Origin of the sequence: Pararhizobium sp. DWP1-1-3 (assembly GCF_049896125.1) — a bacterium.
Lineage (GTDB): Bacteria > Pseudomonadota > Alphaproteobacteria > Rhizobiales > Rhizobiaceae > Pararhizobium.
Window position 1 is genome coordinate 226,964 of sequence record NZ_JAFCTR010000005.1, and the last position, 86,737, is coordinate 313,700.

75 protein-coding genes and 1 pseudogene (1 of these 76 only partly in view) are annotated in these 86,737 nt (G+C 60.3%); 43 read left to right on the forward strand and 33 right to left on the reverse strand.

All coding sequences use genetic code 11. The features are described from left to right. From phnD to phnN, 6 genes are all read left to right on the forward strand, one after another. On the forward strand, positions 1-75 hold the 3' portion of the coding sequence (gene phnD / locus ACP7BS_RS13795; protein ID WP_426125779.1) for a phosphonate ABC transporter substrate-binding protein. It extends 831 nt beyond the left edge of the window; only the last 75 of its 906 coding nucleotides appear in the window; its start codon lies beyond the left edge, outside the window; it ends in the stop codon at positions 73-75. Between the two features lie 107 nt (positions 76-182). Beyond that, entirely contained in the window at positions 183-1,145 is a 963-nt protein-coding gene (phnE, locus tag ACP7BS_RS13800; protein ID WP_426238551.1) for a phosphonate ABC transporter, permease protein PhnE, read from the forward strand. A gap of 10 nt (positions 1,146-1,155) precedes the next feature. Next, a complete protein-coding gene (gene phnE, locus ACP7BS_RS13805; protein WP_426238552.1) occupies positions 1,156-2,664 on the forward strand; it encodes a phosphonate ABC transporter, permease protein PhnE in 1,509 nt (502 codons plus the stop codon). Between the two features lie 113 nt (positions 2,665-2,777). After that, positions 2,778-3,485 carry a DUF1045 domain-containing protein gene (locus tag ACP7BS_RS13810; RefSeq protein ID WP_426238553.1) on the forward strand — a complete coding sequence of 236 codons (708 nt, stop codon included), beginning with the start codon at positions 2,778-2,780 and terminating at the stop codon, positions 3,483-3,485. 1 nt (position 3,486) lies between these two features. Further along, positions 3,487-4,626: an alpha-D-ribose 1-methylphosphonate 5-triphosphate diphosphatase gene (locus ACP7BS_RS13815; RefSeq protein WP_426231307.1), complete on the forward strand. Its 1,140-nt coding sequence runs from the start codon at positions 3,487-3,489 to the stop codon at positions 4,624-4,626. Next, positions 4,626-5,210, forward strand: a complete 585-nt coding sequence (phnN, locus tag ACP7BS_RS13820; protein WP_426231306.1) for a phosphonate metabolism protein/1,5-bisphosphokinase (PRPP-forming) PhnN — start codon at positions 4,626-4,628, stop codon at positions 5,208-5,210. Before ACP7BS_RS13815 ends, phnN begins: the two co-directional genes overlap by 1 nt. 3 nt (positions 5,211-5,213) lie before the next feature. Here the strand turns inward: phnN and ACP7BS_RS13825 are convergent, their stop codons facing one another. From ACP7BS_RS13825 to hglS, 6 genes are all read right to left on the reverse strand, one after another. Then, positions 5,214-6,191, reverse strand: a complete 978-nt coding sequence (locus ACP7BS_RS13825) for a lysophospholipid acyltransferase family protein (RefSeq protein WP_426238554.1) — start codon at positions 6,189-6,191, stop codon at positions 5,214-5,216. A gap of 4 nt (positions 6,192-6,195) precedes the next feature. After that, a complete protein-coding gene (locus ACP7BS_RS13830) occupies positions 6,196-7,614 on the reverse strand; it encodes a cytochrome P450 (RefSeq protein ID WP_426238555.1) in 1,419 nt (472 codons plus the stop codon). A 172-nt stretch (positions 7,615-7,786) separates the two neighbouring features. Beyond that, positions 7,787-9,019 carry a pyridoxal phosphate-dependent aminotransferase gene (locus ACP7BS_RS13835; protein ID WP_426238556.1) on the reverse strand — a complete coding sequence of 411 codons (1,233 nt, stop codon included), beginning with the start codon at positions 9,017-9,019 and terminating at the stop codon, positions 7,787-7,789. A 15-nt stretch (positions 9,020-9,034) separates the two neighbouring features. Continuing rightward, positions 9,035-10,567 (reverse strand): aldehyde dehydrogenase family protein, encoded by a 1,533-nt coding sequence (locus ACP7BS_RS13840; protein WP_426238557.1) that lies wholly within the window; start codon positions 10,565-10,567, stop codon positions 9,035-9,037. Between the two features lie 33 nt (positions 10,568-10,600). After that, positions 10,601-12,022: an FAD-binding oxidoreductase gene (locus ACP7BS_RS13845; protein WP_426238558.1), complete on the reverse strand. Its 1,422-nt coding sequence runs from the start codon at positions 12,020-12,022 to the stop codon at positions 10,601-10,603. Positions 12,023-12,032: 10 nt separating this feature from the next. Continuing rightward, positions 12,033-13,433 (reverse strand): 2-oxoadipate dioxygenase/decarboxylase HglS, encoded by a 1,401-nt coding sequence (gene hglS / locus ACP7BS_RS13850; RefSeq protein WP_426238559.1) that lies wholly within the window; start codon positions 13,431-13,433, stop codon positions 12,033-12,035. A gap of 115 nt (positions 13,434-13,548) precedes the next feature. On the opposite strand from hglS, the gene ACP7BS_RS13855 reads away from it, so the two are divergent. The 3 genes from ACP7BS_RS13855 to ACP7BS_RS13865 all read left to right on the forward strand — a co-directional run bounded on the left by ACP7BS_RS13855 (position 13,549) and on the right by ACP7BS_RS13865 (position 24,696). Next, positions 13,549-14,442: a LysR family transcriptional regulator gene (locus tag ACP7BS_RS13855; RefSeq protein ID WP_426231299.1), complete on the forward strand. Its 894-nt coding sequence runs from the start codon at positions 13,549-13,551 to the stop codon at positions 14,440-14,442. A gap of 469 nt (positions 14,443-14,911) precedes the next feature. Next, a complete protein-coding gene (locus tag ACP7BS_RS13860; protein WP_426238560.1) occupies positions 14,912-23,401 on the forward strand; it encodes a GH36-type glycosyl hydrolase domain-containing protein in 8,490 nt (2,829 codons plus the stop codon). A gap of 131 nt (positions 23,402-23,532) precedes the next feature. Further along, positions 23,533-24,696, forward strand: a complete 1,164-nt coding sequence (locus ACP7BS_RS13865; RefSeq protein ID WP_426238561.1) for an OpgC family protein — start codon at positions 23,533-23,535, stop codon at positions 24,694-24,696. A gap of 49 nt (positions 24,697-24,745) precedes the next feature. Here the strand turns inward: ACP7BS_RS13865 and ACP7BS_RS13870 are convergent, their stop codons facing one another. Beyond that, the gene (locus tag ACP7BS_RS13870; RefSeq protein WP_426231296.1) at positions 24,746-26,503 is read right to left on the reverse strand and encodes a glucan ABC transporter ATP-binding protein/ permease; all 1,758 of its coding nucleotides are present in this window, start codon (positions 26,501-26,503) and stop codon (positions 24,746-24,748) included. A 457-nt stretch (positions 26,504-26,960) separates the two neighbouring features. On the opposite strand from ACP7BS_RS13870, the gene ACP7BS_RS13875 reads away from it, so the two are divergent. Continuing rightward, positions 26,961-27,701: a LuxR family transcriptional regulator gene (locus tag ACP7BS_RS13875; protein WP_426238562.1), complete on the forward strand. Its 741-nt coding sequence runs from the start codon at positions 26,961-26,963 to the stop codon at positions 27,699-27,701. A 114-nt stretch (positions 27,702-27,815) separates the two neighbouring features. Next, positions 27,816-31,274: a pyruvate carboxylase gene (pyc, locus tag ACP7BS_RS13880; protein WP_426238563.1), complete on the forward strand. Its 3,459-nt coding sequence runs from the start codon at positions 27,816-27,818 to the stop codon at positions 31,272-31,274. Between the two features lie 53 nt (positions 31,275-31,327). Here the strand turns inward: pyc and ACP7BS_RS13885 are convergent, their stop codons facing one another. The 3 genes from ACP7BS_RS13885 to ACP7BS_RS13895 form a co-directional block, all read right to left on the reverse strand. Beyond that, complete coding sequence (locus ACP7BS_RS13885) at positions 31,328-32,089, reverse strand: amino acid ABC transporter ATP-binding protein (protein ID WP_426238564.1); 762 nt, start codon at positions 32,087-32,089, stop codon at positions 31,328-31,330. Beyond that, positions 32,086-32,766: an ABC transporter permease subunit gene (locus tag ACP7BS_RS13890; RefSeq protein ID WP_426231292.1), complete on the reverse strand. Its 681-nt coding sequence runs from the start codon at positions 32,764-32,766 to the stop codon at positions 32,086-32,088. The genes ACP7BS_RS13885 and ACP7BS_RS13890 overlap by 4 nt, the downstream gene beginning before the upstream one ends. A 208-nt stretch (positions 32,767-32,974) precedes the next feature. Beyond that, positions 32,975-33,751, reverse strand: a complete 777-nt coding sequence (locus ACP7BS_RS13895; protein ID WP_426238565.1) for an amino acid ABC transporter substrate-binding protein — start codon at positions 33,749-33,751, stop codon at positions 32,975-32,977. Positions 33,752-34,058: 307 nt separating this feature from the next. On the opposite strand from ACP7BS_RS13895, the gene ACP7BS_RS13900 reads away from it, so the two are divergent. The 4 genes from ACP7BS_RS13900 to ispG all read left to right on the forward strand — a co-directional run bounded on the left by ACP7BS_RS13900 (position 34,059) and on the right by ispG (position 37,819). Beyond that, on the forward strand, positions 34,059-34,841 hold the full coding sequence (locus ACP7BS_RS13900; protein WP_426238566.1) for a DeoR/GlpR family DNA-binding transcription regulator: 783 nt from the start codon (positions 34,059-34,061) through the stop codon (positions 34,839-34,841). Next, positions 34,838-35,221, forward strand: coding sequence for a VOC family protein (locus tag ACP7BS_RS13905; RefSeq protein WP_426238567.1), 384 nt, complete (start codon positions 34,838-34,840; stop codon positions 35,219-35,221). Before ACP7BS_RS13900 ends, ACP7BS_RS13905 begins: the two co-directional genes overlap by 4 nt. A gap of 30 nt (positions 35,222-35,251) precedes the next feature. Beyond that, on the forward strand, positions 35,252-36,445 hold the full coding sequence (locus ACP7BS_RS13910; RefSeq protein WP_426238568.1) for an MFS transporter: 1,194 nt from the start codon (positions 35,252-35,254) through the stop codon (positions 36,443-36,445). 120 nt (positions 36,446-36,565) lie between these two features. After that, complete coding sequence (ispG, locus tag ACP7BS_RS13915) at positions 36,566-37,819, forward strand: flavodoxin-dependent (E)-4-hydroxy-3-methylbut-2-enyl-diphosphate synthase (protein WP_426238569.1); 1,254 nt, start codon at positions 36,566-36,568, stop codon at positions 37,817-37,819. A gap of 1 nt (position 37,820) precedes the next feature. On the opposite strand, the gene ACP7BS_RS13920 is transcribed toward ispG, so the two are convergent. Together ACP7BS_RS13920 and ACP7BS_RS13925 are read right to left on the reverse strand one after the other, a co-directional pair. Then, a complete protein-coding gene (locus tag ACP7BS_RS13920) occupies positions 37,821-38,459 on the reverse strand; it encodes a LysE family translocator (RefSeq protein ID WP_426238570.1) in 639 nt (212 codons plus the stop codon). Positions 38,460-38,736: 277 nt separating this feature from the next. Next, complete coding sequence (locus tag ACP7BS_RS13925) at positions 38,737-39,645, reverse strand: polyprenyl synthetase family protein (protein ID WP_426238609.1); 909 nt, start codon at positions 39,643-39,645, stop codon at positions 38,737-38,739. Positions 39,646-39,804: 159 nt separating this feature from the next. Between ACP7BS_RS13925 and mtgA the strand changes: the two genes are divergently transcribed. The 5 genes from mtgA to ACP7BS_RS13950 all read left to right on the forward strand — a co-directional run bounded on the left by mtgA (position 39,805) and on the right by ACP7BS_RS13950 (position 43,023). After that, positions 39,805-40,551, forward strand: a complete 747-nt coding sequence (mtgA, locus tag ACP7BS_RS13930) for a monofunctional biosynthetic peptidoglycan transglycosylase (protein WP_426238610.1) — start codon at positions 39,805-39,807, stop codon at positions 40,549-40,551. A 106-nt stretch (positions 40,552-40,657) separates the two neighbouring features. Next, positions 40,658-41,395, forward strand: a complete 738-nt coding sequence (locus tag ACP7BS_RS13935) for a DUF1868 domain-containing protein (protein WP_426238571.1) — start codon at positions 40,658-40,660, stop codon at positions 41,393-41,395. Next, positions 41,392-42,039 (forward strand): glutathione S-transferase family protein, encoded by a 648-nt coding sequence (locus tag ACP7BS_RS13940; RefSeq protein WP_426238572.1) that lies wholly within the window; start codon positions 41,392-41,394, stop codon positions 42,037-42,039. Before ACP7BS_RS13935 ends, ACP7BS_RS13940 begins: the two co-directional genes overlap by 4 nt. Positions 42,040-42,198: 159 nt before the next feature. Continuing rightward, entirely contained in the window at positions 42,199-42,384 is a 186-nt protein-coding gene (gene rpmF, locus ACP7BS_RS13945) for a 50S ribosomal protein L32 (RefSeq protein ID WP_037097119.1), read from the forward strand. A 231-nt stretch (positions 42,385-42,615) separates the two neighbouring features. Further along, the gene (locus ACP7BS_RS13950) at positions 42,616-43,023 is read left to right on the forward strand and encodes a hypothetical protein (RefSeq protein ID WP_426231283.1); all 408 of its coding nucleotides are present in this window, start codon (positions 42,616-42,618) and stop codon (positions 43,021-43,023) included. A gap of 58 nt (positions 43,024-43,081) precedes the next feature. On the opposite strand, the gene phaR is transcribed toward ACP7BS_RS13950, so the two are convergent. Beyond that, positions 43,082-43,663, reverse strand: a complete 582-nt coding sequence (gene phaR, locus ACP7BS_RS13955; protein ID WP_113312996.1) for a polyhydroxyalkanoate synthesis repressor PhaR — start codon at positions 43,661-43,663, stop codon at positions 43,082-43,084. Between the two features lie 224 nt (positions 43,664-43,887). Here phaR and ACP7BS_RS13960 point away from each other — a divergent pair, with 224 nt between their 5' ends. From ACP7BS_RS13960 to gfa, 7 genes are all read left to right on the forward strand, one after another. Beyond that, the gene (locus tag ACP7BS_RS13960; RefSeq protein WP_426238573.1) at positions 43,888-45,069 is read left to right on the forward strand and encodes an acetyl-CoA C-acetyltransferase; all 1,182 of its coding nucleotides are present in this window, start codon (positions 43,888-43,890) and stop codon (positions 45,067-45,069) included. A 122-nt stretch (positions 45,070-45,191) separates the two neighbouring features. Beyond that, the gene (gene phbB, locus ACP7BS_RS13965; protein ID WP_426231281.1) at positions 45,192-45,917 is read left to right on the forward strand and encodes an acetoacetyl-CoA reductase; all 726 of its coding nucleotides are present in this window, start codon (positions 45,192-45,194) and stop codon (positions 45,915-45,917) included. Positions 45,918-46,832: 915 nt separating this feature from the next. Then, complete coding sequence (locus ACP7BS_RS13970) at positions 46,833-49,946, forward strand: helicase-related protein (RefSeq protein ID WP_426238611.1); 3,114 nt, start codon at positions 46,833-46,835, stop codon at positions 49,944-49,946. A 14-nt stretch (positions 49,947-49,960) separates the two neighbouring features. Continuing rightward, complete coding sequence (locus tag ACP7BS_RS13975) at positions 49,961-50,374, forward strand: RNA-binding S4 domain-containing protein (protein WP_426231280.1); 414 nt, start codon at positions 49,961-49,963, stop codon at positions 50,372-50,374. A 215-nt stretch (positions 50,375-50,589) separates the two neighbouring features. Continuing rightward, positions 50,590-50,928 (forward strand): ferredoxin FdxA, encoded by a 339-nt coding sequence (fdxA, locus tag ACP7BS_RS13980; protein ID WP_113241731.1) that lies wholly within the window; start codon positions 50,590-50,592, stop codon positions 50,926-50,928. Positions 50,929-51,334: 406 nt separating this feature from the next. Beyond that, positions 51,335-51,904: a CarD family transcriptional regulator gene (locus ACP7BS_RS13985; protein WP_037097139.1), complete on the forward strand. Its 570-nt coding sequence runs from the start codon at positions 51,335-51,337 to the stop codon at positions 51,902-51,904. Positions 51,905-52,112: 208 nt separating this feature from the next. Then, a complete protein-coding gene (gfa, locus tag ACP7BS_RS13990; protein WP_426238574.1) occupies positions 52,113-52,688 on the forward strand; it encodes an S-(hydroxymethyl)glutathione synthase in 576 nt (191 codons plus the stop codon). A gap of 69 nt (positions 52,689-52,757) precedes the next feature. On the opposite strand, the gene typA is transcribed toward gfa, so the two are convergent. Beyond that, positions 52,758-54,587, reverse strand: a complete 1,830-nt coding sequence (gene typA, locus ACP7BS_RS13995) for a translational GTPase TypA (RefSeq protein ID WP_426231278.1) — start codon at positions 54,585-54,587, stop codon at positions 52,758-52,760. 137 nt (positions 54,588-54,724) lie between these two features. Further along, positions 54,725-56,287 (reverse strand): alkaline phosphatase D family protein, encoded by a 1,563-nt coding sequence (locus tag ACP7BS_RS14000; protein ID WP_426238575.1) that lies wholly within the window; start codon positions 56,285-56,287, stop codon positions 54,725-54,727. A 199-nt stretch (positions 56,288-56,486) separates the two neighbouring features. On the opposite strand from ACP7BS_RS14000, the gene ACP7BS_RS14005 reads away from it, so the two are divergent. After that, complete coding sequence (locus ACP7BS_RS14005) at positions 56,487-56,738, forward strand: ribbon-helix-helix domain-containing protein (RefSeq protein WP_426238576.1); 252 nt, start codon at positions 56,487-56,489, stop codon at positions 56,736-56,738. A 1-nt stretch (position 56,739) separates the two neighbouring features. Continuing rightward, positions 56,740-57,093 carry a type II toxin-antitoxin system RelE/ParE family toxin gene (locus ACP7BS_RS14010; protein WP_426238577.1) on the forward strand — a complete coding sequence of 118 codons (354 nt, stop codon included), beginning with the start codon at positions 56,740-56,742 and terminating at the stop codon, positions 57,091-57,093. 8 nt (positions 57,094-57,101) lie between these two features. Here ACP7BS_RS14010 and ACP7BS_RS14015 read toward each other — a convergent pair whose 3' ends face one another. From ACP7BS_RS14015 to ACP7BS_RS14025, 3 genes are all read right to left on the reverse strand, one after another. Further along, complete coding sequence (locus ACP7BS_RS14015) at positions 57,102-59,189, reverse strand: M3 family metallopeptidase (protein ID WP_426238578.1); 2,088 nt, start codon at positions 59,187-59,189, stop codon at positions 57,102-57,104. Between the two features lie 114 nt (positions 59,190-59,303). Then, a complete protein-coding gene (locus ACP7BS_RS14020) occupies positions 59,304-59,945 on the reverse strand; it encodes a LysE family translocator (protein WP_426238579.1) in 642 nt (213 codons plus the stop codon). A gap of 119 nt (positions 59,946-60,064) precedes the next feature. Next, positions 60,065-60,328: a hypothetical protein gene (locus ACP7BS_RS14025; protein ID WP_426238580.1), complete on the reverse strand. Its 264-nt coding sequence runs from the start codon at positions 60,326-60,328 to the stop codon at positions 60,065-60,067. A gap of 244 nt (positions 60,329-60,572) precedes the next feature. On the opposite strand from ACP7BS_RS14025, the gene ACP7BS_RS14030 reads away from it, so the two are divergent. Beyond that, positions 60,573-61,052, forward strand: a complete 480-nt coding sequence (locus tag ACP7BS_RS14030; RefSeq protein WP_426238581.1) for a MarR family winged helix-turn-helix transcriptional regulator — start codon at positions 60,573-60,575, stop codon at positions 61,050-61,052. Positions 61,053-61,060: 8 nt separating this feature from the next. Next, positions 61,061-62,266, forward strand: a complete 1,206-nt coding sequence (locus tag ACP7BS_RS14035) for a multidrug effflux MFS transporter (RefSeq protein ID WP_426238582.1) — start codon at positions 61,061-61,063, stop codon at positions 62,264-62,266. Positions 62,267-62,321: 55 nt separating this feature from the next. On the opposite strand, the gene ACP7BS_RS14040 is transcribed toward ACP7BS_RS14035, so the two are convergent. Together ACP7BS_RS14040 and ACP7BS_RS14045 are read right to left on the reverse strand one after the other, a co-directional pair. Beyond that, complete coding sequence (locus tag ACP7BS_RS14040; RefSeq protein ID WP_426238583.1) at positions 62,322-63,539, reverse strand: argininosuccinate synthase; 1,218 nt, start codon at positions 63,537-63,539, stop codon at positions 62,322-62,324. Between the two features lie 260 nt (positions 63,540-63,799). After that, positions 63,800-64,252, reverse strand: coding sequence for a BA14K family protein (locus tag ACP7BS_RS14045; protein ID WP_426238584.1), 453 nt, complete (start codon positions 64,250-64,252; stop codon positions 63,800-63,802). Between the two features lie 207 nt (positions 64,253-64,459). Here ACP7BS_RS14045 and ACP7BS_RS14050 point away from each other — a divergent pair, with 207 nt between their 5' ends. Further along, positions 64,460-65,101, forward strand: a complete 642-nt coding sequence (locus tag ACP7BS_RS14050) for a LysE family translocator (RefSeq protein WP_426231268.1) — start codon at positions 64,460-64,462, stop codon at positions 65,099-65,101. Here the strand turns inward: ACP7BS_RS14050 and ACP7BS_RS14055 are convergent, their stop codons facing one another. From ACP7BS_RS14055 to ACP7BS_RS14075, 5 genes are all read right to left on the reverse strand, one after another. Next, positions 65,102-65,896, reverse strand: a complete 795-nt coding sequence (locus tag ACP7BS_RS14055; protein WP_426238585.1) for an ABC transporter ATP-binding protein — start codon at positions 65,894-65,896, stop codon at positions 65,102-65,104. Further along, complete coding sequence (locus ACP7BS_RS14060; RefSeq protein ID WP_426238586.1) at positions 65,893-66,771, reverse strand: ABC transporter permease; 879 nt, start codon at positions 66,769-66,771, stop codon at positions 65,893-65,895. The genes ACP7BS_RS14055 and ACP7BS_RS14060 overlap by 4 nt, the downstream gene beginning before the upstream one ends. Positions 66,772-66,904: 133 nt before the next feature. After that, on the reverse strand, positions 66,905-67,858 hold the full coding sequence (locus ACP7BS_RS14065; RefSeq protein ID WP_426238587.1) for an ABC transporter substrate-binding protein: 954 nt from the start codon (positions 67,856-67,858) through the stop codon (positions 66,905-66,907). A 93-nt stretch (positions 67,859-67,951) separates the two neighbouring features. Continuing rightward, positions 67,952-69,184 carry a 23S rRNA (adenine(2503)-C(2))-methyltransferase RlmN gene (gene rlmN, locus ACP7BS_RS14070; protein WP_426238588.1) on the reverse strand — a complete coding sequence of 411 codons (1,233 nt, stop codon included), beginning with the start codon at positions 69,182-69,184 and terminating at the stop codon, positions 67,952-67,954. 269 nt (positions 69,185-69,453) lie between these two features. Continuing rightward, entirely contained in the window at positions 69,454-69,957 is a 504-nt protein-coding gene (locus tag ACP7BS_RS14075; RefSeq protein ID WP_113241799.1) for an invasion associated locus B family protein, read from the reverse strand. A gap of 409 nt (positions 69,958-70,366) precedes the next feature. On the opposite strand from ACP7BS_RS14075, the gene ACP7BS_RS14080 reads away from it, so the two are divergent. Then, a complete protein-coding gene (locus ACP7BS_RS14080; RefSeq protein WP_426238589.1) occupies positions 70,367-70,939 on the forward strand; it encodes a sigma-70 family RNA polymerase sigma factor in 573 nt (190 codons plus the stop codon). Positions 70,940-70,945: 6 nt separating this feature from the next. On the opposite strand, the gene ACP7BS_RS14085 is transcribed toward ACP7BS_RS14080, so the two are convergent. Beyond that, positions 70,946-71,323: a YkvA family protein gene (locus ACP7BS_RS14085; RefSeq protein ID WP_426231264.1), complete on the reverse strand. Its 378-nt coding sequence runs from the start codon at positions 71,321-71,323 to the stop codon at positions 70,946-70,948. A 61-nt stretch (positions 71,324-71,384) separates the two neighbouring features. Beyond that, positions 71,385-71,702 (reverse strand): 4a-hydroxytetrahydrobiopterin dehydratase, encoded by a 318-nt coding sequence (locus ACP7BS_RS14090; RefSeq protein ID WP_426231263.1) that lies wholly within the window; start codon positions 71,700-71,702, stop codon positions 71,385-71,387. A 106-nt stretch (positions 71,703-71,808) separates the two neighbouring features. Between ACP7BS_RS14090 and ACP7BS_RS14095 the strand changes: the two genes are divergently transcribed. Then, positions 71,809-72,270 (forward strand): low molecular weight protein-tyrosine-phosphatase, encoded by a 462-nt coding sequence (locus tag ACP7BS_RS14095; protein WP_426238590.1) that lies wholly within the window; start codon positions 71,809-71,811, stop codon positions 72,268-72,270. Here the strand turns inward: ACP7BS_RS14095 and thpR are convergent. Next, a complete protein-coding gene (gene thpR, locus ACP7BS_RS14100) occupies positions 72,210-72,797 on the reverse strand; it encodes an RNA 2',3'-cyclic phosphodiesterase (RefSeq protein ID WP_426129810.1) in 588 nt (195 codons plus the stop codon). The genes ACP7BS_RS14095 and thpR overlap by 61 nt on opposite strands. Before the next feature lie 140 nt (positions 72,798-72,937). Further along, positions 72,938-73,579: an arylesterase gene (locus tag ACP7BS_RS14105; RefSeq protein WP_426238591.1), complete on the reverse strand. Its 642-nt coding sequence runs from the start codon at positions 73,577-73,579 to the stop codon at positions 72,938-72,940. Between the two features lie 72 nt (positions 73,580-73,651). Here ACP7BS_RS14105 and ACP7BS_RS14110 point away from each other — a divergent pair, with 72 nt between their 5' ends. The 4 genes from ACP7BS_RS14110 (at position 73,652) to ACP7BS_RS14125 (ending at position 78,586) form a co-directional block, all read left to right on the forward strand. After that, on the forward strand, positions 73,652-74,377 hold the full coding sequence (locus ACP7BS_RS14110; protein WP_426238592.1) for an ABC transporter ATP-binding protein: 726 nt from the start codon (positions 73,652-73,654) through the stop codon (positions 74,375-74,377). Then, positions 74,374-76,926 (forward strand): ABC transporter permease, encoded by a 2,553-nt coding sequence (locus ACP7BS_RS14115; protein WP_426238593.1) that lies wholly within the window; start codon positions 74,374-74,376, stop codon positions 76,924-76,926. Before ACP7BS_RS14110 ends, ACP7BS_RS14115 begins: the two co-directional genes overlap by 4 nt. 224 nt (positions 76,927-77,150) lie before the next feature. Then, positions 77,151-77,894 carry a Bax inhibitor-1/YccA family protein gene (locus ACP7BS_RS14120; RefSeq protein WP_426238594.1) on the forward strand — a complete coding sequence of 248 codons (744 nt, stop codon included), beginning with the start codon at positions 77,151-77,153 and terminating at the stop codon, positions 77,892-77,894. Positions 77,895-78,028: 134 nt separating this feature from the next. Further along, positions 78,029-78,586, forward strand: a complete 558-nt coding sequence (locus tag ACP7BS_RS14125; protein ID WP_426238612.1) for a GNAT family N-acetyltransferase — start codon at positions 78,029-78,031, stop codon at positions 78,584-78,586. Between the two features lies 1 nt (position 78,587). Here the strand turns inward: ACP7BS_RS14125 and ACP7BS_RS14130 are convergent, their stop codons facing one another. The 3 genes from ACP7BS_RS14130 to acnA all read right to left on the reverse strand — a co-directional run bounded on the left by ACP7BS_RS14130 (position 78,588) and on the right by acnA (position 83,055). Next, positions 78,588-78,995, reverse strand: coding sequence for a DUF2794 domain-containing protein (locus ACP7BS_RS14130; protein ID WP_426231256.1), 408 nt, complete (start codon positions 78,993-78,995; stop codon positions 78,588-78,590). 406 nt (positions 78,996-79,401) lie between these two features. Further along, positions 79,402-80,157, reverse strand: a complete 756-nt coding sequence (locus ACP7BS_RS14135) for a DUF1223 domain-containing protein (RefSeq protein ID WP_426238595.1) — start codon at positions 80,155-80,157, stop codon at positions 79,402-79,404. 207 nt (positions 80,158-80,364) lie between these two features. Then, entirely contained in the window at positions 80,365-83,055 is a 2,691-nt protein-coding gene (gene acnA / locus ACP7BS_RS14140) for an aconitate hydratase AcnA (RefSeq protein ID WP_426238596.1), read from the reverse strand. 269 nt (positions 83,056-83,324) lie between these two features. Between acnA and ccmA the strand changes: the two genes are divergently transcribed. The 5 genes from ccmA (at position 83,325) to ACP7BS_RS14165 (ending at position 86,479) form a co-directional block, all read left to right on the forward strand. After that, positions 83,325-83,960, forward strand: coding sequence for a heme ABC exporter ATP-binding protein CcmA (gene ccmA, locus ACP7BS_RS14145; protein ID WP_426238613.1), 636 nt, complete (start codon positions 83,325-83,327; stop codon positions 83,958-83,960). 211 nt (positions 83,961-84,171) lie between these two features. Further along, the gene (ccmB, locus tag ACP7BS_RS14150) at positions 84,172-84,831 is read left to right on the forward strand and encodes a heme exporter protein CcmB (protein ID WP_426238597.1); all 660 of its coding nucleotides are present in this window, start codon (positions 84,172-84,174) and stop codon (positions 84,829-84,831) included. Between the two features lie 109 nt (positions 84,832-84,940). Beyond that, a complete protein-coding gene (locus ACP7BS_RS14155; protein WP_426238598.1) occupies positions 84,941-85,702 on the forward strand; it encodes a heme ABC transporter permease in 762 nt (253 codons plus the stop codon). Positions 85,703-85,706: 4 nt separating this feature from the next. After that, positions 85,707-85,877 (forward strand): heme exporter protein CcmD, encoded by a 171-nt coding sequence (ccmD, locus tag ACP7BS_RS14160; protein WP_426238599.1) that lies wholly within the window; start codon positions 85,707-85,709, stop codon positions 85,875-85,877. After that, positions 85,874-86,479 carry a DsbE family thiol:disulfide interchange protein gene (locus tag ACP7BS_RS14165; protein ID WP_426238600.1) on the forward strand — a complete coding sequence of 202 codons (606 nt, stop codon included), beginning with the start codon at positions 85,874-85,876 and terminating at the stop codon, positions 86,477-86,479. Before ccmD ends, ACP7BS_RS14165 begins: the two co-directional genes overlap by 4 nt. Positions 86,480-86,532: 53 nt before the next feature. On the opposite strand, the pseudogene ACP7BS_RS14170 reads toward ACP7BS_RS14165, so the two are convergent. After that, positions 86,533-86,737 (reverse strand): annotated as a pseudogene (locus tag ACP7BS_RS14170) (IS110 family transposase); the annotation flags it as partial.

An 86,737-nucleotide genomic window follows, 5' to 3' on the forward strand; every position in this document is an offset into this window, starting at 1 on the left:
AAGGGCTTCGTCGAAGTCAATTCCGACTTCTACAAGCCGATCATCGACGCCCGCAAGTCGACCATCGGCGGCTGATATCGCCAAAATCCAAAGCGCTGGCCGGCCATTCCGGCCAGCGTTACCTTGTTTAAGCAGTCTCGGGGCATGACGCCCAGCGAGGCCTCGTGTTTGCCGGAGACTTCATGGCCACGTCAGCGCTTTCCACGACCTTGAGCGACAATGGCGCCGTGGTCGAACGCCACTGGCAGGAGCTCAATCTCCGCCGCCGCACCTATACGTTTCTTGGTCTTGCGTTGCTGGCCGTGGCTCTGTCCGGATCGCTGTGGTTTGCCAATGCGACCAATGCCGGCAAGTTTTTCGACCGATTGCCTTATTTCTTCGATTTCGTCGGCGACCTCGTGCCCCGCGATGGTGCCGAAATCGGCCGGGCGATGTTCGATCTGCCCTCGCCCTATGACGACGGCAGCCTGAAATACAATTATCCTGAAGGCCGGATGTATCTGACCGACAGCATCTACGTGCCCGAATATTTCTACAAGATGCTGGAAACGCTGAATATCGCCATCTTCTCGACCATCTTCGGCATGTTTTTCGGTTTCATTCTCTGCTTCTTCGCCGCCCGTAATCTGATGCCCAATCCGTGGGTTCGCGGTCTGGCGCGGCGTGTCATGGAAATCCTGCGGGCCTTTCCGGAAGTGGTGATCGCCGGCTTTTTTCTCGCCATCCTTTCCCTGGGACCGATCCCGGCGATGATCGCCGTGTCGATCCATACGGTCGGTGCGCTTGGCAAGCTGTTCTTCGAGGTCGTCGAAAATGCCGACATGAGGCCGGACGAGGGTCTTCGGGCTGCCGGCGGCAACTGGTTCGAGCGGGTCTGGTTCGGCATCGTGCCGCAGGTGCTGCCGAATTTCATGAGCTATTTCCTGCTGCGTCTTGAAATCAACGTACGCGCCTCGACCATCATCGGAGCCGTCGGCGGCGGCGGTATTGGCGAGCCGTTGCGGCTGTCGATCAGCCAGGGCCACGAGGCGAAGACCTTGGCGATCATCATCCTGCTGTTCTCGACGATCATTGCCGTCGATCAGTTTTCCGCATGGCTGCGCCGCCGTCTCGTTGGCGATCAGGCCTTCCAGCTGGCGCAATAGGAGGCGGACCATGACCGTGAACACGATGATGAACACCGTACAGATGGACGCCATCGCTGCCCGTCACCCGCACCTACTGCAGGGCTCGACCAGCAAGCGCATCCGGTCGATCCTGATCTTTACCGGTATCGGCCTCTACATGATCTACAGCTGGTGGTTTTTCTCGATCGGGCAGGTTCTGGTCAATGCCAATTGGGGCATTGCCGGCACCTACCTGGCCGACTGGGTTTCCTATGAGGTCCGGCCCGACATCAAGATCGCCACCGACGGCACGATGCAGGTCGTTTATCCGCGTTATTCGCCGCTCGGTCCCGATGCCAAGCCTGAATGGGTTAAGATCGAGACGAAGATGGTGGATCGCACCATCGATGTCCCGGCCGTGACGCAGCAGGCCGCTCCGAAAAAGAGTTCGAGCTTCAGCTTCATGGCGCCGAACTCGGCTGTCGGCAGCAGCGCTGAGGCCGGTGCCCGCACAGAGACGCGGACGGAGGAAGTCGTCAGCCGCGCCACCGTCAATTTCAACAGCACGACCAGCATCGCCATTGCCGACGGCAAGGTCTCTGCCACCCATGCCGGTGAAACCCTGCTGATCGATCTCGAAAATTCCGCAGGCGTGACGCCGGAGGGTACCCTGCCGAAATGGGCGACACAGAAGCGGGCGGGCGAAAAGATCACGCTTGCCTTCGGCATGACCGGCTGGGCCGATGTCGACAAGGAAAAGGTCAGCATCCACAACCGCTTTCCCGGCTGGGCCAACTTCATCTTCGATACAAATTCGCCCTTCTTCAACAAGTCGCTCAGTGAGGTCGCAAACCTGATTACCAGCGGCGACCGTCTCGATCCGAGCCGGTCCAACCTGTCGCTCGCGTGGAACAACATCCTCTACAATTCCGAATGGCAGCACCTCGATGTCTGGACCAAGCTGCTGCAGACCATCGTCATGGCCTTCGTCGGCACGCTGTTTGCCTCGATCATCGCCTTTCCGCTGTGCTTCCTTGCCGCGCGCAACATCACCCGCAATGGTGTGCTCAACCAGGTCATAAAGCGGTTCTTCGATTTCCTGCGGTCGGTCGATATGCTGATCTGGGCGCTGTTCTTCACCCGCGCCTTCGGCCCTGGGCCGCTCGCCGGCATGTCGGCGATCTTCTTTACCGATACCGGTACGCTCGGAAAGCTCTATGCCGAAGCGCTGGAGAATATCGACGACAAGCAGCGCGAGGGCGTGAAATCGGTCGGTGCCGCGCCGCTTGCGGTGCAACGCTTCGGCGTCCTGCCGCAGGTCCTGCCGGTGTTTGCCAGCCAGGCGCTGTATTTCTGGGAATCCAATACTCGCTCGGCGACCATTATCGGCGCCGTCGGCGCCGGCGGCATCGGCTTGAAACTCTGGGAAGCGATGCGGACGAATTCCGATTGGGAAAACGTCTGCTATATGGTTATCCTGATCCTCATCGTCGTCTTCATTTTCGACAGTGCCTCCAATTTTCTGCGCTCACGTTTGATGGGCCAGAAAACACATTAAACTATGCTGGTGGATCACCACCACGATCACGATAATGTCACGAAGAGCGCGTAGCGACAGCGTCAGTTCGGCTGTCCCAACCGCTCCAGCGGCATTTCTGCAGGGAATGACCAGTGCGCTACGCATTCTATATTTCGCCCGATGAAGACGATCCGCTGACGGCTGCTGCGGAGCGGTGGCTCGGAGCGAACCCGTTTACCGGTGGAACCCGCGACCTTAAGCCGGCCGGTGATTTCAGTGCTGCGGACCTGACGGCCCTGACGGCAGACCCGCGCCGCTACGGCTTTCATGGAACGCTGAAAGCGCCCTTCACGCTTGCCCCCGGTGTCAGCGAATCGCAGCTTCTCGATGCGTTCACCACCTTTGCCGAAGAGCGTGTTTCGTTCGACATCCCAAGAATGGTCCTTGGTCAGCTGGGGCCGTTCTTCGCACTGGTGCCGGCTGCCGATTGTCCGCAATTGCAGAATTTGGCTGATCAAACGGTGCGGCGCTTCTCAGCCTTCCGGGCGCCGTTGTCCGACGCCGATATCGCCCGCCGCAAACCTGAAACGCTCGGCTCCGTGATGCGAAACAACCTGCTGGAATGGGGATATCCCTATGTCTTCGAGAGCTTCCGTTTTCATATGACGCTTACGGGTGCTGTGCCGGTGGACCGTCAGCCTGCCATGAAGGCTCTGCTGGAGCAGGCTTTTGCGCCGTTTATCGGCAAGCCGTTTCCGGTGACATCGCTGGCGCTGTTCACCGAGCCAGAACGCGGCGCGCCCTTTACAATTCACTCGCTTTTGCCGCTCGGCGGCACGTCCAAACGAAAGATGGCATGACATGACCGTTGAAACCGTTCTCTCAAACGCCCGAGTCGTCCTTGAGGACCAAATTCTTCACGGCTCGGTCCTCATCCGCGACGGCAAGATCGCCGACATTTCGGAAGGTGCCAGCCGTACTGGCGAGGATTTCGAAGGCGATTACCTGATCCCCGGCCTAGTCGAGCTGCATACCGACCATCTGGAAGCCCATTACTCGCCGCGCCCCGGTGTCCGCTGGCTGAAGATGGCGGCGATCCAGGCGCATGACGCACAGATCGTCACGTCGGGCATCACCACCGTCTTCGACTGCCTGCGCATGGGCTCGGACGAGGATGGCGGTTTCGAGCAGGGCGAGATGCGCGACATGGCAAACGCGCTGGCCCAGGCGGCTAAGGAAAATCGCCTGCGCGCCGATCATCGCATTCATCTGCGCTGCGAGGTCTCGACCGACAATGTGCTTGATCATTTTCTGGAGTTCGAAAACGACCCGCAGGTCGGTCTCGTTTCCCTGATGGATCATGCGCCGGGTCAGCGCCAGTTCCAGACGATGGAGCAGTACACGCTCTACTACAAGAAAAAGCGTGGCTTGTCCGACGAGGCTTTTGCCGCATTCTGCGCCCGTCAGCAGGCGTTGTCGGCCAAATATGCCGGACCGCATCGCACCGAGATCGCCAGGGCCTGTGCCGAGCGCGGCATCGCAATTGCCAGTCATGACGACGCCACTTTGGCGCATGTCGAGGAATCGGTTGGTTTTGGCATTCGTCTTGCGGAGTTCCCGACCAGTTTCGAGGCGGCCGAAGCCTCGCATGCGGCTGGCCTCAGCGTGCTCATGGGTGCGCCCAACATCGTTCGCGGCAAGTCGCATTCCGGCAATATCGCCGCGAAGGACCTTGCAGAGCGAGGCGTCCTCGACGTGCTGTCGTCCGATTATGTTCCGTTCAGCCTGATCCAGGCGCCGTTCGTTCTGTCCGATGAGCTGGAGAGCGTTAGCCTGCCCCAGGCGCTCGCCATGGTCACCGCGACTCCCGCCCGCACCGTCGGTCTTAACGATCGCGGCCGCATTGCCACCGGCCTGCGTGCGGACATCGTCCGGGTTCAGCGCCAGGACGGTATCCCGATCGTTCGTTCGGTCTGGCGCGAAGGCAGGCGGGTCGCCTGATGCACGGACAGGGCCAGACGGGAGCGATCATCGTGGTGGTCGGCCCCAGCGGTGCAGGCAAGGACAGCGTCATCGGTTTCGTGGCACAGCACTTTGCCGATCGCGCCGATATCGATTTCGTCCGCCGTGTCATCACCCGGCCGTCCGATGCCGGTGGTGAGGATCACGAAAGCATTTCCGGCGATGTTTTCGATAGCCGACTATCAGCCGGGGATTTCGCCGTTGCCTGGCAGGCGCATGGGTTGAAATACGGAATTCCCAAGGACGCGCTTGAAAAGGTTCGGGCCGGCCGGATTCTGATCGCCAATGGCAGCCGGGCGGTGCTCGGTCAGTTCCGGCAGGCCTTTCCGAGGGTGGCCATCGTCAACATCACCGCCTCGCCGCAGGTATTGGCAAGCCGCCTCGTCGCACGCGGCCGGGAAAGCGAGCAGGATATTCTCAACAGGCTGAAGCGGCAGGTGCCGGATATTTTCGATGAGCCCGATGTGACGACGATCGACAATAGCGGGCCGCTCGAGATTGCGGGGTCGCGATTTGCCGCGCTTGTCACTGAGCTGCATGGAACAACGCCCGCCGCCGGTTAGGCGTCACAGCGCGCTGTCGAGAAAATACCATTGGTCGAGATGGGCGCGGGTGACTGGCTCGATGATCGAGTTCAACAGAACTATGTCATCGATTATGCCGTCGTCAGAATTCTCCCTGGGCGGAAGAACAAGCGAGGGGAGGGCGAAAGCCTCGAAGTTCGCCCCGTTCGTGCGCAGGATGTACCCGGGGCAGATCGTTGCCCCTGTCATCCTGGCGAGACGCACGACAACTGCCAAATTGCCTTCCAGATGCGGAGGCCGGCCCAGGAAGGGACCGCGAATTTTTCCGGCAAACCCTTCGTCGCAGAAGATCGAGATCACGCCGCCATTCCTGAGAATTTTGATCGCCGGACGTATTCCGTCCTTGCCCGGTGGCATCAGGCGGTATCCCAGCTTCACCCGGAGACGGTCGGCGATCCAGGCACGCGCGCGTCCACTCGGGGGCGTATAGTTGGCGGATGGTTCGAAGCCGAGTTCCACCAGTTTTGGACCCAGGACCTCCCAGTTTCCCAGATGCAGTCCGACCATGATGACCGGGCCATTCTTCTTGGCGTCGATCACCCTCTCCAGATTGTGCCAGACAACACGCTTGGACAGCCGGCCGATGATCGAAAACTCGGTCATGATACGGCCCTGGCTCTGCCAGTTGCGTCTGAGGACGGCCTCGCGTTCTGCTTCGGTTGCGTCTGGAAGCAGTTGCAGCAGATTTTGCCGTGCCTTGCGGACAGCTCCCTTGTGCCAGCGCGGAATGGCAAAGGTGCCGAGCCAAGCGCCGATGTTCGAGCAGGTATCGATCGGGAATGCTTTCAGTCCGAAATGGACGGCAAGATCCAGAGCATTCTGGATGTTTCCAGTGACATGATAGCGAAAGGCTATGCGCCGGCGCTCGGCACCCGCAAACAGATCCCACAGGGGTGGCGAGGGCGGTCTCTGATAAATCCAGGCTTGGCGTTTCTTCGGTTCAACTTGCTGCTCGGCCATGCCATCATATCCTTTCGCGCCGGTGAAGCGTCACCGGCAGGCCGCCGCGTGGCCGCAGCGTTAGCCGGCTCTGCGGTTCAACCTTGGTCCCGTCAGCCACCCGCACCTTGAAGCGCTGGGCAAGGATCGCCAGGCACAGGATCGCCTCCTGGAGCCCGAATTGCAGGCCGGGGCAGACGCGGGGGCCGCTGGCGAAGGGGATGTAGCTGTAGGGTATGGCCTTGCCGCCGTTCATGAACCGCTCGGGCTTGAAGAGGTGGGCGTCTTTGAAGAAGGCTTCCGTCCGGTGTAGAAGCCAAGGCACGATCAGGACGAGTGACGCCGGCTTGACGTCGATATCGCCGATCCTGTCGGCTTCCTTCGCCTGGCGGGCAAGGATCGGCACCGGCGGATAGAGACGCAGCGTCTCCTCGATCACAGCACGGCACCAGTCCAGTTGCGGAATGTCGTCGAGCGTCGGGACGCGATTACCGCAAACCCGGGCAATTTCCTCGTGTAGCGATTTTTCGACCCATTGCGCCCGTGACAGCAGATACCAGGCCCACGTCAAAGTCGCCGCTGTCGTCTCATGACCGGCCATGAAGATGGTGGCAGCCTCGTTGCGGAGCGCGACTACATCGAGCTTCAGTTCCGGATTGCGCTTCTGGCGGCGAACCAGAAGCTCGACCATCGAATTGTCGTCGCCGCGCCCGGCCAGATGGTCTTCGACCACCTTGTCGATGATCTGATGTATACGTGAGACCGACCGGCGCAGCTTGGCCGTCCGCAACACGGGCAGGCCGTCGTCGAAGCCGAGGAAATAGCCGATATTCACCGAGTCGATCAGTGACTGGTAGCTCTCGAAACCCTCGCTGACACTCTTTGCACCCTCTTCGCCCAGATCGTTGCCGAACACGGCGCGGGAAATGATTTCCGCTGTCAGACCGGCCATTTCGAACAGTGCGTTGACTGGCGCGCCGTCGGGAAGGGATTCCCAGCGGCGTACCAGTTCGGTCGTGGTGTTTTCCATGATCTTGCCGAAGGCCGGCACGCGGTTCTTATGGACGATGTCGTTGACCAGCGGCCGCCGTTGCTTCCAAGTCTCCCCATCGGAAATGAACAGCCCGTCGCCGAGCAAGAATTCCAGCGCGCGCCGCATCTGCGGCGTCTTGCGCTCGAAATTTTCGTGGCGCTTGGCAACGACATAGCGGATCGCGTCCGGTGAATTGACCACGACGATCTGCCGGCCGAAGATTTTCGTGACGTTTACCCGGTCGCTATAGTCGCCTTTGCGCCAGACCGAGAGAAAGTCTTGGCGGGCTTTCAGAATAAGACTGAGCGGGCGGCCGGGCTTGCCCTGGTAATAGTCGGCATGGGCGGGTTCGAATGAATTCTCCCGCAGCTTTTCAATGATATCCGTGGATTGCCGTAAACTGGAGAACATGCGCCGGCTGCCCCTGTCTTTATCCGGTGACGGCACTATGAGTGCTGTTGGTTGCAATTACCGGATAGCAGCAATTTCGGGCGCCGCAAAATTCTTTCGGCAGAGAAAACCCCGCCGTCGCAAACGGCAGGGCTGACCTTCATCGTGACTGTAACAGAAGGATCGAGGGGCTTTACCGCAAAGCGGCGCAGGCCTTGGCAATTCGCTCCAACGCTTCGCGCAATTCCGCTTCGGACGTCGCATAGGAGATGCGGAAAAACGGTGACAGACCGAAGGCTGACCCCGGCACGACGGCGATGTGGGCATCGTCGAGCAGATAGGCGCAGAAGTCTGCATCGGTCTCGATCCGTTTGCCGCCAGGCGTGGTCTTGCCCAGCACGCCGGCACACCCGGAAAAGGTATAGAAGGCGCCCTCGGGTGTGCGGCAATCCAGACCATCGATGGCGTTCAGCGCGGTGACGACCAGATCGCGGCGATGCTGGAAGCTGGCGGTGCGTTCTTTCAGGAAATCCTGCGGGCCGTTCAGCGCGGCGACCGAGGCGGCCTGGCTGATCGAGGAGGGGCAGGAGGTTGCCTGGCTTTGCACCACGGCCATCGCCTTGATCAGCTCGCGCGGGCCACCGGCATAGCCGATGCGCCAGCCGGTCATCGCATAGGCTTTGGAGACGCCGTTGACGGTCAGGGTCCGGTTCTTCAGGGCCGGCTCAAGCGCTGCCGGAGTGACGAACTTGAAGCCGTCATAAACGATGTGCTCGTACATGTCGTCGACCAGCAGCCAGACATGCGGATGCTTCAAAAGCACGTCGAGCAGCGGGCGATAATCGTCAGCGCTATAGGCGGCGCCCGACGGGTTCGATGGCGAGTTCAGCATCACCCAGCGCGTCTTCGGGGTGATTGCCGCTTCCAATTGTTCGGCCTTCAAGCGAAAGCCGGCTTCTGCATCGCAGGCGATCAGGACAGGCTTTCCCTCGGCAATTTCGACGATGTCGGAATAGGAGGTCCAGTAGGGCGTCGGGATGATCACTTCATCGCCGGGGTTCAGCGTCGCCATCATGGCGTTGAAGAGGATCTGCTTGGCGCCGGTTGCCACCGTGATTTCGTCGAGTTCGTAGGAAACGCCATTTTCGCGGGAGAACTTGTCCCGGATCGCCTGCTTCAGCTCGGGCGTACCGTCGAGTGCGGTATATTTGGTCTTGCCGCTCTGGATCGCCTCGCAGGCGGCCTGCTTGACGTGATCGGGCGTGTCGAAATCCGGCTCGCCGGCGCCCAGAATGATCACCGGCTTGCCGTCGCGCTTCATGGCTTGAGCCCGGGCGCCGATCTTCAGGATCTGCGAGACGCCGATCGTGGAGATCCGCGAGGCGGGCGCAAAGCCCGCCTCCTCAACCTTGGTATTGATGGTCATGACCGATCCTATCAATTATTCGATGTCGAACGAGACGCCCTGAGCCAGCGGCAGGGCCTTCGAATAGTTGATCGTGTTGGTGGCGCGGCGCATGTAGGCGCGCCATGCGTCCGAGCCGGATTCGCGGCCGCCGCCGGTTTCCTTTTCACCGCCGAACGCGCCGCCGATTTCAGCGCCGGATGTTCCGATGTTGACATTGGCGATGCCGCAGTCGGAACCATCAGGCGACAGGAAGCGCTCGGCTTCCTGGAGGTCGAGCGTGAAGATTGACGAGGAGAGGCCGGCGCCGACAGCGTTGTGATCGGCAACGGCAGCGTCGAAATCGCTGTACTTCATGACGTAAAGGATCGGTGCGAAGGTTTCTTCGGTGACTGGACCATCCTGCTTCGGCATTTCGACCAGGGCAGGCTTGACGTAGTAGCTGTTGGCATGGCCGAGATCGACGCGTTCGCCACCGGTGACAGAGCCGCCGTGGGCTTTCGCCTCGCCAAGTGCCTTCTGCATGTTGTCGAAGGCCGGCTTGTCGACCAGCGGGCCAACGAGGGCGGTGGATTCCAGCGGATTGCCGACCGAAACGCTCGAATAGGCCTTCTTGAGGCGCGGAACGAGCTGGTCGTAGACACTTTCGTGGACGAACAGGCGGCGTAGTGTGGTGCAACGCTGGCCGGCCGTGCCCATGGCACCGAAGGCGATGGCGCGCAGCGCCATGTCGAGATCGGCAGACGGGCAGACGATGCCGCCATTGTTGCCGCCGAGTTCGAGGATGGCGCGGGCAAAGCGCTTGGCAAGGCGCGGACCGACGTCGCGGCCCATACGGGTGGAACCGGTCGCCGAAACCAGCGGCACCTTCGGGTGATCGACCATGACTTCGCCGATGGTGCGGTCGCCGATCAGGACGTGCGTCAGGCCTTCCGGTGCATCGCCGAAGCGAGCGATGGCGCGATCAAGGATCGCCTGGCTTGCAAGTGCGGTGAGCGGGGTCTTTTCCGACGGCTTCCAGACGACGGCATTGCCGCAAACGAGAGCAAGTGCCGAGTTCCAGGCCCAGACGGCAACCGGGAAGTTGAAGGCGGAGATGACGCCGATGACGCCGAGCGGATGCCAGGTTTCCATCATGCGGTGGCCGGGACGCTCGGTGGCAATGGTCAGACCGTAGAGCTGGCGGGAAAGACCGACGGCGAAATCGCAGATGTCGATCATTTCCTGAACTTCGCCGAGGCCTTCCGAAGTGATCTTGCCGGCTTCGATCGAGACCAGACGGCCGAGATCGGCCTTGCTGGCGCGCAGTTCTTCGCCGAGCAGGCGGATCAGTTCGCCGCGCTTGGGTGCCGGCACCAGGCGCCAGGCGCGAAACGCCGCATCGGCCTTTTCGATCTTGGCTGCTGCTTCAGCGGCGGAGACCGTCTTCAGGCTGGCAATCTGTTCGCCGGTGACCGGCGAGAAGGAGGCCATGTCGCCGCCCGTGTAGAGATCCTTGGAGACGCCGAGCTTCTCCAGAAGGGCGGCCGTTTCCTGAACGACATTCACCGACTTCGTTGCAATGTTCATGATGAGCAAACTCCCGTTTTCTTGGTCGAAGGACTATCCAAAGTGCACCGCACCGAGTTCTCCCGGCGAGGTGATGGCTTTGAGGCCCTGGGCCATGTCCTTGATCTTCTGTTGCGTATAAAGGTCGTAATAGGCCTGGTTCTTGCGGCCGATGGCATGTTCGGCACTGAAACTGCCATGGAAATCCTGGACGGCGATGGCAAACACCCAGTCGCGCAGCCGCCGCTCGAAATTCGCGTCGGATGCCGAAGCGCTGTCCTTCGGCACCACGAGATTGAAATGCACGCCGCCATCGCCGATATGGCCGAAATCGCAGATCGTCACCTCCGGAAAGGCTTGCGGCATATCGGCCTTCATGCGGTCGCAGAAGGCCATGATATCACCTCTTCGGAAGGAAAGATCGAAAGCGATCAGTTTTCCCGAGTGCTTGACGCCTTCCGATAGGGCATGACGCAGCGACCACATTTCATGGGCAGGACCGACGAAGGCATCGGCGAGCGGCGCCTCATCCGTTTCCCAGATTTCGGCAAGCACCGTTTCCAGCACCGCATCCAGCGATTGTTCACCCTCGCGCGGTTCCCAGGTACGGGAAATTTCCGCGAGGATCACATAGTCAGGCACGTTGCCGCCCTGAAACGGGTTTTTCAGCGATGGCACGTGATCGAGCGCCGCAGTAACCGAATTCTTAGAGATACCCTCGAAGGCCGAGAGATAGGCGCCGAGCCGGTCTTCCATGGCCCGCAATAGTGGCATGACATGGGCGCCAGTGGTGGGCACCAGATAGGCGGTCGCCACCTGCTTCGGCAGGGGTTCCAGCGCGACGACGCATTCGGTGATAATGCCGAAGGCGCCGGATGTGCCGATGAAGACTTGCTTCCAGTCGATGCCGGTATTGTTCTTGCGGAGTTCAGACGTCAGGTCGAGGATCGTGCCCTCCTCGTCGGCCAGAACCACCTTGATGCCCAGCGTGTTGCGGCGCACGTCGCCATATTTCAGGAAGCGCGAACCGCCGGTATTGGTCGCCAGCATGCCGCCGAGCCGCGGATCGGCGCCAAGGTCGATCGGGAAGAACAGGCCGTGTTTTTCAAGCTTCTGATTGATGTCGGAGAGCCGGAAACCGGCATCGGCGCGCAGCGATCGGTTGTCGAGATCGAGATCAAAGCGCTTCGTCATCCGGTCGAGGCTGAGGACCGCCTGCGAGCCTGTCGCATCCGGGGTCGAGCCGGAAACAAGACCGGTGTTTCCGGATTGCGGAATGACAACGATGCCGTTCTTGACGCAATAGGAAACCGCCGCCGACACCTCTTCGGTGGTCTGCGGACGCAGGACGATGGCCGCGCGGCCCTGGTCATAGCGCGCGCCGGTTTGGTAGGCCGCCACATCACTGCCTTCGGTGACAACGCCCTTGTCACCGAGGAGTGCGGTCAATGCTGCGACGTGGTTCTGGTCGATCATCGTTTCAGCTTTACTCCGCTGCCTGCGCAGACGAAAGCATCTGTCTGATATCGGCGATCGAAGCCTGTTCTATACCGGCATAGTGATCGAACTCGTTCAGCACCCTGGCACCGAGATCAAGCTCGAACCGCTGCTGGTTGGGGCTTGCAACGAATTCCTGGGCAGCGTCGTCGCCGAGATTGGACTGGAAGATGCCGGCGGCGCTGACGGGCAGGAAGTCTTCGTAGACGATCGGGTCGAACTGAACGAGGCCGTCAGCGATCAGGCTGTCGAGGCTCCTGGAAGTGTCGGCCTTTGCCTTGCGGCCCCTGGCGGTCAGCGAATAGGCGAAATAACCGAGGCCTTCGGCACGGATGCCTGCCCATGTATCGGGGAAGGGGATGAAGGCATCCGAAAGCGCCTTTTCGTATTCCGCCGCATTCGAGCCGTCGGCCGCCGGGCGGACGATCTTGCGCGAGGCGTTGAGCAGGTCGTCGTACAGCGTCCGGCCCTTCGGGGTCAGGGCGATGCCGCGCTGTTCGATCTCGCCGAAACGGGCGGTATGCGAGCCCTCATGCCAGCTGCCATCGGCAGCTTGGAAGGAAACCGGTTCTTCCAGCGCCTTGAACGAGGTCTGGCGCAGAAGGATGGCGCATTTGCGGGTCGGCGGGCCTTCGATCGTCGCCTTCGGGGCGATCTTGTAATCGGGCATGCGGGCCTGGACGGCATCGATATCCAGCGTGCGCGGCGTCAGATGGTTGATATGCGGGCCCTTGAACGAGACGACATCGGCGATCAGCCGGTGAGCGTCATGCAGTCGGTGGTACATGTCGGGGCTGACATTGGCCTTGTCGTGCCAACGGAAGGTTTCCAAGGCCTCGGCTACGAAACGCTCGGCATCGGCCTTATCAAGGCCGCCCTGCTTTTCCGCCTTCTCCGTCAGCGCGATGGCGCCGTCGGTGAAAATCTGGCGCCGAGACAAAATCTGTTCGGCTTCATTGCGCAAAGCTGCATCGGCGATCAGATTAAGCCGCAGCAGCGATGTGAAGACGCGAAAAGGGTTTTTCTTCAAGGCGGCATCGCCGACCGGGCGGAAGGCCGTCGAATGGACCGGCACGCCGGCGGTCGACAGATCGTAATAGCCGACCGGCAGCATGCCCATGACGGCAAAGACGCGGCGCATCATCGACAGCTCGGCAGGCGTGCCGAGCCGGATTGCGCCGTGGCGCTCTTCGGAGATACGTTCCAGCGAATCCGTGTCCTCGAGACGGGCCTGTAAATCCGGGTCGGCAGTCAGCGTTTCGGCGTTCACCTTGCCCACCAGTTCCATCAATGTGCCATAGGCCGGCACCTCTGTGCGGTACATGGCCGACATCGCCGCAGAAAAGGCCGAGCGGATAAGGTCGGTGGATACGAAACTATTCTCTTTCACGGCAACGCGCCTCGCAGTATGGAAGGGATAATGGTGATCATTCTCAATTCGTATCATATATGGTGCGAAGGGGCATTGATTGCGACGGTTATGACTATGATCATGCGAGGCTGGAATGAAGTTGAGCAGAAGACTGGTCCCGGACGTCACCACGCTGCAGGCATTCGAATGTGCTGCGCGTCACGGCAGTTTTACGCAGGCCGCCGCAGAGCTGAACCTGACCCAGAGCGCCGTCAGCCGCCAGATCAAGGACCTCGAAAGCCAGATCGGCGTACTCCTGTTCGAGCGCATCCGCCAGCGGGTCATTCTATCCGATGCCGGCCAGAAATTCCTGCCCGAGGTGCGCCGGCTGCTGACCCAGTCAGAAGAACTGATGGTGCGCGCCATGGCCTCTGCCCGCTCCGAATCCACCCTCTCCGTCGCATCGCTGCCAACCTTCGGCAGCCGCTGGCTGACACCGCGCCTGCCGGACTTTCTCAACCAGCATCCCGGCACGGTGATCAATATCGCCTCGCGATCGCAACCATTCGACTTCGAAGAACAGAATTTCGATCTCGCTATTCACTACGGCCAGCCGGTCTGGGCGCATGCTACCTGCAGCTATCTCTGCAGCGAGATCATCGTCCCTGTGGCAAGCCCGGCGCTTCTGTCCCTTAATCCGATGCAGGAGCCGGGCGAACTGGAGCACAAGCCGCTGCTCCACCTCGCCACCCGGCCGAAGATGTGGGCGCAATGGTTCGAGAGTAATGGTGGCGAGATGAAATCGGCTTATCGCGGCAATCGGTTCGATCAATTCTCCATGGTCATCGAAGCCGCCATCGTTGGTCTCGGCTTTGCACTGTTGCCGCGTTATCTGATCGAGCAAGAGTTAGCGGCCGACCGGCTGCGTGTCGTCTTCGACCGGCCGATGCAGACGGAAAACAGCTATTATCTCGTGGTGCCGGAGGGAAAGCTGGAAAATCCGATCAGTCAGGCGTTCCGGGCTTGGATCGTCAGCCAAGTTGGTTGACGCGGGCGGGCGATGCCTTGCTGCAATGCAATATGAAGGCTGGAACATTTTCCGGCCGGATGCGTTGCGATCTGGATGAAAAGCCTCAAAGACACAGTTGCGAATGATTTCCCGGCATTGATTGAGACGAAAAAAGTGTATGCTGCGCTTTCATTTGCGCGGCACACGCGAATTCGCCCCGAACGTTGGCCGCGCTTCTTGCAACATATTGGCACTACGGCTAAAAAATGCCAATTTCTTGCACCACGCAGCCTTGTTAGCGAAGCGACTGTCGTCTTCACACCTTCCAAAGCCCGTCCGGGCAATGCCAAACTCTTCGGTTTCCCGTGCGCGCGAGACCCAGCGGCTTTCGGCAGAGCGCAAACGGACAGCTAGGATCGTGGCAGCGCAGAACCACAAATCAGGGCAGCAGCCCATCCGGCACGACCACCGGACCCTTCAACACCGCCTGGATCCAGAACCCGTACCCATGCCCCTTCACAACACGCCGTTCACGCCTCCGCACGAAGCCGAGATCAAGCCGATCGATTACAACGATTCGATCCGCTCGACCTATTTCACCATCGACGAGCTTCATGAATGCGGTGCAGCGCTCGCCCGTGACGGCGTTTCGTCCCTTCCGGGGTTCTTTCCCTTCGAGTTTCGCCAGCGCCATCGGGAAAATGAAGACGAGATTTTCCGCGTCTACAAGGTCACGGCCACCGATGTCGAAGCCGGCGCGTCGATCACGCCTGCTGCCGAATGGCTGCTCGATAATCACTATCTGGTCGAGGAATCGATCCAGGAAGTGAGGCGCGATTTTCCGCGCAAATTCTATCGTCAGCTGCCCACCCTGCCGGTGGCGGGCACAACGATCCCGCGCACGATGGCGCTTGCCTGGCTCTATATCGCCCATACCCACAGCACGGTTTCGCGTGAAAGCCTGACGGCCATGGTTGCCGGCTTCCAGGAGCATGAGACCTTAAAGATCGGCGAATTGTGGGCGCTGCCGTCGATCGTCCGGTTCGTCCTGATCGAAAACCTGCGGCGCATCGCCATTCGCGTCGACCGGTCGCGCAACATGCGCAACAAGGCGAACGACGTTGCCGACCAGATCGTCCGTCTCGGGTCGCCGGAGAAATTCAAAGCGGTGCTGGCGGAAGCAGAGCAGCTCTGTGCGGACAACACCTTCGCCGCCCAGCTGCTGTACAGGCTGCGTGACGGATCGCAGACCTCCGGCTTCGTCATCACCTGGCTGGAAGACCAGCTGGAAAAGCGCGGCAGCGACGTCGAGGAGGCTCTGGTCGCGGAGCAGAACCGGCTGTCGTCGGGCAATGCGACGATGAGCAACATCATCCGCAGCCTGCGTGAAATCGACGACAATGACTGGGCCGTCTGGTTCGAAAGCGTCAGCAAGCTGGACGGCGCTTTACGTGAGGGGTCGGATTATTCCGCCCTCGATTTCGGATCGCGCAACAAATATCGCAACACCATCGAGCGGCTTGCCCGCCGCTCCGGCAGTTCCGAGCTTGAAGTCACGCAGATCGCGCTTGCAATGGTCAAGGCCGATGCCAGCACGATCGATATGCCGCATGAGCCGAATGTCGGGGGCTTTCTCGTCGGCAAGCAGCGCCGCCTGCTCGAGGAAAAGATCGGCTATCGTCCGTCCGTCCTGCAGACCATTATACGCCTTGGCCGCAAGCTCGACTGGCTTGCCATTGCCGGTCCGAATATCTTCCTGACCATCCTTGCGATGATCGCCGTCTACGTTTTCGTCAGCCCGATGGCGATTCCGACGGGTGCCAAGCTGATCATGCTGTTGTTGTTCGCTCTTCCCGCCTCGGAAGGTGCTGCCGGCCTCTTCAACACGCTGGTCACGCTCTTCGTGACGCCGTCGCGGCTGGTCGGGTACGAGTTCCTCGAGGGGATACCGGAGGATGCGCGAACGCTCGTCGTCGTCCCCTGTCTGATTTCCAAGCGCGACCATGTCGATGAACTGGTGCGCAATCTCGAAGTCCACTATCTCGCCAACCCGAAGGGCGAAATCTATTTCGCACTGGTCAGCGACTGGGTCGATAGCCCAGAAGAGGAAACTGCGGCCGATCTCGAAGTGCTGGAATATGCCAAGGCCGAGATCGAAACGCTGAGCGCCCGTTACGCCCATGATGGACGCACGCGCTTCTATCTGCTGCATCGCCGCCGCCTCTACAACGAGGCCGAAGGCGCCTGGATGGGCTGGGAGCGCAAGCGCGGCAAGCTGCATGAGCTGAACCTGCTTCTGCGCGGCGACAGCGATACCAGCTTCCTTGCCGGCGCCAATACGGTTCCCGAAAACGTTCAGTATGTCATGACGCTGGATTCCGACACGCGCCTGATGCGCGATGCGGTGACCAAGCTGGTCGGCAAGCTCTATCACCCGATCAACCGGCCGGTGGTCGATCCGGTCACCCAGAAGGTAACCGCCGGTTACGGCATCCTGCAGCCGCGCGTCACCCCGTCCTTGACCACCGGCAGCGACGCATCGGCGTTCCAGCGCATCTTCTCGGTCAATCGTGGTATCGACCCCTATGTCTTCACGGTATCCGACGTCTACCAGGATGTCGCCGGCGAAGGCACGTTTACCGGCAAGGGCCTCTATCACGTCGATGCCTTCGAGGCAGCCTTGAAGGGCAAGATCGAGGAGAACGCGGTGCTCAGCCACGATCTGCTCGAAGGCTCGCTGGCGCATTGCGCGCTGGTCAGCGATGTCGAGCTGGTCGAGGATTTCCCGATCCGCTACGAGGTCGAGATGTCGCGCCAGCATCGCTGGGCACGCGGCGACTGGCAGCTTCTGCCGTATATGTTCAATCTGTCGAACGGCGTCAGCATGCTCGGCCGATGGAAGATGTACGACAATCTGCGCCGGTCGCTGATCCCCTGTGCCTGGCTGATCGCCTCGGTCATGGGCTGGTACTATATGGAACCGACACAGGCGCTGGTCTGGCAGTTCGTGCTGATCTTCAGCCTGTTCGTCGCGCCCACCCTGTCGCTGATTTCCGGCATCATGCCGCGCCGCAACGATATCGTCGCGCGCGCTCACCTGCATGCCGTCCTGTCCGAAATCCAGGCGGCCAATGCACAGGTCGCCTTGCGTATCGTCTTCATCGCCCACTCGGCCGCGATGATGATGGACGCGATCGTGCGCTCGATCTACCGGACCTTCGTCAGCGGCAAGCTGATGCTGGAATGGCGCACGGCCGCGCAGGTGCAAAGTTCGGCCGGCGGCAGCATACTCGACTATTACCGGTCGATGTGGATCGCACCGGTCCTGGCGGTCATTTCGCTGCTTCTGGCGGCAATTTCCGATACCGGTCTTCCCTTCATCGGCATTCCATTTGCCTTGCTCTGGGCCTTGTCACCCGCCATTGCCTGGTTTGTCAGCCAGTCCGCCGAAACGGAAGACCAACTGGTGGTAGCGGATGAGGTCGTCGAGGAATTGCGCAAGATCGCCCGGCGGACCTGGCTCTATTTCGAACAGTTCGTCACCGCCGAGCAGAATTTCCTGCCGCCGGACAATTTCCAGGAAATCCCGCATCCGATCCTCGCCGAGCGCACTTCGCCGACGAATATCGGTGTCTATCTCCTGTCTGTCATGTCCGCCCGAGATTTCGGCTGGATCGGTTTCGAGGAAACCATTCGCCGGCTGGAAGAAACAGTCGCCACGGTCGATCGCATGCCGAAATATCGCGGCCATCTGTTCAACTGGTACAAGACCGACACGCTGGAAACGATGGAGCCGAAATATGTCTCCGCCGTCGATAGCGGCAATCTCGCCGGCCATCTGATCGCCGTATCCTCGATGTGCCGCGACTGGGCCGAAGCCCCGTCCGCGCATGTGCAGGGCAATCTCGACGGCATCGGCGACGTCGCTTCGATCCTGTCCGAAATTCTGGCGGATCTGCCGGATGACCGCAAGACCGTGCGGCCGCTGCGCCGCCTGATGGAAGAGCGGATCAATGGCTTCCAGAACGCACTTGCCGCCGTCAAGCGCGAGCGTGAGTTCGCCTCTATCCGAGTGATCAACCTGGCCGTTTTGGCGCGCGACATTCACAAGCTCACCGTCAATCTCGACCATGAGGTGAAGAGCACCCAGAGCGGCGAAGTGACGAAATGGGCAACCATGCTCGTCAACACCTGCGAAGCCCATATTGCCGATGGCGTGTTCGACCTCGGCGCTATCGAAGCGCTGCGCCAGCGCCTGATCGTCATCCGCGACCGGGCCCGCGACATCGCGTTTACGATGGATTTCAGCTTCCTGTTCCGGCCGGAGCGGCGTCTGCTGTCGATCGGTTACCGCGTCAACGCCAACGAGCTGGACGAAGCCTGTTACGACCTTCTGGCATCTGAGGCCCGTCTCACCAGCCTGTTTGCCATTGCCAAGGGCGACCTGCCGACGGAGCACTGGTACAAGCTCGGCCGTCCGATCGTGCCGATCGGTGCGCGTGGCGCGCTGATCTCCTGGTCGGGATCGATGTTCGAATACCTGATGCCGCCGCTGGTCATGCAGGAGCGTCAGGGCGGTATTCTCAACCAGACCAACAACCTGATCGTTCAGGAGCAGATGAACCATGGCCGCCGGCTCGGCACGCCTTGGGGCATTTCGGAAGCGGCCTTCAATGCCCGCGACCATGAACTGACCTATCAGTACACCAACTTCGGCGTGCCGACGCTGGGTCTGAAGCGAGGTCTCGGTCAGAACGCCGTCATCGCCCCCTATGCCTCGATCCTTGCCAGCATGTACGATCCGAAAGCGGCGATCGCCAATCTGGAGCGTCTGCGTGGCCTTGGCGCGCTCGGGGCCTACGGCTTTCACGATGCCGTCGATTTCACCCCCACCCGAGTGCCGGAAGGCAAGACTTGCGCCGTCGTGCGCAACTACTATGCCCACCATCACGGCATGTCGATCGCGGCCGTCGCCAACGTTGTCTTCAATGGACGTCTGCGCGAGTGGTTCCACGCGGATCCGGTCATCGAAGCCGCCGAACTGCTGCTGCAGGAAAAGGCACCGCGCGATATTCCGATCATCAACACCAAGAAGGAGCCGGAATCGCTTGGCAAGGGCCAGGAAGATCTGCTGCGCCCCGAAGTCCGCGTCATTACCAATCCGCTGGCCAAGGACCGCGAGACGGTGTTCCTGTCGAACGGCCACTATGCGGTGATGCTGACGGCGACCGGTTCGGGCTATTCCCGCTGGAACGGCCAGACCGTTGTCCGGTGGAAGGCCGATCCGACCGAAGACCGCTCCGGCACGTTCATCTTCCTGCGCGACACGACCACCGGCGACTGGTGGTCGGCAACGGCGGAACCGCGCCGCGCCGAAGGTGAAAAAACCACGACCCGCTTCGGCGACGACAAGGCCGAATTCATCAAGACCGTCGGCGATCTCACCAGCGAAGTCGAATGCATCGTCGCCACAGAGCATGATGCGGAAGGCCGCCGGGTGATCCTGCTCAATACCGGCACCGAGGATCGCTTCATCGAAGTGACATCCTATGCAGAACCGGTTCTGACCACCGATGATACCGACAGCGCCCATCCGCTGTTTGCCAAGATGTTCCTGAAGACGGAAGTCGATCCGAAGGGTGACGTCATCCGCGTCACGCGCAACAAGCGCAGTCCCGGCGAACCGGATATGCAGGTCGCGCATCTGATCGTCGATAATGCCGCCAGCACCCGCCATACCGAAGCAGAGACGGACCGCCGCCGCTTCATCGGCCCGGGCCGCACGCTGGCCGAAGCGCAGGCTTTCGATACCGATGCCAAGCTTTCCGGCTCGGACGGCTATACGCTCGATCCGATCGTGTCGCTACGCCGCGTCGTGCGCGTACCGGCCGGCAAGAAGGTCAGCGTGATCTTCTGGACCATTGCTGCGCCGAACCGTCAGGATATCGACAAGGCTGTCGATCGTTATCGCCATCCCGACAGTTTCAACCATGAGCTCATCCACGCCTGGACACGCTCGCAGGTGCAGATGCGCCATGTCGGCGTAACCTCGCAGGAAGCAGCAAGCTTCCAGATGCTCGGCCGCTACCTTGTCTATCCCGACATGCAGTTGCGCGCCGATACCGCCACGGTGCAGGCCGGTCTTGCCCCGCAATCGGCACTCTGGCCGCTGTCGATCTCGGGCGATTTCCCGATCTTTGCCGTCCGCATCAATGACGACATCGATCTTGGCATCGCGCGGGAAGCCTTGAGGGCGCAGGAATATCTGCGCTCGCGCGGCGTCACCGCAGACCTGGTGATCGTCAACGAGCGCGCCTCGTCCTACGCGCAGGATATGCAGCACACGCTCGACGCGATGGCGGAAAACCTGCGCCTGCGTGGCCTGTCGGACGGCCCGCGCCAGCATATCTTCGCGGTTCGCCGCGACATCATGGAACCGCAGACCTGGTCGGCGCTTTTGTCCGCATCCCGTGCCGTGTTCCATGCCCGCAACGGCAAGATCTCGGACCAGATTTCGCGTGCCGAAAATCTCCTGGCAAAACCGTCGCGGAAGGAAGTTATTCCTGCTGCGCCGTTGCTGGCGGTCATTCCAGAGGACAGCAGCGCCAAAAGCATCGACATCACCGGTGACGGGCTGGACTTCTGGAACGGCTATGGCGGTTTCTCCGCCGATGGCCGCGAATACGTGACGCGACTGCGTGGGGGCGAAGCGACGCCGCAGCCGTGGATCAACGTGATTTCCAACGAAACCTTCGGTTTCCACGTTGCCGCCGAAGGCTCCGCCTTCACCTGGGGCCGCAACTCGCGCGACTATCAGCTGACGCCCTGGACCAACGATCCGGTCATCAACCGTCCGGGCGAAGCCATCTTCATCCGCGACATGAACAGCGGTGCTGTCCTGTCCCCCTATGCTGCCTTGTCCCGCCGCAAGTCGGTCGCGTTCGAGACGCGGCATGGTCTGGGCTATTCCGTGTTCAAGAGTGTTCAGGATGGGCTGGAAATCGAGGTCGGCCAGACTGTTCATCGCACCGCGCCGGTCAAGTATCTGCGGCTGCGGTTGAACAACACCACCAACGAAGCCCGTAGTCTGAAAATCTACGGCTATGCCGAATGGGTGCTCGGCAACAATCGGGCAAAGACGGCACCTTTCATCCTGTCGCATCGGGATGAGGCGAGCGGTGCCGTGCTGGCGACCAATCCCTACAGCATCGACTATTCCGGCCGTACCGCATTCCTCGCGGCGAGCGACATGCCTTCGGGGTTCACCTCCAGCCGGCGCGAGTTTCTCGGCCAGGGGGGTAGCATCTACGCGCCGCAGGCCGTGCTTGGCGGCGGTGCGTTGTCAGGTGCCGTCGAAGCCGATGGCGATCCCTGTGCGGCGATCGTTGTCGATGTGATGCTGGCGCCGGGTGCTACCCGCGAACTGACGTTCTATATCGGCGATTCCGACAATGCCGGGCAGGCCCTCGAGCATCTGACGGAGGCTCGCAAGAGCACGTTCGAAACGGTTCTCGAAGCGTCCAACAGCTACTGGCAGGACTTTACCGGTGTGCTCCAGATCGAAACGCCCGACAAGGCGTTCGACAACATGGTCAATGCCTGGCTCCCCTATCAGAGCCTTGGTTGCCGGATCCTGGCACGCTCGGCCTTCTACCAGGCAAGCGGCGCCTTCGGCTTCCGCGACCAGTTGCAGGATACGCTCGCCTTCATCGTGCACCGGCCGGAGCTTGCCCGGGCGCAGATCCTCAACGCCGCCGCGCGGCAGTTTATCGAGGGCGACGTGCTGCATTGGTGGTTACCGAACACCGGCGCCGGCGTGCGCACGCTGATTTCCGACGATGTCGTCTGGCTCGGCCATGCCGTGCAGCACTATTGCTCGGTCACCGGAAACAAGGACATTCTCGACGAGCAGATCGCCTTCATCGAAGGGGCGGCTCTGGAGCCTGGCCAGCACGACAGCTTTTATCAGCCGACCGTATCGGAGCGGCGTGCCAGCCTCTATGAGCATTGCGCCCTGGCACTCGACCTCGCCATCGCCCGCAAGGGCGAGAACGGCCTGCCCCTGATCCTCGGCGGCGACTGGAACGACGGCATGAACCGCGTCGGTATCGAAGGGCGCGGTACCAGCATCTGGCTCGGCTGGTTCCTTGCATCGACGCTGCGCTCCTTCCTGGTCATTGCACGCGAGCGTGGCGACACCCAGCGGGTTTCCGCCTGGGAGGCGCATCTTGACAGCCTGAAGAAGGCGCTTGAAACAGCCGGTTGGGATGGCAACCACTATCGGCGTGGTTACTATGACGACGGCACGCCGCTTGGTTCTGCCGAAAGCAGCGAGTGCCGGATCGATTCGATCGCGCAGTCCTGGAGCGTGCTTTCCGGTGAAGGCGATGCTGCCCGCTCGGCCGAGGCCATGGATGCGGTGCTGGCAGAACTGGCCGACGGCGATCACCAGATCATCCGGCTGTTCACCCCGCCGCTATCGGGAACCGCGCAGGACCCGGGTTATATCAAAGCCTATCCGCCTGGTGTTCGCGAAAACGGCGGACAATATACCCATGCGGCGACCTGGGTGGTGCTGGCGCTGGCGGCACAGAACCGGAGGGAAGACGCCTGGCGCGCCTTCGAGATGCTCAATCCGGTCAATCATGCGAAGGACCGCGAGAGCGCCGATCACTACCGGGTCGAGCCCTATGTTGTCGCCGCCGATATCTATGGCGACGGCACCCTGACCGGACGTGGTGGCTGGACCTGGTACACAGGCTCTGCGGCCTGGCTCTACCGTGCCGCAGTCGAAGGTATTCTCGGCATCCGCCGGCAGGGAGACAAGCTGATCGTCCAGCCGGTCCTGCCGGAGGACTGGGATGGGTTCTCGGCAACGTTGACCATCGACGGCAAGGCACATGTAATTTCCGTGACAAAAAATGCGGAAAACGGCGAGCCGATCGTCAGCGTCAATAATACTGTCACAAAAAACGCGCATGAAGGCGTTTTGCTGTAGCTGCCGGCGTCATACCAAGGATTGAAACCGGCTTTGCACCAGAAGGCGCAAAGCCGGTTTTGTTTTGATCGCCTGCATCGATATCGCGTCAATGGGGGCAGGGACACTGAACTCGGACGAGACCATTCTGAATGCTTCAAAAGCTGCAATTCCAGGCATCTCGCGGTGATGGACAGGTGGGAGAAACCCAGACTGTCTTCTTCCAGCGCGACACCCGCCTCGACGTCTTTCGGGCGCTTTGCCTGCTGACCATCTTCGTCAATCATGTGCCGGGACAATATCTCGAATATCTGACCACCAAGAATTTCGGCTTTTCGGACTCGGCCGAGGCATTCGTGCTGATCTCGGGACTGTCCGCTGGGCTGGCCTATGGCCGGAAGTTTACGATCGGCAACCGCCTCGCGCTGAGCCTGAAAATCTGGCGGCGCGCGTTCACCCTCTACATCGCGCATATCATGACCAGTATCATCACGCTGGCGATCTTTGCCGGCGGAGCGCTCTATTTCGGCCGGCAGGACCTGATCAGCGAGATCAATATCCGCCCGCTGGTCGATCATACCGAGCAGGGATTTGTCGCCATGGTTCTGCTCGGACATCAGCTGGGCTATAACAACATCCTGTCGATGTACGCGGTCGTCTTCCTGCTGTTACCCGGAATGCTCTGGCTGCACGGGCGCAGCCCTTTCCTGCTGTTCATGGCATCTGCAGCACTGTGGCTTGCGGCCGGCATCTTCACGATCGTGCCGATCAACTTCCTCGACGAGGGCTACTGGTTCCTCAATCCGTGGTCGTGGCAGTTCCTGTTCGTCATCGGGATGATCTGCATGATGCGGTCGCGTGCCGGAAAGCCGATCGTGCGTCATCCGGCACTCGTGGCGATCTCAGGCTGCTATGTGACGGTATCGCTGTTCTGGGTGCTTCTGTCCTGGTGGAACCTTGATTTTTCCTACGGCTTGCCGGCGGTCCTGACAGGGTTCGACAAGACCTTCCTCTCTTTGACACGCTTGCTGCATGTTCTGGCGCTCGGCTATCTGCTTGCGGTCTTTCCAGTCTTCAGCCGGATGACGCGCCTGCGCATCGATCACCCGCTCGTCCTGATCGGCCGGCATTCGCTGCCGGTGTTCATCTTCGGCACGATTCTGGCGATGGTCGGGCAGGTGCTGCTGTTCGTGACGGGGCGCGATCCCCTCTGGGGCGCTCTGTTCGTGATGGCCGGCATCGGGCTGCACTTCGCCTATGCCCGCTACCTCGACTGGATCGGCGGCCTCTCCCGGCCCACTGCAGCACAGGCATAAAAAAGGCCCCTGTGCGGGGCCTTTTCTTGTTGACTGGGTCGGTTTGTTATCAGGCTGCGGCGTGGCTCATACGGACATCTTCGTCCGTCAGAATGCCGCTTGCGCGCAGGAGCGAGGCAAACCGGCCATTGCTCTGGCTCAGTTCGTGGAAGCCACCCATCTCGACGATCCGGCCATGATCCATGAAGATCACCAGATCGGCTTCACGTACCGTCGACAGGCGGTGGGCGATGATGAAGGTGGTGCGATCCTTGCGCAGATTGTCGATCGCAGCCTTCACCCGGTTCTCGGTCTCGACGTCGAGCGCGCTGGTCGCTTCGTCGAGCACGAGGATCGGTGCGTTCTTCAGGATCGCCCGGGCAATGGCGATACGCTGGCGTTCGCCACCGGACAGCCGGTTGCCTCGTTCGCCGACGCGGGTATCGTAGCCACCCTGGCGGCCTTCGATGAAATCGCCAGCAGCGGCAGCTTCGGCCGCAGCCATCACTTCGTCGAGCGATGCATCCTCACGGCCGAGACGGATGTTCTCGCAGATCGACCGGTTGAGCAGGCCCGCATCCTGGAACACGGTAGCGATCGAGCGGCGCAGCGACTTGCGGGTGACGGTCGAGATATCGACACCATCGACAAGGATCTGGCCACCAGCCGGCTCATGGACACGCTGCAGGAGGTTGACCAGCGTCGTCTTGCCGGCGCCGGTCGGGCCGACGATAGCGATCGTCTGGCCGGCCTTGGCGGTGAACGACACGTTGCGCATACCTTCGGTCGAATTGGCGAAGTTGAAGGAGACGTCGCGGAATTCGACTTCGCCACGAACATTGTTCAACTCGCCGGCATCGGCAGGCTCTTCCCGTTCACGCACCGAGTCTTCCAGCACGAAGAAGTCTTCAAGCTTGGCGCGAGCTTCGAAAATCTGCGTCACGAAGGCTTTCATCTGGTCGAGGCGGCCGATCAGCAGTCCGGCAAAGCCGATGAAGGCAATGACGTCGCCGATGCCGAGTTCGCCCCTCTGCACCAGCACGGTGCCGATGACGAGGATGGCCATCATCGAGATGGTCGAGGCCATACGGTTCAGCGCGCTGGCCAACGCCCACCAATCGAGGACCGGCAGCTGCGCAGAGATCAGCTTCTGCGTAAAGTTCTTCAGTTCGCGGGTTTCAGCCTCGATACGGTTGTAGCTGTGAACGACCGAAACGTTGCTGATCGAGTCGGAGACGTGCGAGAAAACCGTGTGGTAATGGTCCTCGACCGAAGCCTGACCTTCCTTGGTCCGGGTCATGACGAACTTGCCGACGACGACATAGAGAACGCCGAGGACGACGAGGACGAGCGACAGGCGAACGTCCATGGCAAAGGCTGTCGGGATCAGCAGCGTCAGCGCCACGGCGGTCGCCAGATGCTGGCGCATGAATTCGAGCCAGAGGCCGAACAGCGTTTCACAGGCACGCAAAAGGGTGTGCAGCGCATTGGAGGTGCCGCGCTGGGTATGCCACGAAAGAGGCATCGAGATGATGCGGCCGAAGGCTTCGGTGATCAGCGTCGAACGGCGCGTGTGCGCCAACCGGTCTGCCTCACGGGCAACCAGAACAAACGCCACCGTATTGAAGACGCCAAGGCCCGCCCACATCAACAGCAAGGGCGTGACGGTCTGCTTGGACGTGATCGCGTCGATGATGCGCCCGAACAGGATGGGTTCGGCGATCGTGATAACGGCCAAAACAACGTTGGCGACCACGATGGCCGAAACACGGAGCTTGTGGACGGCAAGATACTGAAGTGCTCGTATATAGACCTGGAACAATGACACTGTCTTATCCCTCTTGGGCAGTTGGTTTGCGGTGCAATGAAAAAGCAACTGGGCATTTGCATCGCGGGAAATGGTCTGGGAGGAAAAGAACTGATTTGAAACTATTCATTCTCTCATCTTTGGCTGATGGAATGAAAATTCCAAAACTGAACGTCTTCTTCCCTCCATCTTTATTGTCGTGAATCACGGATGCCGAAAACCAACTTTTTACTTCGCCGCGCAAACTTGATTATGCTAAACCGGCGATGTGACTGGAAATTCCAGGCACCGTAGGCTCAACATTCATAGCTCGCTATTTTTCGCGCCTTGCAGTTCGTTGACGATGCGGTGTTAGGTGCTTCCGTGACTGATGGGGGGATTATCGCGCTTGCAACATGAATGGGTGCTGAACGACACGATCATGTTGCGGCGCGGTAGGGCGGTCAGAGACTGAAAGCAACTTTTTGAAGGGGTGTTTATGAATATTACTTTGCTGGTGCAATTTTTGGCACTGATTGACGAGATGCGCAGCAGGGACGAGATCGTTCAGGAATTTGAACGGGTTCTCTGCCGCTACGGTTTCGACTTTTACGGAATTGTCCGCCAGCCGAAGCCCGACGAAAATCCGCTGAGCCTTCTCCTTGCCGGGCGGTGGCCGGACGGCTGGCCGCAGATATATATCAAGAAAAAATACGTCATCATCGACCCGACCATCCGCTATCTCGGACATGCGCAACGCGGCTTCCGCTGGCGCGAGACGCTGGTAGCCTTCCGCTCCGACCCGCATCGCAAGCGCATGGAACGCATGATGGTCGATGCGCGCGGCCATGGCCTCCATGACGGGTATATTTTTCCTGTCCACGGAAGGCGCGGGCTGCTCGGCAACATGACATTGGGCGGACGCGTTGTTGATCTCAGTTCCGTGGAAATGAACATTTTCGACGGCATTGCCAAGAAGTTATTCTGGCGCCTTCTGGAACTGGCCGATCCGAGCGTGCTTGCCGATATGGTCTCCAACGTCGATGTGCAAATGACCCGCCGCGAGATGGAAGCGCTACATTACCTCGCAGATGGCATGACCTCCAACGAGATCAGCAAGATTCTCGAAATCTCCACCCACACCGTCGATTGGTACATGAACGGCATCCAGGACAAACTGAACGCGAAAAATCGCCATCATGCGGTGGCGCTGTCTTTCCGTCTCGGGCTGATTTCCTGAACGAAAATGAATCTTGCTTCCGCATCACTCTGAAATTGAACTTCAAGTCATGAAACGCTAATAATTCTTTTCGCGGTGCAGCATTACCGTGTTTCAAGTCTTGAGGAGTCCGACTTGCCCATTTCGAAGATCCTTGTCGCCAACCGTTCTGAAATTGCCATTCGCGTTTTTCGCGCTGCAAACGAACTGGGAATAAAAACGGTTGCGATATGGGCGGAAGAGGACAAGCTGGCGCTTCACCGCTTCAAGGCGGATGAGAGTTATCAGGTCGGGCGCGGGCCGCATCTGGCCCGCGATCTAGGGCCGATCGAAAGCTATCTGTCGATCGAGGAAGTCATCCGGGTTGCCAAGCTCTCGGGTGCCGATGCCATCCATCCCGGCTACGGCCTTCTGTCCGAAAGCCCCGAATTCGTCGATGCCTGCAAGGCTGCCGGTATCATCTTCATCGGGCCGACCGGCGATACGATGCGCCGGCTTGGCAACAAGGTTGCTGCGCGCAATCTTGCCATCGAAATCGGCGTTCCCGTCGTTCCGGCCACCGAACCGCTTCCAGACGACATGGCGGTGGTGGCAAAGATGGCCGAGGAGATCGGCTATCCGATCATGCTCAAGGCCTCTTGGGGCGGCGGCGGCCGCGGCATGCGGGCAATCCGCGACCCGAAGGATCTGGCGCGTGAAGTGACCGAAGCCAAGCGCGAGGCGATGGCTGCCTTCGGCAAGGACGAGGTCTATCTCGAAAAGCTGGTCGAGCGTGCCCGTCACGTCGAAAGCCAGGTTCTGGGCGATACTCATGGCAATGTGGTGCATCTGTTCGAGCGCGACTGTTCGGTACAGCGCCGCAACCAGAAGGTCGTCGAGCGCGCGCCGGCACCGTATCTGACGGAAGAGCAGCGTCAGGAACTTGCCCATTATTCGACGAGCATTGCCAAGGCGACGAACTATATCGGCGCCGGCACAGTCGAATATCTGATGGATATGGATAACGGCAAATTCTACTTCATCGAAGTCAACCCGCGTATCCAGGTCGAGCACACGGTCACCGAAGTCGTCACCGGCATCGATATCGTCAAGGCGCAGATCCATATTCTCGACGGCTTTGCCATCGGCACGCCGGAATCTGGTGTACCAAAGCAGGAAGACATCCGCCTCAACGGCCACGCGCTGCAGTGCCGCATTACCACGGAAGATCCGGAGCAGAACTTCATTCCGGATTACGGCCGCATCACCGGCTATCGTTCGGCATCGGGTTTCGGTATCCGCCTGGACGGCGGCACGGCCTATCCGGGCGCCGTCATCACCCGCTATTACGATCCACTGCTGGTCAAGGTTACAGCATGGTCGCCGAGTCCGCAGGAGACCATCGCCCGCATGGACCGCGCGCTGCGCGAGTTCCGTATCCGTGGCGTCGCCACCAACCTGACCTTCCTTGAAGCGATCATCACGCATCCGAAATTCAAGGACAACACCTATACGACCCGGTTCATCGACACGACGCCGGAACTGTTCCAGCAGGTCAAGCGCCAGGACCGCGCCACCAAGCTGCTCACCTATCTCGCCGACGTCACCGTTAACGGCCACCCGGAAGCCAAGGGGCGGCCGAAGCCGAGTGCCGACGCGGCAAAGCCGGTCATTCCGCGCCTTCAGGGCGAGATCGTCGATGGTACCAAGCAGAAGCTCGATGCGCTCGGCCCGAAGAAATTCGCCGAATGGGTACGCGCCGAAAAGCGGGTGCTCTTGACCGACACGACCATGCGCGACGGCCACCAGTCGCTGCTTGCCACCCGCGTGCGCACCTATGATATCGCCCGCATCGCCGGAACCTATGCGCGCGCATTGCCGAACCTGTTTTCGCTGGAATGCTGGGGCGGCGCCACGTTCGACGTTTCGATGCGCTTCCTGACAGAGGACCCATGGGAGCGCCTCGCCAAGGTGCGCGAGGATGCGCCGAACCTGCTGCTGCAAATGCTTCTGCGCGGCGCCAACGGCGTCGGCTACAAGAACTATCCCGATAATGTCGTCAAATACTTCGTCCGCCAGGCGGCCAAGGGCGGCATCGACGTTTTCCGCGTGTTCGACTGCCTGAACTGGGTCGACAACATGCGTGTCTCGATGGATGCGGTGGCCGAAGAGAACAAGATCTGCGAAGCGGCGATCTGCTATACCGGCGACATCCTGAATTCGGCCCGTCCGAAATACGACCTGAAATACTATACCGCGCTGGCTGCCGAACTGGAGCGGGCCGGCGCCCACATGATCGCGCTGAAGGACATGGCCGGGCTGTTGAAACCGGCGGCAGCGACCGTGCTGTTCAAGGCGCTTCGCGAAGCGACCGACCTGCCGATCCATTTCCACACGCATGATACGTCGGGCATTTCCGCCGCGACCGTTCTTGCGGCGGTGGATGCCGGTGTCGATGTCGTCGATGCGGCGATGGATGCTTTCTCCGGCAATACATCGCAGCCCTGCCTCGGTTCGATCGTCGAAGCCTTGCGCGGTTCCGAACGCGATCCGGGCCTCGATCCGGAATGGATCCGCCGCATCTCGTTCTACTGGGAAGCTGTCCGCAACCAGTACGCGGCCTTTGAAAGCGACCTCAAGGGACCGGCGTCCGAAGTCTACCTGCATGAAATGCCGGGTGGCCAGTTCACCAACCTCAAGGAACAGGCCCGGTCACTCGGCCTTGAGACCCGCTGGCACCAGGTGGCGCAGGCCTATGCCGACGCCAACCAGATGTTCGGCGATATCGTCAAGGTGACGCCGTCTTCCAAGGTGGTCGGCGACATGGCGTTGATGATGGTGTCCCAGGACCTGACGGTTGCCGATGTAAAGAACCCGGCCAAGGATGTGTCCTTTCCGGAATCTGTCGTGTCGATGCTGAAAGGCGATCTCGGCCAGCCTCCGGGCGGATGGCCAAAGGCGCTGCAGGAAAAAGCGCTGAAGGGCGAAAAAGCCTATACGGAACGTCCGGGCTCGCTGCTTGCCGATGCCGATCTCGATGCCGAGCGCAAGGCGATCGAGGAAAAGCTGGAACGCACCGTCAGCGATTACGAGTTCGCCTCGTACCTGATGTATCCGAAGGTCTTCACCGACTACGCGCTGGCCGCCGATACCTATGGTCCGGTCAGCGTACTGCCGACACCCGCCTATTTCTACGGGCTTTCGGCCGGCGAAGAACTGTTGCCGGAACTCGAAAAGGGCGTCTCGCTGGTTGTCCAGCATCAGGCCATGAGCGAGCCGGACGAGCAGGGGATGGTCAAGGTGTTCTTCGAGATCAACGGCCAGCCGCGCCTGATCAAGGTTCCGGATCGCAACCGCGCAGCTTCCAGCACGGCCCGCCGCAAGGCCGATCTCGGCAATGCCGCACATCTCGGCGCGCCGATGCCCGGCGTCATCTCGACCGTGACGATATCGGCCGGTCAGACGGTGAAGTCCGGCGACGTGCTGCTCTCCATCGAAGCGATGAAGATGGAGACGGCGCTGCACGCGGAAAAGGACGGCACGATTGCCGAAGTCCTCGTCAAGACCGGTGACCAGATCGACACCAAGGATTTGCTGATCGTCTATGGGGCGTGAGGACTTGCTCTCCGAATGAAAAATGGCCGGGCAAAACCCGGCCATTTTCATGTTCAAATATCGTAGCTATTCCCAGCGCTCAGCGACGAGATGAACTTCTTCGTCCGCTCCCGCTCAGGCGTCTGGAAGATGTTCCGGGGTGCGCCGCTTTCGACGATCAGGCCACCGTCGAGGAACAGGACCTGATCGGCAACTTTCGAAGCCAGTCGAAGGTCGTGGGTGGCCATGATCATCGTCGTGCCTTCGGCTGCGAGACGGTTGAGGACCTCGACAACTTCTTCGGCCAATTCAGGATCGAGCGCCGAGGTCGGCTCGTCGCAGAGTAGCACTCGGGGCGAAGGGGCAAGCGCCCGGGCGATGGCGACGCGTTGCTGCTGGCCGCCCGAGAGCGTCGATGGCCAGGCGTCGGCCTTGTGCGACATGCCGACCTTTTCAAGCAATTCCTGCGCCCGCGTTTTCGCTTTCTCCTTCGGCCATTTCAGGACCGTGACCAGCCCTTCCATGACGTTTTCGATCGCGGTCTGGTGCGGGAAGAGCTGGAAATTCTGGAACACCATGCCGGTCTGACGGCGCAGGCGCTGGATGGCGTCCCAGCCGGTCTTCTTGTTGGGTTCGAAGGTGATCTTTTCCTCGCCCAGCCGGATCGTGCCGGCGGTCGGGATTTCCAAAAGATTGACGCAGCGCAAGAGCGTGCTCTTGCCGCCGCCGGACGGGCCGACCAGTGCGGTCACGGTGCCTTCAGCGATCCGTACGCTGATATCCTTCAACACGACATTGTCGCCGAAGCGTTTTTCGATATGGGTGAGCTCGATCATGTGCGCGCCTCCAGGAAGCCGCCATAGCGGGCGAAGCGTTTTTCCAGCCTCACCTGCAACGACGAGAGGACCGAACTCAGCGCCAGATAGAGCAGCGCCGCCTCGATATAGAGGATCAGCGGCTCATAGGTGGTGGCGACGATGCGCTGGGCTGTCTGGAACAGTTCCGGCACCGTGATAGCGGCCGCAAGCGACGTGTCCTTCACCAGCGAAATGAACGTGTTCGACAAAGGCGGCACGGCGACGCGGGCTGCCTGCGGCAGGATGGTGCGGCGCATTGCCTGGCTCCAGCTCATGCCGATCGAATAGGCAGCCTCCCACTGGCCGCGCGGCACCGAGGAAATGACGGCGCGGATGATCTCGGACGTATAGGCGCCGATATTGAGCGTGAAGCCGATCAGGGCGGCCGGGAAGGCATCAAGCAGGATGCCGAGGCTCGGCAGGCCGTAGAAGATGACGAACAGCTGGACGAGCAGCGGCGTGCCGCGAATGACCCAGACATAGAACCGCGCCACGGCAACCAATGGCTTTGGCCCGAACAGCCGCGCCACGGCGGTCAGGAGCCCCAGCCCCAGACCCAGCGTGAAAGACAACAGCGTCAGCGGAATGGTGAAGATCAGCCCGGCGCGGATGAGCGGCCAGAGCGAATCGAGCATGAGTTGGAGCCAGGGGGGCACGGGCCGACTTTCTTTTTGGCGGGATCGATATCTTATACGGAATACCCCTCCCCAACCCCTCCCCACAAGGGGGAGGGATTAATTCGCGGCAGCCCCTCGCGTCATCAGGCAAAATTGCCCAGGCAGTACTGTTCTTATGGATTGCGAACAGGACGGCATCCTTGCCCCTCCCCCTTGTGGGGAGGGGTTGGGGAGGGGCTTTTCAAAATTACTTCGAAACGTCTGCGCCGAAATACTTCTGCGAGATGGCTTCATAGGTGCCGTCGGTCTTGATCTCGGTCAGCGCCTTGTTGATGGCTTCGAGAAGTTCAGGTTCGCCCTTGCGCACGATGATGCCGGAATAGTCGGCATTGGCCTGTTCGGCAGCGATCTTGACTGGTGCATCCGGCTTCTTCTTCTTGAAGTCGAGGAAGGACAGGCTGTCGTTGATCGTGGCATCGGCACGGCCGGTCAGAACCAGCTGGATCGACTGGTCGAAGCCGTCCGTGCCGATCAGTTCAGCGCCGGAAGCCTGGGCGAGCTTGCCGAAATTGCTGGTCAGCGACTGGGCGGAATTCTTGCCCTTCAGGTCCGGGAAATCCTTGATGTCGGCATTGTCCGACTTGACGATCAGAACGGCCTTCGAAGCGATATAGGGCTCGGAGAAATCATACTTCTTCTTGCGCTCTTCGGTGATGCCGACCTGGTTGATGACGGCGTCGTAACGGTTGGCGTCGAGGCCGGCGATCAGGCCGTCCCACTTGCCTTCGAGGAATTCGGCCTTGACGCCAAGCTTCTTGGCCACGGCTTCGCCGATTTCGACGTCGAAGCCGACGAGCTTGCCGCTTTCATCGTGATAGGTGAACGGGGCGTAGGTGCCTTCCGTGCCGATCTTCAGCGCGCCAGCCGACTTGACGGCTTCGAGGTTTTCACCGGCTACGGCCGAGCCGAACGATACCAGCTGGGCAAAGGCGGCAGCGGCGAGAAGTGTGGGTACCCATTTCATTTTGTTTTTCCATCTTTTTTGGTCCGGCCCGTCTGCCGGTGTGAGGACACAATCGCATAACGCTCGACGCATGGCAGCGCACAAAACTTCAATTGCGCACTGCAATAGCGAAGGGTTTTCTCAAATTCCTGCCATTTCAATGCAAAATTGTCGCCGGAAGGCTAAAATCAAGGCGGAGCGCCGATTTTTACGGCAATTCCGGTGCCATTTTCAATAATCACTACATAAATCGATTGAAATCGCGATTGAAGCGGGTTATGCACGTTTGTGCCGATTTGAACTCATTCATGCGTGATTTGATTTTCCGATGCAGACAGAACTTCTTTTGCGACAGAGACAAAGCCTGATTCAGGATCGCCTGCGGACGTCCGGCCGCGTGCTTGCGGTCGATTTGGCGCAAGAATTCAATGTCTCCGAGGATACGGTCCGCAGGGACTTGCGCGAACTGGCGGCGGCGGGCCTGTGCGAGCGGGTCTATGGGGGTGCGCTACCGATCGCCCCCGGCCGAACGACGCTCTCCCAGCGTGTCGGCGAAGCACCCGAGCGCAAGGCAGCGCTTGCCGCCGCAGCCCTGCCCTTCATTGCGCCGGGCATGACCGTCTTCTTCGATGCGAGCTCGACCAATCTCGCGATCGCACAGGCGCTACCTGCCGGGCTGGAGCTGACGGCGGTGACCAATACGCCGCTGATTGCCTCCGCATTGATGGAAAAGCCGGGTGTCGATATCATCCTGATCGGCGGCAAGATCGACCGACTGGTCGGGGCTGCCATCGGCGCCAGGGCACAGCGCGATGTTTCCGTGTTGCGGCCGGATCTCTGTATTCTCGGGGTTTGCGGCGTCGATCTGGATGCCGGACTGACAGCCATTGAATATGAAGACGCGGAATTCAAGCGGCTTGTCGCCCGCAACAGCGCTGCCGTTCTGGCGGCAGTGACCAACGACAAGCTGGGCACATCGGCGCCGCATGCGGTCATTACGGCACAGGAATGCAAGACGCTGATCGTCGAGCATGATGCGGCCCGCAACACCGCCGATCTCTACACCAGCCAAGGCATCACGGTCGTTTACGCAGGAGGAACAAGAGCATGAGGATCGCCCATGTCGCACTCTGGACCCCGGACCTTGATCGCCTCTGCCGCTTCTGGGCGGACATCTTCGGCGCTACCGTGGGCGATCTTTATGAAAGTGCCCGGCGCCCCGGGTTTTCTTCACGGTTTCTGTATTTGAAGGACGGGCCGTCGATCGAGCTGATGCAAGGCCCGTGGATCAGCGGGCAGGACGAGCAGACCGAGCGCCGGGGTTACGCGCATCTCGCCTTGTCTCTCGGTAGCCGCGAGGCTGTCGATGCCTTGGCAACGAAGGCCGCCGCATTAAGCATTCTTCTGTCACCCGCCCGCATGACGGGCGACGGCTTCTACGAGGCGGTCCTTAGCGATCCCGACGGCAACCCCATCGAAATCACGGCCTGACGCCGGCACCGAATTCTACAGGAAGAGACCATGGATCAACACACCATAACCCCGCCGCAGGCCGCTGTCCGGCAAGGCTATATGCCCAAAAGCCGGCTCGCCGTTTCGCTGCTGTTCCTGATGAACGGCTTCGTCACCGGCAGCTGGGCGCCGAAAATCCCGGAATTCAAGGACAGGCTCGGCATCAGCGAGAGCGTGCTGGGTCTGCTGATCCTCGCCTTCGGCCTTGGTTCGCTGATCCTGATGCCGATTGCCGGTGGTTTCATCGCCCGGATGGGGTCGCAGAAGGTGGTCAAGGTCACGGCGATCCTGTTGTCGCCGATGCTTCTGCTGTTGACGCTTCTTCCCAATGTCTGGACGGCGGTGATCGGCATGCTGCTGCTTGGCGGTTTCGTCGGCGCCATGGACGTGGCGATGAATGCCAATGCGGTCGAGGTCGAAAAATCGATGCGCCGGGCGATCATGTCGTCCTGCCATGCCTATTGGAGTCTCGGTGGTTTGATCGGTGCTGCGAGCGGCGGTCTGATCATGGCGCATTTCGGCGTCTACGTGCATGTCATCCTCGTCACGCTGGTCTGCCTTTCGGTGCTGGCCGTCGCCTGGCCGATGATCCTTGCCGATCAGCCGCATCCGGATACCGCCAAGCAGAAGCTGCGGTTGCCGTCCAATCCGCTGCCCTGGCTGATCGGTCTGGTGGCACTGTTCTCGATGGTGCCGGAAGGCACGGTGCTGGATTGGGGCGCGCTCTATCTACGCAACGAGCTCGGTGCCTCGGTCGCCATGTCCGGCTTCGGCTTTGCCGCCTTCTCGGCCACGATGGCGATCATGCGTTTTGCAGGCGACCATGTCCGCGACCGCTTCGGTGGCGTGAGAACCCTGCGGGTCTGCACGCTGACCGCATTGGTCGGCCTCGTGCTTGCCGGTCTGGCACCCAATGCGCTGGTTGCCATTCTTGGCTTTGCCCTTGCCGGTGTCGGCATTTCCAACATGGTGCCGATCGCCTTTTCGGCCGCCGGTAACATGCCCGGCCTGGCTCCCGGCATCGGTTTGTCGGTCGCAACGTTCATGGGTTATTCCGGCATGCTGTTTGCACCGTCGCTGATCGGCTTCGTCGCGGAGCATACCGGTTTCTCGATCATTTTCACCTGCGTGCCGATCCTGTTCATCGTCGTTCTGGCGCTGTCGCATCATGCGGTGCATGCCGATCCGAAGGGGCACGACTGAGCTGCGTTGACGGCGGCCTGTCATCAATTCGCCGTCAATGAATGATGTTGCCGTTGACAAGGCGGCTTTCCTCATCCACCTCAGGGAAAGTCGCCGCAACGGCACGTGCAAGGGGCTTTCATGTCTTCCGCCTTCGATTACGAACCGCAACCCCGCAGGGCCTCCGTTGCCGTCGATGTTGGCGGGGTGATCGTCGGAGGATCGGCGCCCGTGGTCGTCCAGTCGATGACCAATACCGATACCGCCGACATCGATGCCACTGTCGCGCAGGTTGCCGCCCTTCATCGGGCCGGCTCGGAGCTGGTGCGCATCACCGTCGATCGTGACGAAAGTGCCGCTGCCGTGCCGAAGATCCGCGAGCGCCTCGAGCGCCTCGGCCTCGATGTGCCGCTGATCGGCGATTTCCATTATATCGGCCACAAGCTGCTGGCCGACCATCCGGCCTGCGCCGAAGCTCTCGCGAAATACCGCATCAATCCCGGCAATGTCGGCTTCAAGGCCAAGAAGGACAAGCAGTTCGTCGAGATCATCGAACGCGCCATCCAGTTCGACAAGCCGGTGCGCATCGGCGTCAATTGGGGTTCGCTCGATCAGGAACTGTTGACCCGCCTGATGGATGACAACCAGGCCAAGGGCTTTCCGCTGACGGCACAGCAGGTGATGCGCGAAACCATCGTCCAGTCGGCGCTGATTTCCGCCGAACTCGCCGAGGAAGCCGGTCTGCCGCGCAACCGGATCATCCTGTCGGCCAAGGTGTCCAACGTGCAGGATCTGATTGCCTGCTATGCGATGCTGTCTTCGCGCTCCAACCACGCTTTGCATCTGGGCTTGACCGAAGCCGGCATGGGCTCGAAGGGCATCGTCTCGTCCGCCGCCTCGCTTGGCATCCTGATGCAGCAGGGTATTGGCGACACCATCCGCATTTCGCTGACGCCCGAGCCCGGCGGCGACCGCACCCGCGAGGTGCAGGTGGCGCAGGAACTGCTGCAGGTCATGGGTTTCCGTCAGTTCATTCCGGTCGTTGCCGCCTGTCCGGGGTGCGGGCGCACCACGTCCACGGTGTTCCAGGAGCTGGCGCAGAAGATCGAGGCCGATATCCGCCGCAACATGCCGGTCTGGCGTGAAAAATATCCGGGTGTTGAGGGCCTGAAGGTTGCGGTGATGGGCTGCATCGTTAATGGCCCTGGCGAAAGCAAACATGCCGATATCGGCATTTCGCTGCCGGGCACCGGCGAGCTTCCCGCCGCCCCGGTCTATATCGATGGCAAGAAGGCGTTGACGATCCGCGGCACCAATATTGCCGGTGATTTCGAGACGCTTGTCGGCGAATATATCGAAAGGCGCTTCGGCCAGGGCCAGGCGGCTGCCGAATAGGCTACAGCTTCACGGTTAGCAGCTTGAGGCCGGCAAAAGCGAAGAACCCTGCCATGGCGCCTTCGATCCAGCGGCGGGCCTTCCTGTAACCGCGGTGCACGGGCTCGATGGAGAATAGCAAGGCAAAACCCATGAAGATGATGACGCCGAGCAGCATGCAGCCGCCGATCAGGATCGGCATGACATGCGGCGCATCCTGCGGCGTGCCGAGCGAAACCAGCGTCAGCCAGGAAAATATCGCCTTCGGGTTGGTCAGGTGGATGCCCAGGCCCTTGAAGTAGAGACGGCGCAGCGAGGGCGGCTGCTTGTCAAGCGGTACCGCTGCTTCGCTTTCCTTCCGCATCGCCGATTTCAGCGCCTTGAACGCCAGCCAAAGCAGATAGAGCCCGCCGGCAATCTTCAGGATGAACAAGGCGTTGCCATAGGTGCTGATCAGCGCCGAAAGGCCTGCAGCCGCCAGCATCGCCCAGGTATAGGATCCCGTCAGGACGCCAAAGGCCAGTGCCAGCCCGGCATTGCGGCCACGGCTGATGGCCGTGGAGATGATCGCGACGACAGCCGGTCCTGGCGAAGCGGTGGCGATGATATAGGCGCCCCAGGCGACCATCAGCTGCGGCAGGTAGGGCAGAAGGGTGGACATGCGCAATCTCCGGTGCCGCGCATTCAAACGCGGTAGGGTGCCATGATGCCGACTGCGCCCGGAAAGAAAATGCGCTTTCTTGTTGCGGTGACAATTTTGCCTTTTGCGGCGGGCGGGGTGTCAGGCGCAGTTGCACCGCATCTGCCCTCCCTGCTTGCCAAGGTTGGCAGGACAGCTGCCGTGAACACGGAGAAGAGCGAGCGGAAAGTTCCGTCGTTCCACCTCATGCCTGCGGGGAGAGAGTTAGGGTGAGGGGGCCGGCGTAGCCGCGCGGCTGTTAATGGCTGCGGTTGGCGATAAAGCGGGCGGTTTGGTTGAGAATATCCGCACGAGAGCCAAAATGATCGAGCAGGACGCCAGCATCTGCGACCAGCGCTGCCAGCCGGCTTTCCGCCCAGTCCTGCCCGCGTAGCGAGATCAGCGTGCCCTTGCCCCGGGCGGCGTCCTTACCGGTCGCCTTGCCCATCGTCTCGGCATCCGCCGTCAGGTCCAGCAGATCATCGGCCAGCTGGAAGGCAAGGCCGATGGTTTCGCCATATCGGCGCATCAACTGCCGGTCACTGGCACTGCCGCCGGCGATGATGGCGCCGGCTTCGCAGGCAAAGCGGATCAGCGCCCCGGTCTTCATTGCCTGCAGCGTGACGATTGCCGCCTCATTCGGTGCCGATGTTTCGGCAGCCAGATCCAGCGCCTGCCCGCCGGCCATGCCGCCGATGCCGGAGGCGCGCGCAAGAGCGAGCACCAATTCGGTTTTTTGCCGGTCAGTGAGGTGCGTTTCCGGCGCTGCGATGACGTCGAAGGCGAGCGTCAGAAGGCTGTCGCCGGCAAGGATCGCATTGGCCTCGCCATGGGCAATATGGACCGTCGGCTGGCCGCGCCTGAGATCATCGTCGTCCATCGCCGGAAGGTCGTCATGCACCAGCGAGTAGCTGTGCACGCATTCAAGAGCTGCACCGACACGCAGGGCCGCTTGCCTGTTGCCGCCAAGGAGGGCGGTGCTTTCCATGACCAGAAAGGGGCGCAGGCGTTTGCCGCCGTTCAGGAGGCCGTGGCGCATCGCGGCGATGAGGGATGCCGGCCGTGCGATCTCGTCTGCCTGCGGTTCTTCGTGGAGGATACCGATGAGGCAGGCCTCGACCTCTGTGGCGCTGCTCTTCAGGCGAATTTCGAAGGGTGTCTCGCTCATGCGGCGTTGTTTGGCATGACTGCGCGCCGGCTGGCAACGGGATTTTACCATATCGGCGTCCGCTGGCGCGGCTTGCTGTGCGTTACCGAGAAAACCGTTCAATTTTAGCCGCGCTTGTTCTATGAAAATTGAATGGATCATCAGGCGGGCGTTTCAGGGGTGGACATTGTACCGGAAACTCGGGAGGAGCAGGACGTGTCTTCCAGCCGTTCGCGGGGATGGGGTCAGGCCCTGCGCCGGCGCTGGCGCAAGATTCTGCTGATCGCGGTGGCGATTGCCATCCTGCCTTACGTGCTGATCGTCCTTTATGCGCCAAGCTTCATCCATCCGATTTCGACGCTGATGCTGCGCGATTTGCTGCTTTTCCGTGGTTATGACCGCCAATGGGTCGCCTTCGAAGATATATCGCCCAATCTGGTGCGATCGGTGATGATGTCGGAGGATGGCCAGTTCTGCATTCACGACGGTGTCGACTGGGTGCAGATGCGTGGCGTCGTCACCGATGCACTGGAGGGTGAAGCGACCCGGGGCGCCTCGACGATCCCGATGCAGACAGCCAAGAACCTGTTTTTGTGGAACGGCCGCTCCTTCATTCGCAAGGGGATGGAATTGCCTTTGGCGCTGACAGCCGATTTCGTCTGGAGCAAACAGCGGATGATGGAACTCTATCTCAACGTCGCGGAATGGGGTCCTGGTATCTATGGCGCGGAAGCGGCGGCAAAACACCATTTCGGCGTTCCTGCTGCAAAGCTGACCCGGCGGCAGGCAGCCCTTCTTGCCGTATCCCTACCCAATCCGATCGAGCGCAATGCCGGCAAACCGGGCCGTGGCCTGCGCAGCCTGGCCTCGCTGATCGAGCGCCGTGCCAGCCGGTCGGGCGAATATATCAAATGTCTTTATGAGTGAGATCAGGCCTTTTCATTGGAGCCTCTCCGGGAACGGTGTCATTCTGGCGTTGTGAAACTCTGCCATCCGGGCCTCATTCCTATCCTTGAAAAGGCTCGATTGTCCCATGGTCCCGATTGATTCATCCCTTATCGCGTTTGCGCGAAGTGCCAACAATATCCCGCCACGGCATTTGGGAACCCGCTACGATGCCGAAGGCCGCTTTCTACACGAGCCTGGCAACACCGTCGTTTCCCATGTTGCTGCAGGGTCGTCTTCGTATGATGCCATCCTGACGGTGCGCGACCGATTGATGGCGATGCCGGAAGCCAGTCAGTTCGCCTTCACGCATGCGTCCAGCCTGCACATGACCATCTTCCAGGGCATCATAGAATATCGTCGCAATCCACCCTATTGGCCCACCGATATGCCCCTGGATACGCCAATCGATGTGATGACGGCCCACTTTCGCGACAAGCTGAAGAATTTTCCGCCGCTGTCGCCCTTCCGTGCGCGTATTACCGAGGTGACGCCGCTTGGGCTGACGCTTGAAGGTGACAGCGTTGATGACCGGCGGTGCCTGCGGGAATGGCGTGATGCCTTTGCCGGGGTTTTTGGCTATCGTCATCCGGACCATGACGATTACGTGTTTCACATCACTTTCGCCTATATGATCGACTGGCTCGCTGACGCGGCGCTGCCGCGCTGGCAGGAGATGCTGGCGGAAACGCTGGCCTATCTCAAGGCGCGGTCGCCCGTCGTCGATCTCGATCCTCCGGCTTTCTGCTCGTTTGAAGACATGAACCATTTCGAAGAGCTGATTGTCTTCGGACGCTCACCAAAGACAGTAAGGAATGCGCCATGACCCAGCTGACGCTCTATATCGGTAACAAAAACTATTCCTCCTGGTCGTTGCGGCCCTGGCTTGCGCTGGAGGCTTGCGGCATCCCGTTTGAGGAGGTGCTTATCCCCTTCGATTTTCCGGCGGGTAACCCGAAGTTCAAGGATATTTCCCCGACAGGACAGGTTCCCGTCCTGCATCACGGCGACGTGCGTGTCTGGCAGTCGCTGGCAATCATCGAATATGCCGCCGAACTTTTCCCCGATTCCGGGCTCTGGCCCAATGATCGGGCCGAGCGGGCGGTGGCGCGGGCCTATTCGATGGAAATGCTCGCCGGTTTCCGGGCGCTGCGCAATGCCTGCCCGATGAACATCCGCCGGGAAAAGCGGGCGATCGATCTGCCGGATGGTGTGATGGATGACGTCGAGCGGATCGAGACGATCTGGCGCGAGGCGGTGGCCCGCTCCGGCGGTCCGTTCCTGTTCGGCAGTTTTACGGCTGCCGATGCGATGTTTGCCCCGGTGGTCAATCGTTTCGAGATTTATGACCTCACCCGCAATCCCGGCTCGCTGGAATATATGGATGCGGTCAAGACCCATCCGGCCTTCCGCAAGTGGCAGGAGGCGGCTCTCCAGGAAACCTGGATCGTGCCGGAGGACGAGGCCTGATGCTTTTCCTCGCCGGGGTTTGCGAAAAAATGCCCGCAGGGACTGGTCAAACGCCTGTGGGGCATGTATAAGCCCGGCAAATTCCGAGATTGACATCTGTTTTTCCCGGCCAACAGACTGGCTGCGAAACAGAGTTTTGCCCGATAAGTGGAGTATGAAATGGCTGTACCTAAAAGAAAAACAAGCCCGTCCAAGCGTGGCATGCGCCGCTCCGCCGATGCGCTGAAGACACCGACCTACATCGAAGACAAGAACTCCGGCGAACTGCGCCGTCCGCACCACATCGACCTGAAGACAGGCATGTACCGCGGCCGTCAGGTTCTGACCCCGAAGGCTTCCGCTTAATCAGCGGGCCGTCAGGCTGTGATTGGAAGGGCTGGCTTTTCGCCGGCCCTTTTTCTGTTGTCTGTTTGCGAGCGGCGCGGTGCGTTTACCTTTTCACCCGCACCATAGTTTCCCCAAATCCTTACGCTATCTGCCAGCCGCGCCGTTTGTTGACGCTTGCTGCGCCGTAAGGCACATATCGATCAATGCCCGGCCGGAGAGGCTGGCGCGAGAAACTGGGAGCCGTTGCTGATGATTGCCGCCATTCCATTGCTGATCTTGCCGTTCATTCTCTACAATCTCGGAATGATGGGCGTCTTGGGAAGCGGCGGTGTCGCAGTTTTCGAAAACACCGTTTTCTCGATGACTATGCTGTCCGGTGCCGTCTGGACGATGAGCATGGGCGACTTGATGATCGTCATCGCTCTGATGCTGCTTTTCGTCGAAATCCTCAAGGCAACCCGCATCAGCTCCAAGGCGCTGATGGATCACCTTTTGTCGATGGTTCTGTTCATCGTCTTCTTGGTGGAGTTCCTGCTGGTCGCCAATGCCGCGACCCACGTCTTCTTCATCCTGATGACGATCTGCTTCATCGACGTCATCGCCGGCTTTTCCGTGTCGATGCGCACGGCCGGGCGGGATGTTTCCATCGGGCTCTGACGGAGCCCTGGAAGGGTGCCGCAGGCCGTTCAAGACGGCAGCGCGGCACGAAGGCTTGTCAGCCGAGATTTTCCAGCTTGGTCTGCAGGGCGCGCAGCTGTTCCTTCAGCTCATCGATGTCCTTGGCTTCCGCCTTGCGCGGTTCCTTGGCTGCGGGCGTTGCCGCCATGAAGGGCGAAAACATCTGCATGGCCTGATGGAAAAGGTCGGTGTTGCGCTTGACCTGTTCTTCCACCAGTTGCAGCGGAACAGACAGGTTCTTGCCGAGCGGCGTATCGCCGAAGGCCTTGTTGATCTGCTCGCGCATCGTCACCTGCTGGTCGGTGAAGGCCTGCATCGAATGCTCAAGGTAGCTCGGTACCACCATCTGCATCTGGTCGCCGTAAAACGAGATCAACTGGCGCAGGAAAGAGATCGGCAAGAGCGTGTTGCCGGTCTTGGATTCCTGTTCGAAAATGATCTGGGTGAGTACCGAATGAGTGATGTCATCACCTGACTTCGCGTCCTGGACGGTGAATTCTTCTCCCTTTTTCACCATCACCGCGAGATCATCCAGCGTCACATAGGTGCTTGTTCCGGTATTGTAGAGCCTCCGGTTGGCGTATTTTTTGATTACGATCTGACCGTCGTGTTTAGCCATCTGGGTCTCCTCCCCATGCTCCCGTCTTTATTACGTTTTTCAGAGTACCCGTAAAAAACGGGTTCTGACAATCTCTTTGTGCGATGCGTGGACGCAGGTGCAAAATTTTGCCGCCTGCGCGGATTACGGAATGAAACGGCAGCAGGCGCATCAAGGTGTTTGACTTGCGCGGTGACCTTTGCCAGTCTTCAGCAATTGCGAAAAAAAGAACGAGGAAATATCTGATGAGCACTCCCTCCATCGTTATCGCCAGCGCCGGCCGAACCGCCGTCGGGTCGTTCAACGGCTCCTTTGCCAACACCCTTGCCCATGAGCTTGGCGCCGCTGTCATCAAGGGCGTGCTTGAGCGCGCTGGCGTCGAAGCTGCCGAAGTCGATGAGGTCATCCTCGGTCAGGTCCTTTCAGCCGGCGAGGGCCAGAACCCGGCCCGCCAGGCGGCGATGAAGGCGGGTATCCCGCAGGAAGCGACGGCCTGGGGCATGAACCAGCTCTGCGGCTCGGGCCTGCGCGCCGTTGCGCTTGGCATGCAGCAGATTGCAACCGGCGATGCCAAGATCATCGTTGCCGGCGGCATGGAATCCATGTCGATGGCGCCGCACTGCGCGCACCTGCGCGGCGGCGTCAAGATGGGCGATTTCAAGATGGTCGATACCATGATCAAGGATGGCCTGACCGACGCTTTCTACGGCTATCATATGGGAACGACCGCCGAAAACGTCGCCAAGAAGTGGCAGCTTTCGCGTGAGGATCAGGACGTGTTTGCGCTCGGGTCGCAGAACAAGGCCGAAGCCGCCCAGAAGGCCGGACGTTTTGCCGACGAGATCATTCCCTTCATCGTCAAGGGCCGCAAGGGCGACGTCACCGTCGATCAGGACGAGTATATCCGTCATGGCGCAACGCTGGAATCGATGACGAAGCTTCGTCCGGCCTTCGACAAGGAAGGCACGGTTACCGCTGCCAACGCCTCGGGCTTGAACGACGGCGCCGCCGCAACGCTTTTGATGACCGAAGCGGAAGCCGGACGCCGTGGCATCCAGCCGCTCGCCCGCATCGTCTCCTGGGCAACGGCCGGTGTCGATCCGCAGATCATGGGTACCGGGCCGATCCCGGCTTCGCGCAAGGCGCTCGAAAAGGCCGGCTGGTCCGTTGCCGATCTCGAGCTTGTCGAGGCCAATGAGGCTTTCGCTGCCCAGGCCTGCGCCGTCAACAAGGATCTCGGCTGGGATACTTCCATCGTCAACGTCAATGGCGGCGCCATCGCCATCGGTCATCCGATCGGCGCTTCGGGCGCACGCGTGCTGAATACGCTTCTGTTCGAAATGAAGCGCCGCGGTGTCTCCAAGGGGCTGGCAACACTTTGCATCGGTGGCGGAATGGGGGTCGCCATGTGCGTCGAACGGCTATGACAAACAAACGTTAGTCGATCGTTCCGGCCCTCGGGCCGGAGCAAAATCCACGGCAAGAGCCTGAGCTGGGTTTGCGTCTCAAGGCGCATGCGTAAAGACAAAACGAAAAACGGGGGGAAACCATGAGCAGAGTAGCATTGGTCACCGGCGGTTCACGCGGTATTGGCGCCGCGATATCCATCGCCTTGAAGGCAGCTGGATACAAGGTCGCTGCGAACTACGCCGGCAATGACGAAAAGGCCAAGGCCTTCACCGAGGTCACCGGGATTCCGACCTACAAATGGGACGTTTCCGACTACTCCGAATGCACCAAGGGTATTGCCCGGGTGGTGGATGAACTCGGCCCCGTTGAGGTTCTGGTCAACAATGCCGGTATCACCCGCGACGCCATGTTCCACAAGATGACGGCGGAGAGTTGGAATGCGGTTATCGATACCAACCTCACGGGCCTTTTCAATATGACCCATCCCATCTGGACCGGCATGCGCGACCGTAATTTCGGCCGCGTGATCAACATTTCTTCGATCAATGGGCAGAAAGGCCAGATGGGGCAGGTCAATTACTCCGCAGCAAAGGCTGGCGATCTCGGCTTCACCAAGGCTTTGGCCCAGGAAGGTGCTGCCAAGGGCATCACCGTCAACGCGATATGCCCCGGCTATATCGGCACGGAAATGGTGCGGGCCATCCCGGAGAAAGTGCTGACCGAGCGGATCATTCCCCAGATTCCCGTCGGCCGCCTTGGCGAACCGGAGGAGATTGCTCGTTGCGTCGTATTCCTGGCATCGGATGACGCCGGCTTCATCACTGGCTCGACCATTTCGGCCAATGGCGGTCAGTTCGTCGTCTGACGGAGGCGACTTTTTATTGCCAACGGCGCCGTCGGTGGCGCCGTTTTCTTCTGCGACAAAGGTTAACACGCGAGGCGCGAGCGGATGACGAAAGCGAAGCTGTCCACCATTCTCTATGGTTAACAATTTGATTTAACATAATATATTGCTGTGAACAAATGGGGAAACAGGTTGTCTCCGTGATTCGTCTCCGATTCGTTCCCGCTTTGGCTGAGGTGTTAATGATGGTGCGTGACATCGCCTGAAACGGCTGCGGGCCGCCTGTCTCCGACGCTGTGAGTTTTAGCAAAGCGAGAGTGCGCGGAGGATTTTTTCCGGGTTTTGAACCTGATCGGAATCTGGCGAACAGAGTGGCATCGTACCCCGGCGCTTTTGTCTCCGCTTTGCCGTTCCTTGTGCTGAGGATACAGGCGGGAATGGAACGATCACTCTTTGTATTTGGTTTGTTCTGGTGTCTATTTTAAAAACTACTAATATTTAGGGGTATTTTGTTCTCATTTGGGCATGGACAATTTTTCCCGAAATTTCAGCTATCCGGATTCCGAATCTCAGATTCGTTCTGCTTGGCGCATGGCGTGCAATGTTCGTTTTTCGAGGGATTTGGCACTGAAAGTGTCGATTCAGCATCTGGTGCGAATCCGGCTTACGAAATCAACATTTAGCGGTGAACAAACCCTGAATCCGTTCGAGTCTTCCTTTCGTCGCTGATTCGTTCCACCGCTGTTCCAAATTCGGCACGCAAGGGGTGGAAATGCCGGTCAAAGGCCCCATTTGAATGTTTCATGGCCTCATGCCCCTTGCGTTTCTATTTTGGCGTGGGCATGTGTTCCGCGCCGGTTGAAACGGCTTTGAAACGCTGTGAATGGCCTTCGCAGATTGAAAGTGCGCAGGATCGATATAGTGCCTGACCAACCGATGATCTTGAGTGGCCGCGGCGTGATCGCGGTGCTCGGCCCCACCAATACCGGCAAGACGCATTACGCGATCGAGCGCATGGTTGCGCACGAAAGCGGCGTCATCGGCCTGCCGCTGCGCCTTTTGGCGCGCGAGGTCTATACGCGTGTCGTCGAAAAGGTCGGCGCCCACAATGTCGCGCTGATCACCGGCGAGGAAAAGATCACCCCGCATATGGCGCGCTTCTCGGTCTGCACCGTCGAAGCCATGCCGCGCGAGACCAAGGCCGCCTTTGTCGCCATCGACGAAGTGCAGCTGGCCGGCGATCTGGAGCGTGGTCATATCTTCACCGACCGGCTGATGCATCTACGCGGCCGCGTCGAAACGTTGCTGCTGGGTGCCGCGACCATGCGGCCTATCCTCGAACATCTGCTCCCCGGCATCACCGTTGTCGAGCGCCCGCGCCTGTCGCAGCTTCTCTATGCCGGTTCCAAGAAGATCACCCGCCTGCCACAACGCACGGCGATCGTGGCGTTTTCGGCTGAAGAGGTCTATGCGATCGCCGAATTGATCCGCCGCCAGCGCGGCGGTGCGGCCGTCGTGCTCGGCGCCTTGTCGCCACGGACGCGCAATGCACAGGTGGCGCTCTATCAGGCCGGCGATGTCGAATATCTGGTGGCGACCGATGCGATCGGCATGGGGCTCAACCTCGATGTCGATCACGTCGCTTTTGCGCAGGGCCGCAAATATGACGGTTACCAGTTTCGCGATCTCAATCCCGGCGAACTGGCGCAGATTGCCGGACGTGCAGGCCGTCACCTGCGCGACGGGACATTCGGGGTCACCTCGCGGGTCGAGCCGTTCGACAACGAGCTGGTCCACCGGATCGAATCACATCAGTTCGATCCTGTTCGCGTGCTGCAATGGCGCTCCAAGTCGCTGAATTATGCCTCGATCCCCGCTCTCAAGAAGAGTTTGGATGCCGCTCCCGCCATCCATGGCCTCACGCGGGCCTTGCCGGCGGTCGATCAGCAGGCTTTGGACTATCTTTCGCGCTATCCGGAGGTTACCAGTGTCGCAACCACACCGGAGCGTGTAGAGAAACTGTGGGAGGCCTGTGCGCTTCCCGACTACCGGCGTATTACGCCGGCGCAACATGCCGATCTGATTTCGACGATCTATGCCGATCTCGTCCGGCGTGGCACAGTGAATGAAGATTTCATGGCCGAACAGGTCCGCCGGGCGGACCATACGGATGGTGAAATCGACACATTGTCCGCGAGAATTGCTCAAATAAGGACATGGACCTATGTGTCCAACCGTCCGGGATGGCTTGCCGATCCGACACACTGGCAAGAAAAGACGCGGGAAATCGAAGATCGATTGTCTGACGCGTTACATGAAAGGTTGACGAAACGCTTTGTTGATCGCAGGACATCTGTGCTCATGAAGCGCCTGAGAGAGAATGCGATGTTGGAAGCTGAAATCAGTGTAAATGGCGATGTCTTCGTTGAAGGTCATCATGTGGGACAATTGGCCGGGTTCCGTTTCACGCTGGCGACAGTGGCCGATGGTCTTGACGCGCGCGCCGCGCAAGGGGCAGCCCAAAAGGCGTTGGCTCTTGAGTTCGAAGCGCGTGCCGCACGATTGCATGCGGCGGGCAATGCCGATCTGGCCTTGTCGTCGGATGGTCTCGTGCGCTGGCTCGGCGATCCCGTGGCCAAGCTGACAGCCAGCGACCATATCATGCGTCCGCGCGTGCTGTTGCTCGCCGACGAGCAATTGCAGGGCAACGCCCGCGAGCATGTGCTCGCCCGCATCGAGCGCTTCGTCAATCATCACATCTCGACCGTGCTGAAGCCGCTTGACGATCTGTCGCGCGCCGAAGACCTCGAAGGTCTGGCCAAGGGTCTGGCTTTCCAGCTGGTGGAAAACCTTGGCGTGATGTTCCGTCGCGATGTCGCCGATGACGTCAAGTCGCTGGATCAGGAAGCGCGTGCCTCCATCCGCCGCCACGGCATCCGCTTCGGCGCCTATCACATTTTCATGCCGGCCCTTTTGAAGCCCGCTCCGGCGGAGCTCATCACACTGCTCTGGGCGCTGAAGAACGACGGTCTCGACAAGCCAGGCTATGGCGATCTGATCCCGGTTCTGGCCGCAGGCCGCACCTCGGTGGTCACCGACCCGACCTATGAGCGTACTTTCTACAAGCTGGCCGGTTTCCGGTTCCTGGGAAAACGTGCTGTCCGCATCGACATCCTCGAGCGTCTGGCCGACCTGATCCGTCCGTTATTGCAGTGGAAGCCGGGTACGACGGCGCGTCCGGACGGTGCCTATGACGGCCGCCGCTTTACTGCGACGACGGCCATGCTGTCGATTCTGGGTGCGACACCGGATGATATGGAAGAGATCCTCAAGGGTCTCGGTTACCGTGCCGACGCCGTCAAGGTCGAGGAAGCCGCTGCTTTCCTCGCCGCACAGTCCGGATCTGCCGCACCGGCAACCGACGCTGCAGCGTCCGACGCACCGGCTGAAACCGCCGATCACGATGATGCGGACGCAGCGGCCGAAGAGCCTCATGCTGCTGAAGCGGCACCGGAGCAGGCAGCAGAGCCTGCTGCCGCTGTCGCGGAAGCCGCTGTAACCGCTGAAGCCGATGCGACAGCGACCGAACAGGTCGTCATCGCCGAGCAGGCTGGCGAGCTGGCCGAGCCGGTCGAAGCCAAGCCTGTTCTTCTGTGGCGCCCGGGCAGCCGCAACGACAACCAGCGTTCGGGTGGACGCCCGCAGGGTGATCGCCGTTCAGGCAACAATCGTGCGCCGCAGGGTGAAGCCCGCCGCGAAGGTGGCGAGCCGCGCCGCGAGGGCGAAGGCCGTCGCGAAGGCCGCGATGACAATCGCAAGCCGGGTGGCGGTGGCAGGCCTGACCGCAATCGCGGCCGTGACGGTGGCAAGCCCCAGGGCGGCCAGAGGAATGAGAAGGGCGACCGTCAGGATCGTCCCGATCGCAACGACCGCGGCGGAAAGCCGCAGGCCGCCAAGTTCGAAGCTCGTCCGCCGCGCAAGGAAAAGCCGATGGATCCGGATTCGCCTTTCGCCAAGCTCGCTGCTCTGAAGGAGCAGATGAAAAAATAAGGCCAGGTGACGGTATGGGTGGAAAACAGCCTCAGTCCCTGCCGGTTCTGCGCCAGCGTCTCGACAAATGGCTGTTCTTCACGCGCCTGCAAAAGTCTCGCTCGATCGCCCAGAAGGCGATCGAGTCCGGCGATATCCGGGTCAACGGCTCCCGCATCACCCAGCCATCCCATGCGTTGAAAGCCGGCGATGTCGTCATCGTCTCGCTTGACCGGCACGACACCGTCGTGCGTGTTTTGCTTCCCGGTGTCCGGCGCGGACCCTACGAGGAGGCGCGCCTACTTTACGACGACCTGACGCCTGCGATCGTTCCCGGCGAAAAGCCGAATGCCTTCGAGCAGGCAACGCGGGAGCGTGGCAGCGGACGGCCGACCAAGAAGCAGCGCCGCGATGTCGACAGGCTGAAGCAGGATTGGCATCAAGAATAGCAAACAGGATTAGAAAACTGTCCCGCCGGGCGCCGGTTTCGCGCATGGATTATTCTTGCAAAGCCCCCGCAAAGCCTTTACCTCACGGGGTAAATGAGCAGCCGTGTTGCGTCACGAGAGACGTTGGCGGGCTGGGATCCCCGAACGGATGCGGATAAGCGGACCTCGCTTTTGGTTCCTGTCTGCTGCAACGTGAGAAATCGCTGGAGTACCTCATGACGTATGTCGTGACAGACAATTGCATACGCTGCAAATATACCGATTGCGTTGAAGTGTGCCCGGTGGACTGCTTCTATGAAGGCGAGAACTTTCTGGTCATTCATCCTGACGAGTGCATCGATTGCGGCGTCTGCGAGCCGGAATGTCCGGCAGGCGCCATCAAGCCGGATACCGAGCCGGGCCTGGACATGTGGCTGAAGGTCAACGCAGACTTCGCCACACAATGGCCCAATCTCACCGTCAAGCGTGATGAGATGCCGGAAGCCAAGGAAATGGACGGCGAAGAAGGCAAGTACGAAAAATACTTTTCGCCGAAGCCTGGTCAGGGCGACTGACGTCGTAGGTTTCGGATGGCCGGTTGATTCCTGGTTGCAAAAGATGGCGAAATTTGGGGAATCATGGCTTAACCATGTCCGTGACGGGCTGGTTGGCCTTGATGGCCGTTGTAAAGCAAATTATTGATTTCCGCAGTTTTTTATGATAGGGTCTAAAAACTGATCCACATCGTGGCACTTGCGTGTGCCCGAAAAACCATCACGAAAGCAAAAAAATCCCACTGCGCGGCTGACCCCAAATACGCAACTGCAGTTGCTTGTGTGTGATCGCCCCGCAGAAGATCGATTTGATGACCGTTGGAACGGATCAGCATGGAGTCACCCGACGGTGCCCCCGTCCATCCCGGGCCTGACTGACCCGGCCCCGGCTTATTGCCGGGAGCGTAACAGGGAGTTTTTGAAACGAATGACGACCCAGCAGAAAAAATCTTCAACACGCCATGGATTCAAGACCGGTGAATCGATCGTTTACCCGGCCCACGGCGTTGGACAAATTGTAGCAATTGAAGACCAGGTGGTTGCGGGCATGTCCCTCGAACTGTTTGTCATCGATTTCGAAAAGGACAAGATGCGTCTCAAGGTGCCGGTAGCAAAGGCCGTCTCCATTGGTATGCGCAAGCTCTCCGAGACTGATTTCGTTGAACGTGCATTGAAGGTCGTCCAGGGCAGGGCACGCGTCAAGCGGACCATGTGGTCCCGGCGTGCACAGGAATATGATGCAAAGATCAATTCCGGTGACCTGATCTCGATCGCCGAAGTGGTTCGCGACCTCTACCGTGCTGAAAACCAGCCGGAGCAGTCCTATTCCGAGCGTCAGCTTTACGAAGCTGCGCTTGACCGCATGGCGCGCGAAATCGCAGCCGTGAACAAGATGTCGGAAACCGAAGCTGTCCGTCTTGTCGAAACGAACCTCAACAAGGGTCCGAAGCGCGGCAAGGCCATCGAAGAAGACGAAGCGCAGGAAGAAGCCGCGTAAGCATTCTTCCAGCACTGCTTCCATCTCAAAAGCCCTGTCAGCAATGACGGGGCTTTTTTGTGTCTGCTGTCTGGTTCTGTGGCTACGCCCGGATAAGGAGGGTCCGAGGAGACTCTTTCCGTCGTCGTGATATGCTACCGCTGGAGGCGCCTTGCCGCGATCTGCCGGCACGGGAGGCGAAGGAGATGAACCGGCACGGGAGGAGAACATGCCTGCTACCGTTTCTCTACATCCATTGCTCGACAAGGGTGCGCTCCAGGGGGCGCCGGGCTTCACTGGCGGCGTTCTGGTCTGTGCGTGTATCGACAGGCCTGTAAGGGTCAAGGTCGAGGGCGATGTCGCCCACAATCACGCCTGTGGCTGCACCAAATGCTGGAAACCGGCCGGAGCGACCTTTTCGATCGTCGCCGTTGCCGCGCATGACAAGATTACCGTGCTTGAGAACGGCGACAAACTCGAAGTCGTCGACAAGACTGCGTTGATCCAGCGCCAGGCCTGCAAGGGCTGTGGCGTCCATATGTACGGCCCTGTGGAGCGGGAACATCCTTTTCAGGGGCTGGACTTCATTCATCCCGAACGTTTTGAGAGCGATGGCTGGTCACCGCCCGGTTTCGCCGCCTTCGTCTCCTCGATCATCGAGTCCGGCACCGATCCCGCGGATATGCCCGCTATCCGCGCACGGCTGACCGAGCTGGGGCTCACGCCATCCGATTGCTTGAACAATGCCTTGATGGATTATATCGCCACCTGGACGGCGAAGAAGAGCGGCGTGCTCAAATCTTGATCCGCAAATGAAAAGGGCGCAGCGATCGATATCGCTGCGCCCTCTTTTATTTCGCTGGGAAGCGTCTGCTTATGCAGCGCCGCGCGACTTTTCGAAACGCTTGCGATCGTTCGAGTCGAGGTACATCTTGCGCAGGCGGATGTTCTTCGGCGTCACTTCGACCAGTTCGTCGTCCTGGATCCAGGACAGCGCGCGGTCGAGCGTCATGCGGATCGGCGGCGTCAGCTTGACGGCTTCGTCCTTGCCGGAGGCGCGCATGTTGGTGAGCTTCTTGCCCTTCAGCACGTTGACTTCGAGATCGTTGTCACGCGTGTGGATGCCGATGATCATGCCGGCATAGACCTTCTCGCCGACGTCGATGATCATCGGGCCGCGGTCTTCCAGGTTGAACATGGCATAGGCGACGGATTCGCCGGCATCGTTTGAAAGCAGAACGCCCTGAACGCGGCCGCCGATGTCACCCTTGTAAGGCTGATATTCGTGGAACAGACGGTTCATGATGGCCGTGCCGCGCGTGTCTGTCATCAGTTCCGACTGGTAGCCGATCAGGCCACGGGTCGGAGCAAAAAACTTCAGACGAACGCGGTTGCCGCCGGAGGGACGCAGTTCGGCCATTTCAGCCTTGCGCTCGGACATCTTCTGGACGACGACGCCAGAATATTCCTCATCGACGTCGATGACGACTTCTTCGACCGGTTCCAGCATCTGGCCGGTGGCTTCGTCCTTGTGCATGACGACGCGCGGACGCGAAACGGCAAGCTCAAAACCTTCGCGGCGCATGGTTTCGATGAGAACGGCGAGCTGCAATTCGCCACGGCCGGAGACGTAGAACGAATCCTTGCCTTCGGCTTCCTCGATCTTCAGCGCGACGTTGCCTTCGGCTTCCTTGAGCAGGCGGTCACGAATGACGCGGCTCGTTACCTTGTCGCCTTCGGTGCCGGCAAGCGGGCTGTCGTTGACGATGAAGGACATGGTGACGGTCGGCGGATCGATCGGCTGGGCATGCAGCGCCTCGGTGACCGAGGGATCGCAGAACGTGTCGGCGACCGTGCCCTTGGACAGGCCGGCGATGGCGACGATGTCGCCCGCATGCGCTTCCTCGATCGGCGTACGCTCGATACCGCGGAAAGCGAGAATCTTCGAGATACGGCCGTTCTCAATCAGCTTGCCGTCCTGGCCAATAACCTTGACGGCCTGGTTTGGCTTGATCGAGCCGGAATGGATACGGCCGGTGATGATGCGGCCGAGGAAGGGGTTGGCTTCCAGGATCGTGCCGATCATGCGGAATGCGCCGTCTTCTTCGCCGACGCTCGGCTCCGGAACGTGCTTGAGAACGAGGTCGAGAAGCGGTGCGAGACCCTCTTCCTTCGGACCTTCCGGATTGAGGTTCATCCAGCCATTGCGGCCAGAACCGTAGAGGATCGGGAAGTCGAGCTGCTCGTCGGTTGCATCGAGATTGGCAAACAGGTCGAAGACCTCGTTGATGACTTCCTCGTGGCGTCCGTCCGGACGGTCGATCTTGTTGATCGCGACGATCGGGCGAAGGCCGACCTTCAGCGCCTTGGAGACGACGAACTTGGTCTGTGGCATCGGGCCTTCCGAGCTATCGACCAGAACGATCGCGCCGTCCACCATCGACAGGATACGCTCGACTTCACCGCCGAAGTCGGCGTGGCCGGGGGTGTCGACGATATTGATGCGAACGCCCTTCCACTCGATCGAGGTGGCCTTGGCCAGAATGGTGATGCCACGCTCTTTTTCGAGGTCGTTCGAATCCATCATGCGCTCGGTCGTGCGCTGGTTGTCGCGGAAGGAACCCGACTGCTTCAGAAGTTCGTCCACAAGCGTGGTTTTCCCATGGTCAACGTGTGCGATGATCGCGATGTTGCGCATTTTCATGTGTGAATACTCGGAGGTTTCGGGGCGTATGTGATGAACGCCGCATCTTCAATTGCGCGGCTCATACAGGTTTTTTTGCATTTGCGAAAGGGGGGAGGGCGGCAAAGTCTTGAGAGAGAGTGAATCCGGTGGTCGTTTCATACGGAATTGCCGATTGGGTCGAGCGTGATCTGCCAGAGTTCCTGATCGTCGCGATCCATCAGCCGGACCGTCATCTGCTCGGTCTGGCCGTTGATATCGACAAGGCCGAAGAACTGCAGGCCAGCGGATGGCGGCAGGTTCTGGTCGATGCCGCTGCCGGCCGCCTTGATGAAACGAACGTCCGGACCGAACGTCATATCCAGTTCCTTCGGTCCATAGGTGCCGGAATGCAGCGGACCGGAAACGAATTCCCAGAACGGCAGGAAATCCTTGAACGCGGCGCGGGAGGGATCGTAGTGGTGGGCGGCAGTGTAATGCACATCCGCCGTCAGCCAGACGGTGTTCTGGATGGCATTGTCGCGGATGAAGGTGAGGATATCGGCGAATTCCTTTTCGCGCCCGGTCGGCGGACCATTGTCGCCATTGGCGATCGCATCGGAGCCCTGCCTGTTGGCGAAATCGTCCCAGACGACGAGCCCGATCGGCATGTCGCAGGCAATCACCTTCCAGGTGGCTGTCGAGGCCGCCAGTTCCCGCTTCAGCCAGTCCGCCTGCCGCCAGCCGAACAGTTCGTTGCCACCGCCCTGATTGGCTTCACGGTAGGAACGCAGATCGACGAAGAAAACATCGAGCAGCCGGCCATAGGGGATCTTGCGGAAGATGCGGCCGGGCTGGGCGGGAATGGCGCGGATCGGCGTCATCTCCTGAAAAGCCTGCATGGCGCGGACCGCATAGACTGAAACGTCCTTGTCCGGATAGCGGTGATCGTCACGCAGATCGGTCGAGGGCGACCAGTTGTTCAAAACCTCATGATCATCCCACTGGTAGAAGGTCGGGCATGTGGCATTCAAGGCGCGAACATGGTCGTCGAGAAGATTGTATTTCCACTGGCCGCGATATTCCTCGAGCGTGCGCGCCACCTCGCGTTTTTCCGGCGTGACGATGCGGTTCTTCCAGATCGTGCCGTCGCGCAGCGGAATTTCGTCGGGGATGGGGTTGTCGGCATAGATCGTGTCGCCGGAATGGATGAAGAAATCCGGCTCGTGCAGCAGCATGGTCGAATAGGTCTTCATGCCGATATCGTCGATGCCCCAGCCTTGGCCGGCGGTATCGCCCGACCAGACGAAACGCACCGAGCGGCGGCGCAAGGGTGCTGTGCGAAACCGGCCGATGACCGGTTCGGAAACGCTGTTGCTGTCGTAGAGATCGGTTGCGGTGAAGCGGTAGAAGATGTCCTGGTCCGGCAGCAGGTTGTTCAGCGCACATTTCACGGCGTAGTCGCTGCCCGGCAGCGCGTCGATCGACGGCAAACGCACCGGAGAAGAAAAGCTCTCGGTCGTCGAATATTCGACAGCGATGCGCGACGGCCGGTCCGCCCGTGTCCAGATCATTCCGGATTTGGTATCGACGTCGCCGGACTGGACGCCATGCGTGAAGGATGGCCTGCCGTAGCTTCGGGAATAAAATGGCGTGGCGAGAACGGATGTGGCGGCAAACCCGGCGGCGCCCGCTGACAGCAGAAAGGAGCGGCGGGTCAGCGTATCCTGTATATCGACCAAATCGGCCTCCGGTACCATCTCGGGAATCACGTGAAACCCGAGGCGGACCTTTGGCGAAAGCGATGTCAGTTCGTTTACAGTTGGATGAATCTATTCCAACGGTTTGGCGACAATTCCGTGACGGAATGTCATTCCGTGCAGTTTATTGACAATATACAGCACAAGTATCATCCTGACCGCTATAATTGGGGAGATCAGCATGGCGTCGGAAAGCATTCATGTCCGGGTCACAGGCCCCTTGCAGGACCATGTCCAGCAGCAGATCGGCCAGGATGGCCTCTACGAAAACGCCAGCGAGTACATCCGCGCTCTGATCCGACGTGATCTGCAAAGCCGGACAGAGGCCTGGGCCTGGCTGCAGAAGAAACTGGAGCCCGGCTTGAGGGCTGACGAGGGGGAATTTGTCGCCGTTTCGGCAGAAGACGTCATTCGCCGCAACACAAGCCGATAGGATGGCCGGATATCTGTTTTATCCTCCAGCCGATGCCGCACAGGATCGGATTTGGAGGGATACCGTCGTGCAGTGGGGTGAAGCGCAGGCGGTTACCTATATTACAGGCCTTCACACTCATCTGCAGAAACTATCAGAGACCAAAGCCCTCTGGCGCCGGTTGCCGAGCGATCTTGCTACACCCGCTGATCTGAAAGCCCACGCCTACTTCAGCCGCTATGAGCGGCATTATCTGTTCTTTCGCGCGCTTCCGAGCGGCAAGATTGGCGTCATGGCCATCCTGCACGACCGGATGGATATCCCCGTGCGGCTGCACGAGGATCTGACCGGTATCGCTGATAAATCCGAAGATTAATAGTGTGCTCAGGCGTCGGAGCCCGAAAGCTCTTCCGTCACCGCCAGCCCTTTTTTGGCCAGCATCGCATCCGGGCTTGGCAGCTTGCCGCGGAAGGCCTTGTAGGCGTCTTCCGGGTCGAGCGAGCCGCCAACGGAATAGATGTGTTCCTTCAGCTTCTTGGCCATCGCCGTATCGAACGCATCGCCGGTCTCCTCGAAGGCGGCGAAGGCATCGGCGTCGAGCACTTCCGACCACATGTAGGAATAGTAGCCGGCCGAATAGCCGCCGGCGAAGATGTGCTGGAAGTGCGGCGAGGCGTGACGCATGACCAGCGACTTCGGGATGCCGAGCTCGGCCAGGATTTCTGCCTGAACCGCCATCGGATCATCGATCGGCCAGCGGGTATGGAACTCCATGTCGACGATCGCCGAGGAGGTGAATTCCACCGTGTTGAACCCGGCGTTGAAGGTGCGTGCGGCCAGAACCTTGTCGAGCAGGGATTGCGGCATCGGTTCGCCGGTTTCGACATGCACGGCATATTGCTTGAGGATCGCGGGGACCGTCAGCCAGTGTTCGTAGAGTTGCGAGGGCAGTTCGACGAAATCGCGGGAGACTGCAGTGCCGGAAACGGACGGGTAGGTGACATCCGACAGCATGCCATGCAGCGCATGGCCGAATTCGTGGAACAACGTGCGGGCATCGTCGAGCGACAGCAGCGCCGGCTTTCCTTCCGCCGGTTTTGCGAAGTTGCAGACATTGTAGATGATCGGCATTTCGCCGGTCTTGCCGTTCTTCAGCGGCAGCTTGTGCTGCGACTGGAACGCGCTCATCCAGGCGCCGGAGCGTTTCGAGCTGCGGGCAAAATAATCGCCAAGGAAAAGAGCGACGAGTTTGTTCTGCGCATCGCGGATCTCGAAGACGCGCACGTCCGAGTGATAGGCGGTAATGCCCTTCTTCTCGACGGCGCGAATGCCAAACAGCCGGTTGGCGACATCGAAGCAGGCCTCGATGATCTTTTCGAGCCGCAAATAGGGCTTCAGTTCGGCTTCGGAGAAGTTGAATTTTTGCGCGCGGATGCGCTCGGAGTAGAAGCGCCAGTCCCAGGGCATCACGTCGTGGTTCTTGCCATCCTCGGCAATCATCCCGGCGATATCGGCTTCTTCCTCGCGGGCGCGCTTGACGGCTTTTTCCCAGACGGCGCGCAAGAGATCGTTCACCGCAGCCGGGGTCTTTGCCATGGTGTTGTCGAGCTTCATTTCGGCGAAATTGCCGTAACCGAGCAGTTTGGCGACCCCGCTGCGCAGTGCCAGCGTTTCGCGGATGATGCCGCGATTGTCGGTCTCACCCAGATTTTCGCCACGGGCAACCCAGGCCTTGAAGGCCTGTTCGCGCAGATCGCGGCGTTCCGAGAAGGTCAGGAAGGGCTCGATGATCGAGCGCGACAGGGTGACGGCATATTTGCCGTCCTCGCCGCGTTCGCGGGCGGCTGATGCCATGGCGTCCTTGAGGAAATCCGGCAGCCCTTCGAGTTCCGGGCCTTCAGCCAAAATCAGCGACCATCCCTTCTCGTCGGCCAGCACGTTCTGGCCGAACTGGGTGCTGAGGCCGGCGAGCTTTTCGTTGATCCCGGCAAGGGTTTCCTGCTCGGGCTGCGGCAGCTTGGCACCGGATTTCACAAAACCCTTCCAATGGCGTTCCAGCACGCGCAATTGTTCGAGCGAGAGGCCGAGAGCCTCGCGCTTCTCCCACAGCTGATCGATCCGCTGAAACAGCGCTGCATTCATGCCGATCTTCGAATAGTGCCGCGACATCTTGGGCGAGATGTCCCGCTCCAGTGCCTGGATGGCGTCATTGGTATGCGCGCCAGCCCGGTTCCAGAACAGCGACGAAACCCGTGACAGTGCGTCACCGGCGGTCTCAAGGGCAACGATGGTGTTTTCGAAGGTGGCAGGCTGCGGATTATTGGCGATGGCGTCGATTTCGGTTTCGTGTCCGGCCAGGGCCGCTTCGAAGGATGCTGCAAAATCGCTGTCGCTGACCGCCTCGAAGCGCGGCAGTCCGTCCGGGCCGTTCCAGTCGGTGATGGCAGGGTTCAGAGCGGGGCTCAACGTCATAAGGCAGTCCTTTCGCATTCCGGTATGTCCCGCTTGAAGCGGATGCTGCGTCCTGTTGTCGGCAGCGATTGTGGAAATATCAAGATTGTCAGGTGGGCGCTGTCAGGCCGCCGGTCAAGGCTTGCGCAGTCCCAAAAGTCCGGGTGCGGCATGCCAGATGGCCTGGACGGCAAAACCTAGGAACAGCACGCCGGACAGCCGCACGATCGCCAGTTCATGGCGGCGGTAAAAGCGCCGCACCACCGATGCGCCGATAATGCCGATGAGGATGATGTCGGCGACCAGGAATCCAAGGAAGGAAACTGCGAGAAGCGCCGGAAGTGCATGAAAATCGAGCGCGTTGGAGGAGCCGGCAAGGAGCGCCGTAAAGGTCGCCAGTGCGACCGGATAGCCCTTCGGGTTGGTCAGGCCGAAGATCAGGCCGCGCCGGTAGGGCCGCTCAACGGTCATCAATGGCTGGTTTTCGCCGCGCGGCTTGGCCTGCAGTGCGTTCCAGCCGATCCAGGCGAGGTAGAAGCCGCAAAGCAGGCCGAGAATATCGAAGACCGTGCTGCCGATGGTCTTCGCGCCGACGATCGCGACGAGGGCCAGTGCCGACCAGAGCAGGTCACCGGCCAGATGTCCGCCCATGAACATCGCGCCTGCCTTGCGGCCTTGTCCGGCTCCGATGCCGAGAAGAGCAAGAAACGCAGGGCCGGGGATGAGGACGTAAAGGAGGGCTGCCAGAAAGGCACCGAAAAGCAGGGTCTGCGTCATGGAATCTCCTCGCGCGTGAAAATCCATTCGATCTTGCGACGATGATTCCGTCAAGATGCAGTTGGGCGGGATGCGGGGCAGGACCAGGCGGAGTCCTGCCGCGCGCGGAACAGGAAAACTTATTTCGCTTCAGTTGCCTTCATGGCGTTGTCGAGATGCATGGAGCAGTCGTCCGTCTTGCCGTCTTTCATCGCCATCTTGGCGCTATCGACTTCCTTCATCGCCATCATCATGGAATCCTTCTTCATCGGATCGGTCATGCCCTTGGCCATTGCTTCAGTCTTCATGATCGACGCGTCATCGCAAGTCATCATGCCGGCGGCGAAGGTTGGAGCTGAAAGGCTGGCAATGATGGCTGTGGCGGCGTAAATTGTCTTGAACATGGTCTCTCTCCCAGTGAGGCGGGAGCATGATTGCTCCCGCCGCGAACTCTGCTCCCAGGTTATGAACACGTTCAATTCACGCATGCGCGATGCACGGCGTTGTCATAACGCGTGCTTTTCATTGTTACTTTCGTGATCGATTTATTACCGATTGCGTATGGTTTACCGAAAATTTTCTTGAAACTTGCCGGTCTACCTTCCGCTTGATAAGTAAAGCTTACGATTAACCCGAAGGCGAATTTCCATGCCGGTCAGATTGGAAACCGATACGATCGGCATGCTGCTGACCGATGTGTCACGGTTGCTGCGCGGCGCGTTCGATCGCCGCATCACCGCGTCGGCTCTGGGGGTGACGCCGGGAGAGGCCCGGGCCTTGATCCAGGTGGCGGCGACAGAGGGCATCAAGCAGGCCGAGATCGCCATCAAGATGGGAATCGAGCCGATGACGCTCTCCACCTATCTCGACCGTCTCGAAGGACTAGGCCTTGTCGAGCGTGTTCCCGATCCCTGCGACCGCCGGGCGAAAAATGTCGTGGTGACCGACAAGGCGGATACGTTGCTTCTCGACATTCGCACGGAGGTTCGTGACCTGATGGATCAGGTCACGCTCGGCCTCGATGCGGAGGGCCTTGAGGCGCTCAGGGAAAGCTTGAAGGGCCTGCGCGAAAATCTTCAACAACTGGATCGCTGCGCGTCCTCTGACAAGAAAAGTGTCTCCGAATGAACCTGCGGATGAGCGAACGCCGGACCAGCATGCTCGGCGCATTGCTGGCGACCCTTGGGCCGATCTCCATGTCGATCTACACGCCGGCCATGCCCGAACTGGTTCAGGCCTTCGCGACCACGGAATCGATGATCAAACTGACACTGTCGGTCTATTTCGGCGGTTTCTCGGTGGCGCAGCTGATCGCAGGTCCGATGTCGGACGCGTTCGGCCGGAGGAAGGCAACACTTGCCTTCGTCAGCATCAATCTTCTGGGCAGCCTCGTCTGCGCCTTTGCGCCCACGGTTGATTGGCTGCTGGCCGGGCGGCTGATCCAGGGGATTGGCGCTTCCGTCGGGATCACCGTGGCGCGGGCCATCGTGCGGGATCAGTTCACCGGTGCCGAGGCATCGCGGATCATGAACCTGATCGGCATCATGCTGGCCATCGGCCCGGCCATGGCGCCGACAATCGGCGGGCTGGCGCTGGCGGCCTTCGGCTGGCAGGCGATTTTCTTCGTGCTGGTCGGTTTCGGGCTGCTCGCCATTTTTGCCGTCATCGTCTTCATGCGCGAAACCACGGTGCCGGACCCGCGCCGCGCCCGGCCGGGTCCGCTTCTGTCGGCCTATGGCGAACTTATCCGCGATTCCCGCTTCGTCGCCGCTGCCATCGTGCTCGGCGGTTCGGTCGGCGCGCTCTATGCACAATCGACCATGCTGTCCTTCATCCTGATCGACAAAGTCGGCATGACACCAACCGCTTTCGGAATCGGCATGCTGATGCAGAGCGGCTGCTATTTTTCAGGCTCGGTCTGTCTCAAACTGACGGCGGCAAAACTCGGTGGCGAAGGGTCCGTCCGTGTCGGTCTTGCCCTTTGTGCCACCGGCGGGCTGATGATCGCCCTGTCCGTCCATTTCATCGCGCCGACCTATCTGTCGGTGATGCTGCCGATCGCCTTTTCCGCCTTCGGCACCGCCTTCCTGACACCCCATATGACGACGGCAGCACTACATTCCTTCCCGCACATCGCCGGTTCGGCATCGGCGATGATGGGATTCATCCAGATGGCCGGCGGCTTTCTTGGCGGTCTTGCGGCAGCGCTTCTCGGCACGCCGTTCACTGCCTTCGGCGTGATCATCCCGGTGATGCTGTTTGCCTCGGTTGCCAGCTATGTCTGGTTTCTGCGTTCGACGCGGAGACTGGTGCTGGATACCGCGAAGCCGCCGGGCGAATAAACGAAAAAGCCCGCCTCCGTGCGGAAGCGGGCTCAATCCATCGCTATCGATGTATTTACTTGTCGCGGTTGCGGGCGGCGAGCGTGCGCAGGCGCAGCGCGTTGAGCTTGATGAAGCCGGCGGCGTCCTTCTGGTCGTAGGCGCCCTGGTCGTCCTCGAAGGTGACCAGCTTGTCGGAATAGAGCGACTTGTTGCTTTGGCGGCCGGTGACCATGACATTGCCCTTGTAGAGCTTCAGCGTCACTTCGCCTTCGACATGCTCCTGGCTCTTGTCGATCAGCGCTTGCAGCATCTCGCGTTCCGGCGAGAACCAGAAGCCGTAATAGATCAGCTCGGCGTAGCGCGGCATGATGTCGTCCTTGAGGTGCGCTGCACCCCGGTCGAGCGTGATCGATTCGATGGCGCGGTGAGCAGCCAGAAGAATGGTGCCGCCCGGGGTCTCGTAGACGCCGCGCGACTTCATGCCGACGAAGCGGTTTTCGACGAGATCGAGCCGGCCGATGCCGTTGTCGCGGCCGAGCGCGTTGAGCGCGGTCAGGATCGAGGCCGGGCTCATTTCCTTGCCGTCGATCGAAACGGCGTCACCCTTGCGGAAGCCGACCTTGACGGTGGTTGCCACATCCGGTGCTTCTTCCGGCGAAATCGTGCGCATGTAGACATAGTTCGGGGCTTCGACGGCCGGATCTTCGAGAACCTTGCCCTCGGACGACGAGTGCAGCAGGTTGGCGTCGACCGAGAACGGCGCTTCGCCCATCTTGTCCTTGGCAACCGGGATCTGGTGCTGTTCGGCAAAGGCGAGCAGGTCGGTGCGGCTCTTGAACGACCAGTCGCGCCAGGGCGCAATGATCTTGATGTCGGGGTTCAGCGCATAGGCCGAGAGCTCGAAGCGAACCTGGTCGTTGCCCTTGCCGGTGGCGCCATGGGCGATGGCGTCAGCGCCGGTTTCGCGGGCGATGTCGATCAGGTGCTTGGAAATCAGCGGGCGGGCGATCGAGGTTCCGAGCAGGTAGACGCCTTCATAGACGGCATTGGCGCGGAACATCGGGAAAACAAAATCCTTGACGAATTCTTCGCGCACATCGCGGATGTAGATATCCTTGATGCCCATCATCTCGGCCTTCTTGCGGGCCGGCTCGAGCTCTTCGCCCTGGCCGAGATCGGCGGTGAAGGTGACGACTTCAGCGCCGAGTTCGGTCTGCAGCCATTTCAGGATGATCGACGTATCGAGACCGCCGGAATAGGCGAGAACGACCTTTTTCACTTGCTTTGCCATGTTTGTCTGTCCGTCTTGTCAGAGAAAACGCGGGCTTGCCCGAGAAAATGCGGGATCGCGCCCAAGAAAAATTCTGCGGCACTTTTAGCGAGATTGCCGTGCCACGCAACCCTTTCGGCCATAGAATAGCGCACTTGTCGCCTCGTTGAGGTTTGAGGCTCGGGCAATTCGGGGTCGCCTTTCGACCACAAAGCAAAAAGCCCGCCGACCTCATGGGCAGCGGGCTTGATGGCGTTATAGCGGCGTCGAACAGCTATTGCCTAGTTGCACTGGCGGCGCGGTTCGTAATTCGGCTGATATGTGTTGTCGGACGCCCGGTACGAGCGATACCGCGCATAGCAGGCCTGAGTGTGGGAGTTGCCATTGGAATAACGCGGCTGCGATGCGATTGCACCGCCGATAATCGCTCCGGCAGCTAGGCCGCCGATGATTGCAGCGGCATTGTTGTTCCGGTCGCGGCGGCGATAGTCGTCCCGGTAATAGCCACGGCGATCGTCGCGGTGGTTGCGATCCCATCTGTTATTCCGGTCACGGTCCCAGCCGTTGCCCTGGTGGTTCCTGCGAATGATCGTAGGTCCGCGATGGTCGCCCACCTCGAGGATATCGGACTGCGCGGTTTGGGTTTTCATAGGCGTGCCTGGAAAGGCATTTGCGGGGGCGAAACTGGTCAGCGCTGTTACGGCTGAAATGAAGAGGACGGCTATTTTTCTCATGAATTCTTCCTTTTGTCGTGGCGGAAACGGCGGAGGCGAACATTCGTTCCGGTTGTATGCCATCACCATTTGGTGATGCGTGTATTGGGATGTCTTTCGGCACCCGGTGGCTGGCGAAATGCCGAATTGCTTTCAGCCGCCATTTGGGACATTCAATAAGCGTGCATCGAACGAATGTGCGGCTTCACCGTCCCATAGGATTGAAAGATGGATTTCCTGCCGAGCCTGCCGACACTTCTGGCTTTCACTGCAGCGACGCTGCTTTTGGCGGCGACGCCGGGTCCTGACATGACGCTGTCGATCAGCCGGGCGCTGTCGCAGGGCAAGGCCGCTGCCTTTTTCATCGTGGTTGGAACCAGCCTTGGCTGCGTCGTGCACACGCTACTCGTCGCCTTCGGCATCTCGGCGCTGATCACCGCTTCGCCGACCGCCTTCATGATCCTGAAGACCGGCGGTGCCGCCTATCTGTTCTGGCTGGCCGTGCAGGCGATCCGCTATGGATCGACGCTGACAGTCAAGAAGGTCGATGATACCGGCGCCTCGCCGCTGGCCAACATTTCCACCGGGCTCTGGGTCAACCTGCTTAATCCGAAGGTCATCATCTTCTTCATGACCTTCCTGCCGCAGTTCGTTACTGCGAATGATCCGGCCGTGACGCAGAAGCTCTTGTTCCTCGGCTTCTTCTTCATCGTCGCGGCGATGCCGGTCAATGTTCTGGTCATCCTGACCGCCGACGGCCTATCCGGCTGGCTCCAGCGGCGCAAGAGCGTCATGCGGGGCATCGACTACACGTTTGCCGGCGTGTTCTCGATTTTTGCAGTAAAGATCCTGTTCACGCAGACGCGCTGATCAGCCGATCAACAGCGCATCGTCATCCAGTGTCTGGCCGCGAATCTTGCGGAACATTGCGATGAGGTCTTCGACCTGCAGCGTCTTGCGGCTATCGCCGGAAACGTCGAGCACGACCTCGCCGCCATGCAGCATGATGGTGCGATGACCGAAATCGAGCGCCTGCCGCATCGAGTGAGTGACCATCAGCGCCGTCAGCTTGCGCTCGGACACGATCTTCTGGGTCAGGTTCATGATGAACTCGGCCATGCCGGGATCGAGCGCTGCCGTATGCTCGTCGAGCAGCAGCACTTCCGAGCCTGCAAGCGTTGCCATCACCAGCGAGACAGCCTGCCGCTGGCCGCCCGAAAGCAGATCCATGCGGTCCCGCATGCGGTTTTCGAGGCCGAGGTTGAGTTCGGCGATGCGTTCGCGAAAATGTTCGCGGCGCTTGGGGCCAAGCGCCGGCGTCAGGCCCCGGCTTTCGCCGCGCCGCGCGGCAAGCGCCAGGTTTTCCTCGATCGACAGGGCGCCACAGCTGCCCGCCAGCGGATCCTGAAAGACGCGGGCGACGAGGCCGGCACGGGCGGCGGTGCCCTTGCGGGTGACGTCGGTGTTGCCGATGGTTACCTGGCCTGCGGTCGGGATGACATCGCCGGCGAGCACGCCGAGTACGGTGGATTTGCCGGCGCCGTTGGAGCCGATGACGGTGACGAAGGTGCCTTCCTCGATGGTCAGGCTGACGCCGTTGAGCGCCTGCTTCTGCAGCGGTGTACCCTTGCCGAAGATGACCTGGATATTGTCGAGCTTGATCATGCGGCACCTCCGCGGCGCAGGCGGGGAAGGACGAGGGCGACCGTGACGAGAGCCGCGGTGACCAGATTGAGGTCGGAGGCCTGCAGGCCGAGCATATCGGTGGAGAGCGCCAATTGGATGGCGATGCGGTAGAGGATCGAGCCGAGCACGCAGCCGATGAGCGCAATCAGGATGCCGCGCGCTCCAAGCAGGGTTTCGCCGATGATGACGGCAGCGAGACCGACGACGATTGTGCCGACGCCGGAGGTGACGTCGGCAAAGCCGTTGGTCTGAGCAAACAGCGCGCCGCCAAGCGCGACCAGCGCGTTGGACAGCGCCATGCCGAGATAGATCTGGCGGCTGGTGTCTACGCCTTGCGCCCTTGCCATGCGCGCATTGGCGCCGGTTGCCCGCATTGCCAGTCCGGCATCGCTCTCAAGGAAGCGCCAGACGGCGATCACCGCGACGACGACGAGAAGCCCAATGAACAGCGGGCGAACGTAAAAATCCCGGAGACCAAGGCCATAGAAGGGCGACAGCATCGTATCTGCATTGATCAGCGCGACATTCGGCTTGCCCATGACGCGCAGGTTGACCGAGAACAGCGCAATCATCGTCAGGATCGATGCGAGAAGATTGAGAATGCGGAAGCGGACGTTGAGGATGGCGGTGACGATACCGGCGGCGGCGCCTGCGATCATGGCGACGCCCGAGGCGATCCATGGATTGACGCCGGCGATGATCAGCACGGCGGCAACGGCAGCACCAAGCGGAAACGAGCCGTCGACGGTCAGATCCGGAAAATCGAGCACGCGGAAGGCAAGGAAGACGCCGATGGCGACGAAGGCATAGACGAGCCCAAGCTCGACTGCTCCCCAGAAGGCAATTTGGCTCACCGCTGTCGGTCCTCTCTCAACGTCGTCAAGCCCGGCCCGGTAGCCGGGACTTATTTTACAAATGAACCGCCCCCGTATGGAAGGAGGGCGGCTCAAAATCAATCAGATTGTGCAAATATAAGGCGGCTTGGTCTTATTCGATGACGCGGGTGGCGCGGCTGAGAACGCTTTCCGGGAAGGTGACGCCCATCTTGACGGCAGAGCCCTTGTTGATGACCAGATCGGTGCCGGCGGCAACCTTGACGGCGATATCGCCGGGGTTTTCACCCTTCAGGATGCGAACGACGATGTCGCCGGTCTGCTTGCCGACGTCATGATAGTTGAAACCGAGGGCAGCAACGGCGCCACGCGAGACGGAGTCCGTGTCGGCGGTGAACAGCGGCAGCTTGGCTTCAACGGCCACGGCAACAGCGCCTTCCAGCGCCGAGATGATCGTGTTGTCGGTGGGCACGTAGATAACGTCGGCGCGGCCGACCAGCGCACGGGCTGCGCCCTGGACTTCGGCCGACTTGGTGGCGGCGGATTCAACCACCGTCAGGCCAGCCTTTTCGGCTTCGGTCTTCAAGACGGCGAGCAGCGATACGGAGTTTGCCTCGCCGGAATTGTAGAGATAACCGATCGACTTCACGTTGGGCAGGATTTCCTTGATCAGCGCGACATGCTCGGCAACTGGCGACAGGTCGGAAAGACCGGTGACGTTGCCGCCCGGCTTGTCCATGTCCTTGATCAGCTGGGCGCCGAGCGGATCGGAAACAGCGGTGAAGACAATTGGAATGTCACGGGTCGAGGAGACAACGGCCTGGGCCGATGGTGTCGAGATCGGCACGATCACATTCGGGGCTTCGCCGGCGAACTGGCGGGCGATCTGGGCTGCCGTTGCGGGATTGCCTTGCGCGGATTCGTAGAGGAACTTGAGGTTCTCGCCTTCCTTGTAGCCGGCAGCGGCCAAGGTTTCCTTGACACCGTCACGCACGGCATCGAGCGCCGGATGTTCAACGATTGCGGTGACCGCAACCGTGACATCTTCCGCCCGGGCGGGCAGGGTGAGGGCGACGGTTGCCGCAAGAGCAATAAGAACTGAACGCATGAGTGTCCTCCAAGACTGATTTTTAGGCAGTCTTAGGAAGGCTCGACACGTAAATCAATCCAATTGCAGACCAGCATCCATCAAATTTGCTGATCAATCCTCGCCATGATTGGCAATCATCATCGCTTCGAATGCCATGCGATCGACCTTGCGCATGCGCTCGGAGTCCGATTTCAGCTGGCCGCAGGCGGCGAGGATGTCGCGGCCGCGCGGGGTGCGGATCGGCGAAGCATAGCCGGCCGCATTGATGAAATCGGCGAACTTCTCGATCTCTTCCCATTTCGAACACTGGTAGTTCGTGCCCGGCCAGGGGTTGAACGGGATCAGGTTGATCTTGGCGGGAATGCCCTTCAACAGGCGCACCAGTTCCTTGGCGTCTTCCAGCGTGTCGTTGACACCTTCGAGCATCACGTATTCGAAGGTGATGCGACGGGCATTCGACAGGCCGGGATAGTTGCGGCAGGCGTCGAGCAGGTCCTTCAGCGGATACTTTTTATTGATCGGCACCAGCATGTCGCGCAGATCGTCCTTCACCGCATGCAGCGAGATCGCCAGCATGACGCCGATTTCCTCGCCGGTGCGGAAGATTTCCGGAACGATGCCGGAGGTCGACAGCGTGACGCGGCGCTTCGACAGCGACAGGCCGTCGCCGTCGGTTGCGATCAGCAGCGCCGTCTTGACGTTCTCGAAATTGTAGAGCGGCTCGCCCATGCCCATCATCACCATGTTGGTGACCTTGCGGCCCTCATTGGGGACGACGGTGCCGGCCGGCGTGTCGCGGTCCGGGAAGTCGCCGAGACGATCGCGGGCAAGCAGCAGCTGCGAGAGAATTTCCTCGGCCGTCAGGTTCCGCACCAGCTTCTGCGTGCCGGTATGACAGAAGGAACAGGTGAGCGTGCAGCCGACCTGGCTGGAAACGCAGAGCGTGCCGCGGCCTTCTTCGGGAATATAGACGGTTTCGATTTCGACGGGACGGCCGGCACCGCGCGGTGGGAAGCGCAGCAGCCACTTGCGGGTGCCGTCGGTGGAGATCTGTTCTTCAACGATTTCCGGCCGGGCGATGGTGAAATGCGTCTTCAGCAGTTCGCGCATGTCCTTCGACACATTGGTCATGTGGTCGAAATCGGAAACGCCGCGCACATAGAGCCAGTTCCAGAGCTGGCTGGAGCGCATCTTGACCTGCTTTGCCGGAACGCCGACTTCGGCCAGCGCCTTGCCCATGTCTTCGCGCGAAAGGCCGATCAGCGTCGGCTTTTCTGCCATCATGGCTGGGCGGACGGGCGCCTTGACGGGGCGGTCCAGATCGAGTGCTTCAGTCGCGGCCATTCTCGCCATTTCCCATGTTTGCGATACGCAAGGTCCGTTCAAGCGCTTTTGCCTGCAGCCGGTCGCGTAAATGCTGAGATCAGAGTTCGTTTGCCGCGCATCGGGAACGTCAAAGATCCGCGCAGCTATCGTTGAGCGGGCCTTTAGCACGGTTTTCGCCCGGCGTCACCCTCCGGTGCTTCAGGGCAGATCTGCAAAAAGACGAAGGCCTTAACGCCGAAAGGCCGGATGAACCGGCCTTTCGAAACAGGATTGAGGTCGTGTTCTGCTTACTTGCAGTTTTCGATCTGCTTCAGCGCAGCCGAAATGCCCGAGAGCGAATAGGAATAGGCCGTCGGCGTGCCCTTGCGCGACTTGGCGGCAACCGACATGGCCTTGCCGGTCTTCATCGCAGCTACGAGTGCCGGCTCTTCAGCGGCGTTCTCAACCCAGGCCGAGTTGCCCTTGGTGAACATCGTGAAGTTCTTGGCATCGATGGTGACGACGACCTTCGAGCTTTCCTGAAGCGGATAGCCCATCATCGCCTGCGGTTCATAGGAGATGTTCTGGCCGGGGCGCTGCGACACGAGGAAAAAGACATCGCCGTGATCGACATTGGCCGGGCTCTTGTCCTTCGGAACGGAGAGCACATAGCAGACCTTGCCGGCGCCGGCCTGATAGGAATAGGCGCCCCAGGCATTGAACTGCTGAATGCGGGTCGGCGACTGGGCCGAAGCAACGCCGGCAAATGCCAGCACGAGTGCGATTGCGAGGTTGAGCTTTCTTACAAACATCTTGTCCTGCCGGTTTCTTGCTGCCAAAGCCCGATCAGCATCAGCCGGGCAACGCATGGTCATGATTTCATTGATTTTGACTTAATTCAGGTTACCAAACCGTCAACATTCCCCGAATTCGCTACCTTTCCGCTTTAATACGGAACAAAGTACGAAGCAAACTTGGCTCAAGTTTCAGGTTGGCGGTAAAGCGGCCGAATGAAACAAGCGTGGGAACGGTGCCGGCGGGATATTGCCGAATTCCGTCTGCCCTGCACGTTTGGCTTGCCAGGCCACCGCCCGATCAGCCGACGCGTGCCCGGCGCCGTTTTATGTCACAAAGAATCAGGCAAGAGTTTGACCTTTGACAAAAGCGCTGTACCTGTTGTGAAATACTGCGAAAATCAGGCCGGAGGCGATCAAAAGCGGAATGAATGTTGAAGTCAGACAGCATTTCGCCGCCCTTGCCGTGGCCGTCGCACGCAATCGTGACCAGGCCGCTTTTTCGGAGCTCTTCGACTTTTTTGCCCCCCGGCTCAAATCTTTCCTAATGCGGCAGAATGCCAGCGTTGCGGAAGCGGAGGAGGTCGTGCAGGAGGTGATGGTCATCCTTTGGCAGAAGGCCCACCTTTACGACCCGAAAAAATCCTCGCTTTCCACCTGGCTTTTCCGCATCGCCCGCAATCGCCGCATCGATGCAGCCCGCAGGCAGCGTAACGGGACGCTTGACGTGCACGAACCGCTTCTCCTGCCTGCAGCACCGCCAGCGCCGGATGATTTAATCGAAAGTGCAGATCGCGAACAGATCGTCCGGATTGCGCTGACACAACTGCCTGCCGAACAGGTCACCCTGATCCAGATGGCGTTTTTCTTCGGTCAATCGCACTCGGAGATTTCCGCAGCCACCGGCCTGCCGCTTGGAACCGTCAAGTCCCGTATCCGCCTCGCCTTCGGCAAGTTGCGAACGCTGCTCGAAGCAGGCGGTGTGGACAGTGCGTATTGATGTTCATCAGTCTGGGAGCTTGTCGCGCAAGGTCTCGTCCGCCTTGAGATAGTGCATTTCCTTGATCTGACCGCTGATGGCGGCAAAGGCGGCGGTCAAAACGGCGATGTCGTCGGAAAAGCCGACCATGGCCAGGACGTCGGGGATGAAATCGAACGGCATGACGAAATAGGCGAGCGCACCGAGCAGGATACCGCGCGTGCGCAGCGGCGTCGCCGGGTCCATGGCGCAGTAATAGGCGGCAACGACGTCGCGGCTGAACGGCACTTGCCGCATTGCCCGTTTCAGGGTTGGCCAGAAACGGCGCCGCACCTTGCGGGCCTTTGCCTCCTGCTCGCTTTCCTCGCCAGGCAGCAAAATCTCGCCGATCTTGATGTCATCCATCTTGTTTGTCCCATCCGTCATGGAAAATCATATGGTGAGCAAAGCCGGGATTTCAAATGCCCTATTTAAGGTGGTCGGGCATCCGGCCCGCCGCTGCCCTGTCCATCTTGGCCGCAAGCTTGAAGTCGAGTTCGGTCAATCCTTGCGAATCGTGCGTGGTGAGCGTCACGTCCACCTTGTTGTAGACATTGAACCATTCCGGATGATGGTTGAGCTTTTCGGCCGAGATCGCGCTTTCCGTCATGAAGCCGAAGGCTTCGACGAAGGTCTTGAAACGGAAGGCTTTCCAGATCGACAGCCCATCTTCGGCAAGTACCCATCCCTCCATCTTCGAAAGGTTGTCGGCAACGGCTTCCTTGGCGAGCTTTTCCTGTTTCATGGCACAATCCCCTCCAGTTTTTTTGACAGCGGCAACCGGTATTTCCAGTTTCACAACGCGGCACCCGGAGATAGGTTCAACCTTTTCTCGGGCCCTGTTGGATAGCATGAAACCTGCCAGAATTCTGTTTGTCTGTCTCGGCAATATCTGCCGCTCTCCCTTGGCCGAGGGAATTCTACGGCATGTCGCAGGGGATGGTTTGGTGGATGTGGATTCGGCCGGTACCGGTGGCTGGCATATCGGCGATCCGCCGGATCGGCGCTCGATCGCGGTTGCACGCAAACATGGGATCGATATTGCCGGTCAGCGCTGCCGCAAGGTCAAACCCGGTGATTTCGAAGCTTTCGATCTGATTTTTGCGATGGACCGAAGCAATCTGGCTCATCTGCGCGCGCTGGCTCCGCCCGAGGCACAGCACAAGCTGCACCTGTTTCTCGACTATATGCTAGGAACCTCCCGCGATGTTCCCGACCCCTATTATGAGGGGCCGGAGGGCTTCGAGACCGTCTACAACATGCTCTTTGAGGGATGCACGTCGCTCACCGGCAGGCTCGACGAGCGCTCGTAGAGCGGGAAGACTTCTTCGGTGACATAAGGGCCGCCGCCAACCGAATCGCGCGACGACAGAAGCACGAAGCGGGAGACGGTGAAGGGGTTGGTATAGAAGCCGCCGCGGCCGGAGAGGTAGCTGACCACATCCTCGACCCGCGACGACCGCAACCGGCCAAGCGTTACATGCGGGGTGAATTTGCGCGGGTCGGCGGGCAGGCCGAGCCTTTGGCATATCCGCTCGATTTCGGCCTGGAGGGCATAGAGTTCCGGCGGATTGCTGACACCCGCCCAGACCGAATGCGGTTTCTTCGAGCCGAAGGCGCCGGTGCCGGTCAATTGCAGCTGGAATTCCGGGCGTTCGATGCGGTCCAGCCGGTCGACGATCTCGTCGGCAGTGCGGTTTTCGACGTCACCGATGAAGCGAAGAGTGATGTGGTAATTCTCCACATCGATCCAACGGGCACCGGGAAGACCACCACGCAACAATGAGAGGCTCATTGCGGCATTACGCGGTATCTCGAGGGCGGTGAAAAGTCTCGGCATAACGAGCTCCCCGAATCTCTTGAAGATAACCCAGCGAATCATGCTTGCCTGCTGGAAGCAATTATAATTTCGCACCTGCAATATTTATCCAACGCGATTAACAGACGCTGAACAAGCAAATAGTTCTGGATTGGTTAGTGTCAGCCTCCTGTCGAGAGCGATTGAAGGAAACGTTCGGCGGATGGCAGGAAGCGTTCGACCATGACGCCGATGCCATCGCCGTTGGGATGCATGCGGTCCTCGATCTTCAGCTTGGCATCTTCGACTACTCCGTCGAGGAAGAACGGATAGAGTTCAAGGCCGTTGGCCTTGGCAAGTTCCGGATAGATCGGATTGAACCGCGCGGCATAATCGGCACCCATGTTCGGCGGGGCCATCATGCCGACCAGAAGCACGGCAATGCCGCGGGACTTGAGCTTCTCGATCATGGCGACCAGGTTCTTTCGGCTTTCCTCGGGCGCGATGCCGCGCAGGGCATCGTTGGCGCCAAGTTCGAGAATGACGCCTTTGGTGCCATCCGGAACCGACCAGTCGATCCGCGCCAGACCGCCTGATGTCGTGTCGCCGGAGACGCCGGCATTGCTGATCGTCACGTCGTGGCCCTTCTCGCGCAGGGCTTTTTCGAGCCGGGCCGGGAAGGCATCCGCGGCCGGCAGCTGGTAGCCGGCCATCAAGCTATCGCCGAAGCCGACGAGGCTAACCGGCTCAGCGCGGCTGATTGCCGGCGTGATCACAATTGCCGTGATCGCCAACAAAAATGTACAGAAACCTTTTATTCGCATGACCGTGCCCTTAAATCGGTAAAAGTCAGCCGTTCCGGCAACCTTCATATTGTACATATAGGACAGTTTCCCTTGGCAAAAACCATGATCGACCTGAAAAATGCGGATCTGACCCTCGGCCAGGCCGCTGCGTCCGTTCATGTTCTCAAGGGTATGAATCTGTTGATTGATGCGGGTGAATCCGTTGGCATCGTCGGTCCTTCCGGATCCGGCAAGTCGACCTTGCTGATGGTTCTTGCGGGTCTCGAACGCCTCGACGGCGGCGAGATCGTCATCGACGGCACGCCACTGCACGGCTTGAGCGAAGACCGGGTGGCGGAATTCCGTGGCCGCAATATCGGCATCGTCTTCCAGTCCTTTCATCTCATCCCCAACATGACGGCGCTGGAAAACGTCGCCGTGCCGCTTGAGCTTGCCAATGTCCGCGACGCCTTCGAGATCGCCCGGCAGGAGCTGATCTCCGTCGGCCTCGGTGAACGGCTGTCGCATTATCCCGGACAACTGTCGGGTGGCGAGCAGCAGCGCGTTGCCATTGCCCGGGCGCTGGCGCCATCGCCAAAACTTCTGATCGCCGACGAGCCGACTGGCAATCTCGATGCCGAAACCGGCAAGCAGGTTGCAGATCTGATCTTCTCCAAGCAGGCCGAGCGCGACATGACGCTGGTTCTGGTCACCCATGACACGTCGCTTGCTGCCCGCTGCTCGCGCCAGGTGCGGGTCCGTTCCGGCGAGATCGTCTCCGGCTCCGGTCATGAACCATCGGTTTCCGCTTCGCTATCCAAGGTCGCGTCCGCATGAGGGCCGCTGCTTTCGGCGGTTTCCGTCTTGGACTGGCCTTCCGCCTGGCATTGCGCGAAATGCGCGGCGGTCTGCGGGGGTTCTACATTTTTCTCGCCTGCGTAGCGCTCGGAACGGCGGCGATCGCCGGGGTCAACTCGCTGTCGCAGTCGATCACCGGCTCGATCGCCAGCCAGGGGCGCGAGCTTCTCGCCGGTGACATCCGCTTCGAGCTCAACAACCGCGTCGCAACCGACGAGGAAAAAGTGTTCATCGACAGCCTTGGCATGGTCTCTGTCTCGTCCGGTCTCCGCTCGATGGCGCGGCTTCCGGATGGCTCCAACCAGGCGCTGGTCGAGCTGAAAGCCGTTGATGGCGCCTATCCGCTCTACGGTACGTTCGATAGCGAACCGGTGGCACCGCTTGGCGATATGATCGCTGAAGACAATGGCGTTTACGAAGCGCTTGCCGCGCCACTTTTGCTTGAGCGTCTCGGCATCAAGACCGGCGATGAAATCCTGCTCGGGACCGCGCGCGTCCGCGTCGCCGGCACGATTGTGCGCGAACCGGACGCCCTGTCGGACGGTTTCGGGTTTGCGCCCCGCCTGCTGATCTCGAAACAGGCGCTCGACGCTTCCGGTCTCGTGCAGACGGGAAGCCTGGTCGAGCATACCTACAAGGTGAAGGTCGCCGATAGCTCCAGCGTGCCGGCCTTGCGCAGGCAGGCGGAGGAAAAGTTTCCGCAGGCCGGATGGTCGGTGCGCACCAGCCAGAACGCCGCTCCGGCACTGACGGCGAATATTACCCGCTTTTCGCAGTTCCTCACCCTGGTCGGGCTGACGGCGCTGATCGTCGGCGGTGTCGGTGTGGCCAACGCCGTGCGCTCCTATCTCGACTCCAAACGCGGCGTCATCGCCACGTTCAAATGCGTCGGCGCCCCGGCCTCGATGGTCACCACCATCTATCTCATCCAGATCCTGCTGATTGCCTTTATCGGCATCGGCATCGGGCTTGTGCTCGGCGCGCTCATCCCGTTCATTGCAGCGCAATTCCTTGCGGGTGTCTTGCCGGTATCGACGGCGTTCCAGCTCTACCCGGGCGCACTCGGCCTTGCCGCCGTGTTCGGCCTTTTGACCTCGCTCGCCTTTGCCATCCTGCCGCTCGGTCATGCCCGCGAAGTGCCGGCAACCGCGCTGTTTCGTGAACAGGGGTTCGAGCGGGCGCGTCTGCCGTCCTGGCCTTATCTTGTGGCCGCTGCCCTTTGCCTCGGTGCTCTCGCAGGCCTTGCGATCCTCACGGCCTATGACCGGACGATTTCGCTGACATTCCTCGGAGCCATCGCATTTTCCTTCGTCGTGCTGCGCGGTGTCGCCATTCTGGTCGCCATGCTTGCCCGCCGGGCGCCGCGCGTCAATTCGCCGGCACTCAGGCTTGCCATCGGCAATATTCATCGCCCCGGCGCGCTGACGCCCTCGGTGGTCCTGTCGCTCGGGCTTGGCCTGGCGCTTCTGGTGACGCTGGCGCTGATCGACGGCAACCTGCGCCGCGAATTGACCGGCAACCTGCCGGAGCGGGCGCCGAACTTCTTCTTCGTCGATATCCAGAGCGCCGAGGTCGAGGGGTTCCGCTCCCTGCTGCAGACAAGCCTGCCGGAGGGCAAGGTCATCGAAGTGCCGATGCTGCGCGGCCGTATCCTCGCCTTCAACGGCCAGGACGTCACCAAGATGAACGTTCCCGCTGCCGGTCAATGGGTCCTGCGCGGCGACCGGGGCATCACCTATGCCAAGAACAAGCCCGAAAATTCGACATTGACCGAGGGCGACTGGTGGGCACCGGATTATACCGGCGAGCCGCTGGTGTCGTTTTCGTCGGAAGAGGCGGGTGAACTCGGCCTGAAGATCGGTGATACCGTCACCGTCAATGTACTCGGCCGCAATCTCACCGCCCGGATCGCCAACTTCCGCAAGGTCGAGTGGGAATCCCTGTCGATCAATTTCGTGATGGTGTTCTCGCCCAACACCTTTGCCGGTGCGCCGCATGCCTGGCTGGCCACCGTGATCGATCCGGGTGCGACGGCGCAGGAGGAGGCAGCCACGCTCAAGGCCGTCACCAATGCTTACCCGACGATCACCAGTGTCCGGGTCAAGGACGCGCTTGATATCATCAACGTGCTGGTCGGCCAGTTGGCAACGGCCATCCGTGCCGCCGCTGCCGTGGCGCTGGTTGCATCGATCCTGGTGCTGGCCGGGGCGCTTGCGGCCGGCAACCGGGCACGCACCCATGATGCCGTCGTCTTGAAAACACTGGGCGCTACACGCTCGACGCTGATCCGCGCCTTCTGCTACGAATATGCCATCCTCGGGCTATCGACGGCGATCTTCGCGCTCTTTGCCGGCGGGGTCGCTGCATGGTTCGTGGTCAGCAAAATCATGAGCTTGCCGTCCTCCTTCCTGCCGGACGTGGCCCTGATCACCATGGCTGTCGCTCTCGTCGTCACGGTCGGTTTCGGCCTGGCCGGCACCTGGCGGGTGCTCGGGCAGAAGGCTGCACCCGTCCTGCGCGAGCTCTAAGCGCCCAGTTAACCGTTAACGCTAACCCCCGAATGCCTGAGAATCCGCTTTTCGGCTGATTCTCAGGGCTGCCGGTCTTGTGTAAGTCATATTTCGACATCATATTCAGCACAGGCATGCTGGAGCCCCGCAGCGGCGCCTGGGTTAAGTGGCTGGCACCTTTCAAGGATGCGCCCTTACCGCCCGACACCGTAAACTTAACCGGGGCTTTTAAAGAGGAAACAATGGCTGATCTTAGAAACTACCAAACCCGAATGTCGCCTGCCGGCGCACAGGCGGGGGCCGTAATCGACGAAGGTCTGCGCACCTATATGCTCAAGGTGTACAACCTGATGGCCCTCGGTCTGGCAATCACCGGTATCGCTGCCTACGCTGCGTTTCAGTTCGCTTTTGCGGACGGACAACTGACGGCGTTCGGCCAGGCGATCTATGTGAGCCCGCTGAAGTGGGTGGTCATGCTCGCGCCGCTGGCTCTGGTGTTCTACATGAGCTTCCGCATCAACTCGATGAGCGTGTCGGCCGCGCAGACGACCTTCTGGGTCTATGCAGGCCTGATGGGCCTCTCGCTGTCGTCGATCTTCCTGATCTATACCGGCCAGAGCATCACCCAGACGTTCTTCGTCACGGCCGCTTCGTTCGGCGCTCTGTCGCTCTACGGCTACACCACCAAGCGTAGCCTGTCCGGCATGGGTTCATTCCTGATGATGGGTCTGTTCGGCCTGATCATCGCTTCGATCGTCAACATCTTCCTGGCCTCGTCGGCGCTTGATTTTGCGATCTCGGCTATCGGTGTTCTGATCTTCGCAGGCCTCACCGCCTACGATACCCAGAAGATCAAGGAAATGTATTTCGAAGCAGACGGTGCCGAAGCCGCTGGCCGCAAGGCCATTATGGGCGCGCTGACGCTGTATCTCGACTTCATCAACCTGTTCCTGTTCATGCTGCGTTTCCTCGGAAACCGCAATTAATCCGGAACCGGATACTTCTGATAAAGGCGGCTTCGGCCGCCTTTTTTGTTGCCTGCATTTTGGCAAGGCGGCCCGCTTGAATGGTCGGATGCGATATGGCAGACGAGACAAACCTCTTCCAGACAGGTCTGCCCATGTCCTTTATCCTGCGCGATGCGACCCCATCCGACATTCCCGCTATTACAGCGATCTATCGGGAATCCGTGCTGAACGGCGTCGCCTCCTATGAGATGACGGCGCCGGATGAATCTGAAATGGCCTCGCGCTTTTCGGTGATCACCGGCAATGGCTATCCCTATATCGTTGCGGTCGATGCGGACGGCATCCTCTTGGGTTACGCCTATGCCTCGGCATTCCGGACCCGCACGGCCTACCGTTTCCTGGTCGAGGATTCGATCTATCTGGCACCGGAGGCGCGGGGGCGTGGTGTGGGCAAGGCGCTGCTGGCTGAACTGATCCGGCTCTGCACAACGCTGGGCTTCCGCCAGATGGTCGCCGTCATCGGCGGCGCGCATCCAGCTTCGGTCGCCGTCCATCGTGCGGCCGGTTTCGAGCATGGCGGGCTTATGAAGGGCACGGGTTTCAAGCACGGCCGCTGGCTCGATACGATCATCATGCAATTGCCGCTCGGCGAGGGGCTGACGACCGATCCGGAGCCGGGCGTCTACCCCGATACGCTCTACCGGGGCTAACTCAGGTCTTGATGACCTTCAGCATCTTGTCGAAGACTTTGAGAACCTGCTGCAGGTCATGGCCACGCTTCAGGATCATGCCATGGGTATTGGCGACGCTGAAGGCGCCTTGCCTGGCAGACAGTTTCGGGTTCTTTTCGATCCGAAACAGCGGCATTTCACCCGACCGCTTGAAAACCGAGAAGACGGCCTTGTCACGCAGGTGGTCCATCGCATAGTCGCGCCATTCGCCTTCGCCGACCATGCGGCCGTAGACCCGGAGGATCATGTCCAGCTCGCGGCGGTGGAAGGTTATGGGAAGTTGGTCCTGATTGCTGCTGCGATATTCGTGCAGGTTAACAACCACATCGGACGATTTCTGCCTTTCGGAACGGGTCTCGCCTTGCGGCAAATCCGGCTGATCAGTCATCGGTACTCCGGCCTTATATTGTGACAGGACGGTTACAGTTTGCCTGACCTTGGCTGAAATGCAAGCCGCAAGGCCCGTCGAAATAGTGGGTGACTTTTTTCGGCGTGCCGCATTTTAAACAAACCGACGCCCCATTTGACAGGGAAACTCCCTATCGTTGGCGCGAGGGAGTCCTTCCGAGTGTCCGGCCTGCATGTGCGTTAAGGATTTTTCTGTCCTCAGCGGGTGCAGCAATGGAGTGGCTAGCCAAAGCGTCCTTCGGACGCGGTTACTCCACACGCCATATCGAGCGGGTGCTGTCTGCGCCTGCGAAATGTGGCCGGTTCGGTCCGGCATCTTCGAACCCTCAGCCCCAGCCCCTCGATGCTGCCGGGCCGAACCAGATCAAGCTTAAAAAGCTAGTCCGTCATTGAGCAGTAGTTGCCATGACAGTTGTGGCACCAACGATGGCGCCGGGCGTTTCATTGTCTTTCATCTGCTGTAGAAGCACCGCACAGCCGCCGTTTTCGCCTTCGTTGAGGATGGACGCGGGCAACACGAAACTGGCAGGCTTGCCGTCCCACATGCCGATCGTCTGGATGTCGCGGACGGAGTGCCAATAGGAAATCGTCTTGCCGCTGTTTTCGCCCTTCTTGACATCGACGAGCTGCTGGCGATTGAAATAGACGACGACGACATTGGCCTTGCCTGTGCCGGCCCCGATCCTGATATCGATCTCGTCTTTGCGGACGCTGGCGGAGACTGGAACGGCAAGCCCGTCCCCCGTTGCCTTCATTGCCGACAAGCGATTGTTGATTCCGTCGAGATCGGCGCCGTTGATGTGGTCGCGGCCGTTGAGCACCGCCTGCGGCGTGTAGACACCACTACGGCCGAACATTTTCGCATAGGCATATTGCCGGGCAGTATTGTCCTTCGAGGCCAGCGTGTCGGCCCAGCCGAGATAGTTCCAGTAATCGACATGATAGGAGAGCGCCACGACCTTGCCGTCGTCGATCAGCGTTTTCAAAGCCGCGTCCGCCGGCGGGCAAGAGGAGCAGCCCTGGCTGGTGAACAGTTCCACGACGCCTGCCGGCTTTACCGCATCTTCGGCCATAGCCGGCATCGCCATGAGGCCGAGGCCAAAGGCGAGCATGATGCGGCGAACGGTGCTTGATCCAGACATCGGGACTTCCATTTCGAGGGTGTGGCATTTCAAGGTCGGCAGCTTAACCGTGTTGTACCGGCGTAAAGCCTCTGTCGGCATCCTTCATACGCTGCTCCTCTTTCAACGGAAAATCACGTTGGAGTGAGGCTTGAGGCTCCGGTGATCACAAAAAAACCGGGGCTCGTGAAAGCCCCGGTTTCGTTCATGTCAGCATTCGTGATGCCATCAGGCAGCGAGATCGCGCAGAACCGTCTGCAGGATGCCGCCATTGTTCATGTAGGTGACCTCATCGAGCGTATCGATGCGGCAGATCAGCGGAACGTCCTTCACCGTGCCGTCGGCATAGGTGATCCTGGCGACGCGCTTTTCACGCGGCTGGACATTGGCGAGACCGTCGATCGTGACGCTCTCGTCGCCCTTCAGGCCGAGCGATTCCCAAGTCGTGCCTTCCTCGAAGACGAAGGGCACGATGCCCATGCCGACGAGGTTGGAGCGGTGGATACGCTCGAACGACTGGGCGATCACGGCCTTGACGCCGAGAAGGTTGGTACCCTTGGCAGCCCAGTCACGCGACGAACCGTTGCCGTACTCGACGCCGGCGAAGATGACCAGCGGCACGCCTTCGGCCTTGTACTGCATGGCGGCGTCGTAGATCGACATCTCTTCCTTCGAAGGATAGTGGATCGTGTAGCCGCCTTCCTTGCCGTTCGGGCCCATCATGTGATTACGGATGCGGATATTGGCAAACGTGCCGCGCATCATCACTTCATGGTTGCCGCGGCGCGTGCCGTACTGGTTGAAGTCGGCAATGCCGACGCCGTGGTTGATCAGGTAGGCACCGGCAGGCGACGCTGCCTTGATCGATCCGGCCGGCGAGATGTGGTCGGTGGTGATCTTGTCGCCGAACAGGCCAAGGACGCGGGCGCCCTTGATGTCGGAGATGCCCGAACCGGTCTTGCCCATGCCGACGAAGTAGGGCGGGTTCTGCACATAGGTCGAGTTGTCGTCCCAGGCGTAGGTCTGGCCTTCCGGAATCTGGACGGCCTGCCAGTTGGCGTCGCCCTTGAACACGTCGGCATATTTCGATGCGTAGAGTGCGCGTGTGACGTATTTCAGGATGTATTCCTGAATTTCCTGCGATGTCGGCCAGACGTCCTTGAGGAACACCGGCTGTCCATCGCTGCCGATGCCGAGCGGCTCGGTAGTGAGGTCCTTCTGGACCGTACCGGCGAGCGCATAGGCGACGACCAGCGGCGGCGAGGCGAGGTAGTTCGCCTGAACGTCCGGCGAGATGCGGCCTTCGAAGTTGCGGTTGCCCGAGAGAACGCCGGACATAATCAGGCCCTTCTCGTTGATCGTCTTGGAGATCGGTGCCGGTAGCGGGCCGGAATTGCCGATGCAGGTCGTGCAGCCGAAGCCGACGAGATTGAAGCCGAGTGCATCCAGCGAATCCTGCAGGCCGGACTTGGACAGGTACTCACCGACAACCTGGCTTCCAGGTGCGAGCGATGTCTTGACCCATGGTGCGGTCTTCAGGCCCTTGGCGACGGCGTTGCGGGCGAGAAGGCCGGCAGCGATCAGAACCGAGGGGTTGGACGTGTTGGTGCAGGACGTGATGGCGGCAATCGCCACGTCGCCGTGACCGATATCGTAATCCGCGCCTTCGACGGCATAGCGCATGTCGAGCTGGCCCGGCTTCTTGTATTCGCCTTCCAGCGAACCGGCAAAACCGGATGCGATGTTTTCCAGCGGGATGCGGCCTTCCGGACGCTTCGGGCCGGCCATGGCCGGAACAACCTGACCGAGATCGAGTTCGAGCGTGTCGGTGAAGACCAGATCGGAACCGTCATTGTCACGCCACATGCCTTGTGCCTTGGAATAGGCTTCGACCAGCGCGATGCGCTGTTCTTCGCGGCCGGACATGGTGAGGTAGTTGATGGTTTCGGAATCGACCGGGAAGAAGCCGCAGGTCGCGCCATATTCCGGACCCATGTTGCCGATCGTTGCGCGGTCGGCCAAAGTCATGTTGTCGAGGCCCGAGCCGAAGAATTCGACGAACTTGGAAACGACGCCCTTCTTGCGCAGCATCTGCACGACCATCAGCACGAGGTCGGTCGCGGTAACGCCTTCCTTGAGCTTGCCGGTCAGCTTGAAACCGATGACTTCAGGCAGGAGCATGGAAACGGGCTGGCCGAGCATGGCCGCTTCCGCTTCGATACCGCCAACGCCCCAGCCGAGAACGCCAAGACCATTGATCATGGTCGTGTGGCTGTCGGTGCCGACGCAGGTATCCGGATAGGCGGTGATCTCGCCGTCTTCTTCCTTGGTCCAGACGGTCTGGCCGAGATACTCAAGATTCACCTGGTGACAGATACCGGTGCCCGGAGGAACGACGCGAAAATTCTTGAAGGCCTGCTGGCCCCATTTCAGGAAGCGGTAGCGCTCGCCGTTGCGCTCGTATTCGAGCTCGACATTGCGGGCGAAGGCCGTTGGCGTGCCGAATTCGTCGACGATGACCGAATGGTCGATGACGAGGTCGACGGGAACCAGGGGGTTGATCTTTTCCGGATCGCCACCGAGCGAAACCATCGCGTCGCGCATCGCGGCCAGATCGACGACGGCGGGAACGCCGGTGAAGTCCTGCATCAGCACGCGGGCCGGGCGGTAGGCGATTTCGTTTTCTTCGCGGCCCTTGTTGTTCAGCCAGTCGGCAACGGCCAGGATATTCTCCTTGGTGACCGTCCGCCCGTCTTCGAAGCGCAAGAGGTTCTCAAGCAGAACCTTCATCGAATAAGGAAGCTTTGAAACGCCGGCGAGGCCGTTTTCTTCCGCCTTCGGCAGGCTGTAATAGACGTAGTCTACGCCGTTGACGGAAAGCGTCGAACGACAATTGAAACTGTCTAGGGATTTGGACACTGGAATACCCCGTTCCGTTAGATCGCCAAAACGTGACGCACGAACGCCCGAACGCATTTAAAGCGCGATATGGGATGCGGGTACGGCCATTTCCGCTGTCCGTACGTGGAAATCATTCCAAGTTCGGCGCTAGGATGAAATTCACGCCGACCGCTGGCGTGTTGGGGCGGTTATAGATAATTTCTCCGGAACGTGCCAGACCATCCGTCCTCAATTTGAGACAATTTTTTTGCGCTGCGACGAACGTCGTAAAGGGAATGTGAATGCCGATCCGCCTGCGTGTCGAAGGCCTCAGTGCGAAACGCGGTGAGGACCTGATTTTCCACGATATTTCGTTCGTTGTTGCGGCCGGAGAAGCCTTGGTCGTCACCGGTCCGAACGGGTCGGGCAAGTCGACATTGCTGCGCGTTCTGGCGGGGCTTCTGACGCCTGAATCCGGCACTGTCCGGCTGGACGATACATCAGCCGATATCGGTCATCCGCGCGAGCTCTGCCACTATCTCGGCCACCGCAATGCGATGAAGCACGAGCTGACCGTTGAAGAAAATCTCTCCTTTTGGAAATCCTTCATGGGTGATTCGGCAGGTGGTTCCGGCATCGGCATCGAGGAGGCGGCGGAAGCACTCGGCCTTGGCGGAATTTCGCACCTTCCCTTCGGTTATCTCTCGGCCGGGCAGCAACGGCGCATGGCGATGGCCAAGCTCTTGGTCGCCTACCGGCCGGTCTGGATCCTCGACGAGCCGACGGCCGCACTCGATGCGGCGGCGGACGGGCTGTTTGCGGGACTGGTGGAGCGGCATCTGGGTGCAGGCGGAGTTGTGGTAGCGGCGACGCATCAGCCGCTGGAGGTGACGGCGCGGCAGTTGCGGATGACGGGGTTTGCGGGAGTGGGGGAAGTGGTTTGAAAATGCTTTGCTTGACGAAGACCCCTCCCCAACCCCTCCCCACAAGGGGGAGGGGCTTCCATGCCGCTGCCCTTCGCCCAAACTCAAGGCTTCCCGCAAGTGGTGTTCCTTGTGGTTTGGCGAGGTCGATGCTCCGGGTTAGTCCGTCCCCCTTGTGGGGAGGGGTTGGGGAGGGGACTTTCTCACGCACACCGTTTGGGTGGGCCATATCATGATCGCCCTCTTCCTCCGCGACCTCAAACTCTCTGTCCGCGCTGGCGGCGGCGCCCTGATCGGCGTGCTGTTTTTCATGACGGTCGTTGCCGTGGTTCCCTTTGCCGTCGGCCCCGATCTCAATCTCCTGTCCCGCATCGGCCCGGCAATTCTGTGGATCGGTGCGCTGCTCGCCTCGCTGCTTGGTCTCGACCGGCTGTTCCAGGCGGAGCGCGAGGATGGGTCGCTGGACCTGATGCTGATGCAGGAGGCGCCGCTGGTGCTGACGGTGCTGGTGAAATGCCTGGCGCACTGGACGGCGACCGGGCTGCCGCTGGTGATCGCCGCGCCGCTGCTCGGTCTGTTCATGAACATGAGCGAGATTGCGATCGGCGCAACCATGCTGACGCTGCTGGTCGGCACCCCTGCCATCACCTTCATCGGCGCAACTGGCGCTGCCGTGGCGGTTACCCTGCCGCGCGGTGGATTGCTGGTGTCGATCCTCGTCCTGCCGCTGGCGATCCCGGTGCTGATCTTCGGCGTCAGCGCCGCCTATGCCGCCGTTCAGGACCCGGCGCCATTTCTGCCGCCCCTGCTGATCCTGATTGCGATCACGTTGTTCTTTGCGGTCATCGGCCCGCTGGCCGCCGCCTTGGCGCTCCGGTCTGCGTCGGACTAGAAATCGGTGGCAGAGCGTCACGCGCCCTTTTGAACGCGCGGCGCTCTGACGCAAATGTGATTGATGCCCCTTTATTGAAGAGAAGCCCGTTGCACGCTAAAGAACCATCATGAGCGAAAACAGTCTGGCCATTCGAAAATTCAGCGATCTTGCCAACCCGACCCGGTTTCTGGCCCTGGCCGCCCGCGTCCTGCCGTGGTTTGCCGGATTGACGGTGCTTTTGTTTGCCGCCGGGCTCTATCTGTCCTTCACCACCGAAGGCGATTACCAGCAGGGCGAGACGGTGCGCATCATGTATGTGCATGTGCCCGCCGCCTGGCTGTCGATGATGTGTTATTCGGTGATGGCGGTTTCGGCGCTCGGCACGCTGGTCTGGCGCCATCCGCTGGCCGATGTCGCAGCCCGGGCCGCAGCGCCGATCGGTGCATCCTTTACCTTTCTGGCGCTGGTCACCGGTTCGCTCTGGGGCAAGCCGATGTGGGGCGCCTGGTGGGTGTGGGACGCGCGTCTGACCTCGGTCTTCGTGCTGTTCCTGATGTATCTCGGGCTGATGGCGCTCAACCGTGCCATGGAGGAACCCGGCAAGGCGGCCAAGGTTTCGGCCGTGCTGATCCTCGTCGGCTTCGTCAACATCCCGATCATCAAGTTCTCGGTCGAATGGTGGAACACGCTGCATCAGCCGGCAAGCGTATTGAGGCTCGGCGGCTCGGCGATCGACCCGGAATTCCTGCGACCATTGCTGGTGATGGCGGTTGCCTTCACCATGCTGTTCTTCACCCTGCACATCGCCGCCATGCGCAACGAGATCTGGCGCCGCCGGGTGACCTCGATGCGCCGTCAGGGTGCCCGAAGTGCCGGCCGGGAGGTCTGAGCCGATGATGACCCACACCACCTATGTTCTTGCCAGCTATGCCATCGCCGCTCTCACGGTGCTTGCTCTCGTTTTCTGGGTGTGGACCGACGGGCGCGCCCGCCGCCGCGAATTGCAGACGTTGGAATCCGCCGGTATCCGCCGGCGTTCGGCGCAAGCCGGAGAGACACAATGAGCATCGAAACCCCCACCACGCCCGAAGCCACCCGGCCGGGCAAGATGCGCATCGTCTTTGCGCTGCTGCCGCTGTTGATCTTTGCCGGGCTTGCCGTGATTTTCTGGAGCCAGCTCGATTCCGGCCGGGATATCAGCGAAATCCCGTCTGCGCTGATCGGCACCAAGGCACCGTCACTCGATATGCCGTCCCTTGAGGGCGCGACGTTCAAAGGGGCTCCAATGCCGCCGCTGACCGATGCGGCGATCAAGGGCAAGTTGACGCTGGTCAATGTCTGGGCCTCCTGGTGTGTGCCCTGCCGCGAGGAAAACCCGATCATTCTCGAACTGGCCAAGGATTCCAGACTGACGGTGGTCGGGATCAACTACAAAGACCAAACCGGTAATGCGCTGCGGTTCCTCGGCGAGCTCGGCAATCCCTTTTCCGCCGTCGGCGTCGATCCACGCGGCAAGGCGGCCATCGACTGGGGCGTCTACGGCATTCCGGAATCCTACCTGGTCGACGCGTCGGGCACGATCATCTACAAGCGGGTGGGGCCTTTCGATGAACGCAGCCTGAAGGAAGGTCTGTATCCGGCGATCGCAAAGGCGGCGGCGAATTAGGCGTTTAGGCTTGGTTCTCTTCTCCCCAGCGGGGAGAGCGACTGTCTTGTTCGTCAAGCGTTTTGCCATGGTTTATTGTCCCGGATGATGGCATTGAGAATGGTGAGAAGCCTGCGCATTGTCGCAACGATGGCGACGTTTTTGGGTTTGCCGGCAGCGACGAGACGGTCGCGGAAGGCCTTGAGGGCGGGGTTGTAGCGGGCAGCGACAAGGGCGGCCATGAACAGCACGGCGCGCACCCTACCCCTGCCGCCCCCG

Bases quoted from the DNA above. Each gene is read 5' to 3' on its own strand.
- phnE (WP_426238551.1), top strand. From the start codon at position 183: ATGGCCACGTCAGCGCTTTCCACGACCTTGAGCGACAATGGCGCCGTG.
- phnE (WP_426238552.1), top strand. From the start codon at position 1,156: ATGACCGTGAACACGATGATGAACACCGTACAGATGGACGCCATCGCT.
- ACP7BS_RS13815 (WP_426231307.1), top strand. From the start codon at position 3,487: ATGACCGTTGAAACCGTTCTCTCAAACGCCCGAGTCGTCCTTGAGGAC.
- phnN (WP_426231306.1), top strand. From the start codon at position 4,626: ATGCACGGACAGGGCCAGACGGGAGCGATCATCGTGGTGGTCGGCCCC.
- ACP7BS_RS13825 (WP_426238554.1), bottom strand. From the start codon at position 6,191: ATGGCCGAGCAGCAAGTTGAACCGAAGAAACGCCAAGCCTGGATTTAT.
- ACP7BS_RS13830 (WP_426238555.1), bottom strand. From the start codon at position 7,614: ATGTTCTCCAGTTTACGGCAATCCACGGATATCATTGAAAAGCTGCGG.
- ACP7BS_RS13835 (WP_426238556.1), bottom strand. From the start codon at position 9,019: ATGACCATCAATACCAAGGTTGAGGAGGCGGGCTTTGCGCCCGCCTCG.
- ACP7BS_RS13840 (WP_426238557.1), bottom strand. From the start codon at position 10,567: ATGAACATTGCAACGAAGTCGGTGAATGTCGTTCAGGAAACGGCCGCC.
- ACP7BS_RS13845 (WP_426238558.1), bottom strand. From the start codon at position 12,022: ATGATCGACCAGAACCACGTCGCAGCATTGACCGCACTCCTCGGTGAC.
- ACP7BS_RS13855 (WP_426231299.1), top strand. From the start codon at position 13,549: ATGAAGTTGAGCAGAAGACTGGTCCCGGACGTCACCACGCTGCAGGCA.
- ACP7BS_RS13860 (WP_426238560.1), top strand. From the start codon at position 14,912: ATGCCCCTTCACAACACGCCGTTCACGCCTCCGCACGAAGCCGAGATC.
- ACP7BS_RS13865 (WP_426238561.1), top strand. From the start codon at position 23,533: ATGCTTCAAAAGCTGCAATTCCAGGCATCTCGCGGTGATGGACAGGTG.
- ACP7BS_RS13875 (WP_426238562.1), top strand. From the start codon at position 26,961: ATGAATATTACTTTGCTGGTGCAATTTTTGGCACTGATTGACGAGATG.
- ACP7BS_RS13885 (WP_426238564.1), bottom strand. From the start codon at position 32,089: ATGATCGAGCTCACCCATATCGAAAAACGCTTCGGCGACAATGTCGTG.
- ACP7BS_RS13895 (WP_426238565.1), bottom strand. From the start codon at position 33,751: ATGAAATGGGTACCCACACTTCTCGCCGCTGCCGCCTTTGCCCAGCTG.
- ACP7BS_RS13900 (WP_426238566.1), top strand. From the start codon at position 34,059: ATGCAGACAGAACTTCTTTTGCGACAGAGACAAAGCCTGATTCAGGAT.
- ACP7BS_RS13905 (WP_426238567.1), top strand. From the start codon at position 34,838: ATGAGGATCGCCCATGTCGCACTCTGGACCCCGGACCTTGATCGCCTC.
- ACP7BS_RS13910 (WP_426238568.1), top strand. From the start codon at position 35,252: ATGGATCAACACACCATAACCCCGCCGCAGGCCGCTGTCCGGCAAGGC.
- ispG (WP_426238569.1), top strand. From the start codon at position 36,566: ATGTCTTCCGCCTTCGATTACGAACCGCAACCCCGCAGGGCCTCCGTT.
- ACP7BS_RS13920 (WP_426238570.1), bottom strand. From the start codon at position 38,459: ATGTCCACCCTTCTGCCCTACCTGCCGCAGCTGATGGTCGCCTGGGGC.
- ACP7BS_RS13925 (WP_426238609.1), bottom strand. From the start codon at position 39,645: ATGAGCGAGACACCCTTCGAAATTCGCCTGAAGAGCAGCGCCACAGAG.
- ACP7BS_RS13935 (WP_426238571.1), top strand. From the start codon at position 40,658: ATGGTCCCGATTGATTCATCCCTTATCGCGTTTGCGCGAAGTGCCAAC.
- ACP7BS_RS13940 (WP_426238572.1), top strand. From the start codon at position 41,392: ATGACCCAGCTGACGCTCTATATCGGTAACAAAAACTATTCCTCCTGG.
- rpmF (WP_037097119.1), top strand. From the start codon at position 42,199: ATGGCTGTACCTAAAAGAAAAACAAGCCCGTCCAAGCGTGGCATGCGC.
- ACP7BS_RS13950 (WP_426231283.1), top strand. From the start codon at position 42,616: ATGATTGCCGCCATTCCATTGCTGATCTTGCCGTTCATTCTCTACAAT.
- phaR (WP_113312996.1), bottom strand. From the start codon at position 43,663: ATGGCTAAACACGACGGTCAGATCGTAATCAAAAAATACGCCAACCGG.
- ACP7BS_RS13960 (WP_426238573.1), top strand. From the start codon at position 43,888: ATGAGCACTCCCTCCATCGTTATCGCCAGCGCCGGCCGAACCGCCGTC.
- phbB (WP_426231281.1), top strand. From the start codon at position 45,192: ATGAGCAGAGTAGCATTGGTCACCGGCGGTTCACGCGGTATTGGCGCC.
- ACP7BS_RS13970 (WP_426238611.1), top strand. From the start codon at position 46,833: ATGATCTTGAGTGGCCGCGGCGTGATCGCGGTGCTCGGCCCCACCAAT.
- ACP7BS_RS13975 (WP_426231280.1), top strand. From the start codon at position 49,961: ATGGGTGGAAAACAGCCTCAGTCCCTGCCGGTTCTGCGCCAGCGTCTC.
- fdxA (WP_113241731.1), top strand. From the start codon at position 50,590: ATGACGTATGTCGTGACAGACAATTGCATACGCTGCAAATATACCGAT.
- ACP7BS_RS13985 (WP_037097139.1), top strand. From the start codon at position 51,335: ATGACGACCCAGCAGAAAAAATCTTCAACACGCCATGGATTCAAGACC.
- gfa (WP_426238574.1), top strand. From the start codon at position 52,113: ATGCCTGCTACCGTTTCTCTACATCCATTGCTCGACAAGGGTGCGCTC.
- typA (WP_426231278.1), bottom strand. From the start codon at position 54,587: ATGAAAATGCGCAACATCGCGATCATCGCACACGTTGACCATGGGAAA.
- ACP7BS_RS14005 (WP_426238576.1), top strand. From the start codon at position 56,487: ATGGCGTCGGAAAGCATTCATGTCCGGGTCACAGGCCCCTTGCAGGAC.
- ACP7BS_RS14010 (WP_426238577.1), top strand. From the start codon at position 56,740: ATGGCCGGATATCTGTTTTATCCTCCAGCCGATGCCGCACAGGATCGG.
- ACP7BS_RS14015 (WP_426238578.1), bottom strand. From the start codon at position 59,189: ATGACGTTGAGCCCCGCTCTGAACCCTGCCATCACCGACTGGAACGGC.
- ACP7BS_RS14020 (WP_426238579.1), bottom strand. From the start codon at position 59,945: ATGACGCAGACCCTGCTTTTCGGTGCCTTTCTGGCAGCCCTCCTTTAC.
- ACP7BS_RS14025 (WP_426238580.1), bottom strand. From the start codon at position 60,328: ATGTTCAAGACAATTTACGCCGCCACAGCCATCATTGCCAGCCTTTCA.
- ACP7BS_RS14030 (WP_426238581.1), top strand. From the start codon at position 60,573: ATGCCGGTCAGATTGGAAACCGATACGATCGGCATGCTGCTGACCGAT.
- ACP7BS_RS14035 (WP_426238582.1), top strand. From the start codon at position 61,061: ATGAGCGAACGCCGGACCAGCATGCTCGGCGCATTGCTGGCGACCCTT.
- ACP7BS_RS14040 (WP_426238583.1), bottom strand. From the start codon at position 63,539: ATGGCAAAGCAAGTGAAAAAGGTCGTTCTCGCCTATTCCGGCGGTCTC.
- ACP7BS_RS14045 (WP_426238584.1), bottom strand. From the start codon at position 64,252: ATGAGAAAAATAGCCGTCCTCTTCATTTCAGCCGTAACAGCGCTGACC.
- ACP7BS_RS14050 (WP_426231268.1), top strand. From the start codon at position 64,460: ATGGATTTCCTGCCGAGCCTGCCGACACTTCTGGCTTTCACTGCAGCG.
- ACP7BS_RS14055 (WP_426238585.1), bottom strand. From the start codon at position 65,896: ATGATCAAGCTCGACAATATCCAGGTCATCTTCGGCAAGGGTACACCG.
- ACP7BS_RS14065 (WP_426238587.1), bottom strand. From the start codon at position 67,858: ATGCGTTCAGTTCTTATTGCTCTTGCGGCAACCGTCGCCCTCACCCTG.
- rlmN (WP_426238588.1), bottom strand. From the start codon at position 69,184: ATGGCCGCGACTGAAGCACTCGATCTGGACCGCCCCGTCAAGGCGCCC.
- ACP7BS_RS14075 (WP_113241799.1), bottom strand. From the start codon at position 69,957: ATGTTTGTAAGAAAGCTCAACCTCGCAATCGCACTCGTGCTGGCATTT.
- ACP7BS_RS14080 (WP_426238589.1), top strand. From the start codon at position 70,367: ATGAATGTTGAAGTCAGACAGCATTTCGCCGCCCTTGCCGTGGCCGTC.
- ACP7BS_RS14085 (WP_426231264.1), bottom strand. From the start codon at position 71,323: ATGGATGACATCAAGATCGGCGAGATTTTGCTGCCTGGCGAGGAAAGC.
- ACP7BS_RS14090 (WP_426231263.1), bottom strand. From the start codon at position 71,702: ATGAAACAGGAAAAGCTCGCCAAGGAAGCCGTTGCCGACAACCTTTCG.
- ACP7BS_RS14095 (WP_426238590.1), top strand. From the start codon at position 71,809: ATGAAACCTGCCAGAATTCTGTTTGTCTGTCTCGGCAATATCTGCCGC.
- thpR (WP_426129810.1), bottom strand. From the start codon at position 72,797: ATGCCGAGACTTTTCACCGCCCTCGAGATACCGCGTAATGCCGCAATG.
- ACP7BS_RS14105 (WP_426238591.1), bottom strand. From the start codon at position 73,579: ATGCGAATAAAAGGTTTCTGTACATTTTTGTTGGCGATCACGGCAATT.
- ACP7BS_RS14115 (WP_426238593.1), top strand. From the start codon at position 74,374: ATGAGGGCCGCTGCTTTCGGCGGTTTCCGTCTTGGACTGGCCTTCCGC.
- ACP7BS_RS14120 (WP_426238594.1), top strand. From the start codon at position 77,151: ATGGCTGATCTTAGAAACTACCAAACCCGAATGTCGCCTGCCGGCGCA.
- ACP7BS_RS14125 (WP_426238612.1), top strand. From the start codon at position 78,029: ATGTCCTTTATCCTGCGCGATGCGACCCCATCCGACATTCCCGCTATT.
- ACP7BS_RS14130 (WP_426231256.1), bottom strand. From the start codon at position 78,995: ATGACTGATCAGCCGGATTTGCCGCAAGGCGAGACCCGTTCCGAAAGG.
- ACP7BS_RS14135 (WP_426238595.1), bottom strand. From the start codon at position 80,157: ATGTCTGGATCAAGCACCGTTCGCCGCATCATGCTCGCCTTTGGCCTC.
- ccmB (WP_426238597.1), top strand. From the start codon at position 84,172: ATGATCGCCCTCTTCCTCCGCGACCTCAAACTCTCTGTCCGCGCTGGC.
- ACP7BS_RS14155 (WP_426238598.1), top strand. From the start codon at position 84,941: ATGAGCGAAAACAGTCTGGCCATTCGAAAATTCAGCGATCTTGCCAAC.
- ccmD (WP_426238599.1), top strand. From the start codon at position 85,707: ATGATGACCCACACCACCTATGTTCTTGCCAGCTATGCCATCGCCGCT.
- ACP7BS_RS14165 (WP_426238600.1), top strand. From the start codon at position 85,874: ATGAGCATCGAAACCCCCACCACGCCCGAAGCCACCCGGCCGGGCAAG.